Origin of the sequence: Pseudoalteromonas sp. MMG013 (assembly GCF_018100885.1) — a bacterium.
Classification (GTDB): Bacteria; Pseudomonadota; Gammaproteobacteria; order Enterobacterales; family Alteromonadaceae; genus Pseudoalteromonas; species Pseudoalteromonas aurantia.
Genome location: NZ_JAGJEE010000007.1, coordinates 1 through 115,343 on the forward strand (window position 1 = coordinate 1; position 115,343 = coordinate 115,343).

96 protein-coding genes and 4 tRNA genes (1 of these 100 running past the window's edge) are annotated in these 115,343 nt (G+C 40.5%); 38 read left to right on the top strand and 62 right to left on the bottom strand.

Going from position 1 to position 115,343, the window contains the following annotated elements; genetic code table 11:
* Window positions 1–150 precede the first annotated feature (150 nt).
* On the top strand, window positions 151–777 hold the full coding sequence (locus J8L98_RS09025; RefSeq protein ID WP_210996153.1) for a tetratricopeptide repeat protein: 627 nt from the start codon (window positions 151–153) through the stop codon (window positions 775–777).
* Between the two features lie 453 nt (window positions 778–1,230).
* Window positions 1,231–3,666 carry a hypothetical protein gene (locus J8L98_RS09030; RefSeq protein WP_210996154.1) on the top strand — a complete coding sequence of 812 codons (2,436 nt, stop codon included), beginning with the start codon at window positions 1,231–1,233 and terminating at the stop codon, window positions 3,664–3,666.
* A gap of 51 nt (window positions 3,667–3,717) precedes the next feature.
* Here the strand turns inward: J8L98_RS09030 and J8L98_RS09035 are convergent, their stop codons facing one another.
* The 6 genes from J8L98_RS09035 to J8L98_RS09060 form a co-directional block, all read right to left on the bottom strand.
* A complete protein-coding gene (locus J8L98_RS09035) occupies window positions 3,718–6,159 on the bottom strand; it encodes a glycoside hydrolase family 15 protein (protein WP_210996155.1) in 2,442 nt (813 codons plus the stop codon).
* Between the two features lie 9 nt (window positions 6,160–6,168).
* Window positions 6,169–7,662 carry an MFS transporter gene (locus tag J8L98_RS09040; protein WP_210996156.1) on the bottom strand — a complete coding sequence of 498 codons (1,494 nt, stop codon included), beginning with the start codon at window positions 7,660–7,662 and terminating at the stop codon, window positions 6,169–6,171.
* 2 nt (window positions 7,663–7,664) lie between these two features.
* A complete protein-coding gene (locus tag J8L98_RS09045; RefSeq protein WP_210996157.1) occupies window positions 7,665–9,563 on the bottom strand; it encodes an alpha-amylase family glycosyl hydrolase in 1,899 nt (632 codons plus the stop codon).
* Window positions 9,564–9,653: 90 nt separating this feature from the next.
* Complete coding sequence (locus J8L98_RS09050; RefSeq protein ID WP_210996158.1) at window positions 9,654–11,513, bottom strand: glycoside hydrolase family 13 protein; 1,860 nt, start codon at window positions 11,511–11,513, stop codon at window positions 9,654–9,656.
* A gap of 12 nt (window positions 11,514–11,525) precedes the next feature.
* On the bottom strand, window positions 11,526–13,028 hold the full coding sequence (locus J8L98_RS09055) for a tryptophan halogenase family protein (protein WP_210996159.1): 1,503 nt from the start codon (window positions 13,026–13,028) through the stop codon (window positions 11,526–11,528).
* 123 nt (window positions 13,029–13,151) lie between these two features.
* Window positions 13,152–15,944: a TonB-dependent receptor gene (locus J8L98_RS09060; protein WP_210996160.1), complete on the bottom strand. Its 2,793-nt coding sequence runs from the start codon at window positions 15,942–15,944 to the stop codon at window positions 13,152–13,154.
* 658 nt (window positions 15,945–16,602) lie between these two features.
* On the opposite strand from J8L98_RS09060, the gene J8L98_RS09065 reads away from it, so the two are divergent.
* Window positions 16,603–18,222 carry an alpha-glucosidase gene (locus tag J8L98_RS09065; protein ID WP_210996161.1) on the top strand — a complete coding sequence of 540 codons (1,620 nt, stop codon included), beginning with the start codon at window positions 16,603–16,605 and terminating at the stop codon, window positions 18,220–18,222.
* A gap of 76 nt (window positions 18,223–18,298) precedes the next feature.
* On the opposite strand, the gene J8L98_RS09070 is transcribed toward J8L98_RS09065, so the two are convergent.
* Together J8L98_RS09070 and J8L98_RS09075 are read right to left on the bottom strand one after the other, a co-directional pair.
* Complete coding sequence (locus J8L98_RS09070) at window positions 18,299–18,721, bottom strand: GNAT family N-acetyltransferase (protein WP_210996162.1); 423 nt, start codon at window positions 18,719–18,721, stop codon at window positions 18,299–18,301.
* Between the two features lie 175 nt (window positions 18,722–18,896).
* Entirely contained in the window at window positions 18,897–20,555 is a 1,659-nt protein-coding gene (locus J8L98_RS09075) for an EAL domain-containing protein (RefSeq protein ID WP_247671087.1), read from the bottom strand.
* A 697-nt stretch (window positions 20,556–21,252) separates the two neighbouring features.
* Between J8L98_RS09075 and ftnA the strand changes: the two genes are divergently transcribed.
* Complete coding sequence (ftnA, locus tag J8L98_RS09080) at window positions 21,253–21,780, top strand: non-heme ferritin (RefSeq protein WP_192506953.1); 528 nt, start codon at window positions 21,253–21,255, stop codon at window positions 21,778–21,780.
* Between the two features lie 131 nt (window positions 21,781–21,911).
* On the opposite strand, the gene J8L98_RS09085 is transcribed toward ftnA, so the two are convergent.
* Complete coding sequence (locus J8L98_RS09085) at window positions 21,912–23,963, bottom strand: winged helix-turn-helix domain-containing protein (protein WP_210996163.1); 2,052 nt, start codon at window positions 23,961–23,963, stop codon at window positions 21,912–21,914.
* 160 nt (window positions 23,964–24,123) lie between these two features.
* Between J8L98_RS09085 and J8L98_RS09090 the strand changes: the two genes are divergently transcribed.
* Entirely contained in the window at window positions 24,124–25,560 is a 1,437-nt protein-coding gene (locus J8L98_RS09090) for a serine hydrolase domain-containing protein (RefSeq protein ID WP_210996164.1), read from the top strand.
* A gap of 119 nt (window positions 25,561–25,679) precedes the next feature.
* On the opposite strand, the gene J8L98_RS09095 is transcribed toward J8L98_RS09090, so the two are convergent.
* The 7 genes from J8L98_RS09095 to J8L98_RS09125 form a co-directional block, all read right to left on the bottom strand.
* Complete coding sequence (locus J8L98_RS09095) at window positions 25,680–26,048, bottom strand: hypothetical protein (protein WP_210996165.1); 369 nt, start codon at window positions 26,046–26,048, stop codon at window positions 25,680–25,682.
* Window positions 26,049–26,459: 411 nt separating this feature from the next.
* Window positions 26,460–26,759 (bottom strand): integration host factor subunit alpha, encoded by a 300-nt coding sequence (gene ihfA / locus J8L98_RS09100; protein ID WP_010362644.1) that lies wholly within the window; start codon window positions 26,757–26,759, stop codon window positions 26,460–26,462.
* A gap of 2 nt (window positions 26,760–26,761) precedes the next feature.
* Window positions 26,762–29,149, bottom strand: coding sequence for a phenylalanine--tRNA ligase subunit beta (gene pheT / locus J8L98_RS09105; RefSeq protein ID WP_210996166.1), 2,388 nt, complete (start codon window positions 29,147–29,149; stop codon window positions 26,762–26,764).
* 13 nt (window positions 29,150–29,162) lie between these two features.
* Complete coding sequence (pheS, locus tag J8L98_RS09110; protein WP_210996167.1) at window positions 29,163–30,143, bottom strand: phenylalanine--tRNA ligase subunit alpha; 981 nt, start codon at window positions 30,141–30,143, stop codon at window positions 29,163–29,165.
* 200 nt (window positions 30,144–30,343) lie between these two features.
* Window positions 30,344–31,054 carry a DnaA inactivator Hda gene (gene hda / locus J8L98_RS09115; RefSeq protein WP_210996296.1) on the bottom strand — a complete coding sequence of 237 codons (711 nt, stop codon included), beginning with the start codon at window positions 31,052–31,054 and terminating at the stop codon, window positions 30,344–30,346.
* Window positions 31,051–32,112, bottom strand: a complete 1,062-nt coding sequence (locus J8L98_RS09120; protein WP_210996168.1) for a DUF2066 domain-containing protein — start codon at window positions 32,110–32,112, stop codon at window positions 31,051–31,053. Before J8L98_RS09120 ends, hda begins: the two co-directional genes overlap by 4 nt.
* A gap of 65 nt (window positions 32,113–32,177) precedes the next feature.
* The gene (locus tag J8L98_RS09125) at window positions 32,178–33,362 is read right to left on the bottom strand and encodes a GGDEF domain-containing protein (RefSeq protein ID WP_210996169.1); all 1,185 of its coding nucleotides are present in this window, start codon (window positions 33,360–33,362) and stop codon (window positions 32,178–32,180) included.
* 696 nt (window positions 33,363–34,058) lie between these two features.
* Between J8L98_RS09125 and J8L98_RS09130 the strand changes: the two genes are divergently transcribed.
* The 4 genes from J8L98_RS09130 (at window position 34,059) to J8L98_RS09145 (ending at window position 38,210) form a co-directional block, all read left to right on the top strand.
* Window positions 34,059–35,045, top strand: coding sequence for an ethylbenzene dehydrogenase-related protein (locus tag J8L98_RS09130; RefSeq protein ID WP_247682491.1), 987 nt, complete (start codon window positions 34,059–34,061; stop codon window positions 35,043–35,045).
* On the top strand, window positions 35,042–35,725 hold the full coding sequence (locus J8L98_RS09135) for a DUF1566 domain-containing protein (RefSeq protein WP_210996170.1): 684 nt from the start codon (window positions 35,042–35,044) through the stop codon (window positions 35,723–35,725). Before J8L98_RS09130 ends, J8L98_RS09135 begins: the two co-directional genes overlap by 4 nt.
* Window positions 35,722–37,695, top strand: a complete 1,974-nt coding sequence (locus J8L98_RS09140; RefSeq protein WP_210996171.1) for a pre-peptidase C-terminal domain-containing protein — start codon at window positions 35,722–35,724, stop codon at window positions 37,693–37,695. The genes J8L98_RS09135 and J8L98_RS09140 overlap by 4 nt, the downstream gene beginning before the upstream one ends.
* Window positions 37,696–37,769: 74 nt before the next feature.
* Window positions 37,770–38,210, top strand: coding sequence for a VOC family protein (locus tag J8L98_RS09145; protein WP_210996172.1), 441 nt, complete (start codon window positions 37,770–37,772; stop codon window positions 38,208–38,210).
* A 241-nt stretch (window positions 38,211–38,451) separates the two neighbouring features.
* Here J8L98_RS09145 and J8L98_RS09150 read toward each other — a convergent pair whose 3' ends face one another.
* The 6 genes from J8L98_RS09150 to cysB all read right to left on the bottom strand — a co-directional run bounded on the left by J8L98_RS09150 (window position 38,452) and on the right by cysB (window position 46,791).
* Window positions 38,452–39,252 (bottom strand): DNA-binding domain-containing protein, encoded by an 801-nt coding sequence (locus J8L98_RS09150; RefSeq protein WP_210996173.1) that lies wholly within the window; start codon window positions 39,250–39,252, stop codon window positions 38,452–38,454.
* Window position 39,253: 1 nt separating this feature from the next.
* Entirely contained in the window at window positions 39,254–40,075 is an 822-nt protein-coding gene (locus J8L98_RS09155) for a DUF692 domain-containing protein (protein ID WP_192506942.1), read from the bottom strand.
* A gap of 319 nt (window positions 40,076–40,394) precedes the next feature.
* Window positions 40,395–40,865, bottom strand: a complete 471-nt coding sequence (locus J8L98_RS09160) for a hypothetical protein (protein WP_210996174.1) — start codon at window positions 40,863–40,865, stop codon at window positions 40,395–40,397.
* A gap of 155 nt (window positions 40,866–41,020) precedes the next feature.
* Window positions 41,021–43,795, bottom strand: coding sequence for a collagenase (locus J8L98_RS09165; RefSeq protein WP_210996175.1), 2,775 nt, complete (start codon window positions 43,793–43,795; stop codon window positions 41,021–41,023).
* A gap of 316 nt (window positions 43,796–44,111) precedes the next feature.
* On the bottom strand, window positions 44,112–45,605 hold the full coding sequence (locus J8L98_RS09170; RefSeq protein ID WP_210996176.1) for an amidohydrolase family protein: 1,494 nt from the start codon (window positions 45,603–45,605) through the stop codon (window positions 44,112–44,114).
* 208 nt (window positions 45,606–45,813) lie between these two features.
* Window positions 45,814–46,791 carry an HTH-type transcriptional regulator CysB gene (cysB, locus tag J8L98_RS09175; RefSeq protein ID WP_192506938.1) on the bottom strand — a complete coding sequence of 326 codons (978 nt, stop codon included), beginning with the start codon at window positions 46,789–46,791 and terminating at the stop codon, window positions 45,814–45,816.
* A gap of 281 nt (window positions 46,792–47,072) precedes the next feature.
* Between cysB and J8L98_RS09180 the strand changes: the two genes are divergently transcribed.
* On the top strand, window positions 47,073–47,834 hold the full coding sequence (locus J8L98_RS09180; RefSeq protein ID WP_210996177.1) for a hypothetical protein: 762 nt from the start codon (window positions 47,073–47,075) through the stop codon (window positions 47,832–47,834).
* A 25-nt stretch (window positions 47,835–47,859) separates the two neighbouring features.
* Here the strand turns inward: J8L98_RS09180 and J8L98_RS09185 are convergent, their stop codons facing one another.
* On the bottom strand, window positions 47,860–49,149 hold the full coding sequence (locus tag J8L98_RS09185; RefSeq protein ID WP_210996298.1) for an NCS2 family permease: 1,290 nt from the start codon (window positions 49,147–49,149) through the stop codon (window positions 47,860–47,862).
* Between the two features lie 121 nt (window positions 49,150–49,270).
* Between J8L98_RS09185 and J8L98_RS09190 the strand changes: the two genes are divergently transcribed.
* From J8L98_RS09190 to J8L98_RS09200, 3 genes are all read left to right on the top strand, one after another.
* Window positions 49,271–49,732 (top strand): sel1 repeat family protein, encoded by a 462-nt coding sequence (locus J8L98_RS09190; protein ID WP_210996178.1) that lies wholly within the window; start codon window positions 49,271–49,273, stop codon window positions 49,730–49,732.
* A gap of 337 nt (window positions 49,733–50,069) precedes the next feature.
* Window positions 50,070–50,504 (top strand): SulA-like leucine-rich domain-containing protein, encoded by a 435-nt coding sequence (locus tag J8L98_RS09195; RefSeq protein ID WP_210996179.1) that lies wholly within the window; start codon window positions 50,070–50,072, stop codon window positions 50,502–50,504.
* Window positions 50,505–50,516: 12 nt separating this feature from the next.
* On the top strand, window positions 50,517–50,972 hold the full coding sequence (locus J8L98_RS09200; protein ID WP_282098760.1) for a YchJ family metal-binding protein: 456 nt from the start codon (window positions 50,517–50,519) through the stop codon (window positions 50,970–50,972).
* 25 nt (window positions 50,973–50,997) lie between these two features.
* On the opposite strand, the gene J8L98_RS09205 is transcribed toward J8L98_RS09200, so the two are convergent.
* A complete protein-coding gene (locus J8L98_RS09205; RefSeq protein WP_210996181.1) occupies window positions 50,998–51,519 on the bottom strand; it encodes a VC2046/SO_2500 family protein in 522 nt (173 codons plus the stop codon).
* 112 nt (window positions 51,520–51,631) lie between these two features.
* Here J8L98_RS09205 and J8L98_RS09210 point away from each other — a divergent pair.
* From J8L98_RS09210 to J8L98_RS09220, 3 genes are all read left to right on the top strand, one after another.
* Window positions 51,632–51,716, top strand: a tRNA-Tyr gene (locus J8L98_RS09210).
* Window positions 51,717–51,739: 23 nt separating this feature from the next.
* Window positions 51,740–51,824, top strand: a tRNA-Tyr gene (locus tag J8L98_RS09215).
* Between the two features lie 26 nt (window positions 51,825–51,850).
* Window positions 51,851–51,935 (top strand) — tRNA-Tyr (locus tag J8L98_RS09220).
* Window positions 51,936–51,971: 36 nt separating this feature from the next.
* On the opposite strand, the gene J8L98_RS09225 is transcribed toward J8L98_RS09220, so the two are convergent.
* Complete coding sequence (locus J8L98_RS09225; RefSeq protein ID WP_210996182.1) at window positions 51,972–52,652, bottom strand: SprT family zinc-dependent metalloprotease; 681 nt, start codon at window positions 52,650–52,652, stop codon at window positions 51,972–51,974.
* Between the two features lie 86 nt (window positions 52,653–52,738).
* Between J8L98_RS09225 and J8L98_RS09230 the strand changes: the two genes are divergently transcribed.
* Window positions 52,739–53,719, top strand: a complete 981-nt coding sequence (locus J8L98_RS09230; RefSeq protein ID WP_210996183.1) for an ion channel — start codon at window positions 52,739–52,741, stop codon at window positions 53,717–53,719.
* A 9-nt stretch (window positions 53,720–53,728) separates the two neighbouring features.
* On the opposite strand, the gene J8L98_RS09235 is transcribed toward J8L98_RS09230, so the two are convergent.
* Window positions 53,729–54,355, bottom strand: a complete 627-nt coding sequence (locus tag J8L98_RS09235) for an HD domain-containing protein (protein ID WP_210996184.1) — start codon at window positions 54,353–54,355, stop codon at window positions 53,729–53,731.
* 118 nt (window positions 54,356–54,473) lie between these two features.
* Here J8L98_RS09235 and J8L98_RS09240 point away from each other — a divergent pair, with 118 nt between their 5' ends.
* Entirely contained in the window at window positions 54,474–55,664 is a 1,191-nt protein-coding gene (locus J8L98_RS09240) for a class I SAM-dependent methyltransferase (protein ID WP_192506929.1), read from the top strand.
* Window positions 55,665–55,723: 59 nt separating this feature from the next.
* On the opposite strand, the gene J8L98_RS09245 is transcribed toward J8L98_RS09240, so the two are convergent.
* The 6 genes from J8L98_RS09245 to J8L98_RS09270 form a co-directional block, all read right to left on the bottom strand.
* A complete protein-coding gene (locus J8L98_RS09245) occupies window positions 55,724–56,014 on the bottom strand; it encodes a PilZ domain-containing protein (RefSeq protein ID WP_192506928.1) in 291 nt (96 codons plus the stop codon).
* Window positions 56,015–56,023: 9 nt separating this feature from the next.
* The gene (locus J8L98_RS09250; RefSeq protein ID WP_192508513.1) at window positions 56,024–56,407 is read right to left on the bottom strand and encodes a response regulator; all 384 of its coding nucleotides are present in this window, start codon (window positions 56,405–56,407) and stop codon (window positions 56,024–56,026) included.
* Window positions 56,408–56,496: 89 nt separating this feature from the next.
* Window positions 56,497–60,381: an ATP-dependent RNA helicase HrpA gene (gene hrpA / locus J8L98_RS09255; RefSeq protein ID WP_210996185.1), complete on the bottom strand. Its 3,885-nt coding sequence runs from the start codon at window positions 60,379–60,381 to the stop codon at window positions 56,497–56,499.
* Window positions 60,382–60,477: 96 nt separating this feature from the next.
* Window positions 60,478–60,906: a CBS domain-containing protein gene (locus J8L98_RS09260; RefSeq protein ID WP_192506926.1), complete on the bottom strand. Its 429-nt coding sequence runs from the start codon at window positions 60,904–60,906 to the stop codon at window positions 60,478–60,480.
* Window positions 60,907–60,976: 70 nt separating this feature from the next.
* Window positions 60,977–61,969, bottom strand: coding sequence for an isoaspartyl peptidase/L-asparaginase (locus tag J8L98_RS09265; protein WP_247682496.1), 993 nt, complete (start codon window positions 61,967–61,969; stop codon window positions 60,977–60,979).
* Between the two features lie 172 nt (window positions 61,970–62,141).
* Window positions 62,142–62,852: a SapC family protein gene (locus tag J8L98_RS09270; protein ID WP_192508512.1), complete on the bottom strand. Its 711-nt coding sequence runs from the start codon at window positions 62,850–62,852 to the stop codon at window positions 62,142–62,144.
* A 382-nt stretch (window positions 62,853–63,234) separates the two neighbouring features.
* On the opposite strand from J8L98_RS09270, the gene J8L98_RS09275 reads away from it, so the two are divergent.
* On the top strand, window positions 63,235–63,909 hold the full coding sequence (locus tag J8L98_RS09275) for a DUF6445 family protein (RefSeq protein WP_210996187.1): 675 nt from the start codon (window positions 63,235–63,237) through the stop codon (window positions 63,907–63,909).
* Here the strand turns inward: J8L98_RS09275 and J8L98_RS09280 are convergent.
* The 5 genes from J8L98_RS09280 to pgi form a co-directional block, all read right to left on the bottom strand.
* Entirely contained in the window at window positions 63,906–65,468 is a 1,563-nt protein-coding gene (locus tag J8L98_RS09280) for a tryptophan halogenase family protein (RefSeq protein WP_210996188.1), read from the bottom strand. The two genes, J8L98_RS09275 and J8L98_RS09280, sit on opposite strands and share 4 nt — an antisense overlap.
* 204 nt (window positions 65,469–65,672) lie before the next feature.
* Window positions 65,673–68,294: a TonB-dependent receptor gene (locus tag J8L98_RS09285; RefSeq protein WP_192506922.1), complete on the bottom strand. Its 2,622-nt coding sequence runs from the start codon at window positions 68,292–68,294 to the stop codon at window positions 65,673–65,675.
* Between the two features lie 784 nt (window positions 68,295–69,078).
* Complete coding sequence (pgl, locus tag J8L98_RS09290; protein ID WP_210996189.1) at window positions 69,079–69,786, bottom strand: 6-phosphogluconolactonase; 708 nt, start codon at window positions 69,784–69,786, stop codon at window positions 69,079–69,081.
* Complete coding sequence (gene zwf, locus J8L98_RS09295) at window positions 69,786–71,258, bottom strand: glucose-6-phosphate dehydrogenase (protein WP_210996190.1); 1,473 nt, start codon at window positions 71,256–71,258, stop codon at window positions 69,786–69,788. Before zwf ends, pgl begins: the two co-directional genes overlap by 1 nt.
* A 319-nt stretch (window positions 71,259–71,577) precedes the next feature.
* On the bottom strand, window positions 71,578–73,218 hold the full coding sequence (pgi, locus tag J8L98_RS09300; protein ID WP_210996191.1) for a glucose-6-phosphate isomerase: 1,641 nt from the start codon (window positions 73,216–73,218) through the stop codon (window positions 71,578–71,580).
* Between the two features lie 297 nt (window positions 73,219–73,515).
* On the opposite strand from pgi, the gene J8L98_RS09305 reads away from it, so the two are divergent.
* Complete coding sequence (locus tag J8L98_RS09305; RefSeq protein WP_192506918.1) at window positions 73,516–74,556, top strand: LacI family DNA-binding transcriptional regulator; 1,041 nt, start codon at window positions 73,516–73,518, stop codon at window positions 74,554–74,556.
* A 202-nt stretch (window positions 74,557–74,758) separates the two neighbouring features.
* On the opposite strand, the gene J8L98_RS09310 is transcribed toward J8L98_RS09305, so the two are convergent.
* The gene (locus J8L98_RS09310; protein WP_210996192.1) at window positions 74,759–75,841 is read right to left on the bottom strand and encodes an AI-2E family transporter; all 1,083 of its coding nucleotides are present in this window, start codon (window positions 75,839–75,841) and stop codon (window positions 74,759–74,761) included.
* Between the two features lie 372 nt (window positions 75,842–76,213).
* Here J8L98_RS09310 and J8L98_RS09315 point away from each other — a divergent pair, with 372 nt between their 5' ends.
* Genes J8L98_RS09315 through J8L98_RS09335 form a run of 5 tightly spaced genes read left to right on the top strand, consistent with a single transcriptional unit; the run spans window position 76,214 to window position 79,714 of the window.
* A complete protein-coding gene (locus J8L98_RS09315) occupies window positions 76,214–76,879 on the top strand; it encodes a hypothetical protein (RefSeq protein ID WP_192506915.1) in 666 nt (221 codons plus the stop codon).
* 1 nt (window position 76,880) lies between these two features.
* The gene (locus J8L98_RS09320; RefSeq protein WP_210996193.1) at window positions 76,881–78,332 is read left to right on the top strand and encodes a M48 family metalloprotease; all 1,452 of its coding nucleotides are present in this window, start codon (window positions 76,881–76,883) and stop codon (window positions 78,330–78,332) included.
* 48 nt (window positions 78,333–78,380) lie between these two features.
* Entirely contained in the window at window positions 78,381–78,728 is a 348-nt protein-coding gene (gene arsC, locus J8L98_RS09325) for an arsenate reductase (glutaredoxin) (protein ID WP_192506913.1), read from the top strand.
* Window positions 78,729–79,280: an NAD(P)H:quinone oxidoreductase gene (wrbA, locus tag J8L98_RS09330; RefSeq protein WP_192506912.1), complete on the top strand. Its 552-nt coding sequence runs from the start codon at window positions 78,729–78,731 to the stop codon at window positions 79,278–79,280.
* Window positions 79,277–79,714: a DUF2069 domain-containing protein gene (locus J8L98_RS09335; protein WP_192506911.1), complete on the top strand. Its 438-nt coding sequence runs from the start codon at window positions 79,277–79,279 to the stop codon at window positions 79,712–79,714. The genes wrbA and J8L98_RS09335 overlap by 4 nt, the downstream gene beginning before the upstream one ends.
* 50 nt (window positions 79,715–79,764) lie before the next feature.
* Here the strand turns inward: J8L98_RS09335 and J8L98_RS09340 are convergent, their stop codons facing one another.
* Entirely contained in the window at window positions 79,765–81,093 is a 1,329-nt protein-coding gene (locus tag J8L98_RS09340) for an ankyrin repeat domain-containing protein (RefSeq protein WP_210996194.1), read from the bottom strand.
* A gap of 216 nt (window positions 81,094–81,309) precedes the next feature.
* Here J8L98_RS09340 and J8L98_RS09345 point away from each other — a divergent pair, with 216 nt between their 5' ends.
* The gene (locus tag J8L98_RS09345; protein ID WP_192506909.1) at window positions 81,310–81,471 is read left to right on the top strand and encodes a DUF2897 family protein; all 162 of its coding nucleotides are present in this window, start codon (window positions 81,310–81,312) and stop codon (window positions 81,469–81,471) included.
* A 24-nt stretch (window positions 81,472–81,495) separates the two neighbouring features.
* On the opposite strand, the gene J8L98_RS09350 is transcribed toward J8L98_RS09345, so the two are convergent.
* Both J8L98_RS09350 and bamC read right to left on the bottom strand, forming a co-directional pair.
* Complete coding sequence (locus J8L98_RS09350; protein WP_210996195.1) at window positions 81,496–82,869, bottom strand: YjiH family protein; 1,374 nt, start codon at window positions 82,867–82,869, stop codon at window positions 81,496–81,498.
* A 64-nt stretch (window positions 82,870–82,933) separates the two neighbouring features.
* Window positions 82,934–83,995 (bottom strand): outer membrane protein assembly factor BamC, encoded by a 1,062-nt coding sequence (gene bamC / locus J8L98_RS09355; RefSeq protein ID WP_210996196.1) that lies wholly within the window; start codon window positions 83,993–83,995, stop codon window positions 82,934–82,936.
* A gap of 349 nt (window positions 83,996–84,344) precedes the next feature.
* Here bamC and J8L98_RS09360 point away from each other — a divergent pair, with 349 nt between their 5' ends.
* Window positions 84,345–84,878, top strand: coding sequence for an ACT domain-containing protein (locus J8L98_RS09360; RefSeq protein ID WP_210996197.1), 534 nt, complete (start codon window positions 84,345–84,347; stop codon window positions 84,876–84,878).
* Window positions 84,879–84,889: 11 nt separating this feature from the next.
* Window positions 84,890–85,363 carry a thioredoxin-dependent thiol peroxidase gene (gene bcp / locus J8L98_RS09365; RefSeq protein ID WP_210996198.1) on the top strand — a complete coding sequence of 158 codons (474 nt, stop codon included), beginning with the start codon at window positions 84,890–84,892 and terminating at the stop codon, window positions 85,361–85,363.
* A gap of 80 nt (window positions 85,364–85,443) precedes the next feature.
* Here bcp and queE read toward each other — a convergent pair whose 3' ends face one another.
* Complete coding sequence (queE, locus tag J8L98_RS09370) at window positions 85,444–86,109, bottom strand: 7-carboxy-7-deazaguanine synthase QueE (protein ID WP_210996199.1); 666 nt, start codon at window positions 86,107–86,109, stop codon at window positions 85,444–85,446.
* A gap of 122 nt (window positions 86,110–86,231) precedes the next feature.
* On the opposite strand from queE, the gene queC reads away from it, so the two are divergent.
* On the top strand, window positions 86,232–86,891 hold the full coding sequence (queC, locus tag J8L98_RS09375; protein ID WP_210996200.1) for a 7-cyano-7-deazaguanine synthase QueC: 660 nt from the start codon (window positions 86,232–86,234) through the stop codon (window positions 86,889–86,891).
* Window positions 86,892–86,950: 59 nt separating this feature from the next.
* Here queC and J8L98_RS09380 read toward each other — a convergent pair whose 3' ends face one another.
* The 11 genes from J8L98_RS09380 to rlmE form a co-directional block, all read right to left on the bottom strand.
* Entirely contained in the window at window positions 86,951–87,181 is a 231-nt protein-coding gene (locus tag J8L98_RS09380; protein WP_192506902.1) for a hypothetical protein, read from the bottom strand.
* 102 nt (window positions 87,182–87,283) lie between these two features.
* Window positions 87,284–89,182 (bottom strand): bifunctional diguanylate cyclase/phosphodiesterase, encoded by a 1,899-nt coding sequence (locus J8L98_RS09385; protein WP_210996201.1) that lies wholly within the window; start codon window positions 89,180–89,182, stop codon window positions 87,284–87,286.
* Window position 89,183: 1 nt separating this feature from the next.
* Complete coding sequence (locus J8L98_RS09390; RefSeq protein WP_210996202.1) at window positions 89,184–90,302, bottom strand: FIST N-terminal domain-containing protein; 1,119 nt, start codon at window positions 90,300–90,302, stop codon at window positions 89,184–89,186.
* A gap of 93 nt (window positions 90,303–90,395) precedes the next feature.
* Window positions 90,396–92,309, bottom strand: a complete 1,914-nt coding sequence (locus tag J8L98_RS09395) for a UvrD-helicase domain-containing protein (protein WP_210996203.1) — start codon at window positions 92,307–92,309, stop codon at window positions 90,396–90,398.
* A gap of 244 nt (window positions 92,310–92,553) precedes the next feature.
* Window positions 92,554–92,638: transfer RNA gene (locus J8L98_RS09400), tRNA-Leu, on the bottom strand.
* 68 nt (window positions 92,639–92,706) lie between these two features.
* The gene (gene secG / locus J8L98_RS09405; protein WP_210996204.1) at window positions 92,707–93,057 is read right to left on the bottom strand and encodes a preprotein translocase subunit SecG; all 351 of its coding nucleotides are present in this window, start codon (window positions 93,055–93,057) and stop codon (window positions 92,707–92,709) included.
* A 1-nt stretch (window position 93,058) separates the two neighbouring features.
* Window positions 93,059–93,808 carry a triose-phosphate isomerase gene (gene tpiA / locus J8L98_RS09410; protein ID WP_210996205.1) on the bottom strand — a complete coding sequence of 250 codons (750 nt, stop codon included), beginning with the start codon at window positions 93,806–93,808 and terminating at the stop codon, window positions 93,059–93,061.
* A gap of 79 nt (window positions 93,809–93,887) precedes the next feature.
* Window positions 93,888–95,228 (bottom strand): phosphoglucosamine mutase, encoded by a 1,341-nt coding sequence (gene glmM / locus J8L98_RS09415; protein ID WP_192506896.1) that lies wholly within the window; start codon window positions 95,226–95,228, stop codon window positions 93,888–93,890.
* Entirely contained in the window at window positions 95,225–96,070 is an 846-nt protein-coding gene (gene folP / locus J8L98_RS09420; RefSeq protein WP_210996206.1) for a dihydropteroate synthase, read from the bottom strand. The genes glmM and folP overlap by 4 nt, the downstream gene beginning before the upstream one ends.
* Before the next feature lie 143 nt (window positions 96,071–96,213).
* Window positions 96,214–98,148, bottom strand: a complete 1,935-nt coding sequence (gene ftsH / locus J8L98_RS09425) for an ATP-dependent zinc metalloprotease FtsH (RefSeq protein WP_210996207.1) — start codon at window positions 98,146–98,148, stop codon at window positions 96,214–96,216.
* 67 nt (window positions 98,149–98,215) lie between these two features.
* A complete protein-coding gene (rlmE, locus tag J8L98_RS09430) occupies window positions 98,216–98,845 on the bottom strand; it encodes a 23S rRNA (uridine(2552)-2'-O)-methyltransferase RlmE (protein WP_192506893.1) in 630 nt (209 codons plus the stop codon).
* A gap of 85 nt (window positions 98,846–98,930) precedes the next feature.
* Between rlmE and yhbY the strand changes: the two genes are divergently transcribed.
* A complete protein-coding gene (yhbY, locus tag J8L98_RS09435; protein WP_192506892.1) occupies window positions 98,931–99,227 on the top strand; it encodes a ribosome assembly RNA-binding protein YhbY in 297 nt (98 codons plus the stop codon).
* Between the two features lie 17 nt (window positions 99,228–99,244).
* Here the strand turns inward: yhbY and J8L98_RS09440 are convergent, their stop codons facing one another.
* Window positions 99,245–100,384, bottom strand: coding sequence for a serine hydrolase domain-containing protein (locus J8L98_RS09440; RefSeq protein ID WP_210996208.1), 1,140 nt, complete (start codon window positions 100,382–100,384; stop codon window positions 99,245–99,247).
* A 95-nt stretch (window positions 100,385–100,479) separates the two neighbouring features.
* On the opposite strand from J8L98_RS09440, the gene J8L98_RS09445 reads away from it, so the two are divergent.
* From J8L98_RS09445 to J8L98_RS09470, 6 genes are all read left to right on the top strand, one after another.
* Window positions 100,480–101,283: a hypothetical protein gene (locus tag J8L98_RS09445; protein ID WP_192506890.1), complete on the top strand. Its 804-nt coding sequence runs from the start codon at window positions 100,480–100,482 to the stop codon at window positions 101,281–101,283.
* A 74-nt stretch (window positions 101,284–101,357) separates the two neighbouring features.
* Window positions 101,358–102,197, top strand: a complete 840-nt coding sequence (locus J8L98_RS09450; protein ID WP_192506889.1) for a MipA/OmpV family protein — start codon at window positions 101,358–101,360, stop codon at window positions 102,195–102,197.
* The gene (locus J8L98_RS09455) at window positions 102,187–102,567 is read left to right on the top strand and encodes a DUF3019 domain-containing protein (protein ID WP_192506888.1); all 381 of its coding nucleotides are present in this window, start codon (window positions 102,187–102,189) and stop codon (window positions 102,565–102,567) included. Before J8L98_RS09450 ends, J8L98_RS09455 begins: the two co-directional genes overlap by 11 nt.
* Window positions 102,567–103,274: a response regulator transcription factor gene (locus J8L98_RS09460; RefSeq protein ID WP_210996209.1), complete on the top strand. Its 708-nt coding sequence runs from the start codon at window positions 102,567–102,569 to the stop codon at window positions 103,272–103,274. Before J8L98_RS09455 ends, J8L98_RS09460 begins: the two co-directional genes overlap by 1 nt.
* Window positions 103,275–103,283: 9 nt before the next feature.
* A complete protein-coding gene (locus tag J8L98_RS09465; protein ID WP_210996210.1) occupies window positions 103,284–104,582 on the top strand; it encodes an ATP-binding protein in 1,299 nt (432 codons plus the stop codon).
* A gap of 223 nt (window positions 104,583–104,805) precedes the next feature.
* The gene (locus J8L98_RS09470) at window positions 104,806–106,152 is read left to right on the top strand and encodes a sodium-dependent transporter (RefSeq protein WP_192506885.1); all 1,347 of its coding nucleotides are present in this window, start codon (window positions 104,806–104,808) and stop codon (window positions 106,150–106,152) included.
* Between the two features lie 67 nt (window positions 106,153–106,219).
* On the opposite strand, the gene J8L98_RS09475 is transcribed toward J8L98_RS09470, so the two are convergent.
* Window positions 106,220–106,666 (bottom strand): GNAT family N-acetyltransferase, encoded by a 447-nt coding sequence (locus tag J8L98_RS09475; protein ID WP_210996211.1) that lies wholly within the window; start codon window positions 106,664–106,666, stop codon window positions 106,220–106,222.
* Between the two features lie 65 nt (window positions 106,667–106,731).
* A complete protein-coding gene (locus J8L98_RS09480) occupies window positions 106,732–107,475 on the bottom strand; it encodes a sporulation protein (RefSeq protein ID WP_192506883.1) in 744 nt (247 codons plus the stop codon).
* Between the two features lie 208 nt (window positions 107,476–107,683).
* Between J8L98_RS09480 and J8L98_RS09485 the strand changes: the two genes are divergently transcribed.
* Together J8L98_RS09485 and J8L98_RS09490 are read left to right on the top strand one after the other, a co-directional pair.
* On the top strand, window positions 107,684–109,255 hold the full coding sequence (locus tag J8L98_RS09485) for a cation:proton antiporter family protein (RefSeq protein ID WP_192506882.1): 1,572 nt from the start codon (window positions 107,684–107,686) through the stop codon (window positions 109,253–109,255).
* Window positions 109,256–109,543: 288 nt separating this feature from the next.
* Window positions 109,544–109,828 (top strand): hypothetical protein, encoded by a 285-nt coding sequence (locus J8L98_RS09490; protein ID WP_192506881.1) that lies wholly within the window; start codon window positions 109,544–109,546, stop codon window positions 109,826–109,828.
* An 87-nt stretch (window positions 109,829–109,915) separates the two neighbouring features.
* Here the strand turns inward: J8L98_RS09490 and J8L98_RS09495 are convergent, their stop codons facing one another.
* The 6 genes in view from J8L98_RS09495 to ccmE are tightly spaced (at most 8 nt apart) and all read right to left on the bottom strand, a layout consistent with a single transcriptional unit that may run on beyond the window.
* Window positions 109,916–110,650 carry a VacJ family lipoprotein gene (locus J8L98_RS09495; RefSeq protein ID WP_192506880.1) on the bottom strand — a complete coding sequence of 245 codons (735 nt, stop codon included), beginning with the start codon at window positions 110,648–110,650 and terminating at the stop codon, window positions 109,916–109,918.
* Window positions 110,651–111,913: a c-type cytochrome biogenesis protein CcmI gene (ccmI, locus tag J8L98_RS09500; RefSeq protein ID WP_210996299.1), complete on the bottom strand. Its 1,263-nt coding sequence runs from the start codon at window positions 111,911–111,913 to the stop codon at window positions 110,651–110,653.
* Window positions 111,914–111,921: 8 nt separating this feature from the next.
* Window positions 111,922–112,383, bottom strand: coding sequence for a cytochrome c-type biogenesis protein (locus tag J8L98_RS09505; protein ID WP_192506879.1), 462 nt, complete (start codon window positions 112,381–112,383; stop codon window positions 111,922–111,924).
* A complete protein-coding gene (locus tag J8L98_RS09510; RefSeq protein ID WP_210996212.1) occupies window positions 112,380–112,952 on the bottom strand; it encodes a redoxin family protein in 573 nt (190 codons plus the stop codon). Before J8L98_RS09510 ends, J8L98_RS09505 begins: the two co-directional genes overlap by 4 nt.
* Window positions 112,949–114,913 carry a heme lyase CcmF/NrfE family subunit gene (locus J8L98_RS09515; RefSeq protein ID WP_210996213.1) on the bottom strand — a complete coding sequence of 655 codons (1,965 nt, stop codon included), beginning with the start codon at window positions 114,911–114,913 and terminating at the stop codon, window positions 112,949–112,951. The genes J8L98_RS09510 and J8L98_RS09515 overlap by 4 nt, the downstream gene beginning before the upstream one ends.
* Window position 114,914: 1 nt before the next feature.
* Window positions 114,915–115,343: the 3' portion of a cytochrome c maturation protein CcmE gene (ccmE, locus tag J8L98_RS09520; protein WP_192506876.1), read on the bottom strand. Its footprint extends 51 nt past the window's final position; the window shows 429 of its 480 coding nt (coding positions 52–480); its start codon lies beyond the right edge, outside the window; the stop codon is at window positions 114,915–114,917.

The window sequence follows — 115,343 nt, forward strand, 5'->3', positions numbered from 1 at the left end:
TAAAAAAACACTGACGTTTATTTTTATATAAAGACCTTATCCAGTATTTTCTGAAAAAGTTTAGAAAAAATTTAAATATTTTTTTATTTACGTTTTTTACCTATGAATAAACATAATTATCTTGAAGCTTCAGAGTAAGGGAATTAGCATATGGGCATTAACAGAACAAATTTGACTTTTATGACTACCTCACTGCAAAATGGCAATTCTATCGAAGCAATATTAAATGACTTACTCCCTACATTTAATCATATGCATATTGACGAGCGTTTCACTAAACTAAACCAAGCGATCGCATCTCACCCGAAAAGTACTGAACTTTATTTTTTACTGGCATCGCACTATGTGGAAACTCAGGAGAATGATCAAGCAATCAGCGCATTTGAACGTAGCCTAGAACTCGACCCAAATAATTTAATTGCACGATATCAAGTTACATTTCTAGCACTCATGTTAAATCATGAAGCACTCTTCTTAACCCACTCCGACATACTTTTAACGATAGAGAAAACATCGCATTTCTATCACTTTACTATTGGGCTACGTGAGTTTGCTGCTGGAAATTTCAAAGACGCTATTACTCACTTTGAGCATGGCTTAAGTTTAAATAGTACAAATGCATCTTTGCATGAAAATATTAAACAGCTCATTGAATTGGCTAAAGGTGAAGAAACACCACTAGCAAATAACATCATGGAAAATGTAGAGCCTGATGATGCACTCAATTCATCGAACAACTCTATTTTGCTTGATATTTACAATAAACAATCTCATTAATAAAAATTTCCGAACAACAAAAAATATGTGGTGGTATGAAAGTATACCGCCTTATTCTTTAATATGACTTTCGTTTTCGCATTGTTCTATCAAGCTCTCACATTACATAACTGCCACAGCTTTATAACCCTATTATTCTTACCATTATTAAATGTTACGTGGAAATATTCCCATAAATTGATGCACATCACGCTACGGCTCATGTTTTCTCCTAATGCGCATTTTTTCATAACTAAAGCAATGAGCACACCTAGCGATAATGCCCCTAGTACATTTATTGTGAGCACAAATGCGTAGGTGTATCCACCTTTAAGATTTACAACATATTAATTAAAGTGAGCGCGCTTATTTCAACCTGTTTTTAAAATACTTGCTTACAAAACAGTAAATTGCCTTTAATGCAACTAAGCCGTACCATTAATTGAAAAATAACAATGAAAACAGGATATTTGAATGAAAAACACCATGCTTTATTTTTTCAAGCTGAGTTTTACCACCTTAATATTTCTTTGTTCGCACTCTTTTGTTCATGCAAATGAATCAATTCGCGACTTCGTAAATAGCAATATCAATATTATCGATGGTCGCTTTGATCGATACAATTATTACCAAGGCACACACCCTGATGGACGAAAAATCGATCCTTTTGACAAAAGTATCGCTTGGCAAAGCACCAGAAAATTCACAGGGTCATGGTATGGGATAGCTTGGGATGACGCTAACTTCGCTAATTTAAAATATGCAGGCCCTTCAACCACAGGAGGCGTCAAGTCAGCCCCTATGGCGGTAAAAAAAGGAAGTAAAACTTACTTTGTCATTAATGGTTCTTCTGAACTGTATCCAGAACATCAGCAACCACATAGCCGCATGGTCGCTTATTCTAGCCTAGCAGTCATGGTTGCATCATACGATAACAACACAGGTAAAGTCTCAGCCCCGGTGACTGTTCATGTTAAAGGCACAGGGGACGGGCATGATAATGCCGTGATTAATATAGATGACCAAGGTCACTTATATGTATTTGTTTCAGGGCGAGGCCGCGTGCGAGGTGGCTTAATATATAGAAGTAACCGTGCAATTAACGACCCTTCTGGTCTACCATTAGAAGGTGGCTTTAAAATCGTTTATTCCGATAAGTTTCAACAAAAAGACTTTTGCGAAACAGGCCTTACAAAAACTTGTCAACATCGTGAAAATAACTACCTAGGATTCACCTACCCTCAAGTATGGTGGATTGAATCAAAGAAAAAGTTTTTAATGGTTCATACTCGTTATGTTGGTGTACATAATTCGCAAAACAATAACAATTGGATAGCGGGCGACCCTAACTATATCCGTGCTACATACACGTCTTGGATCACACCGCAAGGCAGTGATACCGTCAAGTTTACGACTCCCAGAGAGTTAATTGCTTTAACAAAAAAAAGCTACCCGAATTCTACGCCACAAAGCCATTACTTTGCTAAAGGCCACTACAATGTCAGTAAAGAAAACAATGGTTCTGTCGCAATAGCATTTAATGTGCATCTACGAGACAGTAATCCAAAGCAATACTCCCCTTCAGATAACAGAACAAATTTATATTTTATGTACACCAACGATGGTGACACGTGGTACAACCATAATAACGAGCTGATACTCTCCGAAAACGACTCAATTAATGAAACAGCTGAACTTAAGCGCTTTGAAGTGAAAGAGTATCAAAGCATAGAAAACAACCATTCAACCGAGTCATGGTGTAGTGAACAAACGAATAGTTACTCCACGGTATGCCGCCGAGTTTACCTGAAAGATCTTGATTTCAGAGTCGATAATCAAGGGAAGCTGGATCGCGCAGAGCTACTTGTTGCAGGTAATAGCAGTACTACATATGGCCCTCACCCGAGTAAATTCATTGCTGATCAATACGTGTACACCAGTCGCTTTTCTTTATCTGACTCACAATGGCTTGAAGAAAGAGTAACAAACCGATTTGCTAACGAGAGTAATGGCGCAATGTTATCTGGTTGGCCCAAGATAGATCATAACTATTCGTCTGGCGCCATTAAAATAGCTGGTAACAGTGTTAAAATTGCAGTGCCAATTGCCTCACACAAGGATGGCTTTGCCGGCGGAGAACGTATTGCTTTATTGAATAATCCTAATGGTGAATTAGGTAACTGGCAATCACCTATTTATACCGATAACTATAAAGATCCAGGTTACAGTGACAACAATGTCAGAGCAGTTCATCACGCTGACGGAACAAGCGGTGTCGACTTACTATGGAGCCGAGGTTTAGCTACGGGGCCGAACCCAGATGGCAGCGCGTCGCAAATATATATTGGTGACTGGTCGGCTAACAAAGCGATGTTACCACAAACAGATATTGCACTTAGTGGGCAACAGCTTATATTAGCAACACAAGACATGAACCTTAACAATGATCAAGGATGCCATTCACAATCTGGCACAGAACAGGTTGGCAACAAGTGCGTCAAAACACAACGTGCTTATTTTAAGTGTGCCGATGGTTCGAATCAAACTTACGGCCTAGCCTGTCCGCAAGCTAGCACCAGTAATACATACAGTGCCCATAATGGCCTATATTATTGCCGCAAACCTGCAGTTATGAGCAATACAAATGGTCAATGGCGTTGTGACGTTGACTTACCGAAAGATTCAATTACTGAACGTAATTTGAAAGAATATGCATATACTTGTAATACGAACAGTGATGGTAAAGTACATTGTCAGCGAGGACTAGAGTACTCAGAAAAGTACTACTGTGGCGATGGATTTTCAATCGTAAACTATCATCAATGTGGTAAAACATATACACCTAGATTTACCAAAGCGTGTGCAAACCAAAATGCCACCATAGTAGGTGAGTATTGTTTAATACCGTAAACGATTAAAAATAATGTATGGCGGTATAAACACATACCGCCATCACAATCTCTACTTTAGCTGCTCACTGACCAACGGATAGTGATCCCACACTTGTTTATCTGCTAACGAGCGCACCAGTTTGATGTATTCAGCATGTGTCCAAGCTAATGGCGTAGCAGAGTTAGTGCCTTCACCAAATTTGTAACCGTGCGGGTTAACCCCCACATTATCCCAAACTTGTTCTGGCAGCATCATGCCTTCATTCGCAAATAGCTCCATGCCTTTAACATAAGTGTGCTTGATGTTGTCGACTGTTTTAGCGTTCAATGTGTTGTTTTGAACCGCAAGTGCAATATCATAATGACCGCGTTCACCGGTAAAAAATGGCCAAACTCGACCACGTTGACCAGCGGTATTATTGCCAGCTTCTGCGTAATTTGTACCGCTAATTTTGTCTTCGCCGTAACCATCATTGCCATAGCGACGATAACCTGGATACGTGCCTGACTCGCCTTCAAAGGTAAAACTGTATTTTACTCTCAGCGCATCAATCATGGTTTCGTCATCATATTCTGGCAATGTCGCTACAATACTGGGGGCATCAGCTGAGCGTACACCATAGCGTACTAATTCTAAAAATCCGCCATCAATAATGGCTTTTTTATTCATGCCAGCTCGGCCATTATTACTGTTTATCTTGCTGTTGCTGCTTGGGTTTGAATCTTGCCCAATGCGGAAGAAGTACTGTCCATCCGAAGCTTGGCTATTGCCCTGTTCCGCAAGCACACCTTCATGGGTAAACATTAAAGACTCAACTTGCATATCGTACTTACGTGCCGTCTCTAAATATCGCTGGGCAGCCGCCATATCACCACTGCGTTTTGCGATATCAGAGGCAGTGACTAAGCCTGATATAATCGCTGCTGTGGTAGAAGGTGAATAGCCACTTTGCTCTTCCCAACGTTCTTGCTGTGTTGCAGGCGGCGTAATTTGCGTATCATTCCATAAGATTTTAGCCTTACCTCCTTCCACCAAAAACTCGGCTGCCGGTTTCAGCATTTTCTTATACCAATATTGTAACTCTTCATCACTGAGTACATTCGCTTGATGCAGTTTCCACGCCAGCATAATCGGCATTGCTGTTTGATCTAACTGTACCCCTACCCACTCTAGCACGCCATCCACATGGGTTTTTTGTAAAAACCACCCGATGTCGCCTTGATTGCCCGGTGTTTGGGCACTCACTTGCACTTTCTCTAAGTATTCAAATGCCGTTTTAGCCGTATCTGCATCGCCCATAGCCATAAATGCCATGGCCACTTGGTAAAAGTCTCTTACCCATACAGCTTTGTAACCAGTGTGGCCTTTAATGGCTGGCACGGTGTCGCCCCAAGGGTTCGAGAGGGATGCAATCAGTGCCCCTGCATGGGTTTTATCTTCTTGTGCTTTTAACACCAAAGCACTGGTATACAAGAGCTTGCCTTTATCTGCGCTATAATTCGACAAACGCGTTATGGGTGACAGTGAGGCGATATAATCTTCCCAGCCAATAGCGTTACCCTTACCATTGTATGTATCTAATACCGCTTGATAGCCTTTGGATAACGTCTGCTTAGCCTGTATTGCACTGGCCGTTTGTGAATCAGCAAAGCTCAGTACCAAATCAAAGGTCGCTGTGTTTTTTACCGCTCCTAAATCTGCCAGCATACTGACATTGCCACTGAGAGCGCCTGTCGATGTGTACGTTTGTGCCATTTTTTGCTGCTGTTGCAGTGCACTTAAATTATCACTTTGCCCAGTAAAGCCCACTGATGCTGCACGAAACCCATTTTTAGCTTGCAGTGTTAGATAGTGTTCGCCTTCAAACGCCACCAGCCCGTGCTCAGTGACTTTTGCGCTGTCTCCCACGCCATTATTATTGATGTATGGGTTGGCTGACACATAGGCATGTAACTTAGATAAATGCGTTTTTACAATGCCTCTAACAAATAAGCTTTGTCCTTCAGAGTCTGTAAATACATGCTTTTCCAATGTAAAGCGGCCTTGCTTATCGGCACTGGTAATTTTGTAGGCCAATGACAACGGCCGCCCTTGTGCATCTTTATATAAATAATCTACCGACACATCCAGTGCATCAACATGACTTTCTTGCACCGTAAACGCCGTACCCGAGCTGTCAATTCCGGTGACAATAAACTGCATATCTTTAAGCTGCGCTTGATGAATTAACCCAAACATGGTTTCAGTGATCATCCCCTGTGCAATAGAAAACCACACTTTTGATACCTCTGTGGTCGCCGCACTATCACTATATTGGCCGTCTAAATACGTTTCGTAGGATGTACCAATGCCGGTTTTGCCTGCGTATGCCCAATAAGGGGTATCACCTGGCGCACCTGGGGCTACATTTTGCGTCGTCAGTTGGTTGTCTGCATGTTGGCAACCCACTAATCCACCGGCCAGCATGGCACTGGTAACGATGGCAATCGCACGCTTGCTAAATTGTTTCATGATATTCCTCTAAGCTATTGTTGTTTTTATACGCAGTACTGATACGGCAGCCAGTAAGAATGACACACCGCCAATGAGCAAGGCATAAATAGGCTGATTTTCAAAAAGTTGTCGAAGGATAAGCCCTAAAATACTGGCCGCAAGTAATTGGGGAATGACAATAAAAAAGTTAAATATCCCCATAAATACGCCCATTTTATGGCTCGGCAGCGAATTACTTAACATGGCATAAGGCAATGACAAAATAGAGGCCCATGCAAAACCAATCCCAACCATAGGCAACCACAATAAGGTCGGGTCCGTAATGAATAAAAAACTGATTAAGGCAATCGCCCCCAACACCAAGTTCAGTGCATGCGCGCCTTTTAAGCCAATGCGTTTAACCATCATCGGAATACATATCGCCGCCAATGCCGCAAAACCATTGTAGGCAGCAAATAACACCCCGACCCAATCAGCGCCATTATTGTATGCTTGGCTGGTGGTATCTGTTGTGCCGTAATGAAAACTGGTTACCGCAGACGTGGTGTAAATCCACATTGCAAATAATGAAAACCAACTAAAAAACTGCACTACTGCCAGTTGACGCATGGTGTTTGGCATTGTAAACACATCATAAATAACCTGATAAAACCCACCTGCGATCCGATTTTTGTTTTGTAATACACCCGCAATCAGTTGCACTAATGCAAAACTCAGTAATAGCCCAGCTAATAAGTACAGCTCTTTCTCTAATTCAAACGTCGCCACCGATGACAGTAAAACACCACCCATAACCCCAAAAATTAAAGCACCTTTAGCAAAGTTAATGACTTTTAGCGACGAATTCTGAGTTGATTGCTGTTTGGCTGGTGTATCAAACCTTGCTAACTCAGTAGGGCTATATTCTCTGGTTTTCAGGATGGTCCACATAACGGCAATAAATAAAATGGCGCCACCAAAATAAAATGCGTATTTAACTGACTCTGGTATTTGTCCTGCTGGTGCCGTATTGCTTACACCAAACCAATTCGTCATCATCCACGGCAGCGCAGAAGCTACCACCGCGCCCACACCAATGAAAAAGCTTTGCATCGAATAACCCGAAGCACGCTGCTTCTCATTTAAGTTATCACCTACCAGAGCACGAAAGGGTTCCATAGTGACATTAATTGATGCATCCATGATCCAAAGCACGCCAGCTGCAATCCACAGTGTTGGCGAGTTGGGCATTACCAATAACGACAAGGTAGTAAGTATTGCCCCATATAAAAAGAAAGGTCTACGCCGACCCAGTTTGCCCCACGTTTTATCACTCCAATAACCTATTATGGGTTGTACGATCAATCCTGTGAGTGGCGCTGCAACCCATAAAATAGGGATTTCATCAACCGATGCGCCCAATGTTTGAAAAATACGACTCACATTGCCGTTTTGCAGTGCGAAACCAAATTGGATCCCTAAAAATCCAAAACACATATTCCATATCTGCCAAAAACTTAAATCGGGTTTTTGTTGTTGCATGGCTAATCCTCTTTTTGGTAAACCACGCTTTCACGCGGTGCTAACGTCACTGTAATATGCCCTGTCGCATCAACTTGACTATTTGCATGTGCTTTTAATAAATCTGTCACCGGTAAACCTTCTCGGCTTTGCCAACTTACTGGCAGCTTAACTGTCACCGTATGATTTTGCTTGGCATCAAAATTACTGACCACCAGCAATTGCTGTTGTGCGTGCTCTCGGGTAAACGCCATAACACGTTGACGCGCTGTATCACTAGCTGTTTGTAATGACACTTGCCCAAGCTGTCCGTGAGCAACCGCAGGTGCTTTATTTAACGACATCAAGATCTCATAGAATTGACGTAACGCGCGTTGCTCATCAGACAACATCTCCCCATCAAACGCACCATTGTTCATCCAAGCTTGATGTGCTGGTACGCCAACATAATCAAAAATACTGGTTCTACTTGGCTGACCAAAGCCCGCATTTTCTGAGCCATCTTCACCAACAGTTTGACCAAAATACAGCATACTGGGCGACTGGCTTATTAAATGCGATACCACCATAGCGGGTTTTCCCATGTGCGCATCGCCCACAAATTCAGGACTTGCTATACGTTGCTCATCATGGTTTTCTAAAAAATGCAGCATATGGGGCGCTATATCTTGCACACTGCGATGTGCTGATATCACTTGTTTCGCACTGCCTGTTTGTTGCATCAGCGCCTTTAAGCTGTCGTAAAAACCCACTTTGTCATACAGGTAATCCATTTTACCTTGTTGAATATAAGGTCGGTATAAAGTTGGGTTATACACCTCCGCTAACAAAAAGGCATTCGGATTTTTGATTTTAATGGAGGAGTTTAAAAAGCTCCAAAATTCAACTGGCACCATTTCAGCCATATCATAACGGAAACCATCAACACCTTGCTCTAACCAAAAGTACACGATCTCCCTAAACTTATACCAACTACTCGGTAAGCGATGTTGCTGCCAAAACGCATAGTGCTCAGCAGTACTTTTGTGCGCAAAGTCATCTGGTAGGGTCGGAAAATCATAGCTACCATCAGGTTTTACGCCATAATTAACTTTAACGGTTTCATACCAATCATTGATATCTGGTTGTGCAGCGCGTGCGCCGTTACCTGTCCACTTCGCAGGGTACTCATTAAACTGACCATCAGCTAATGCATGCGCTTGTCCCCCAAGAGGCTGATACTCTGAACTGAGAGGCACTGAGAATGCCTCATTTGTGACGTAATAAAAATTATTATCCCGCGCATATGCCACACTGGTATCGTCATTTTCGCCAAAGTTAGTCACGCCTTCTGGCATAGAGATTGAATGGTAATTACGTGCCACATGGTTTGGCACAATATCGATAACCACTTTCATCCCCGCCTGATGTGTACGCGTAATTAACTGTGAGAACTCCTGTAGTCGATGCTGCGGATCTTGTGCTAAGTCAGGGTTCACATTGTAATAATCTTTAATGGCATAAGGTGAACCGGCACGCCCTTTAACCACATCTGGGTCGTCACTTGTTATGCCATTTACACTTTCTGGTAATACAACTGCGTGATGCAATACTCCGGTATACCACATATGCGTGACGCCCAGCGTTTTAATTGCTTGTAACGCTTTTGGGGTAAAGTCATTGAATTTACCTACGCCATTCTCAGCGGCCGAGCCCCAAGGAATGTTTGCAGTATTGGTATTGCCAAATAAGCGTGTGAATACCTGATAGACAACAGGTTTCTCTGGCATATGTGAATCAACGGGTATAGCTTGCTGAGGCAACAGTGTTGGCTTAACGTGCGCCTGTTGCTGCGAGCAAGCAGCCAATGTTAAACAGCCCAACATCGAGCTGAATACCACGGTTAAATGTGTCGGCAAACTTAAAAATTTATTTCTTATCATAATTATTTCATTATTATTAAGCATCTATTGCAGTCTACATTGCCATGTACGCTAGATTGAACCACTTGCATACGTATTCAGCACATCTATTCATCTATCAGTATGCTTAATGTGTATTAACTGTGCTGAATGCGCCGGTATGCTCCTCATTTCATTCAACCTGATTGGCTTTTGTGTTAATAACTCGTGCCCAGTGTGACTGCCTTTTGTCACTTCTTGAAAACGCACAGGGTCAACCGTGACAGCACGACCTTGTTTGTTTAACAACACCAAAATTGTGTCTGTCGCGTTGCTTCGTGCATAGCTATAAATACCGTCAAATGGACTAAAGTGAATTAATTTCCCCTCGGCTAATACCGTATTACTGTTACGTATTTGAAGTAACTGACGAACATAGTTTTGCATCGATTTTTGACGTTCAGTAAGCCCTATCTGTGTTTTCGCATCTTGAGTTTGCCCAGCAAATCCGCCTGGAAAATCAATACGAATATCCCCGTGATCATTTGAGCCTGTGTTATCTAACAACACCTCAGTACCATAATAGATTTGTGGGATGCCACGCGTTGTGAGTAACAAGGTTATTGCCAGCTTAGTTTTCGCTAAATCTTGCCCAAGTTCAGTATAAACACGGCTCATATCGTGGTTGTCGGCAAAAATTAGTAAATTATTCGGATTTGCATATAAAAAATCATTCGCGAGTGATTGATACACTCTCACCCACCCCGTATTCCAAGATTCCGGTTCATTCAGTGCTTTTATCAATGCCTCTTGTAATGAAAAATCCATCACGCTTGGTAACGCCGAACGATAACCATCTCTATTTACTTTGCCCGCTTGCCAATAAGATGCAATGGCTGGGTCCGCTGACCACTCTTCACCGACAATGTTAAACTCAGGATACTCATTCATTATTCTGCGTGTCCATTGTGCTAAAAACGCTTTATCTGAATAAGAGTAAGTATCGACCCGAATACCACTTAAGTTAGCTGTTTCAATCCACCAGATTGCATGTTGGATCAAGTAATTCGCTAAGAGTGGTTGGCGCTGATTTAAATCCGGCATGGTTGGAACAAACCAGCCATCCGTAAATTGCTTTTTATCATACTCACTGGCATTTGGGTCTTGAATCGTCTGCCTTGCGTGACTTGTTGAGCTAAATTTTCCGCCAAAGTTCAACCAATCGTTGGTCGGAGGGTCACCCACCCACCAATGCTCTGAACCGGAGTGATTTAATACCATGTCCATGATCAACCCTAGGCCTTTTTCTCGAGCTTGAACACTCAGCTCAATATAATCGTCGGTACTGCCCATTCGTTCATCAATACGATAAAAATCCGTGATTGCATAACCATGGTAAGAGTAGCTTGGCATGTCATTTTCACGTACCGGTGTTAACCACAACTGGCTAAACCCCATCGTCTGTAAATAATCTAAATGGCCGATAATGCCCTGTAAATCTCCGCCATGGCGACCACCACGGCTTTGAGGATCAGCGGCCTCTCGCATTCCCAGTAGTGTGTCATTTTTTATGTCGCCATTTGCAAAACGATCTGGGTTAATTAAGTAAATAACATCTTTACTGCTAAACCCTTTACGCTGTGCACTGTTGTCAGCTCGCGGGTATAAAGGATACGTAACTTCATACGACTTACCCTTTAATTGGTACGTAAAGTGCAGCTCACCAGAACGTGCTTGCGGACTGACTTCAACATTTAAAAATGCATAGTTGTTACTGTCCCCACGACTAACCCCTACCAGCGACACACCTTGATATGGAATCAGTTGCCAGTTGGCCTGCTTGATATTAGGTTCACGTACTAATATCTGTAACGATTGATGTGCCATCCCTGTCCACCAATTTTGTGGCTCAAATACCAAAGCCTGGACATTACGGCTTGTAAAACTCAATGCCAACAAAACACTGGCGATAACTAACAAATGTTGCTTCATGAGATCCTCAATTTATTCTTTTTGTAATGATGCTAAAAACGCATCATGTGTTGGCAGTGATGCAACCGTTGCATCAATTAACGTTTTTAAATTAACAAGCAACTCATTTCGTTGCTGAGCACTCAAGCTATCTATCAGTGGGTGTTGTTGCTCGGGTATCAGACCTTGCCCTATCATCACTTGTTGCCAAGCCATTTCTGCAAATAGCGCATCAGCTTGGTGAGGTAATACGCCCGACTCTTTAAATAGCGCAATTCTGTGTTTTAAGCGCTCAGGAATCGCCATTCCTGAACACAAACGCCAAAAGTCACTATCGGCTCGGTCGTTAAGCTTGTAATGCAAGATAATAAAATCTCGAATTTGCTCAAGCTCTTGTCCTGTTTCACGATTAAACTGCTCAACGCTGCTTTGATTTATGTTGCCTTGGGGGAAAAGCTTCAATAAACGCACGGCTGCGGTTTGAATTAAATGAATGCTGGTCGATTCAAGTGGCTCTAAAAAGCCACTTGAAAGGCCTATGGCAACCACATTTTTATGCCACGGTGTCAATCGCTTACCTGTCCGAAAACGGATCACTTTAGGGCTCCCTAATACCTCTCCTGATACGTTTTCTAACAACGTTGCTTTTGCGCTTTCATCACTCATATGTTTACTTGAATAAACAATGCCATTACCCACTCGGTGCTGTAACGGTATTCGCCACTGCCAACCAGCACGGTGCACAGTAGAACGCGTAAAGGGTTCAATTTTTTCACTATCATGCGTACTTTGTACCGCCATCGCTCTATCGCATGGCAACCAGTGAGACCAATCTTCAAATCCACAGTTGAGTGTTTTCTCAATCAGCAAAGCCTGCATGCCGGTACAATCAACAAATACGTCTCCTGACACTTGCTGACCATCAGTTAATGTTAACTGCTCTACAAACCCAGTTTCTGTAGCGATACCCACTGAATCCACCGTACCTTCAATTCGAGTCACCCCCATACTTTGCGCATGCTGGCTTAAAAACTGTGCATATAAATGCGCATCGAAATGATAGGCATACGACAAGCCCTTTAGTCGTGTATTCGGTATGTTTTGTAATTTGGCAAATTTATGCTGTTTCGCTGCTTGGTAATTCAGGGAGAAATCCCAAAAATCATGTTTATTTCCCAGCGCTTTAGCGGCTAACCAATGATGATAGAAATCGCAAAATGGAAAATCCTTGCCGATATTGCCAAACGCATGCATATAACTGGGTTTAGTTTTGCTCCAGCCTTCAAACTGGATCCCTAATTTAATGGTCGCTTTCGTGGCTTGTATAAATGTATTTTCATCAATACCCAGCGCCCCATTAAATGGCAAAATAGGCGGGATGGTTGCTTCGCCTACGCCGACGGATGCAATATTGTCAGACTCTATCAAGATAATATTAAGTTGCTTACCCATCACTTTTGCAAATAAGCTCGCTGTAAGCCAACCTGCTGTACCACCGCCCACAATCGTCAGTGTTTGTCGTGTTTGACTCTCCATTAACTTATACTCCAAAACGATTTGTCTACCATACCTTATGCTCAGCCCAACTAAACGCTTACTAAAAAGCCCTTGCTGCATACACAACAAGGGCTTTCACTCTATTTGCAATTTAATGCTTGATTAAAATTTGTAGCTAAAGCCCACTAAATAAGTACGGCCATAGTCTTGGTAGTCACGTACTTGTAATGCATTGTCACCAGAGAGCGCTGTAAATGGTTCTTCAGTAATATTCTGTACTTGTATACTAACCGACAACCCAGCCAACTCGTCGAATCCGCCTTCAGCAAAATCGTAGCCTAACTGCGCATCCCAAATCGTTTCACCTAAAATATCAACTTGAACAGTATCAAAGCCTAGTCCATATACGTCGCCTTTAAAATCACTGCGTTTACGCATACTTGTTCTTGCTTGGAAACCGTGGTTTTCATAGTAAAGTGTGAAGCTTTGTATGCGGTCCGATAGACCCGGCAGATCATATTCATTCCCATTTTGGTCATCAATATCAGACTTAACACTCGTATGACTTGCCATCAAACCAAAACCCTCAAGGCTGTCATGGAAAAGGTTAAATGGTAACGTTAAGGCCAGTTCATAACCCCATAAATCTCCGCCACCACCATTGACCTTACCTGAACCACTACCCGTTGAGTTTGGCGGTAACTCTCCTGAGATAGGATCTACTACCCCTGTCATGTCTATTTCGTATGTTCCGTCAAATATCCACTGCTTTAAATCTTTTTGGAATACGGCAACAGAGAAATAACCTTCAGCACTAAAGTAGTTCTCATAAGTTAAATCCAAACCCACCGATTCTTTCGGCTCAAGTGTGGGATTACCACCACTGACTTCCCAATAGTTTCCATTTTCATCGGGTCTTTGGTTATATTTGGCATTGACCGACGCGTTCATTTCATCCAAACGCGGTCGAGAAATCGTTTTTGCCACACCAAAGCGAATCGTTTGAGTTTCATCAAGTGCCAATGACAAATTCAAGCTTGGTAATAAATGAGAATAATCATGCTCAACCATGGTTGGTGACGTCACTACCTTGCCATCGACACTGTTAAAGGCATTACCTTTACCCGTTTGTTTTGTCTTGACATAGCGCAAGCCAGCGTTTCCTGTTAGAGGCAACCCTGCAACTTCGGCATCTATATTTGCTTGAATATAAGCGGCAGTTACTTCTTCCTCCACAGACCAAGACTTCGTTGCATGGCTCGGATTGGTTAAGCTTTCTGCGAGTAAATCAAATTTGCCATCAGCAACCATACGACGTGAGTCATACGCAATCATATTACCCATACCAATAAAGTCTAAATTGGCAGTACCTAATCGATACCCCTCTGGTACAGACATCATGCCAGGGTTATTGGGGTAAGAAAATTCTCCTGAAGTCATAAAATAGCCTTCAGATACTTTTGTTTTCTCTCGCTCTCGACGTGAGATACCAAACTCTACACTATTGATATAATCATTTTCCAGCGCTTGCTTAGCGGCAAATTTCAACGCATTCAATTCATCATCAACCGTTGGCGCATTAATAAAACCATCTTGCAGTTGATTTTCGTATTCAGTGCCTACAACACCATATTTTTCGTTCAGAGCTGAACTCCAACCCCATGACAATGGGCCACCTATTTGAATTAAGTTATAATCACCATAATCTAACTGGTGTGAAAATTGCGCCCCAGTATTGCTGCCTGAAAATGTATAACCTAGGTTGTCTGCAACGCCTCTATCATCTCCTCGTCCAGTACCTGAATAGCTTTCTAAGCTCCAAACTTTACGTTCAACACTCGAGTGGCTTGCATCAAACTCAAATGACAGTGTTTCACTAACGTCGTATTTTGCATTAAAGCCAAATGAAGTCAGTTCCGCGTCTCGATCTTCATAATCGTTACGAACAACCACTCGCTGACCTTGTGTCACGGCACTATTAACAAAGCCTGAATTGGTATCAATAGTAGCACTTGACGCAGGAATTGAGCCTTGTCCCCATGCAAATGGGATCTCAATACCTCTGAGAATTTTTTCATCTTTGTAGTCAACATAAAGCGCATCAAATACCATCGACAATTTATCGCTCGGTGCCGCTTCAAGTACAAACATGGCAGAATCACGTTCAAGGGTCGATGAACGTACAAAAGGCTTTGCTCCGCCTAAAATAGAATAATTTTTACCGTCCGTACCTTCAAACTCAGGGTAACCCCATGCATTCCAACGTTTTTCCTGATTTGGCGAAGTCATCGTAGATAATGCAACGGCCACCCCAATCGTATCGTCTGCAAATTTGTCTATGTAGGATACCGTCCCTCTAAATCCATCATCGTTACCGTCTGGGTTTAGCTTTTCAAAACTGGTTTGCTCATACTGACCATTAACCTGTATAACTCGTTCATCAACGCTTAACGGCTTAACCGTTTGCATATCTATAACGCCTGCTATTCCTTCAGCCTCTAAGCGTGCACTGGGCGTTTTGTATACGGTTACGCCACTCATGATCTCTGATGGATACAAATCAAATTCAACACCACGGTTATCTGAAATTGACACTTGCTCACGGCCATTAAACGTGGTCGCACTTTCATTCTCACCAAAACCGCGAATGCTTACTTTACTCGCACGGCCATCAAGACGCTGTGCTGTTAACCCTGGTAATCGTGCTATTGACTCTGCAATAGAAGAATCTGGTAATTTCCCTATGTCTTCAGCTGAAATGGATTCAACAACTTCTGAAGAGAAGCGTTTGGTATTGATAGATTCAATTACACTTGCTCTAAAGCCTTTAACTTCGATAACTTCGACTTTTTTATCTGAATCGATTTTCTTTTCTTGCGCTGCATAAGCAGTATGAGAAACAACCCCCGCTCCAATAAGAGCCAGCGTTAACATACTTGGTTTGAACATAGACATAGTGTTTTATCCCAATTACCCAATTTTTATTGCCAGAGTATATGCCGTGATAGATGTTTGGTTATTGTCAAACAGACTTATCTCTAACTTCTTTTGTTGTCAGGATGAATAGTAGCGCTCTCTTAATTTCATAAACAACTTTATGCATACGTATTCAAAGGGAGTGCCCCCGTAACATGTTTACATTTCCATCACATAAAACACAGCTAAACCAATGTATTATATAGGTATAATACATATTGCACGCCTTACTATATTATCACAGCTATTTTCCTCATTTTTACAAAAAACTTAACGTTAAACCACACAAAACGTCATACTTTTCACCTAAAATCAAACACGAACAACTGATATTAATTGATTTTGTTAATTGGTATTACCAAAATATCATTCTATTTCGCTGCTATATCAATACTTATAAAACAAGGCGATAATCTAGGCAACTAATTGGTAAACTTCCCTAACAAATTAGCACTCGTCACAGTATGCGCCTTTTTCGTCCTGAGAGAATTCGTTATTTTTGCTGCATACGTATGCAACCTTTTTACAGCTTTTCGCGCATCACGTATGCTTTGAGCCAATATTGCACAACACTCACATTGCTTTTAATGAGTAAAACCTGAGTAAGTCGTATCGAGCACAAATTTGGAGAAAGTGCATGGCTCAAAATGAATGGTGGAAAGGCGCGGTTATTTATCAGATTTACCCTCGTAGTTTCCAAGATACAAATAATGATGGCATTGGTGATTTACAAGGGATCATTAATAAACTCGATTATGTCAAATCCTTAGGCGTTGATGCCATCTGGATATCCCCTTTTTTTAAGTCTCCTATGAAAGACTTTGGATACGACATTAGCGACTATCGCGATATTGATCCGATGTTCGGTAGCCTAGATGATTTTGATACTTTAATCGCTCAGGCACATCAACGCGACATCAAAATTATTATTGACCAAGTACTCAGCCATACCTCAAATGAACATGAGTGGTTTATACAAAGTCGTGAAAATAATCTCAACACCAAAGCAGATTGGTACGTATGGGCCGATGCAAAAGCAGATGGCAGTGCCCCTAATAATTGGTTATCTATTTTTGGCGGTTCGGCATGGCAATGGGAACCAAGACGTTGTCAGTATTACTTGCACAACTTTTTAACCGAACAACCCGACTTAAATTTCCATAACCCAGACGTTAGACAAGCGGTGTTAGACAATGTTGAGTTTTGGCTAAAAAAAGGGGTTGATGGGTTTCGACTTGATGCCATTAACTTTTGTTATCATGATGCCCAGCTCAGAGATAATCCTGCCAAACCAAAAGAATTGCGTCAAGGTCGGGGCTTTAGTGAAGACAACCCTTATGCATTTCAATATCATCACTTCAACAATACACAACCTGAAAATTTGGCATTCATGCAAGAGATCCGTCAACTACTTGACCGCTACCCCGGTGCTGTTAGTTTAGGAGAGATCTCCTCTGAAGATTCACTCAAAACCATGGCTGAGTACACCTCAGATGGTAATAAATTGCATATGGGCTATAGCTTTGAGCTGCTTACAAATGATTATAGTGCCGCATATATTCGTGAGACGGTGTCTAAGCTTGAACAAGAAATGACCCAAGGTTGGCCCTGTTGGGCATTTAGCAATCATGATGTAGAACGTGTTGCTAGTCGCTGGCATCACAGTGATAACACAGACCCTCAACAAGCAGCTATGCTGTCAGCGCTGCTGGCATCTCTGCGAGGCAGTGTCTGTGTTTATCAAGGAGAGGAGTTAGGACTTGGCGAAGCTAATGTGGCTTTTTCCGACTTACAGGACCCCTATGGCATTACCTTTTGGCCTAACTTCAAAGGCCGTGACGGATGTCGCACACCGATGCCCTGGCAAGATACAACTGAGTTTGCCGGATTTAGTACACAAGCACCTTGGTTGCCTATCGCAGCAGAACATCGCAAATTCTCAGTTGAGCAACAATTAGTGCAGCCCAATTCAACATTACACATGTTTAGTCATTTTATGGCATGGCGAAAAACAATGCCGACGCTATTGCTTGGTAGTATTGAGTTTATACACACCCCTGAGCCGATATTAGCATTTTATCGCCACAATCAAGAGGAAAGCACATTGTGTGTATTTAACTTAAGTGATGCGACCCATTCACTTAAGTTAACGCTCAACACGCCTTACATCCATGATGAACTGCCTCACAATACAGGTCAATATGGAAATGGTGAACTCTTACTGCCTCGTTTTGGCTGCTTTTTCGCAAATATTTAATCAACTTTCCTACCATATTTAAATACAAGGTGCCTTACCGCACCTTGTATTTATATCACACTACAGCATAAAGCCTTTAATCTACTTCTACACCTTTCAAACTAAACTTCTTGGTCATCCCCTGACTTGCAGGAGAGACCAACCTATATCCTAATTTTTCATAAAAAGTGGGTTCATCTGCTATCATGGATACATAAGAGCCAGTCAATACAACCGATGATAAATATGCGTCGATATAACTCATGACTTTTCGACCTAACCCTTGCCCTTGATATCTCGGGTCGACGGCGATATCCACCACCTCAAAGTTACAAGCACCATCACCTACCACTCGGCCCATCCCTATCAGGACTGAATCTTCTCTAATTGATATGCCATATAAGGAGTTAGGTAATCCTATTGTCGCAGCCTCTAATGATTTTGCTGACAACCCGGCTGTCACACGTAAAGCGCAGAACTCTTCAGGCTCTGGTACTTTTTCTTCAAATATTATTGCCATTATATAAACCCTCTTATTTTCAATAAGTAGGATACACAATGAAACTGTATAGATAAACAGTTGTTAAGTACTGGTTGTATTACATGAGCGACGATGATCAATTTAAAACCAATTTGATATGAAAATAGCAGTCTATTCTTTTCATCTTCGCGTTAAGAATGAATAGAGCCCATAATTAGCCCGCTTTACTCTGCGTTTGCCATGCTAATGTTTGCTTTAACATTATCTCTCTAAGGCGCGCTATGTTCTGTGCCTTAGCATAAAGCCACCCCTGATGAATCGTAACGCCATGAGCAAGGAGATATTGGGCTTGTGTATTGGTTTCCACCCCTTCGGCAATCAATTTTTTGTTTAGATTACCAGCCATGTCAATCATGGCGTTTAGTACTGGTGACTGCAAGTTATCTAGCCCTATTGAAGCCACAAAGCTCTGATCTATTTTAAGTAAATCAATTGAAAAGCTCTGTAGATAGTGTAAACCACTGTAGCCGGTGCCAAAGTCGTCAATCGCAATTTCAACGCCCCACCCTTTTATCATCTCAAGTATTTTCTTTACTCGTTCCTGTGAAAGAACGTCTCTTTCAGTCAGCTCTATGGTTAAAGTACTAATATCGCGACAGGCTTGTCGCAGCACCTCTAAATACCTCGAGTCCGTCAGTAAACGTCCATTTACATTAAAAGATACTTTAAACTCAGGTTGCGCGGCTAAAATAGGCCTTAACTCAATGATAGCCTGCTTAATTTGCGCGATGGAAATGTCTACAATCGCACCACTTCGCTCTGCTTCAGGAATAAATAACGCAGGACTTAGCTCTCCTTCAACGGGATGTTGCCAGCGGATCAATACTTCAACACCAATAATTCGGTCGCTCATAGCGTCAATTAAAGGCTGGTAAACATTAAACAACTCCTTTTTTAGCAAAGCTCGCTTAAGCTGCTGCTTTAATCCCAGTTGTCGTTTATCATAGTAATTCAGCAAAACGCAGACACACAACCACATTGCCACATAGAGTAAAATAAACATGCTCAATAACTGTGGATTTAAATCGTCAAACTGCACGGTATTACTACTCACAATGAGTGCTAACTCAGGTAGTGCAGACAATGGCGTTGTCATGAAATACTTTTCTGCACCATCATCAAACTTTTCTGACCCCGTATACATATGATTTAGCGGAAATAGTTTTTTATTTAAAGGTAGGCTATACAACCCATGTAAAATAATGGGTACACCGGTTTTAGCATCAACTAAAGCGACAAAATCAAACTGTGAATACTGTGCTAAATTGAGCGATCCTCTCAGCCAGGTTGAGGGCATCAGTACATTGACTTCGTATCCATCTTTTCGTGTTCTTGCCAACACAAACGCTGACATTTCTAAGTAATCACTAATTATGGGGCCATGATACCTCAGGCCTAGCGCTTTAACAGGCTCAGTCGTTTGAATCGCTGGTGCGACAACGCCAAATGAGTTGCATGCTAATAGGCCTGCTGAATTTACAATACCAATTTCACTGACAGCTGGGTTTTTAAATACGTGTTGTCGTAGTATTTTTAGCGTGTCAGGTGTGCAAGTCGTATCAATTTTTTCTGCTTCAAGTAAAAATTCGTCTACCGCTTGAATCTGTGAGTTCAGCTCAAACTGTACTTTATGCACGATATCCTGAAGATGTTGTTTCGAAGAGTGCTGTTTTTGAATATAAAGCAACGATGCAATAACCCCAAAAACACAACTACACATTATCCAAGCATAAACAACATTCGTCATTAACTTATTAAATGAGCGGCCCCCCGTTTTTGGCATATCTGTCACATCTCCACTGAAGTATCTCAAAAACGCCACCAGTGTAAGTTACAAACAAGTCATTTTTATGACTGATAAAATATCAAATCGATGGCTTTACAACTTTTATTGCACTGCTGCAAGGTATTATTGAACACCGCTAAGCTTCAAAAAGCAGATCATAGGTCCCAATATAAATTCAGCATTCAACACGCCTATAACGAACAGCTATTTACGCGACTTTCTTTACCATAAATGTCTATTAGCCAGCATAGAAATAACTAGTATTCTTTATATATTTAAGGTAAAAACCCCATTAATAACGAGATGATAATAATGCTAATTTGTATTTAATGGTTTTTGGTAGGCTGTATGAGTAAAACGCTATGTGAATGGAAAAGAAAAGAAATCGAAAGCAAGCTCACTCAATTAACCGATATTGTTTCGCCTAGTCATTATTTGTGTAAAAAATGTGCTCGTACCGCAAATGACAAAAAATACCTTTGCAAAGGCATTAAACTGAAATAATCATTCGCATTTTCACTTCAAATTGTACCTCTACCATCAATTAAAGCCGTAATATGGCAAAGGAGTTTTAATGAGAGTGATTACGTTTTTTGCTTAATGCATAAATCCCCCTTCTCGTAACTTAAATTGTTATTTTTCTTCGAATTTCACGCTGTTCTGCTTGTATTTGAATACGTATTAAAGAACAATGCATGCATAATTTTTTTGAGGAGTTTCCCATATGCTAGCCCCAGAAATGGTAGAAAAGTTAAACGAACAGATTAACCTAGAATTTTATTCTTCAAACCTTTATTTACAAATGAGTGCATGGTGTGAAGATCGTGGTTTTGAAGGTGCGGCTGAGTTTTTAAGAAAACATGCGGTTGAAGAAATGGAGCACATGAATCGCCTTTTCACCTATGTAAGTGAAACGGGTGCATTGCCTATTTTAGGTGCCATTGAAGCCCCTCCTCACCATTTCGAATCTCTAGGGGACATTTTCCGTAACACCTATGAACATGAATGTTTGATCACAAAACGTATCAATGCGTTAACACACGTCGCTTTTACAACTCATGATTATTCAACATTTAACTTTTTGCAGTGGTATGTTGCAGAGCAGCATGAAGAAGAGAAACTGTTTAAAGGCATTTTAGACAAACTTGAGTTGGTTGGTGAGGATGGAAAATCGTTATTCTGGATCGACAAAGATCTTGCTGAACTCGCCAAGACGGGTAGTACGTCGATCATGGAAAGTGGCGCCCAGTAATACCAAATCGGCTAATTAAGGTAGCAAGTCATCGCTACCTTAAAAAAGCATTAGCAGCCCTTTAGAGGATCTCAGTATTATTGAGTTTATATCGAAGTAGCTTCGATTTACCCACTCAATATATGGATTTTCTATATGTTCGTCGTAATATCAAGCGACAAAATATCTGATACCCACGCATTTTTGCTCAGCAATATATAGTTGTTACTAAAGCTTGTGATTTGCTCACAATAATCATGACAGAAAGCCCGAAATTTGTCGCTGAGCTCTATTTCTCCGCGCTCAAATGAATAAAAGCCAATTTCAGGTTTCATGTTGTAGTCGTAGCGATAATAAAAACCCGCTGGTGTTGGATATATTTGTGTAATCGCACTCGGTGCAGTCAACAAGGTATGATCAGACCCGAGTACAGTGATGCGACCTCCCGCTGCACTCAAGATGCGATCTTGATTATCTAAAAATACGTTACTTGGTAACACCGACCCGGTCACCACCGTATTTTGCTGTGTGTCTAAATCTACTTTGACGATTCTATCGGAGTGGGTTTTCTTATCTATAAATAATAAAGCATTTGACAGTCTCACCCATGCTTTAGGTAAGCCTATCACATCTGGAATAAATTCAATTGTGAATGTGCTTTCTTGTAAATGCACAATAAATGGCATGTTGTTTACGGCACTTGCGAAGCGCTTGCTGTCATGGTCCCATACCGGTGAAGCTAACGACAATGCCTTGTCACTATTTTCAAATACTAACCGTTCTCTGCTGCTCGCAATATCTTGGACGAATAATTGGGGAACACCACTTTTCATTGAAACATACGCCATATATTGTTCACTCGGTGAAAAAGCTGCCCCTTTATCGACAGTATTCGAATCAATTATTTTTTTTGGTGTCACTAATACGTCGAGTTGACTTGTTAAAATATCTTGATCTGACTGGCCTTCAATAAAATACAGTTTATTTCTAACCCCCTGAGGATAAATCAAAAAATTATAGCTTTTAAAATTAAGATCACTGACCTTACCCGTGAGAGTCAATAATTTTACCTGGCTCCCGTTACTCAGCAGCAACACGTCTTGATCAGCCAACCAAGTCATAAAATGCCAATTGTGGTCAATTTTAGTAAGCTCTGATATCTGATGCGTTTTTATCTTGTATAACTGTACTTCTGATATAGATTGTTCGTCAAAACCAATCAGTGCTAGCCGCTGGTGATCAGGAGATAGTGCCAGTTTGTAAGGCTTAAAGTCGTCACGCGGTGCTAATAATTCAATAATCTTTCCTGATATCAAATTGTGCTGATATAAACTTACATTACGGCTATGTTCAGAAGCATTAAAATTGGCTAAATAATATAAGTTTTGCTTATTATCAATATGAAACAAGCTATTCCAACGAATATCTCTGCGAGCAAACAAAACTTCATTACTGACTGGCTTCGTCTGACTATTAAGTAACACGCGGCCAAATGTAACCCCTTGTGGTGAATTATAAGAATAAACCACGGCGTGGTTGTTAGTATCCCAAGCAAGGTAAGTATACTCGTGCATTTCTTCACTCAATTGCCAGCTTTGCTTCGTAATCAGGTCTTTCATTAACAATCGCCGCTGTGCGCTGCTTTGGCCATTTTGGATATAAGCCATAAATCGACCTTCAGCGCCTACCTGCATGTAACGTTCACTTTCGTCGCTTGCTGTAACTGGGGACAAATTTGACAACTGAATTGTTGGTTTTGACATTACACTGTCATACAACCACACACATAAACACACACAACAAAGCCCAGCAGCAGTTAAAATTGCCACGTTGGCACCTGCTTGTTTATTCTTTACCTGTTTTTGTACTGGTTGTTCTTTCTTAACATCAGCCGCTAGGCTATAACCGCGCTTAGGATGTGTTTTAATTACACTTTTATCATTATCAGACAGCGCTTGCCTTAATAAGGCTATGTTGCGTCTCACTGAATTAGGGCTATAAACCGAACGAGGCCAAACTCGTTCAAACAGGTATTCAGCCGAAAAGACATAGTGTGGCCTTTCAGCCAATATCAGTAGCAATGCCATGACTTTTGGCTCTAATATATATGAATGCCCGTTAACCATCACTTCGCCTGTGTTTGGATCTATCAAACACTCATTGATATACAAACGTTCACACGGTTTTATTGCTTGTAAGCCCATCACCATCTCTTTGTTATTTATAGTTATTTATCTCTTAACGCTTTCTTAATACAAACTTATTAACTCATTCATCGCCTTTGTATTTTGATTTGAGGTAACAAATACCTAACAGGCTAATTAGCCATATTAAATCAACAAATATGAAAAGGAATACAAAGTAATGCGATATTTTTTACCATGGTTATTTTTTACCACATGTTTTCACTTCTCTGTGACAGCGCAGGAAAAATTAGACCACATGAAACTTGCCAGCAAATTTTTAACTATTTTAAATAGTCAAGATATGAAGCAACTCGACGCATTTGTGGTTAACAACTTTTCGCTCGATGCATTATCACGCTGGGACGGAGCTGGCAAAGACCGATTCACAGGGTATTCGATAAACCAAGCGATGTTTCATGGCCATTTGGACGTCATTTCATCCAAACTTAACAACAGCGACAACCAAATTCGTTATGTTGGACAGTTATACTCCATGAATACCGATATGCAATATGAAATGGTTATCAATTTTAACCGTGCTCAAGCTCGTACAATCACTGGATGGTACATCCGAGAAAACCCACAAACAGCGCCAAATGCAACGCCTTTAAATGAAGCTCAAGTCGTCTCGAAATTAACAACATATAGTAAAAAATTAGCAAACAATGGGATTTTCTCCGGTACCATACTACTTGCAAAAGGTGAGCATGTGCTATTTACCGCCGCACATGGTCTTGCTTCTCATCGCTATGATGTGAAAAACCACCTAGATACCAAGTTTCAAATTGGCTCAATGAACAAAATGTTCACCAGCGTTGCTATTTTACAATTAGTAGAGCAAAACCGTTTATCTCTTGATGACCCACTCACAAAATTTGTAAACAAAGACCTGCTGGGAAAAGGTGACTTTGAAAAAATAAAAATTCGTCACTTACTCACACATACATCAGGCATTTCAGGTATGACTGGTTTTGAAGAAATACAAACAAAAGTACGTACTCTCCAACATATTCAGCCTTTATTAAAATCTATAGATACGACTTTCGAGCCTGCTAGCCAGTGGCAATATAGTAGTACTGGTATGGTACTGCTGGGTTATGTCATCGAAGCGGTTTCAGGCCAACGCTACTTCGACTACATCAACGACAATATTTATCACAAAGCCAATATGCTGAACAGCGGTAGTTTTGATCTAGACGTCCCCATTAAAAACACGGCACGCAATTACTGGTTCTCTGTTGAGACCGGCGCAATTACTGAAAACTTGATGTTCCAATCTGTTAAGGGTGATCCTGCAGGTGGGGGGTATTCGACTGTGAGAGATTTGCATAAATTCGCATTGGCATTACAACAAAATAAGCTATTAAGTAAAGATCTTACTCTCGCTGCAGTAACCGCAAAGCCAGCTCTAAATGCACCTAACTGGGGCTATGGGTTTTCAATAAGTAATAACGAAGGTAACACCATTGTCGGTCATAACGGTGCACATCTGGGTATGACAGCCCAGCTCAATATATACCAAGACAAGGGGTATATTTTGGTTGTATTGGGAAATTATCAAGCATCTGCGAGACCTGTGGTTGCAAAAGCAAATAAACTGATAGAGCGACTTTAACGTATTAGTTTTGAAAGAGTGAGCTGCTATTTGGCTCACTCTTTTGATATTGCCAAATGTTCAAATTATAAATAACAACTAAGGTACACACTTAATTTATTCATCTTTTGAGTCGTAAATTAGGTTCCATTCTTATGATGCTCTCCCCAAATTTTTTTATTCTGAAATGCGTAGAGGGCAGCTACAATATAAAAAGTGGTAATTACCCCAAAATTGAACAAGTCAAATTCACTACTCTCATACCACCCTAGGAGCTCATCAATGCTTGCAATAATAAATAGCACCTGCCAAAAAAAGCGCGTAAAGCAACGAATTCCTAATGAATAAAAAAGACATCCTGTTAAGAGCGTTGTAGTAATAAAGCTTCGTATGAACTGTATTGCATCCGGTAATTCAACAAAAAAAGAAAGATTCACATAAATATATAAATGTAAAATAAACCATGGTGTCCATAAAAGCCTGAATGACTTCCATTTAGTCAATTGCATTGAGTTCCTGTAGAATATTAATATAGTGCTGGTCTTGTTTATCAGTTCCCTTTGTTATCAACAATAGTAAAAAATACATGACAGCTACACTTGGCTTATAAATTAAATAAGTAAATTTAAGTTTTAAACTTAGCCTAGTCTTATCGACTTGCGCTTACGTATCAGGAATACCTGTCACTGAGTCTTGAGGATAATTCTGGCCGGAATTTATAGTAATAACTATTGATGGCTGACCGGTCTACACACATTCGTTTAAATGACTATAAACCTTTAAAATAAAGAAATAATTGTTCTGTACCTTGCCAATTTAATCGCTCTCTTCTTACGTTCACTCTAATTTAAAATGCAAAAGACCTTGAATATGAAACATACTCAAGGTCTTCAAGTTCTACAATCGCTCCGTGCGATCTGTTAGCTTTCTTTGCTGGTTCCGACTTCGACTCGCGTCTTCAGTTTTTGTCCAGGGCGGAAAGTAACAACGCGACGCGCAGAGATAGGAATGTCTTCACCCGTTTTCGGGTTTCTGCCAGGTCTCTCTTTTTTGTCACGAAGATCAAAGTTACCAAATCCAGAGAGCTTAACCTGCTCTCCTTTTTCGAGCGCTGAGCGGATTTCTTCAAAAAACGCTTCAACTAAGTCTTTGGCATCCTTTTTATTTATCCCCAATTTCTCAAATAGGTGTTCAGCTATGTCGGCTTTAGTAAGCGCCATATCTAGTCCCTCAACGTTGCATTAAATTGTTTGGCCAACTCGGCCACCACGTTGTCTACAACTTGATTGATATCTTTCTCTTCGAGCGTTCTATCAACCGCTTGTAATGTAAGAGCAATCGCCAAACTCTTAAAATCTGGCTCAATACCTTTGCCCTTATACACATCGAATAAGTTTAGGTCAACTAATTGATTTCCGCCAACTTTCTCGATGCTTTTTAAAATATCGCCTATTTTTACGTCATCTGCAACTAAAATAGCAATATCTCTGCGATTTGATGGAAATTTAGACACAATAACAGCTTCAGGCAGCTTTCTTGTCTCCAAAGCGGCTACTTCCACTTCAAATACATACGCCGTGCTATTTAAGCCTAGCGACTTTTGTAATTGTGGATGAACTGCGCCAATAAAGCCAACTTTTACATCATCAACATAAATTGCAGCTGACTGCCCTGGGTGTAACCCCTCACTTGCCTCAGCTTTAAAGCTAAAACGCGCTGTATCATTTGTCAGTGCAAGTAATGCTTCAACATCTCCTTTTACATCAAAGAAATCAGCAGGGCGAGAGTCAACTGACCAGTGCTCGTTGTGTGTATTACCAAAAACAACCCCCCCTAAAACTGCAACTTGCGCAACATCATTTTCAGCAGACTCATCTTTAATAAACTTTAAGCCATGCTCAAACAAGCGAATGCGTGATTGCTGACGATTTTGGTTATAAACAACTGCATTAATTAAACCTGGCATAAGGCTTACACGCATTGCCGACATTTCAACAGAAATTGGATGAGGCAACACTAATGCATCTGCGCTTGGATGCAGTAACTGCTGAACTTTAGGGTCCACAAAACTGTACGTAATGGCTTCTTGGAAGCCACGTGCCACTAATTCATTGCGAAAACGCGCTACTGGCAAATTAGCTTCAACATGCGTCGTCATTTTCAATGAAGCCGTTGGCGCCACATTTGGAATATTGTTATAACCAAATACGCGAGCCACTTCTTCAATTAAATCTTCTTCGATACGAATATCAAAACGGTAGCTAGGGACAACGGCTTGCCATGTATCATCGCTCACTGTTACGTCAAGGCCTAGACGCGTAAGAATGTCAGTGACTTTAGCGTCTTCAATGTGGTAACCAATCACGCGGTCTAGACGCGCGCGGCGCAACGTCACTGATTTAACCGCCGGCAAATCAACTTCTGATACAGCTTCAACCACAGGGCCCGCTTGTCCACCAACAATGCCTAATAGCAATGCCGTAGCACGCTCCATTGCATCATGTTGTAATGTATAATCAACGCCACGCTCATAGCGGTGAGACGCATCGGTGTGCAAGCCGTATTTACGCGCTTGTCCGGCAATTGCCAATGGTGAAAAGAAAGCACTTTCAAGTAAGATATCTTGAGTTCCCTCTTTAACGCCCGACGCTTCACCACCGAAAATACCCGCCATAGCGAGTGCTTTATTGTCATCTGCAATAAGTAGCGTTGAGGGGTGTAACTTAGCAGTATTACCATCTAATAAAACAAGCTCTTCATTTTCATTGGCATTACGTACTTTAATACCGCCGTCAATCGCACTTAAGTCAAACGCATGCATTGGGTGACCTAGCTCTAATAAAACGTAGTTGGTTACGTCAACAACAGGGTCAATTGAACGCACACCTGAACGACGCAAATTCTCAACCATCCAAAGTGGCGTTGTCGCATCAAGGTTAATACCTTTAATAACACGACCTAAATAACGCGGGCATGATGCACTGTTTACAAGTTCAATATCAATTTTGTCATCGATAGTTGGCTGGACAGGTGTGATCTCTACTTCAGTCACATCTAAAGAGTTCAAAACACCTACTTCACGTGCAAGGCCTTTAATGCCTAAACAATCACTGCGGTTTGCTGTCAAGTCAACATCAATGGTCACATCATCTAACGCGAAGTATTCACGAATACATTGACCAATCGGAGCATCACCGGGCAGCTCTAAAATACCGTCAGAACTTTCAGCCATGCCGAGCTCTTCAAACGCACACAACATGCCGTGTGAAGGTTGACCACGTAGCTTGGCTTTTTTAATTTTAAAATCACCTGGCAATACAGCGCCTACTTGTGCAACAGCGACTTTAATACCCGTACGGCAGTTTGCTGCACCACACACGATATCAAGCAGTTCCTCTTTGCCAACATTGATCTTTGTTACACGTAATTTATCTGCGTCAGGGTGTTGACCACATTCGACTACTTCACCAATTACAACCCCAGAGAAATCACCAGCAACCGCTTCTAAACCATCAACCTCTAAACCAGCCATAGACAGCTGTTCAGATAGAGCCTCAGTTTCAATGGCTGGATTAACCCACTCACGTAACCACTTTTCACTAAATTTCATATTTACTTCGCTCTTATCTGAATTGGTTTAGGAATTTTAAATCGTTTTCAAAGAATGCACGTAGGTCATTTACGCCATAACGCAGCATCGTTAGGCGCTCAACACCCATACCAAATGCAAACCCCGTATATTTCTCTGGATCAATACCAACAGAACGCAATACATTTGGATGTACCATGCCGCAACCTAGTACTTCTAGCCATTTGCCATTTTTACCCATCACATCTACCTCGGCCGAAGGCTCAGTAAATGGAAAGTAAGAAGGTCGAAAACGTATTTCCATATCTTCTTCAAAGAAGTTACGTAAAAAGTCGTGCAGAATCCCTTTCAATTCAGTAAAGCTCACATCTGTATCGACCATTAAGCCTTCTACTTGATGAAACATCGGTGTGTGAGTTTGGTCGTAATCGTTTCGATATACTCGACCTGGTGAGATAATACGTAGCGGCGGTTGCTCTGCTTCCATTGTACGTATTTGCACACCACTGGTTTGCGTACGCAATACCAATTTCGGATTAAAATAAAATGTATCATGATCAGCACGAGCAGGATGATGCTCAGGAATATTTAACGCATCAAAGTTATGAAAATCATCTTCGATTTCAGGACCTGACTTTACTTCAAAGCCTAGTTCACCGAAGAATGATTGAATTCGCTCTATCGTGCGAGTCACCGGATGTACACCACCTACAGGCATAACACGCCCAGGCAAAGTAACATCAATGGTTTCAGCCGCGAGTTTTTTTTCTAACGCTTGTTGCGTTAATAACTCACGCTTTTCATTGATCGCGTTTTGTACTTGAGTCTTCGCTTGGTTGATCACTGCACCAGCTTCTTTACGCTCTTCAGGCGCCAAAGTACCTAGTGTTTTTAATAGTCCTGTGATCTCACCTTTCTTTCCAAGATAGTTTACTCGGACGTCCTCAAGGTGCGCTATTTCACTTGCGCCAGCGACGGCTTCAAGCGCTTGCGCTAAAATATTCTCTAAGTTCATTCTATACCTGATCTTTATTGAGGTAACTTGCTGTGTGTTGACTAAGTATGATAACTGAAAGCATAGGTCAGATTCTAGCCCTAACAGGGCTCTGTTTGTCTTTCAGTCAGATTATTTTGAAATTTTATCAAAAAGTGGGGCTTTTCAAACAAATTCAAGCGCATTTATAATTATTGATAATCACAGTGGCTAAATAACACTCACAGTTGTAAAGTGGTTTTTATAAACGGAATAGTTAACTTTCGTTGTGCAGCCATGGAAGCGTGATCTAATTTATCTAACACGTCGAGTAATGCGCGCATATCTCTGCTCAGGCGTGTCAATAAAAAACGAGCACACTCATCAGTCAACTCTAGTCCCCGCATATTCGCACGTTTCACTAATGCTTCAGCTTTATCATCATCACTCATTGAACGTATTTGGAATGTGGTTCCCCACGCTAAGCGAGACTCTAAATCAGGGAGTGAGATATTCAACATACTCGGCGGTAAATCCGCAGTCACAACGAGGCTTTTTCCTGGCTCATTAAACCGGTTGTAAAAGTTAAAAAGTGCTTTTTCCCAACTTTCAATTCCGGCAACTAGATGCACATCATCAATACACACCACATCTAAATTTTCTAGTGAATCTAAAACCGCAGGACCAAAATCAATGACTTCTCTTAAACTGAGCAGAATAGTTGACAGTCCGAGTTCTTGAGCATGAATACAGGTTGCGTAAAGCAAGTGCGATTTCCCCGAATCAGCAAGACCGCACAAATAAGTAAAATGAAAACTGTTTTTAAGCGTCGCGAGCGTTGTTTTTAAGTGAGTAACTTCAAGTGAGGCTTCTCCGCCAAAATACGAGGCAAAGGTTTCATCATCTGGTAAGGTAACAGGCAACGCCATTTGCAATGGTTCAGTTCCCATTATGGTCCAACCCAGCTGTATTTTAAATTTTCGGCATCAGCCACTTGATAAAACGCTCGTGGATCTATATACACCGAAAATGCCTGCTCTAATTTTATGGCTTTGATTAAATCTTCGAGGCTTGAAGTATGTTCAACTTCAAACTTAACTTTATCTTTCGAGCGGTAAATAATGTCAACATCCGCCACTGTACTGATACTCTTCAATTGACGCTTTGCTCTTTCAATATGCGTGAAGCTCTCGAGTTTATCGATTGTAAAAATAGTGCTAGTTGTCGCATAAGACACCGCTGGGTCAATCACGTAATTGGCAACTAATACAGAAGACAAATCATTGATCATTTGTATGAGCACTTGTTGTTTATCACCCACCAGTTGATTTGACTCAAACAGCTCGGCATCAGTATATCGCCACTCTAACTGCCAGCGACTACTATGAGGCTGCTTGAACATACGTGCAGTGATCACCCGTTCAGCATTATATCGGATAGAAGCTTGCTCAACGGGTTCTGAAAAATTCCCCCAAACTTCAGCTATGCCAACACTGGCTCTATCTTGTAAATCTAATAGCGGAACCACAACTGGCACTCCCCACTCAGCCGCAGTATCATAAATTAAACGTCCAAGCTGCGGATAACGCTCTTGGGTCACAAATTCACGTTGTAAATCGTCTTCAATTGCTAACCAAATTGCTATCATAGGGCGTCGATTCCCCCAAAAGGGCAACTGTGCTGTGCGTACCAGATTTTCAACCTTATTTGCTTCAAATTTAATGCGAATTTTCAGCTCATCATCATCGTCATCTAGATTTAAATACTCATATTTCAACATGTAATCAGAGATTGAACGTTTTGCACGTGTGATTGACGGGTGATCTACAGTTTCATAGCGACCCGTCAATTTTTTAATCACGTTCATTAAGGCCTGTTGGCTCGCCTTAACACGTGTCGCACGGGTTTTATCAGACACAGCCAAAGTACTTTGATAAAGGTCAGTGACCTCAATGGCCAATATAGGGGCCGAAATAAATAAGCATACAAATAATAAAGCTCTGATTAACATAGCACTAACGACAAAGTCCTCTACATACTGCGATCCTAAAGCAAACGGTGAAAAAGTACAAAGACCTATTCATACTCTTGGAAATGAATTTGATTCTTGCCTTTCTTTTTAGCCACATATAATGCTTCATCAGCAGCGTGTAACAACTCTTCAGCGTTAAATACACGCGCATGATTGCCAGCAATGCCGATACTGCAACCACATATCACGCGAGTACTACTTTCCAATGTTACTGGGACTTGAATACTCTTTAATAATCGTTCACATACTTGAAAGAGTACCTGCTTTTCTAGTGGTTCTGTTATTACCACGACAAATTCATCACCACCTAGGCGAGAGACAATATCGTAGCCGCGCAGCTCTTCTAGTAAACGCTTTGCCACCGCTAACAGCACAAGATCCCCACTTTTATGACCATATTGATCATTAATTGGTTTAAAATCATCTAAATCTAAATAAAGTACGTACACCTCTACTGATAAACGTGAAGATTTTGCGGCCAATCGATTCAGTTCGCTAAACAAATATTTCCGATTTGCTAACCCTGTCAAACTATCATGTAACGAATCGTATTCCAGTTGTTGCTGTAGCTCTTCGCGCTTCGTTACCTCCTTTTTAAGCTCTTCCAAGCTATTTTGTAATTCTTTGGTTCGTTCCTCAACTCTATGTTCTAACTCACCTTGATAATTCTGTAACGTATGGTTCGCTTCTAATAAAGCTTGTTGATTATTAAACGCATCAAGCGCTGAAGAGATCACATGACTAATTGTGTAAAGTAGTTCAACAATAACACCTGAATATTCATTCTCTCGTCGATATGATTGAATAATGAACGCGCCTAAGAACGCATCTCGGTTCTGCAAAGGAAAACAAAGCCATTGCATTGGTAATGAACCTAGCACTTCAAGCGTGCCTTGGCTAATGAGCTGTTCAATATCATTGTAGCTAAAATTACATACTTCTTTTTTAGTTAACGCATAAGCAGTCAATGATTTTGCAATTTCGGCAACATCTAAGTTCTCAAGATCTTCCGCGCGTATGTCATCTTTGACATCATGAAAATATGGGAAGCTTAACAAGCCATCTTGTTTAAACAGCACTACATAGAAATTATCTGCATAGGTAATCTTCTGCAAAATACAATGAATATCAAGCAGGAACCGCTGAATCGAATCACTGGTATTCAAACATGCCACGATATCAGCCATGCTATCAATTACATTTTCACTATCTAATATTTGTTTTGCCATCATTTCCCTGTTTGATACATATATGGTGTAACTATTGTTAATATTAGCCAAAATAAATTACAGATCCATAACCAATTTAGTTGATATTTCTCTAACCAATAGAATTATAACCAATAAATATTTCACACAAGGTAAATACAATGTAAATATTAATAATTAGATTTCAAATAGAGTGACTAGACCTTGCCGCGGCCCTTTTTTATTTTTTTACACACCATAATAGTAATCGCAATTTTTACAAGTTTATTCAGTGGGTTAAGGATAGCTACCATCAGCCACTCTGAATTGTTAGTGCTTGCGCCAATTCTACCTAGTGGCCATGTTCATTTTTGGCATATGTTAAGTGCTTGTATAATCACTTTGACCGCTATTTCTTATGTTTTTTATAAAAACAACGACATTACGCCAAACAAGTACACGTACTACCATACTTGGGTTAACCGATTTGGTTATTTTTCTGTACTTGGCTGTATCATCACGGGTTGGAGTGTCTATTTCAATATAACCCAATTTCAAACACAGACACTTCACCTGATATCCTCATTCTTAATTGGTTGTTATTTACTACTTCATAGCTGGATATACTTCTTACAACTCGGTAAAAAGCTCATAAAAAGAGTGTTCTTCATCCCTCTAAAGCAACTGCCTTGGTTTCTTTCTATTGGGTTGAGTTTAGCCTCTATTGGTACATATCACATGGCACAAAATACACACATCAGCCTGAATGTAGTCCCAATTGGTGCCAATGTTTTGATGGAAATTGATGGGCTTGCCGATGAACCTATATGGCAAGAAGCACAAAGTATCAATGTCCATACCATTGGTGGTGCAAACTTTGTCGATGGGCAAACAACCGTGACCATTAAAGCCCTCAGCAATAAACACGAAACGTTCTTTTTATTTACGTGGGCAGATCCAACACATAGCCTTTCACATTTACCAATTGAAAAAGTCAGCACGGGTTGGAAAGTTGTCGAAAATGGCTTCTATGAATTTGATGAACAAAGTCATTATGAAGACAAATTTGCCGTGATGCTGTCTAAAACCTGTAATAGCGGCGCAGATGGTACTGCCCATTTAGGAAAAACCCCCTTTCAAGACAAACCCAGTAATTGGCACGGTAAGGGTTATCATGCCAGTGTCGATAACAAAGTACGTGACTTATGGCATTGGAAAGCAGTACGCACAAATGACATGATTTTGGCTGATGACAATTTTATTGGCCCTCCCACTAAAGTGCTATCTGGACAAAGACGCTACAGTGCTGGGTATTTGCCTGATGGCAAAGAGAGTGGTGCTTATGTAATGAACTGGCTTTGGTACAGCCCCAATGGGGTCATACCCAAAAGGCTACCAAAAGACGCCCTATACGAAGGTGATGTTATACCATGGTTTGGGTCTAAGCCATACAAGAAGGATGATGATCACTACCCTATAGGCACTCGCCTCCCCTCCGTCCTCTACCGCTCAAACCGCTTTGAAGGAGATAGAGCTGATGTCCGCGCTCGTGGTCAATGGAAGAATGGCCAGTGGACACTGGAACTCGTGCGAAAAAATATGACCCCCTCAGAGCATGATGTTGCCCTCGAACATGGTACCTGTATGTGGGTCTCAGCGTTTGATCATAGTCAAATTGCACACACGCGTCATAACTTAGCCATTTCATTGAAGTATATATTATGAAAAACCGACTCTTAATATCCTTTTTACTGCTAAGCGTGATTGTTGGCTACTGTTTAATTGCATTACCTACCCAAAAAAGCCATATGCACCCGCGCTATATAAAAATATCAGCCGAAGGCAAACCATTAAAGCCATGGCAAGGTCCTTGGGCATGCGTGTATGACAAAGAAAAACAATTACTATGGGAGATAAAAACCGACAACGAATCTATTCACGATGGATACTGGACCTATTCCTGGTATCAAAACCAGAAAGGCGTGGCGAATTTCGGCGATTGCTACTTTGAGTCAAATCGCTGTGATACTACTGATTTACTTCGCCATACCAATGAAAACGGATTATGTGGTGTACAAACCTGGCGATTACCCAATAGTGAAGAATTAGCAAGCCTAGTAGAGCCTCCAAGCCGTCCCGGTAATACACATATTGCACACGATTTCTTTTTGCATATCCAGCATGGTGATTATTGGAGTTCAGAGCAAGCTAACAAGCTATCTAAACATTTTAATCAATTTAAAGAAGGCGCTAAATCAGTCAACTTTCACACTGGGACGAGCATGACTTTACCGTATCGTAATGCTGCATTTGTCATGCTCGTAAGCTCAGTTACAGATTTACCTACCTCGCAGGTAAGCGGTCGCGAAACGTTAATTACAACCCCAAAGGAAATAAATAAATGAACAGATCTATTTTGGCCCTAATGATAGGACTAACACTTGCCAGCAGTTCGGTGCATGCAGGTAGCCAATATCATCGTCTCGTATGGGATGCCAACCCCAGCCAGCAAGCAACCATTGGTTTCTCACCTACAAGTGGGACTAACCATTATGTAAAATATGGGCTCTCAACCAATGAACAAACTTGGCAGGATAAGTCAGCTTTAGCATCACATACATTTGCAAGTAATTTACAAAGTCAGTTTGTCACCCTCACGGGGCTACCTGAAAATAGTAACGTTTATTATCGTGTATGCGACAGTGAAGGGTGTGGTGAACGTTTATGGTTTAAAACGGCCCCAACTACCAGTAGTGGCTTTACTGTTGTTGCCGGTGGCGACACCAGAACAGGTTGGACGAACCGACGCAAAGGAAATGAACTCATTGCCAAAATAAGGCCTTTGTTTATTATGCATGGAGGTGATTACACCAATGCAAACTCATCATCTGAGATGAAAGAATACTTAAAAGATTGGCAGCTGACTTTTTCAACCGACCAAATTGACGGCATTAGTTACAAACGTATCTACCCTTTTGTCGCAACACACGGAAACCATGAAGACGACAATTATAAAACACTTTGTCAGGTATTTGGCATTGACTTTAACCAAGATGGTAGTTGCACGAGCTCAGATACCTATGGTGCATTTAATGTTAGTCAATTACTACGCGTGTACACCCTGAACAGTCAGTACAAAAACAGTGGTTGGTCAAGCTATGCAATGGCCATGAATAATTGGCTCACACAAGATTTAACCGCACGAGGAAGTAGCGCGAAATGGCGAGTCGCTCAATATCATAAGCCAATGTATCCGCATTATTCTGGTAAATCTGACAACACCATATTGCACACTTGGTGGGCGCAAAATTTTTATGATAAAAAAATGAACTTGGTTGTCGAGTCTGATACACATATCAACAAAATTACCCAAGCACTAAAACCTTCTGGCAATAACTTTGTTAAAACCACTACGGGCGGCACTGTTTATGTTGGTGAGGGTAGCTGGGGAGCCCCTGCACGTTCTGCCAACGACCCTAAGTCTTGGACTATTGACCTTGCTAGTATTCAACAATTCAAAGTCATGAGTGTGACCAGTAGCAACTTAACCGTGAGAACGGCACAGTTTGACAGCACAGCCAGTACATTGAGCAAAGCTCAGCGTGATGCCGATCCTCTCGCACTCCCTGCAAACATCAATTGGTGGTATGCAAGCGGGTTAGGAGAAGATTTAGTGCTCAAGCAAAGCGCTTCCGGTTTAAGTATCATCGATAATATGACAGATCCTGTAGATCCTCCAACAGCTGAGACACCACTAACGAATAATACCCCTTTAAATGGTCTAAACGGTAACAAAGGCGGACAAGCATACTATGTATTAGATGTTCCAACTGGAGTAAAAACACTTTCGTTCAAAACATCAGGAGGGACAGGTGATGCTGATATTTATGTTAAGTTTGCCAACAAACCCACCTCTACAAGCTATGATTGTCGACCATACAAATCGGGCAACAATGAGACATGCGAAATTTCAAGCATTCAAGCAGGTAAGTATTATGTTATGTTGTCAGGCTATGCGCCTTATGCAAATGTAACATTGGTTGCTAGCTATGACTCAAGTAACACTCCGCCAGATAATGGTGGTTCACAGCAATGGCCAAACCTTGGAGCTGATAAAGGTCAGTGGATATATAAAACCCTTACTCTACCTACTGGTGTTACTACACTTACGGTAGATTCCGCAGCGGGCAGTGGAGATGCCGATCTCTATGTTCGTTTTGGCAGTAAACCCACAACGTCAAGTTATGACTGCAGACCCTACAAAGAGGGTAATACTGAAAGCTGTGTATTATCTAACCCACAGGCCGGCGAATGGCACATAGCACTTCGTGCTTACAGCACGTTTAGTGGTGTGAATGTGGCTGCAAACTACTAAACACCTCAACTGCCCCTTGTTATCACGCAATTTACACATACAATAGCTACGATAAGATGATAAGGGGCAATTTTATGGAATTTTTACACACTATGGTTCGCGTGCAAGATTTAGACGCATCAATGCATTTTTATTGCGATTTACTGGGCCTAGTTGAAGTTAAACGTTACGACAGCGAAAAAGGTCGATTTTCATTAATATACCTTGCCGCGCCAGGGCAATTAGAAGAAGCAAAAACAACATTCACTCCCACTATAGAGTTAACCTATAACTGGGATCCTGAGCAATACACAAGTGGCAGAAACTTTGGTCATCTGGCTTTTTCTGTTGATGATATTTATAACACGTGTACGAAGTTAATGAACGCGGGAGTCTTAATTAATCGCCCTCCTCGCTGCGGACATATGGCGTTTGTTCAATCTCCAGATGGTATTTCAATTGAGTTGCTACAAAAAGGCGAAGCTTTGCCCGCTCAAGAACCATGGCAATCGATGCAAAATACGGGCAGCTGGTAACGTCAGCAAAATAGTAATAAATCATCAGTCAAATACGACGACATATAAACACTGACTAACAAAGAGAAAGTTTCAATATGTCGTTATTTTACATAGATAAACTTTAACGTAGTTAATCGTCATTGTACTCGCTAGGATCGTCACCGCATTAATAACGTTGGTATAATAACTAGTTTGAATTTTCAGTGTATTTGTACCGTTAAATTAAACGGTAAAAGTTACTTTTGAACACCTATACTGGTTAAACTAAGGTGCCATGAAGCATATTTACGCCACTGAACCAACCTTGTTCAATCCCTAACTGCAACACACCAATCACAAACATCGAGCACGTTTGCTCATCATCAAATTCACCAACAATAGATTGGCACACCATACTAAACGGCATACCATCTGCGATGCTTTTTAGACATAACCATTGCTTTTTATCTAGAGGATGAAATCCAGTTCGATGATCTGTCCCTCGTGCTATCAGCCAATGATGCGGCTCATGAATATCAGCCAATGGCGGCGTCTTTTTTTCTTTTAATGCTCGCCAACTTTCTACACTTGGGTAGGCACATTTAAAAAAATAGACACTAGGGTGCAACTGTAGCACCATATTTGGCCATTGATTAATGTCAATGGCCTGTAATTGCGGCCACCGTAACAATGATGCGTCACCACTATCAAACGAGCTCAATAAAATACGTTCAAACTCAGCGATCTCCGCTAAAATCCCATGTTCTGAAAATGGTGAGGTAATGCGTAAAAATTCTGGTAACCGTTCCCCAAACTGTCTTAGCGAGCGTGATTGTGAAGGGTAATAGTTGATGTACCCATCCATCATTGTTTCAAACAGCTCATCACCTAAATAAAACCCTAATGTTTCATGGTCCTGCTCTAAAACACCACGAAGTCTGATCCGATAAGCACTTTGATAAATCTCCAAGCGCTGGCAAACCTCTAACGGTGCCTGATCAACGATATTATTTGCTAAGCTATTATTTCCATTATGAAGCAGCGCAATAAAAGCATGCTGCAGAGTCGCTAAATCACTCATATTACCCCCAATGTGTTCGGGTTAACGCTTTTGCATGTTCTAATTCAGCTAACAATTCCGCTAATGGTGGGAAGTTATCATCACGCTCTATCATAGTACTCACGGCTGAAACTTGTTGACTAAACTCTGAAAATAAAGACCATACAGCGTCACAGACAGGCTCATCATGTGTATCGATAATATGGCTATCAAAATCTTGATGTCCAGCTAAATGTATTTGCGCGATACTTTCTTTTGGTATCGCATTGAGGTAATCCATCGCTGAAAAGCTATGATTTCTCGCACTTACATATACGTTATTAATATCTAATAAAAACTGACAACCTGTTTGTTTATGTAATTGTGCCAAAAATTCCCACTCTGTCATATGGGATTGTTTGTAAGTTAGATAGCTCGACACATTTTCAAATATCATCGGCCTTTCTAAATAATCTTGCACTTGTGATATACGCTGAGTTAAATGATTTAATGCTTCTTCCGTGTAAGGCATCGGTAATAAATCGTGACTATTGAAATCACCTAATGCGCTAAAACACAAGTGATCCGATACCCAAGCTGGGTTAACCCGTGCGATGGTTCGCTTTAACTGTTTCAAATAGTCAGTATTAATGTCATCGGTGCTGCCTATCGACATCGACACACCATGCATAACAATGGGGTATTGCTCTTTTATTTGTGATAAGTAGTACCAAGGTTTGCCACCTGATACAAAATAGTTTTCTGAAATGATTTCAAACCAGTCGATCGCTGGCCGCTCTGAGATTATTTGTTCGAAGTAACATGTACGTAACCCCATCCCAAAGCCTAAATACGGTACTGACATAGACTTCCTACATAAAAAGGCCATCCATAGCCTAAGTGGACTAATTGCTAGGGGCTATTGATCTTTTAGGTTCATTTTTGCAGCAGTTTGATTGTCTTTTATACAAGGCAGAGGCTGCGTAGCATGGTTATTCCATGTAAGTCAGCCGATAACATGGTAGAAAAGCCAATCAAGCGCTGCCTACCGGTTCTTTTGAACACTCCTTTCTCTTTGTTGCTTAATATTCGCTTAGATCACTAGGCCACATATTAAGCGTCGCGATAAAAGCACGCTCAAAGAGAACAAAAATAGAACAGCAAAGATCAACAGCCCCTAGTTATTAACTCTTTACTTTACCGCCAATGTCACCACAAGATTTCGCTGGCATTGATACAAAACCAGTACCTTTACAAGACACTTGCCCCGCACACGCATTGCTCGCAGTTTTACAGTCATTATGACCACCACAAATATTTACATCATGACAGTGTACTAATGCCGCTTTGGCTATTTCACCCACCCATGCATCTTTTGTTTTTCCGCCCACATCACCACATGCTTTTTTTGGCATAGCAACAAAACCAGTGCCTTTACATGACGCTTGCCCTGCACAGGCATTACTTGCTGTTTTACAATCATTATGACCACCACATACGTTCACGTCGTAACAATGAACAAGATCGGTCGAACTTGCACTCGCGGCAGCATTAGCCGCGGTTGAGCTTGCTGATGAATTTGTCGTATTTGTACTATTACAACCAACTAACCCGGCAACCATCATTGCCATTGCTGCGCCTGTAAGTGCTTTCATGTGAATTTCCTCTTAATGTTATTCGCCTGATAGTTGACCCAATAAAGCAAAGATCTATTTCAGTGTAGGTGAGGTATTTATTTTTGCCGTGTTATACATTTAAAAAAAGGCGGCTAAGCCACCTTCTTTACTAGCACTTAGTTAAACTAAATAAACTAGCATCCACCATCATCATAAGTTACTTTCATGGTAGTGCCTGCACTGGTCCCTGATACTTTTAAATAGCCCCAATACTGGGACTGAGCACTGAGATTAATACACTCTACATTGCCCACATTATTAGAACTTGCATCAACATTTGTATCATTTGGCCATCCAGAGTTACTATATTCGAGTTCAATGTCACCGGTGCCATGTGCTGTTTCTATTTTAATTTGAGTGTGACCACTTACATCTTCGATACTAAACCACATCGGTGCCTGATTGCCTAAACACACAGCCTCTCCTGAAATAAGACGGCCACTGGTTACCGCCCCTTGTGTTTGACATGTATCTGGTAATGCCACTGCTGCTTGCTCGAAATCTGCCAATAAGCGCACATCTGCGTAACTATTATAGCCACGAACCATCACGTGGTAGACTCCTGCCTCGGGCGTTGCAATATCACATTGCTCAGTACTGCCGCCTTTATAAGGGCGACAATCATATTCAGCCAATGTTGGCTTACTGCCAAAGCGAACATAAAGATCCGCATCTCCCGTACCTTCTCCAGTCGACACTTGCAAATTAGTCGCGCCAACAGGCACGTCAATAGTGTAATAGCTCAACTCATCTTGAGCTCCAGAAATGGTTAATGGTATCCCTTTACGCAAAACTGGCTCCGAGGTGCCACCACCTGTAATAACCGCACTTGATGTTACAACGCTACTCGCCCCATTATTATCGGTAACGGTCAAGCTCACCACATAATCCCCTGCATTCGCATAACGATGAATTGGGTTGGCAGTATTGCTTTGTGTGCCATCACCAAACTGCCATAAATACGTTACTATATCACCATCTGGATCGCTGCTACCTTGACTCGAGAACTGTATATCTGCATTGATCAGACCTTGATACGGGCCATTAATAACTCCGATAGGTGCATCATTGACTGTGCCACTGGCTAATTCTTGTGTCCAAGCAGTAAATTCACTTGCATATTGGCTTGACCAGCTTGAAAGCAATGTTTTGTACCCTTGCCAATCACCAACTCGGGTACGGGCTAACATAGCGTTTAGTTCATCATTATGACGTTCAAACATAAATCGTACTGCCAAATAACCCCACCGATATATCCTATCTTGGTCAAATCCGGCATACGTGGTCGCAAACACTTGCTCCAGTGAATAAGTCGACCCATCTTTTATCGTATCAATTGCCGCTTGGTTATCATTTAAGTTGGCAATGTACTCTGCCACGCCCTCACTCCACCATACAATTGCTTCCGTTGGTGCATTAAAATCACCATATAAGTCAAATCGACCATCTAAATAATGAACATATTCATGCTCTAAATTCCAAACATAGTGGTCTGGCTTTGCATACGTCGCTTCATATGCAATAAAGTTTGCCTGATTGCCAACTTTACTGGGATCTCCTTCTAAATACATGCCGCCATTATTAGTATCTATTTTAAAGATAGCTTTGGCATATTTTCTATAATCATCGCTGCTGTTAAAAATATTAACTTGCAAAAAAGTATTATTGTCATCTGCTACTGGTGTTTGATTTGTTTCTAAACGTCTGTGAAAACGCACTTCTTCTGTTGCCATTGTGCTACACGCAGACACATGTTGGGCAGGCGTCATATCTTGCGACCGGATCCTAACTGTATCACTACACTGATACGTTTGTGATAGCGCCTGTGCAGTGAGTTGAGTTTCAAATCCACAAATATTGTATTTACTACAATCCGCATAATACGTTGCCACATCAGCGGCATTTAACCAAATAGCATCGCCATAGCCAAAGCTTTTATACGTTGAAAAAAGTTGAATTAAGGCCGTATCAACATGAGTTTGAATTGGGGTATCCTTATACGCTTTTAGCCTTGCGAGCTCCCCAGCAGCATTAACCATTAAGTATTCAGCGTCAGCACCGACTAACCAAGTTTTTTTTGTGAACTCACTTAATAGTTGCACAAGTTGAGTATCTGATTTCACAAGCGCTTTAAAGTTATCGTTCCACTGCCCCCGATATAAAACCGTAAAAATACCATTGATTGCGCGATGCATATTCCGCACATTGGCATAACTTTGATCAAAACGTGTTAACCACTGCTTGATTACAGGTAAATACACATCTTGTTGTTCAGAGCTATCCATAGTGGTGATAACTTCTTTTAATACTTGACCATGCGCATCATTACTATCATAGAAGTGGCTATTATTAACAAATGCATCTATCGCACCTTTTACGGCCGGCTTTAACCAAGCTGCAAACTGCACGTTATCGTTATAAAACTCTACATAAAATCCTGCGCGAATAAATAAGAATAATGATTCTAACTCACTACTACCTTGCCCGTTATAACTGGTTGCCATCAATTTTGCTTGATTGGCAACTGCGAACATTTTATCTGACGTAAACACTTGTTGCTGTATAGAGGCATTCGCATTAAAAAGTTCATTAATACATGTGCTGCCTTGATTTCTTATTTCGATGAGTAGCTGTGTTGAGTTCGCGGATGCCAATGCGTTAAGATCACACGCCATCGCGACTTGAGCTGTAGTGCTTAACCTTTTGACCTGGTTAAAGTCAGAAAGCTGCACTGATACTGCACTCGGTGCTCTCTCGTTTTCTAGGGGCACATGGTGGCCATGATGCGTTGTATTAACAAGCTCAGAAGTGTGAGGTTTGAATGAACGGTGTGACTCTTCATTATGTGCTAATGCACTGATACTTATACCAAGTGTTGGTAGAGCCAACATAAGCGCTGATAATTTCATACTATACCTTTTTAAATGTTGTGTGTTTAAACCTCAATATAGAGGTTTATATTTTTTACATTTAAATTACAAAGTATACAATATATTTTATATAACTTTAACGCATAAAAACCTTCCTATTTCCTACTATAGGTTCATTAATATAAAAATAAGGCTAAGCATCAATGCATTAACTTATTTCCGCTTATTAACAAAAAATAACAATAGGCATCACATTTAAATAACGAGAAAATATCAGGGGGTTCGCTTGATTTAACACGCAGAATAAATACATTTTATTTGTCGTTTTGAAAAAGTATAACCTCACAGGTAACGGCTAATTTATCGCACTATTTACAACCTTTATCTCTCGCAAATCTTTGTTTTTACAGTGTAATGGATCTGCAGATAACACGACATAGTTAGCATGCTGACCTTCCGCGAGACACCCCGCTTGATTACTAATCTTCAAATGGACTGCTGCTGAAATAGAAATGCTTTTTAACGATTGTAACCGTGTAAAACATTGTTCGGCTCCCAAGACTCGCTCTTTTGTCATATAGCAATGAGGCGCGTACTCCATTTCCCGTGATATTGCTTGCTGAGCACTGCGTAAAGGCGACAACGGTAACAAGGGGAATCCTGATTGTAAGCAAACATTCATCCCTTGCTTAATTAAAGTCTGACAAGGCTGTAAAGTACTTTGCCCGTGGTAGCTCTGTACCCACTCAAAACCTAAATAACCCACTTCGCCTATATTCAACGCAATTGAGTTTCCTATAACAGCCTTATAACTATCAATGTCTGGTAAATCCAAACACGTATTCGATTGCTCATTCATCCATTTAGATGTTGCATTGACCACATGAATTTCGGTCTGTTTTTGTAAATAAGTATCCAGTAAATCCAATGCCACAGGATGACTATCTACTACGCCTAAATGTGTAACACCTTGGCCTTTAGCATGACTAAGCAATTGATCTGTAAAATTAAACAAATGTGTACAGTATTGTTTTAACTGATGTTCTGGAAGAACCTCCAACAACCATAAAAGTTGTTCATCTACCAGCCCCCCCTGCCCTTCAACCATACGATAGAAATCTAGTTTCGTTATTGTATAATGTTGGCGCACTAGGTACTTGTGTACCTTTTCTAACACGGCGTAATTAACAAAAGCAAACGGCTTAGCCGCGTCAAAAATGACGAGCGGCTTATGAGTGTTCACTTTTGTTAGCATTCTAAAAATATCTCGATAGGTTTTTACTTCGTCGTTAAGTAATAACTGACTATAAAGCCCATACCCCAATAACCAGTCATCCTTTGGGATACCTTTTTCCAAATACATAACTGACCGCACGATATATGACAGGTCATACTGTGACATAAACTGTGATTTTTGGCAGCCGAAGCCAAATGGTCCAAAGTGGAACCATTGCTGTAAAATTGATGACGTAATTAAATGACAATGTGGCTCTATAAACCCGGGCATCACAACTTCTTCTTCGCGTAAGCAATAAAAAGTCGCAATAAATCCCGATTGATACACCCTATGCTTCACTTCTTCCAGTGAGCCTAGTGCCCATATTTTTCCATTATAAATCGCCATAGCCTCATAAAAATGTGCTTGGTTATCAAAACTGCTATAGATTCTGCCACTATGAATAATATGAACGCACGCGCTGCTATCAAATGACTTATCATCTTCAATTACCCTTTGATTACCCACTAATTGACGTATTTGTTGTGCATATTCAGCGAGTTTATCTAATAACCCATCAAAGAATACATGGTCTAATGAAAAGGTCTGCTGCTTAAAATTTATGTCATTCATAGCATGGTCTCCAACCTAACTATACTCAGTTTAGTTAAGCCATGGAGCAAAGCTATTACACAGTATTACAGCACTGTGAAACAAATAAGTATGGTGGGTAGGTGAGGTAAGCTGGTTCCATTTCGTTGGGCTTTCATGAAGTAATTATAATGGATATTGAGTTATTACAATAATTGACTCAATACCCACACCTGTATTGGTAAAGCAACTATTTAATTGGTAGTTTTACATCTGCAAACAATGCATCAACATCATCTTGATTGCGTAATAAACTGGCTCTTTCAACAACATCCTTTGTCAAATGAGGTGCAAAACGCTCTATAAAATCATACATATAACCACGCAGGAAACTGCCTTTCCTAAAGCCTATTTTTGTAGTGCTCGCTTCAAATAAATGACTTGCATCAATACAGACTAAATCTTGATCGGCTTCCACATCAATCGCCATCGATGCAACAACCCCAACGCCCAGCCCTAAACGAACATAGGTTTTTATTACATCGGCATCTGTCGCAGTAAATACAATATGTGGTTCTAAACCATGCGCATTAAACGCCTTATCTAACTCAGAACGACCAGTAAAACCAAATACGTAGGTAATTAAAGGATATTGTGCAACATCCTGTACCGTTAAATTAGTCGCTTTTTGCGCCAACGGATGATCTTTCGCAACAACAATACTGCGATTCCAGTGATAGCATGGAAGCATAACCAAATCTGAGTATAAGTGTAGCGCCTCTGTTGCAATTGCAAAATCAGCATCTCCTCGCGCTGCAGCATCTGATATTTGCTGGGGCGTGCCTTGGTGCATATGTAACGAAACTGCCGGATACTTTTTCATAAACCCTTGAATCACATTGGGTAATGCATATCTGGCTTGGGTGTGTGTTGTTGCAATATTAAGTTTACCTTGATCAGGCAAAGTGTGTTCATTTGCTACCGCTTTTATCCCTTCTACTTTTGATAAAATCTCACGTGCAATATTTATGACCTCAGTACCAGCACTGGTTACGTGCGTCAAATGTTTACCACTACGGCCAAAAATCTGCACGCCAAGTTCATCTTCTAGCATTCTTACCTGCTTAGAAATACCCGGTTGAGATGTATAAAGGCTCTCGGCTGTTGCAGAGACATTTAAATTGTGATTTAGCACTTCTACAATGTATTTAAGTTGTTGTAATTTCATAGCTTGATTTGTTCTTATTAATTATAAATCGGCACTGACATTCCGTGACATTGATCAGAGTAATATCATCAGTATCGTTTAGGCTAGCATATTTAAGTTGAACGAGATAGCAATTGCCCATTTTGTTTGTTTATCAGCCAAAACTGAATCATGGTCTATAATGAAAAATAATGAATTAGAAAAGTTTTTTCACACTTATGAATGTAATACTGTTCAGAATGCAATTAATTGATGTAATATAAAAAATCATCTTCTTGAGTCGTGGTCAAAGAGAATTCGTTATGTTTGTTTCTATAATTATTATGTTGATTGTTGCACTGATAGTCATTGCCGTGTGGGTGAGTGCGATTCAACAGCACAAGGAGAAACAAGAAGCTGAACGTCGTAAAGAATTAACTAAGCAAAAAAAAGTTATTGAAGAATCAGAAGACGTTTTAGTGAACAGCTCCAATATCCCTATGTCTGAAATGCTAACGCGAGTTTTGCAACGCAGAATTCATGATGCATTAGCAACCATGGTAGAGCTTTCACCTACCTCCAGAGAATTAAAAAACCGTTTGCACGAAGCCAAAGAGCGAGTCAATACGCCTGTTGAGTCTGAAAGCAAGAGTGATACATTGTCTTTACCTGATAATGACAAGCAGCTTATCGCTTTAGTTCAAGGCATTAAAAAACTCAGAAACGTGCTTCGTTCGGAACACTCTAAAGGCAAAGTTGATACGCAGCAATTTGTTGCAGAAGACCGCCGTCTTGAAAAACTGCAATTAAAAATAAACGTTGAGAGCCAAATAAAGCGTGGCGTTTCAGCGCGTACCGCAAATATGGTCGGGTCCGCGAGGCAATATTTTGAAAAAGCCTATGCGACTATCTGTGCGGTAACATACAGCGATGACTATGTAACAGAAAAGAAAAATTTACTTGAATCGTACTTAAATGAAATAAGTACTGAGTTAAAAGCTTCAAATGCCTCTGCAGTTAAGAAAAAGAATGAGCAAGAGCAAGATGATTTAGATATTTTGTTCGCGCCCAAGAAAAAGTGGTAAGCCACTTTTTCTTGGCTTGTACTTTCTAACTAAATGCAAATTTCATTACAAATAATGCACTGAGTATCCATACACTTACCGACACTTCATGGCTTTTTTTGCACAACACTTTAACCACTGTGTAAGCAATAAAGCCAAGTGCAATGCCATGGGCAATAGAAAAAGTAAGTGGTGTCATTAATAGCACCACACTGACGGGGATCGCGTCACTCATGTCATCCCAATTCACAAACTTTAAATTTTGTAACATTAATACCGCAACATATAAAATAGCCCCAGCTGTCGCATATGCAGGCACCATTTGCGCCAAGGGCGCAAAAAATATCATCAACAAAAAACATACCCCAACCACCACCGCAGTCAGGCCTGTTTTTCCACCCACAGAAACCCCTGATACCGATTCTATATATGATGTCGTTGTTGAAGTGCCTAACATCGACCCAGCAATGGTTGCCGTACTATCTGCTGACAAAGCACGACCTAAACGAGGCATCTTACCATGCTCATCGGCTAATCCTGCTTTTTGTGTGACTGCGACTAAAGTACCTGAAGTATCAAATAAATCGACGAACAAAAATGCAAATACAACACTCAACATCGACAATTCTAATGCTGACGTAATATCTAATTGCAGCATTGTGGGCATTACACTCGGAGGTGCAGACACAATACCGTGATATTCAACTAAACCAAGTCCCCACGCACAGGCGGTTACGAGAAAGATACTTAATAACACACCACTTTTAATGTCTCGAAACATTAATGCTGCAATAATAAAGAAACTTAAAATTGCCAATAGAGGTCCAGCCGACGTAATATCACCAAGTTGTACTAGGGTTGCAGGGCTTGCCACAATAATACCGGCATTTTTTAATGCAATAAGTGCCAAAAATGCCCCAATACCAGTCGCAATAGCTTGCTTTAGAACCAACGGAATTGCTTGGATCACCCACTCTCTCACTTTAAACAGACTAAGTAATAGAAATAAGCAGCCAGACAAAAATACGGCACCGAGGGCGGATTGCCATGCGTGCCCCATACCCAACACCACGCCATAAGTAAAAAATGCGTTCAACCCCATCCCAGGGGCTAGCGCTAACGGATAGTTTGCCCAAAACCCCATTATGAAACACCCAATCGCCGCAGCAAGGCAAGTTGCCACAAACGCGGCCCCCATATCGATCCCTGCTTCAGAGAGCATTGCTGGGTTTACAAATACAATATAAACCATAGTAACAAATGTAGTTAATCCAGCGATCACTTCGGTTTTGACCGTCGTCCCTTGATGGGAAAGTGCAAATAAACGTTCCAGCATAATGTAAGGTATATAAATTAGAAACAAGTGCTTGGATTTTAACATAAAGCACTGACTTAATCGGACAAAAACGTTAGAATTCAGCTACACTAAATAGTGCATAAATAAACACGGTTGTAATATGGAAAAATCTCAGTTAGACAATGCAGCAAGTCATGATCTTGAACAGCAATTATTAAACGTACTTGAATTTGTCACAGCACCAATAAATAGTGAAGCTCGTCTACCTGAAGCAACTGACACAGCACAAGCTTATAAAAAAGGCTTATACTACCTCAAAGAACAGTCATACCCGTTAGCTGCTAAATGGATACGTCTTGCCGCGATGTCTGGTGACACCAAAGCACAATTTTATCTTGGTCTACTGTTTATTAAAGGACAAGGTGTTCCACAAAGTGCATTCCACGGTATGGCATGGTTGGTATTGGCCCAAAGTCAAGGGGTTACCGCCGCGCAAGAAATGATTGAACAAGTAAAACCCCATCTAACAACCAAACGAATTAAAGATGCACAATGCTATGCCGCAACATTATATGAGCAAATCCACCAGCTGCAGTTTTTAAGCCCTGAACCGCAAAAGTAAATCGTCTCCTGTTTGGTAGTATAAAACGCTGATAGTTACCACATTAAAGAGTGCGTATTGATCGTACTCTCACTATTCTGTTAGTGCTTTTACAAATAGCATTACCTTTGCGCTTCTGTGGCCACATTCTCATGCTCATGCTCATGCTCATGCTCAACTTATACCCAAAAAGACACAACTCACGTATATGTCCACTATAAAAAAGTACTTATTTAAAAGATGAGTACCTTATGAGCTCCCGCACATTTTTTAAACAAAATAATTAAAATTCTTCTTGCCTTAAAACACTGTATAAACTACTGTATATAAATACTGTATATAACACCAGTGAGTAAATATGTTAAACACCAATACCTATCCACTCGTTTTGCGTAGTAAAGTGCACCAGCAGACACGCTTAAAGATGGTTCACACTCGTGATGATATCAGTGCGAATTTAGAGTTATTGAATATTATTCATTTGTGTAACCAAAAGCATGGTTGGACATTGTTAATAGCGCCTGAGCATATTCCTAATAAATCTATGCTTGAGCGATGCTCAATAGACTCAAGTAAATTGCTGGTTATTAAACAAAAACATATTTCAAACTTACAGTATGTACTAAATGAAGCACTCAATAATGGTAACTTTGCAGCTGTGATCACATGGACCAATGTAACCACCGCAGATCAGTTAAAAAACATGAACTTAAATTTGTCTGGTACAGAATTATTTTGTTTTTCAAAAATACCAAGCCAAGATACGTGTACAATAGACGCTATGATTTCTTAAATAACCGCTAATATGTGCTATTGCTCCGATCTACTACCTTACGATAAATGTTGTAAACCCTTCATTGAGGGCAGTAATAGCCCTTCATCAGCAGAGCAACTAATGCGCTCTAGGTACTCAGCATATTGCATAAAGAATGCAAATTATATTCTTGATACGTATGCATCTTCTCAACAGAAGATGCATAACACGACTGACATACTGCAATTCGCCAATGAAGTCAGCTTTATTAAGCTTGACGTTATTAAGACTTCAGACAATGATTTATATAACTACGTAGAATTTAAAGCACATTATTTAGTTGAGGATAAACATTGTCAGCTCCATGAAAACTCGAGATTTGTTCAAGAGTGTGGGCTTTGGAAGTACTTAGACGGTGAGTTATTTGACCCGCCAGAAATTAAAATAGGCCGAAATGATCTATGCCCCTGCGGAAGTAGTAAAAAATTTAAAAAGTGCCACGGGTAGTCTAGTCGCACTAAAAATAATGGCATTATGCGCTTTGCATTAGCGCATTTTGCATTTCTTGACTATTAAGTTGATCGTACATTGCCGCTGCATCCATTTTTGGTTTATCGATCGCCACACCACCATGTATTTCTGACTCAAGTCTACGCCTAACAGCTAACTCACAATTATCAACAACCATTAACGGAATATGTTTGTAATCATCACGAATAGCCAGAGGTTCAGGGTCAAGGCAATTAGCTAAGCGCAGACTTGCCATACTGCTTCGAGACAAAGATTCGGCGTTATTTTTTCCTATGAGCATATCAAACTGTGCTGGCGCTAAGCTTTGTTTTGGGCCAACTTGAAACTCTTTTTTGAGCGCATCTTCGCTTAAGTCTGATTCTACTGTTTCATCTTCTGGTAGGTGAAACTGACTAAAATCAAGTGCATCTTGAGACAGCATAGCTAATAACATCGAAAAGTCAGCACGGCGTTGTTCATTAACGCTAACAGAGAGTGCTCCGCCAAGTTGATCTTCTCTGGTTAAAATACTGCCTATTTGCATAGAGTTTCACCGATTGTGTCTAAATATAATTATTTATCGGCATTTTTTACATTTTCTTTAGTGGTTTTCTTTACTTAATTAAAAACTTTGATATTATCAGCGCCGTTGTTTAGGAGGGGTTCCCGAGCGGCCAAAGGGATCAGACTGTAAATCTGACGGCACTGCCTTCGCTGGTTCGAATCCAGCCCCCTCCACCATAACAACGAAACAAATACAATTTGGAGGGGTTCCCGAGCGGCCAAAGGGATCAGACTGTAAATCTGACGGCACTGCCTTCGCTGGTTCGAATCCAGCCCCCTCCACCAAATTGTTTTTGATAGCTCCATAAGATGGAGGGGTTCCCGAGCGGCCAAAGGGATCAGACTGTAAATCTGACGGCACTGCCTTCGCTGGTTCGAATCCAGCCCCCTCCACCATCTTATTTATTTTCTCAAAACTCCGTTATTCTTCTTTTATTGTGCTTTGGAAATAAACAAACTTCTGCCACTTACCCGAAACCATCTTACATGCTCTTGATAATCACTACAGTAACGTGAAACAATTTGCCAAAATGCATGATTATGTGCCAATACATGGCAATGCGCTAATTCATGAATAATGACATACTCTATAGCGGCTTTATGAGCGCCTACTAACAATGTATTAAATGTCAGTGCTTTATTACTGGAACAACTTCCCCAACGGCTCTTGTACTCTCTAAACTTCACCGACGCTATACAAACTCCCATATTTTTAGTCAACGCTGGTAACACGGACATGACATACCGCTCTAGCTCACTTTGTAAGAGTAACAACAACGCCTTTCTGCACTCTGCCGTATTGCTTGGCTGCGTGACACACACATTCACAGTCTGTTTATTATGAATAACTTCACTTTCACCCGTAGAGTGAAAGTGGCACTCGAAAACCTCTCCAAAAATACGAACTTTAGAAGACACCCAAGGCACTTGTAATTGAGGCAGAGTCTGTAGTTTTTTCTGCTGTGCCAATACCCAGCTCTGTTTGCTTAGCAGCCAGCTATGCAATTGATGCGTAGAAACACCCATTGGCGTATGTACGACGACACCTGCCTCTGTAACTTTTATAGCAATACTGCGCCGACGGTTACTTTGTTTTAATTGGTATTCAAACATAACGATAAAATTATTTACTTTTCTCCATTCTACCTTGCAAATTAACTGCTAACCTATAAGTAAATGATGAAAAAGATCAGATAGCTATGAATTCAAAACCGTGTTGCCAGTATCAATCACCTGATGGACAAATATGTCAGGAAATTGATATGGGTTCAGGGTTCTGTTTTTGGCATGATGCAAAATTCGACAAAAGTGGACTAGAGCTCACTCAAAAGCTTGAACGGTACGCAAAACGCGGTGGTCTACTACAAGGATTGGAACTAAAGCGTGCAAATCTCGAAGGGCTTAATTTAGTAAAGTTTGGTGATCACAATGGATATGATCTTTCTTATGGTAATTTCTACCGAGCTAATTTACGCGGTGCGCATTTATTTAACAATACGATTGAGCATGCTTCTTTAATGAAAGCAGATTTACGTGAAGCCAATCTACATTGCTGTAAACTGGAAAATACAAATTTGTTAGGTGTTAAATTAGATAATACCCGTATTGATAACCTACATCTAGGTGACAAACTTATGCAGGAAGTACGGGCACATCAAGCAATCAAAGAAAAAGCGCCAGATGATGCCATTGACTTGTTCCAACAATCCGAGGAAATTTATCGGTTGTTAAGAAAAGCTGCAGAGCAACAAGGATTATTTGAAATGGCGGGTAAGTATACGTATAACGAACTGCGTATGCGACATCAACAATACCCTAAAAACTCCAAGAAACGCTGGATATCTAGCGCCATAAATTTACTCTGTGGATATGGTGAAAAGCCTGAAAATGTAATTCGTTTTAGCTTAATTATGATCGCCGTTTGCGCCGTTTTATACTTTATTACAGGCATTAGCTACCAAGATCAGGTCATACAATTGAGCAGTAGCAATACATTCGTAGAAAACCTCAGTGCATTACTCAATAGCTTCTACTTCAGTGTTGTCACATTTACAACGCTCGGTTACGGAGATATTACCCCGGTTGGTATATCTCGACTTATTGCCAGTATTGAGGCTTTTACTGGCAGTTTCTCTCTGGCTCTGTTCGTGGTAGTTTTCGTTAAACGTATGACCCGATAGCATATATGTTTAACTGATTTCCTCTTTTAATTTCATCAAAAAGTCCTCCATGAAAGCGGTGCGTTTGGCTGCTTCACTCTTTGCTGCATCCGTGTGCATTTGCGCCGCGATATGCAATAGCTTAATAAAGAAATGATCTAATGTGTACTTCTTATCATCAGCCTCTCGATATTCACACATTGGATCTTCTGGATGATATAAATGTCGTGCAATCGCTCCCCCAACCTTCATACAGCGACTCACACCAATTGCGCCTAATGCATCCATCCGGTCTGCATCTTGAACAATTTTTGCTTCTAATGTCATTGGAGTTACATTCGCACTGAAGCTATGCGCCACAATCGCATGATGTATCGCAGCTAATTTAGTATCATCATATCCCTGTGATTGCAGAAAAACGACCGCTTTATCGGCTGCCATGTGTGATGCTTTTGCTCTATCGGGGTGATTTTTTGCCACAGCTACGCAGTCGTGTAACCACGCTGCAGGAAGCACAATACTCAGATCTGCATTTTCTACTTCGGTAAGTTGCTTTGCGACTTTAACCACGCGTTCAATATGCGTTATATCGTGCGCAGTATCAGCAAACGTACCCCCTAGCATAAATTCGCGACATGCCGCTTCTATATTTTGCATAAAAATCTCTTAAAAAATGAATGAAACTGACCTAAAACCCATTAATCACGGTGTTTTCATTGTATGTTGACACGGGCTTAACTAAAATGGCAAGTACTCAATTTAGTTAGGAATTTGTATGTCTAGTGTGGTCTATTTGCAACCCGGTAGAGAAAAGTCACTTAAACGTAAACACCCTTGGATATTTTCCAAGGCAATAAAAAAAATAAAAGGCAAGCCTGCGCTGGGTGACACTGTAACGGTATATAGTCATGACGGAAAGTTCCTTGCTACAGCAGCATATAGCCCTGAGTCACAGATCAGAGCCCGCGTGTGGACTTTTGATGAACATGAACAAATTGACACCCAGTTTTTCATTAAGAAGCTTGAGCGTGCACTTAATGCTCGTCAACATGTGATTAATGAAGGAGGCTTAACGGGATTTAGACTTAGTGCTGCAGAATCTGATGGTCTTCCCGGTATTACTATTGATAAGTTTGACGACTATTTAGTCTGTCAGCTACTCAGTGCCGGTGCTGAACGCCACAAAGGCGACTTACTCATGGCGCTTCGTCATGTCTTTCCTGAGTGCAAGATATATGAACGCTCTGATGTAGAGGTTCGTACCAAAGAAGGCTTAGATAAAACGACAGGCGCACTGTGGGGTGATGCGCCAACTCAACCAATACTCATTGAAGAAAATGGCTTAAAATTAGAAGTCGATATCATTAACGGCCACAAAACTGGCTTTTATCTTGATCAGCGAGACAGTCGAGCTGCATTAGAACGTTTTTCAAAAGGTAAAAGCGTCTTAAATTGCTTTTGTTACACAGGAACTTTTGGTTTATACGCACTAAGAGGCGGTTGTGAAAATGTGATAAATGTTGACGTATCACAAGCCGCTCTCGATATCGCCAAACGTAATGTTGAGCACAATGAACTCGACATATCGCGAGCCGAATTTGTCAAACAAGATGTCTTTAAACTGTTACGCCAATACCGTGATGAGGGCCGACAGTTTGATACCATTGTGATGGATCCACCAAAGTTTGCAGAAAGTAAAGCACAACTCAACGGAGCATGTCGCGGCTATAAAGATATCAACATGATAGCAATGCAAATATTAAAGCCTGGTGGCACATTACTGACTTTCTCTTGCTCAGGCTTAATGGAACAAAACTTGTTTCAAAAGGTGGTTGCAGATGCTGCACTTGACGCAGGCAAAGACTTGCTGATTGTTGAACGATTAAACCAAGCAGCAGATCACCCTATTTCAGGTAATTACCCAGAAGGGTTTTACCTCAAAGGTTTAGTTTGTAAAGTGTATTAACGTATCCATGCAATATCTAAAAAGGGGCTATCGCCCCCTTTAATTTTAGCCTAATACATTTAATTAAACTGGGTGATCTCAAGCCCAAGTAAATAACCAGGTTCTTGTTCTTGTGTACATCTCACCACTTTAGCATGTGCGTTCAAAGGAGGGGTAGAGCTGCTATTCGAATCTATGTATACTTCCACCAACGTATCCATTTCTATCGGTTCTTCGATTTCGATAGATAACCCCGTTGCACTCAAGTCGTTACATATTCCCTCTAAAGTCAGCCCAGATTCTAACAATTTAATTTGTGCTTTCGCGTTGACCATCATTCGCATAAAACGACGTTTGTCTTCGTGCAACATACCCAACTCCTAGACCATTAATTTTAGTTTTTCTAATAAGGATTGCATTGAAAAAGGTTTAACCACATATGCGTCACACCCAGCTTCAAAGCCTGCCTGTTGTTCTTGCTCAGTTTCAAGCCCTGATAGCATAACAACTGGTATATCTTTGGTTTCCGGCGTATTTTTTAACAGTCGGCATGTATCATAACCATCCAGTCCAGGCATACACACATCAAGTAAAATCGCATCTGGCCGTTGCGCTATCGCATTAGACAAACAGCTTTTACCTGAATCTGCATAACTCAATGTAAACACCTCAGACAATGCCATACTCAGCATTTCATAGTTAAAATATTCGTCATCCACAACCAATACATGAGGCGTGGTATTCCTTGTTTGCTCTGCGGACATGGTTAGTGTCACTTCCTTTTCAAGATCCAAAAATTGATTCCTCTTATTAAAATAATGGGCTTGACCCAAAAAGCAAGCTTCAAGTTAAATTATTCACACTCTTTGAGCGCATTCATAATCCTTTTGGCTGAAATTGGATAAGGTGTTCCTAATGTTTGAGCAAACAATGACACCCTTAGTTCCTCTTGCATCCAAAAAATATGTACTAATTCCTCGGGAATCGGTAGCCCTTTAGGTATCCTTGACTGCGCCTTATTATATACTTGCGCTACTTTTTCTAACTCCAACACACACAATCTATCGCGATTTGGATCTACAGGTAGCTTTTCCAATCGTTTTTCTATTGCTTTCATATAACGTAACAAATCATCGAGTTTCTCACTGCCATGACTGGTTACAAAGCCTTTAAATACTAATCTTTGTAATTGCGACTTAACGTCTCCATGAGCCGTTATCATCGTTAAATCAATAGACCCTTTCATGCGCTTATTTATTGCATGCGCAACACTTAATACTTGCTCAACTTGAGTCGCAATATGAACAACACAATCACCTAGTTCACCACGAATTGCCTCTTTTGCGTGCTCAAATGCTTGCTCATTACGAATATCTCCATACTTAAGCAACAGTTTATCTACCCCAGCTGCGATGCAATCATCAATCAGGTCTTGTACTTTACCGAATGGATTAAAATACAAACCAAGTTTGGCTTTGTTTGGGAGCTTCTGTTGTAAATACTTTATTGGTGATGGTACATTTAACAAGACTAAACGACGTAAGCCTTGTTGATGTGCTGATAGTGCTTTTATTTGACTATCAAATAACTCAATTGCTGCACTGCTTTTTTTATCTACGAGTGCTGGAAACGCTTTTATCTCATAACTACCCTGCTTTTTTGTATATTCACTGGGTAAATCTCCAAATTGCCACTCTATGATCTGTTGCTGCTCTATGCCTTTTTCAGCGACTTGAGACAACGTATCTGCAACTTTTCCCTGCAACTGTGTTTTGATTGCATGCAAGTCAAACCCATGAGCAAGCACAACATCTTTATCACCAAGTACCTGAAATTGCATTTTAAGATGTGCATCTAGAAGAGTTAAATCCCACGCATCAGCGTCCACCTTGACACCTGTCATACGTAACAGCCTAGTACTCAATGCATCGATCAAATTACCTTGTAAAGGTTCAACAGTCGCCAAAACCGCGTCTGCATAATTGGGGGCAGGTACAAAGTTACGCCTAATCGCCTTTGGTAAACTTTTAATTAAACCACAGATCAGCTCATGCCTAAGAGCGGGAATATGCCAATCAAAACCACTCTCTGAGACTTGATTAAGCAGTGCCAATGGAATATTAACGGTGACACCATCCACGGCTTTCCCAGGCTCGAAGTGGTAACTCAACGGCAAAATAATATTACCTTGCTGCCAAGTATCAGGATAGTCAAACTCCGTAATCTGCTCTGCACCGTGGCGCATCAACTGCGCTTTATTCATATGTAAATAGCGTTTATCTTGGTGCTTTTTATCTTTCCACCAATGTGAAAACGCTGCTCGAGTATTTACTTCTTGAGGGATTTTTTGGTCATAAAACTCAAATAACTGTTGCTCATCAACTAAAATATCGCGACGTCGTGCCTTTTGCTCTAAGACCTGAATATCATCAATCAAATCTTGGTTGTATTGCAAGAACCCTTCATTCTGACCCAGCTGTTGACCTATTAAAGCTTCTTTTAAGAATAATTCACGGCATAACTTAGGGTCAATTTGACTATACACACTGCGCTTTCTGCCAACAATGATCAGTCCATAAAGTGTTTGTTGTTCATACGCAATCACACACCCAGGTTTCTTTTCCCAATGTGGCTCACTATAACTGCGCTTAACCAAGTGCTGAGCCATAGAAGGCACCCAAGCAATATCTATTTTTGCATTAACTCGTGCGTAAAGCTTACTGGTTTCAACCAATTCAGCCGACATCAACCATTTCGGGCTTTTCTTAAATAAAGTTGAACCTGGAAACACGTGAAACTGGCTATTTCTAGCCCCTTTATAATGCTGCTTTTCATCCTTAAAACCAATATGGCTGAGCATACCACTCAAAAGTGCCTGATGGACATTATCCAATTCAGCCTCGTTGTCTGTTAACTTCAAACCCATTTCTTCAACAACTGAGGTTAACTGATAAACAATATCTTGCCATTCACGAATACGCATATATGCCAAAAAGTCTTTCTGGCATAATTTTCGAAACTGGCCTCGGGAAAGTTCTGCTTGCTGTTGCTCTAAATAATACCAAAGGTTTAAAAATGCAATGAAATCCGAATCTGGGTGCTCAAAGCGTGCATGTTTCTCATCTGCCGCTCCTCGACGTTCTGAAGGACGTTCCCGAGGATCTTGAATCGATAAAGCAGCAACAATAACAATGACTTCTCGTAATGCCCCTAACTTATCCGCACTCAATACCATTTTAGCTAAACGCGGGTCAATAGGTAATCGGCTCAATAACCGTCCAGATTGTGTCAACTTGGTCGCTTGATGACGTTTACTAGGATAAACTGCTTCAAGCTCTTCCAGTAACGATACACCATCATTGATATTACGATTGTCTGGTACCTGAACAAAAGGAAACTCACTGATATCACCGAGTCCGAGTCCAAGCATTTGTAAAATAACCGAAGCCAAATTAGTTCTTAATATTTCTGGATCCGTAAATTCAGGACGAGATAAAAAATCATCCTCAGAATACAGACGAATACATACTCCAGAAGCAACTCGTCCACAGCGGCCTTTACGCTGATTCGCACTGGCTTGCGATACAGCTTCAATTGGTAAACGCTGTACCTTGGTTCGATAGCTATAACGACTGATCCGTGCTGTCCCTGGGTCAATAACATAGCGAATACCCGGCACTGTTAAAGACGTTTCAGCCACGTTCGTCGATAGTACTATACGTCGTTGGCTATGAGCGGCAAAAATTCGGTTCTGCTCTGCGTTAGATAATCGCGCATACAAAGGGAGTACTTCTACCCCTCGTAAATTACGCTTTGCCAATGCATCAGCGGTATCACGAATTTCACGTTCACCATTAATAAAGATTAGAATATCACCAGGACCTTCATCACACAGCTCATCTACCGCATCAAAAATACCCTGTAATTGATCATTTTGTGCTTCGATATCATTATTTGCCGTTTCAGCCGCAGGTCTATAGCGTACTTCTACTGGATAAGTTCTTCCTGATACTTCAATGATAGGGGCATCATTAAAGTGCTTAGAAAAGCGCTGAGGGTCTATAGTTGCAGAGGTAATTATAACTTTTAAATCTGGCCGTTTAAGCAACAAGTTCTTCAAGTAACCTAATATAAAGTCAATATTTAGACTACGTTCATGGGCCTCATCAATAATAATTGTATCATATTGATTTAAAAAACGATCTTGTTGTATTTCTGCCAATAAAATACCGTCAGTCATCAATTTAACATAGGTGTTATCTGATACTTGATCGCTAAAACGAATTTTAAAGCCAACTTCATTGCCCAATTCACAGCCGACTTCTTCGGCAATACGATTTGCAACAGTACGTGCTGCAAGGCGTCTAGGCTGTGTATGTCCAATGTAGCCATCAATACCGCGTCCAAGCTCCAAACATATCTTTGGTAGCTGAGTGGTTTTTCCTGAACCTGTTTCACCCGCAACAATAACAACTTGATGTGCAGCTATCGCGGCCTTAATTTCATCTTTTTTCTGACTTACCGGAAGCTGCTCTGGATAAGTCACCTCTGGTAATTGCTCTATACGAGCTAGTTTCAATGCTTGGCTACGTGCAATCGCTTGGGCAATAGATTGAACTGCTTTAGTTTGCTTCATTTCATCTGTAATTTTTTTTGTGCCGTGAAGGCGTTTTTTTAAAATGAATTGATCTTTCTTTAGGCAAGATTTTAGTTCAGAAAACAGCGGTCCAACACTCACTTCGCGATACCTTTATATAATACAAATCGCGAAGTAGTGTATCAAAAACATCTAACTGAGCCCATAATTATGCCCAGTTATTATATAAAATGATGGTTACACGTATCGATTCCCCGACTCATATGTATCATGTAAGTGCTTATCAAGCGCCAAAAGTACATTCGCTCGACTAATTACTCCCTTTAACCGCCCATCCTCATCACAGACTGGATAAAGCTTAGGGGCATTTACTGTCATACGATCTGCCATCTGTACGATACTATCAGTTGGGGCTACGCAGATAGGATCACTATTCATAACATCACTAACAACGCTATGGGACTCATTTTGGTAAGTCGCCTCTAGCATTTTCTTAAGACAGTCTTGTTCAGACAAGAACCCTAGGACGTGTTTGTTACTATCAATAACAGGGCCACCTGACTGGCCACTTTGTAATAATTTCTCAACTGCCGCTTCTATGCGCATATCGGCAGAAAAAGTGACAGGGCGATGATTTAAATAGTCTGCTACTTGAATTGATTGCATGGTATCGGCTCCATTAAAAAACGCCAGCATTCATAACTATAGCTGGCGTCAAGCAATTTGCCTGTAATTTTTAGTCGTGTTTAAAAATACCGACCTTTGTTGGCTGGGTATTCGTTTTACTAGCTCGATACATTCCTCTGGTATTAAATGGCATACTTATGTTGCCTTGGGTATCAACAATTATCACCCCACCAGTCCCCCCCACTGGTAGCAATACGTCATGAATGACAGTTTTACCGGCTTCAGTTATAGTTTTCCCTTGATATTGTACTCGCGCGCAAATATCAGCAGCCACATTATAACGAATAAAATACTCTCCATGACCTGTTGCAGATACTGCACAAGACGCATTATCTGCAAATGTCCCAGCACCAATAACTGGCGAGTCGCCAATTCGGCCATAGCGCTTGTTGGTCATACCACCAGTGGATGTAGCTGCTGCAATATTACCACTTTTATCCAATGCCACAGCTCCTACTGTCCCTACTTTATACTCAACGTCTAACGATTGGTGTGCAGCTTGATACTCTTTATTCTGTTGTTTTGCTTTTTCCATTTTATCTTTAGCACGCTCTAGCGCTTTATATCTATGCGGTGTATCAAAAACCTTATTATCCACTAATTGAACACCCTGCTGTTGAGCAAACACTTCAGCCCCTTGGCCACTAAGCATGACATGCACAGATTCTTCCATTACTAACCGAGCAAGATGAATTGGGTTTTCGATATGCTTAACACCCGCAACCGCACCAGCTTCTCGTGTTTTACCAAACATAATTGAAGCATCAAGCTCATGCTCTTCATCATGAGTATATACTGCGCCTTTACCTGCATTAAAATACGGTGAATTTTCAAGAATAGTCACTGCCTGAGTAATGGCATCCAAACTGCTTCCCCCCTTATCCAGTACAGTGTATCCAGCTTCCACTGCCTCTTGCAGCTTCGCTCTATATGCTTGTTCTTTTTCGGGTGTAAATTTGCTCTTTTCTATGGTACCAGCGCCGCCATGTATCGCGATTGCAATAGGCATCTCAGCTGCACTAGCGGATTTCCCAATAAACATAAGCGATGTAAATAAAGCACAAAAACTGAGTGACTTCTTATTCATATTATAAAACTCATTGCTAAAATATCGACCATGCGTCTTATCGGATCTTAATGCAAGCTATACACGACCAATTTTCTTAAGGCATAAAAAAAGCACCTTACGGTGCTTTTTAAATTCAATCGAATTTTTAATCAGCTTGTTGCTGTGCTTTTAAACGCGCTAAACGTGCAACCTGGTGTGTTGACGTTAAAAAAGCGAAAATTGGGGCTAAATAACCACGCTTGCGTAGCTCTAGGTGCTCTTCATCACTTAGTTCATTAAGCTTACGCTCATCAACTAAATAGATACCATTAATATCTTTCTTCTCACCTTTAATGTCTACTGTCAGCGTTTGCTGTACAAGAAGCTCTTTATCAGCAAGGTACTGTGTAAACGCTTCTGTAACACGTGAAAACTCAATGAAGTTAACCAATGCTTCTTTACGTGCTTTTAAATAATCCGTTTCCTCGCCGTCTTTAAACAACGCGTTACCTTGCTCTTCACCAACCAGTGAACTCGCTTCATCAATCACAATACCGTATTGATCTTCTTCTGGGTGCTTAACAAGCCCAAATGGGTAACGAGTTGCAGCTAACGGAGCGAAACCAGATGTCCACTTGCCATTTTCAACAAACAAATTTTCGCCCGGCTCCAAGCCAAACATAGCCACTGGCTGAAATTGACCTGATTCTGTATTTTTTACAAAGGCCATTGGAAATTCAGTGGCTACACGCGCAAACTCATGCGCAACAACTGGCATTAAGTGCTGAGATTTTAAGAAATCAACATTGATGCCATTTTGTACTTTCGTGTTGGCATGTTTTTCGTTGTGTAAAGGCTGCACTTGTTGCTCTGCCATAATATTACTCCATTCAATTTTCATATTTATTACTTTTTGTTGGCATAAGGCTAAAGGTTTTAAAAAGAAAAGGAAAGCCCTAACTTAGGGAATATCGTTAATTATTTATTATTAGCGATAACAACGAAAAGAGCATGAATCAACTTACCTTTCTATACTCGTTACAAACCCGATTAAAAACATAAAACTAGGTTTCACTTAAAGCAATTTAGTTATAAGTTTCTTACTGCTCCACTCGAAAAAATATCGTATACTGGGCGGCATAAATTCAACCATTCATTCCGCTTATTTAAAGTGATAACAGAGTTGTTTTGCATGGTATTTATACAAACTTGAACGATACCAACCTGCTAATAAACCGAACGATTAAAAGGAGCATATTTTGCAATATCAAAACAACTCAACGAATCATGCTTTGGTCAAAACAATAGATGCCTCAACTGACAGCAAAAAGTGGTTAAAAACAGCCTCAAATTATCGCCCAGATTGGGTGTTACCAACCAACAGTTACCCAGGGTTATGGGCTAAAGTGCACAATGACTATTTCGCCTTTATCAAAAACGTTATTGAAGCGTTTTCAACACCGTTTAACTATTCAGCAAATAATGTAAAACGCGTCAGTTGCAATTATGCATTGGTTACACAAGAGCCGAGTAGTTTACAACCATTTCAAACAATTCCACATTTCGATTTACCAAAGGATAATCAAATCGCACTCGTTCATTATCTGTGTGACGCACAATTTGGTGGTACAGGGTTTTATAGTCATAAATCAACGGGGATCAATAGAGTCTCAAGACACAATCATGATGACTATATTCACTCCATTAAAAAAGAAATAGACCCGCACACTGCACAATCCCCACAATATATCACACACACTCATCCTTTATTCGTGCGCGAGCATTATGAAGCGGCACAATTTGGAAAGATAGTTGCTTACCCTGGTAACTTACTCCATTCTGCATGTATCCCACAGCAGCTTCCTAAAGCGAACGATTTACGCTCTGGGCGATTAACCATTACAACATTTGCCACCTTAGGAGAAGATATCTAACCCTTCGCCATACCATGGCGACAAATATGCTCTAATAAAGTGCGGTGTGGCTGCAAATGCTTTTTGCAAAACAATACGCCCTGATCTATTTCATATTTTAATTTGTTTAGCTTATCTACATCCGCATATTTACTTGCTTCATGTGATAAGTTCGTTGGAAAGTTCATTCCATAAAGTACATATAAAAAGTTGTCTAACCTAAATGAATCAATTGTATATCTGAAGTCGAATTGTGATGGTATTTTATACTTCCACACCTCTAGCTTTTCTTTTAATTCATCTGATAATGACGCACTATTTCTATTATCTTTCCAAAACTCTGAGTCGTCTCGCTTCGATAGGTAATAATGCAATTTAATAAAGTCACAGGTTGATTCCCACATTTGGCAAATGTCTCGATTGAATCGCTTTGCACTCAGTGCCATACTCTCAGTATGAACTGGTAACATATTCGCGAACACCCTTGCAGTCACATCAAACATCAGTAACCCGGTGGCTTCTAATGGCTCGACAAACCCTTGAGACAACCCCATCGCGACACAATTATTGATCCATGCACGCTTTTGATAGCCAACTTTCATCTTTATTTTACGTACATCAGAATACGTCAGCGGCCGCTTTAAATAATCTGACAACGTCTGTAATGCATCATCATCAGATTGGTGCTTACTTGAAAAAACATACCCTACCCCTCTGCGGCTTTGTAAACCAATATCCCAGATCCAGCCATTTTCTTGTGCTGTAGATATTGTAAACGGAGGAATTGTTTGTTCTGGGTGATCATAAGGTACTTGAATCGCAAAGGCGGTGTCTGTCAATAAAACCTCTTTTTTACTTAAAAACTCACCTCCCAATGCCTGTTCAATCAATAACGCCTTAAACCCGGTACAATCAACAAATATATCAGCAGTCAATGTTGAAGGAAGATCCGTAGTGAGATGAGAAATAAAGTTCTGCTTATTTGTGTGAACATCCACCACATTTGCTTTAACATTCTTCACTCCCAGATTTTCTATCGCATGCTGTGACAACAGTTGTGTGAACTTTCCCGCGTCTAAATGGTAGGCATAATTAAAAATCCCTGTGTACTCTTTATCATTATATCTCTTAGGACCAACTCCAAGCGCACATGCATGAGACTGCACCGATACAAGATCTGCAAAATGCGTTTGGCCCAATGTCTTATCTAACAACCAATAAGGTGTAACATCAACAGGTGTAAGCTTAGGAAAGTCAAAAATATGATGATAAAATGATGACTGACCTTTATTAGGCGCAACCTCCCAATCAACAAACTTAATACTTTGCTTAAAAGAAACATCGCATTTTTGCACAAACTCTGTTTCACTAATTCCAAAATAGCGCAGTGTATCTTTCATTACTGGCACTGTGCCTTCACCTACACCAATGGTCGGTATATCTGGCGAGTCTACCAGGGTAATTGAAATTGTACTGTCTTTAAAAGGCTCTAACTTTTTTGCTAAGTGACAAGCCGCTAACCAACCGGCCGTCCCGCCCCCAACAATTACAATGCGCTTAATGTTTTGTTTATCTGTCATCGTTATCACTACCTACTTCAAATAATACACTACCGTTTACAATATTGGCGCTCTAATACGCTAGCTGCATCAAGTAACCCTGACCAAGAACTCACCATATCATATTAAAATCAATCCCTGATACTGAAAGAAAATACCATTATTTTTCATCAGCTATAAAAAAACCCTGACCAAAGATCAGGGTTTTTATTATTAAGTTACGACCTAGAAACGGAAGTCAACAGCTACAGAGTAACGGGTATCTGCAGAGTATGACCATGCTGCATAGCCATCACGTAAAGATGCTTTTGAACCAGCTGGAGATTGTGCATCGCCAAACTGTACGCTATCTTCACCCGTTAAGTTTGTACCAGCAAAGCGAACAGTGATCATTTCTGATACAGTATAACTCGCTGTCAGGTCAAGTGAACCATAGTCATCATGACGACGGTTTCCGTAGAAGCCTGTTTCACGGATCATGTACTCTGAACGCCAGTTATAAGCTAGACGAAGTGATACGTCATCATTTTCATAATAACCAACAGCGTTGATCGTCGTCTTAGAGCTATCTGAAAACTCACCAATCGCATCAACAAAGTTTGATTCTTCTACAGAGCCATCAGCATATGTCAGGTTAAACATAGTACCAAACCCACCACCTAACTCATGTTGTGATTGGAATTCAACACCAAAGATATCGCCACCAGTACCATCAACACGCGTATTAACCTGCCAGTTGTCTTCACCTGTTACAGGGTCAACAATACCCACATTTTGATTCAATAATGTATCAGTTGTGGTGAAGTTACTAACGTCTTTATAGAATAAAGTCACGGCAATCATGTCTGCATCACCGTAATAATATTCAATACCTAAATCAGACTGTGTCGCTTTATATGGCTTAAGGTTAGGGTTACCCTTAGTTAACTCTTCATTACCACGTTGCGTATCACCGTAACCAGAGATAGCAGTAGCCGCAAACATATCATCATAGTTTGGACGAGAAATTACTTGTGCAATTGAGAAACGTGCAATCGTATCTTCATTCACGTCGTAAGCTAAGTTGAAGCTTGGTAAAAACTCGCTGTAATCACCTTCGTCTTTAATGATGTTGGTGCCAAGACCATTATTCTGAGCAATTCCGTTTGGATCTTCACTGCCTGGGGTTGGTGCATAATAGCTTGAAGATGCATCGGTAGAAACATAACGTACGCCAAAGTTACCACGGTAGTTTTCACCACTGTAGTTTGCCATTACATAAATCGCTAAGTTTTCTTCATCGACTGTCGAGAAACCTGAGCGGTCTTCATACCACTGGTCAAATGACGCAGTTGCATTTTGACGCATCGCATTGATATCTGGCGTAGGAATGCCAATATCTTGCGTACCTGCAGAATCTGACCCTGTCCAATATTGAGTTGGGTCTATAATGTTGTGATCTTTATGTGTTGGACGGTAAGATTTTTTCTCTACTGAGTGGTCAGTCCAGCGAATACCTGCTTTCACACTTGATACATATTCATGATCTAACTCAAACGTAGCATCAACTTGGAAATAGGTTTCTTCATCTTTGTTAGGAGCACGTTGTGATGCCCAAGACTGTAAGCCTCGACCATCCCAGTCATCTGCATACTCAGAAATATTCCAACCACCTTTTGGTAGGTTAACCGTTGAAGCTTTGCCCGAGTTATCTAACACTAACCCATTAACATCAGCACCAGTACCAATAAAAGTTGCATGGTTAATAGTAAGGTCTGTGCCACCTTCAGCTGTTGTATTACCAATGCGAGTTTCTACTTTAAAGCCATCGCCTTCAAAGTTGTATGCTAAATCAATAACTTCTGATTCCATTGAAGCGAAACGAGCAAACGTTTGAAGGAATGTTCTACCTGCAGAGTCATCACGTGTATTTGAACGAACTGTACATACACCACTTGCTAGTGTTTGTTGACAGTTTTCAGTATCAGAGAATAAGAACAAGCTGTTATTGTGGTTGTTCGCATCGAGCTCTAATGTCATATAATGTAATACAAGCTCAGATGTGTCATCAATTGCATATTGTGCAGTCAAATCAACAGCCGTTCTTTCGCGTGCTTGTTCGAAGTAGTTTACAGACTCAGCACCTGACCAACCGTATGACGCTTCATTACCGCGACGTGCATAAGTTGTATCTTCAAATGCAACAGCGGCTAAAATACCAAAATTCTCGTCCGCATTTTTCCAGCTATAAAGCCCTGACACACCAGGATCTGTTTCGTCTGACTCCGATGAGTACTCAGCTTCTACTGATAAAAATGCAGTGCCTGAGTCTAAATCTAACGGTTTACGAGTCTCTACATTGACCGTACCACCCACACCGCCTTCAACAATGTCTGCTTGTGAAGATTTGTATACTTCGATACCTGAAATCATTTGAGGTGGTAAAAGAGAGTAGTTAAAACTTCTGTCAATCGCTTGCTGATCGTACCAACCCGTTGATGCAACTGCTTGGCCATTCAAAGTTGTTAATGTTAACTGGTTCGAAGCACCACGAATAGACACTTGTTGGCCTTGACCAAACTGTCGGTTTACTGCCACACCTGGGATGCGCCCTAGCGCTTCGCCAACATCACTGTCAGGGAACTTACCGATATCTTCAGCAGATACAGCGTCAACGACACCGTTCGCAAAACGTTTAGTATTAACAGACTCTTTTAAAGAACGTCGAATACCACGAACTTCAATTACTTCAACGTCTTCTTGAACTTTATTTTCATCAGCAGCATAAGCTATGCCTGATACGCCTGCACTAAGTACAAGACCGACATTAACTGCTAGTAAGCTTTTTTTAAAATTATTAGCTAACACAGGATTCCCCTTGAATCATATTGTTGGTTTTTTAAATCACTTCTGCCCAGTGATGATGACAACGCTGTCATCTAATAACAAACATACACCGTAAATTACAAATTCGCTACATCTTTTTTGTCATATTAGACAAAAAACAGTCACAAATAGCGATAAGCCTTTGATTCTTATGGAAACTGTAATTTTCGTATGATTTTTTGTTACAAAATATCGATGGGAATATAGCATAAAAAACCAATATGCAGTAATAAATTACTCAAATTGGGGACCTTTATAACTAAGGGTTATATAAAGGAGTTCGTTTATTGTGATTTTTACTGTCAAATGAGATGAGAATACTTTGGCAGAAGTGTTCAAGGGTGATAACCATTCTCAATGACAACGCTGTCATTATAGATTCTCATACTCTTTCTGTCTAGTCCTTTACTGTAAAATACTCATAACTTTTTCAGCCTATCTCCTTTAATTACGGTGCATACCAGCCAATTCATATTCAGTGTTCATTCATCAATAGCGTCAAAAATATAATAATAGACGATTCAAAGTAACAACCATAATGATATCTTCGCTAACAAGGCAACTATAAGTAATATTCGGATAATTTGCTTTTTTGGATTAACGGGAGACCAAACGAAAAGTAAGGTGTTGATTTAATGATTAAAGGTATGTAAGTACAACTATGTGAGATTGTATCGCTTCTAGTCTTTACAGGGTTTAAGTTGTCGCTAAGTACATAACAAACGAAATGTGAGCACACAACGTGTGTACTCACATAAAATCGTTACTACGGACACCAAAAAACACTAAGGTTTATATCAGGATGATTTAATACCGCGCGCAAAGGGATCTCAAGTTCGGAACCCTGCACTTTTGCCTGTTCATACATCGCTCGCTTTTCGTCACCGCTAATTAACAGTACAACCTCTCGCGATCGCGCAATACCGAATAAGGTCAAACTCATCCGCTCGGTAATACTGCCTGTCACCTCACTTTCAATCGCGTCGATTGCACAAACAATCTCTGTCGTTTGCAGAGCATGCGGCAAACCTTGTGAATTCGGGAACAGTGATGCCGTGTGACCATCTGGGCCCATACCTAAAATAGTAACATCTGGAACCTTTAATGCCTGATAAGCTTGCTCGCACTCTACTTGCCCGATACTCGCAGACTGAGCAGAGTTTTTCATAGTAATAAACGCCGCGCCTGAAGCTTTATTTTGTAGTAAAGTCTCATGAATGAAGGCTTCATTTGACTTGTCATGATTGGCATCAACCCAACGCTCGTCTACCATTGCAATTGAGATTTTTTGCCACTCTAATGATAAGTTAGATAAATGCTTATAAGCGGGTGCTGGGGAAGACCCTCCTGAAACCATAACCAACGCATTGCCATCACGTTGAATACCACCATCAATACCATGTTCTAGCAAAGCGGCTAATGCTTCTGTCATTTGTGCCTTAGAGTCAAATAAACGTTCGTTAATTATTGCCATTATATTTTCTCTCCAGCGTTAAACCACACATGACCATTCTCCTGTAATAACTCATCAGCACCTTCAGGGCCCCATGAACCTGCGCGATAAAGTGCCGGGGCACCTTTTTCTTGCCAACGAGCTACAATTGGGTCAATCCATTGCCACGCTTGCCTTACTTCATGACGATGAATAAATAAAGCAGGGTTATTTGCTGCCGCATCCAACATTAGACGTTTATATGCATCTGAGTGGAAGCCATTTTTGTATTGTTCGCTCAGCTCAATGTTTAATGTAACTGGCTCTAATTGCATATCCAAATTATCTAACCGCTTAGACATCAGAGTCAGTTGAATGCTTTCTTCGGGTTGCAGGCGGATCACAAGGCGGTTTGGTTGAATCGGACCGACAGAGTCATCGTACACATTGTGGGAAACGGGCTTATATTCAACAACAATTTCCGCACAACGTTTATGCATTCGCTTACCCGTTCTTAAATAAAACGGCACACCTGACCAACGCCAGTTATCAATATGAGCACGAATAGCGACAAAGGTTTCGGTAATACTAGACCCTTCACCGAGTTCCTCTAAATACCCAGGAACTAACTTCCCTTGTAAATCACCAGGGACATATTGGCCACGGATGATGTTATCATCAACGTCTGTGCCAACAAGAGGACGCAACGCTTCTAATACCTTAAGCTTTTCGGTACGAATACTATTTGCATTTAACTTATGCGGCGACTCCATCGCAACAAGGCACAACAACTGCAAAAGATGATTTTGCACCATATCTCGTAAAGCGCCGGCTTTATCATAAAACCCAGCTCGAGCTTCTAACCCAACGGTTTCAGAAATACTAATTTGAATATTATCTATAGACTTCGCATCCCAGAGGTTTTCAAATAGTGCATTTGAAAAGCGCAACGCCATTAAGTTCTGTACCGTCTCTTTTCCAAGATAATGGTCAATACGGAAAATTTGTTCTTCCGTAAAAAACTCCGCAATTTTACCATTGATCTCTTCCGCAGACTTGCCACAGTAACCAATTGGTTTTTCAACAACAACGCGAGACGTTTCAGTTATAAGAGACTTCAGTGATAAGATCTCACAGCATTTACCATAAACAGCGGGTGGTAACGATAAGTAAAAAACGCGAGATTTATCAGCTGCATCTTGATCTAAAATAGTTTTTAGCTTATCCCAGTAGTCATCAATGTCAGTAACATTAACCACAACGGGTACTAAAAATTCAGAGAACGCGAGCCAATCGTTCTCATTAAATTCATCAGCCCCCAAAAACGATTGAAGTGCTTGATGTGCCGTTTCGATGTATTCTTGTTGTTTACTTTCTTCTCGAACAGTCGGCAGAATACGAGAGCCTTCGGGCAGGTTCCCTTCTTGATATGCACGATACATCGCTGGTAATAATTTACGTAAGGCTAAATCACCCCCACCACCAAAAATTACGATATCAAAAGGATTAAGCATAATTTACTCTCTACAGGTTAGGCGCGTCGAAACAAACCATGTTAAAAGGCGCGCAATATTTCATTATAATATTTGACAGTTAAGCTACCGCCCAGTCTACCAAAACCGCCGTTTTATACAGCATTGAATTCGATTGCAAAGTACTCTAACAGGAATAAGCTGGAGGTGGATATTTTGCGATAAATGAGTCTTAGGGGCCCTGTAATTCCTCTCACAAAAATACAGGCCCTAAGAACTCCAGCGCTACCCGTTCAAAGGTAATCTTTTCACATTGCGTGATTCAGTTGTCTCATATAGTGAGACCAATTTGTTACAATAGTTAGCGACGTTGCTTATAGTAAGCAATAAGACCATTTGTTGAGCTATCGTGTTCATGATGCACATTATCTTGGGTCAATTCAGCTTCAATGGCTGACGCTAACCCTTTTCCTAGCTCGACACCCCATTGATCAAATGAACAAATTTCTAACAGGATACCTTGGCAGAATATTTTATGTTCATATAACGCAATCAATCGCCCAACCGCCTTTGCATCAACCGTATCAAGTATCATAGAGGTTGTCGGCCTATTTCCTTGATGAATTTTATGCGCGACTAGTTGCTCTACTTTTTCTTGAGCGATGCCCTTCTCAGCCAAATCTTTGCGAACTTGTTGCTCATCTACACCTGCCATCATTGCTTCAGTTTGGGCAAAAAAGTTTGATAACAAAATATCATGATGCTGATCAACCATTTTTTGTGGTTTTACTGAAGCGATAAAATCTGCCGGTACAATATTATTGCCTTGGTGCAGATATTGATAAAATGCGTGTTGGCCATTGATCCCTGTCATTCCCCAAATTAATGGTACTGTTGTATATTCAACCGTTCGTCCATCAAATGCAACTGACTTACCATTGCTCTCCATCTCACCCTGTTGTAAATAAGCCGGTAACATATGAAGTGCCTGATCATAAGGTAATATTGCTTGTGCCTTATACCCCAAAAAGCTGGTATTCCAAACACTCAAAAGTGCCATGATTATGGGTATATTTTGTGATGTCGGTGCATTTTTAAAATGCTCGTCTATCTCATAGGCACCAGCTAATATATCAGAAAACACCTCAAAACCGAGATATAACGATATCGGTAAGCCAATGGCACTCCACAGAGAAAACCGACCTCCGACCCAGTCCCACATAGTAAATACATTCTCATCAGCAATACCGAATGCACGGGTTTTTTGTAAGTTCGTACTGACAGCAACAAAGTGCTTTTCAATTGCAGCTTCGCTTTTTGCGCTATTTAAAAACCATTTAACCGCAGAATTTGCATTAGTCATTGTTTCTGATGTTGTGAACGTTTTTGAAGAAATCACAAACAAGCTTGTTTCTGGGTCAACTTTATTTAGTACATCCGCTAACTGTACACCATCTACATTCGAAACATAGTGCACATTTAGCTTATCGTCTGTATGCGCTTTAAGCGCCTCAGTTGCCATTTGCGGACCTAGGTTAGAACCTCCCACACCAATAGCGATAATGTCTTTTACTGCTTTACTGGTATATCCAGTCCACTCACCCGAGCGCACTTTCTCAGTAAAATGCTTAATTTTATCCAATTCTGTTTGAACCGCAGGCATAACATCTTCACCGTCAACCATGACCGCTGAACCAGAACGATTACGCAATGCCGTGTGAAGAACCGCTCTACCTTCAGTAAAGTTTATTTTCTCACCACAGAACATTTTTTTACGCCAAGCATCTAGATTTACTTCTTCAACTAAAGAAATTAAATGAGAAAAAGTTTCTTCATCTATCAGTTGCTTGGAGTAGTCAAAAAGTAAACCAGGGATTTGGCACGAAAATTTATTAAACCGCTGATCGTCCTGAGCAAACAGGCTTTTTAGTTTTTGTTGTTTTAAATTTGCTGCAGACTGCTCTAGCGCTTGCCAACTACTAAGGTTGCTTCGGCAACTCATACTATTCCCCTAAACACGAATAACTTATTGAAAAATGAAGTAATACAATATTTCAACGAGTAAAATAACACTTGTTCAGTTAACCTTAAGTTAAAATGACAACGCTGTCAATCATCTACTTTTTGATTTTACTACGGAGATAATAACTCAATTTTGATGTTTTGACACCGGTATCATTAATTTATTTATGATCTTTATGCTGCTATTTTATGTTTGGATTAGATAGACTAAGCTACAAATATTATCATTTAATGAATTTTGAGCTCGTTGCGCTCTCTCAAATAAAAGAACAACAAAATGAAAGTCACCATAAATGATGTCGCTAAGTTAGCCGGTGTTTCAATGAAAACCGTCTCTCGTGTGATCAATAAAGAACCGTCAGTTCGAAAGAAAACGTATGATATTGTAATGAATGCGGTTAAAGAGTTGAACTATCAGCCCAATATTGCAGCTAGAAACCTTGCAGGTACTTCATCATTTGCGGTTGGTTTAGTTTATGACAACCCCAATGCTTACTATGTAATTGATATGCAAAATGGGGTTTTGTCACGCTGTAAAGAAGAGGGATATGAACTGGTTATTCATCCTTGCAGCTACTCTGACGATAATATGCAAGAAGAATTCGTGACCATGATTAAACGTTCACGATTAGCTGGTTTAGTACTCACACCACCACTCTCTGAGCAACAAGCGATCATTGATATGTTAGACGAAATTGGTATTCAATATGTCCGGCTTTTATCAGGTCGAGCACAAGAAACTGAGAATAGTAGCAATTGTATTTTTGTGGATGATTTCGCCGCATCTCATGAAATAACAGAGCACCTTATTTCATTAGGTCATAAAAAAATAGGCTTTGTATTAGGAGACAAAGAACATAAATCAACCTCAGAGCGCTTGGCTGGTTATCGTCAAGCACTACAAGATCACAATGTTGCGTATAATGAGCAACTAATTTATGAAGGAAGTTACTCGTTCGAATCGGGTGTACTTGGCGCACAAAGTTTACTCAAAGATAACAACCAAAATAATATTACGGCGATTCTTGGTGGGAATGACGAGGTTGCTGCAGGTGCATTGTTTGCCGCTCGATTAATGAATATAGACATACCTGCTCAACTTTCGATCACAGGGTTCGAAGATTCTCCCTTCTCTCGCCAAACATGGCCTAAATTAACCACTGCACATCAAGCTAATAATGTTATTTCAGAGCATGCAGCAAGGTTACTTTTCACAAAGACACGAGGTTCAAGGTCACAAGATAGAGATATCATAACGACTTTTACACCATCACTTGTTATTCGTCAAAGTACTGGTGCCGCAGCAGATAATAGTTAACTTTTGCTACAATGCTTACTAATAAGGCAACTTATATTAGCTGCCTTTATTAATTACTTTTCACAAAAACACGTCAGTTTAAGAAGCTAAATAGGAATATCAGAGCGGCTTCCATCCCAGTACTTGTTATTCATCAAAGCATTGGGGTAAAAGCGCATAATAGCTAATTTTTGCTATGATACTCACAAAAAAATAACTTATATTAGCTTTCTTTCAGTAAAGGCTTTTCCGGTTCTTGCCATTGAGTTGACCAAGCATTGAACAGTGCTTTAACTAAAGAAGCGAGAGGAATTGCAAAAAACACCCCCCAAAAACCCCATATTCCACCAAAAAATAGCACAGCAACAATAATGTATACTGGGTTGAGGTCAACCGCTTCTGAAAACAAAAGTGGTACTAATACATTGCCGTCTAACGCTTGAATTACCCCATAGACAATGAGCACAGTCCAAAACTGTGTATCAACGCCAAATTGAAATAAAGCAACCGCAGCAACTGGAATTGTGACAAGTGCCGCACCAATAAATGGAATTAATACAGATAAACCAACAAGCGCACCAAGCAATGCTGCATAACGTAACTCTAGAATATAAAAAGCAATAAATGTAGTACTACCAATAATGATGATCTCGAATACTTTCCCACGGATATAGTTCATGATTTGGTGATCCATTTCATGCCAGACCTGAATGATCAAACGTCTATCTTTCGGGACCAAGCGAGCAATACCGTCTGTTAACGTAACTTTATCCTTTAGCATGAAAAATACTAATAATGGCACAAGAACTAAATAAATTAGCCAGGCTACGACGTCCTTTAGAGATGTCAATGATGCAGAGACAACGACTTGCCCTAGTTCAATCACTTTAGACTCAAATGTCGTTACAAACGACTGCACTTGTTGAGTTGTTATCAAGTTGGGGTAATCATCTGGCAAATGAAGTAAAAAATACTTGCCCTTTTCAATCATGTGCGGGCTTTCTTGTAATAAATTGCTCAGTTGCTGCCACAGCACAGGAACAATACCCAGCAACAAGGCAAGTACCACTCCAACGAACAATAACATGATTAAAGTTGTCGCCAGTACCCTATTATGAACTACCGTTTGAACATGCGCAGTCGGCCAATCTAGCAAATACGCGATCACTAAGGCTACGAGTACAGGTACAACAAACGGACCAAAGAAGTAAAGTAGCATTGCTAATGTAATAAGCATCAGTAACAGTGTTACTGAATGTGGATCTGAAAATTTGTTTTGATACCACTGTTTTACTATTTCAAACATGTTTAATACTCACCTCAATGAAAGGTTGGGAGGTAACCTGACTATAATAATGATAGTTATGTTGTGTTAAATATCGCACAATATCACTAATATCTTGTTCGCCTAAATGATGAAACCGGATTGTACTCTCAGCTTTGTCAGCCTGTAACAAGTGCCATTTAAATTGCACAAAAAACTGTGGACACTTAAACTCTGATAGGTCAATGTCTAACATATACGTGGACTCTCAGCAATTTTCTATGAAGCCTGTATCAAATAACAGACAAGTTAGTGTAACACTGTGATGTACAAACTAAAAAGGTTAGTTCTATAGCTTGGCACACCGCAATGGTTTATCCTTATAGATATAAGTAGAATTTGTAAGGTTTTTTTATGCCTAAACCCAGCGGTAAAGCCCAACTACCCGATAACCCAACGTTAAAAGAAATTAATTGGTATAAAAAACAAATTAATTGGGGCGAACTTCCCCCATTTTACCATCTTGTTGCATCATCAGTTAGCGAGAGCGAAGGTATCCTACAGCATGGCTTTGATAATGCTGTAAAGCGATTGTTAAACAAACGCAATTGGAACCTCACACTATTAGATGGCTATGAAGATGATAATGGGATGATTCATACTCATGAAAAGCCTCGGATCGCATTACACCAAGCGTTTACTGACAGAGGGTTTGAACTCTGGGCATACCCTTATGCGAAAGATATGAAAGTCGATAATTACATTAAAGACAATCGATTTATGGAGTTTCAAGTTTGGGATCCTCATACAATGAAAAACCTCATTCGCATAAATCAGCTTCATAAGTTTATCGGGTTTTACTTTGAACGGGGTGATATTGCAGATAAAGCGATGATTCTACACGCTCATAAAGTAGTACATAAGATAATTACTTTTTTAAAAAAAGAATTGAACGTCAAATCTGTTGACGGTGTCTCAATAAAAGATTTTTACCAGCTTTGCGAAAAAGACAGCCGAGCATGTAGTGATGAAATCGATCTGGCAAAACTGATGCTTGGTGACGATATAAAGAAGGACTAGTATGACATTTAACACGCTTCTAAGGTATATAATAGGCGCTGGGTTGTTGATATCGAGTTGCCAAGCAGCTGCACAAAGCCCATTTAAGCTGCCTGATTTAGGCACTTCAGCATTGCAAGCGTTGCCTATCGAAAAAGAACAAGCGCTTGGTAATGTAATGATGATGCAAATTCGTTCAGGTTCTCCATTATTGCAAGACCCTGTTCTAGACGAATACTTAACATCGCTTGGAAATCGTTTAGTTGCGAATGCCAATGACGTACGATTCCCTTTTACTTTCTTCTGGATCAATAACCCAGCAATTAACGCCTTTGCATTTTACGGGGGGCACGTCGGTGTTCATTCTGGTCTGATTGCGCAATCAGACAATGAAAGCCAATTTGCATCCGTTTTAGGCCATGAAATTGCCCATGTAACACAACGCCATCTTGCACGAAGAATACAAAAAGCACAGGACAATAGCGCTTTAACAATTGCAGGTATGATTGCGGGAGTTTTAGCCACTGTCGTTGCGCCCGATGCAGGTATGGCTATTATCGCGGCAAACTCGACTCAAGCAGCACTTAGTCAACTGACGCATAGCCGAAAAGCCGAGCAAGAAGCAGATAGATTTGGTATGCAAACTCTTCATGCGGCTGGCTTTGATGCAACTCAATCGGCTGAGTTTTTAAGTAAACTTGCCGCGCAAACTCGTTTTAAAAACAAGCCTCCAGTGTTTTTGTTAACCCACCCACTACCAGATTCACGTATATCCGATGTCAGGCTAAGAGCACAGCAATACAGTCCAGTTAGGCTTATGGAAAGCACTAAGTTTCAGTTAGCAAAAAGCCGTGTACTTGCCAGAAATCAGTATAAAAGCGAGGACGCCCAAGCCTTTTTTGAACGTGAACTCAAGCTCTCCTCAAAGCTGGATAACCGAGCACTCCAGTATGGGCTAGCACTATCACTACTCGATCAGGACAAGTATCTTTTAGCCGAAAATATTATCTTAAAGCTACTCAGTAATGAACCTGATAACTTGTTCTACTTAGATGCTTATACAGATATATTAATAGGGCAAGAAAAAGCAGCTGAAGCCGTCAAATTACTCCAAGAAAAACATGAGTTCAGACCAAATAACCAAGTGATAACGCTTAACTTCGCGAATGCCGCTATTGAGGCAAAACAATACAACAAAGCGGCTCAATTGTTAAAGATATTCCTATTAGATAAGCCGGAACATTCTCTGGCAATCGACTTATTAAGTAAAGTTTACAAAGAGCAAGACAATAAATCAGCATATCACGAAACTAAAGCAAGTTTGCTGGCCCAGTACGGCGCGTATATTCAAGCAGCCGATGAAATACAACGTGCATTGAACAATGTTAAAAAGCAAGAAACAGTCAAAGCAAGTCGCCTCAAAGCTCTTTTAAGTCAATATAGGCAAATGCAAAAAGAGCTAGCAAAGCTTTAAGAATCCATATAGATACAGTAAAATATACAAAACTTATTCGGAGCTATTATGTCTGTCACCATCTACCATAACCCTCGTTGTTCAAAGTCTCGTGAGACATTGGCCCTTTTAGAAACGCAAGGCGTAACACCTACAATTGTCGAATATTTAAAAACACCAATCAACTTAGAACAATTAGAGACGCTACTTACACAACTCAGTTATCGTTCTGCACACCAGCTTGTGCGTAACAAAGAAGCGCTTTACAAAGAACTTGCATTAACGCCTGAAACGCCTGAAAGTACACTTAAAAATGCGATGATTGACAACCCAAAGCTGATAGAGCGCCCTATCGTTGTAAGTAATAATCAAGCCGCAATTGGTAGACCTCCTGAGTCTGTATTGGCAATACTATAAATGGTAAATATTGTTGTCTTGTATCATTCAAGTCACGGGTCAGTTGCAAACATGGCCCATGAAATTAGTGACACGCTTGAATATTTAGGCGCATCTGTGAAACTGAGGACTTTTGAGAAGAAGTTATCACACGATACTGTCGTAACGAAACAAGACCTTATAGAGTGTGATGCGCTCGCCTTTGGTACACCCACCCGGTTTGGGATGATGGCCGCTCAAGCGAAACTCTTTTGGGAAACCACCAGTGACATTTGGTTAAAGGGGCAACTGATAGATAAACCGGCCTGTGTATTCTCATCATCAAGTAGCATGCATGGTGGCAATGAAGCTACGCTTTTGAACTTATCATTACCTTTGCTTCATCATGGGATGATGTTATTAGGCGTACCCTATGACGTCCCTGAACTCATTGATACCACAACAGGAGGCACGCCATATGGTGCAACACATGTTGCTGGGGCAGATAACACAACAAAGTTATCAAATACGGAAATTAAAATATGCCAATCAGTCGGCAAACGATTATTTACTATAGCAAGTAAACTTAAATGAAGAAAATTGCAAAAAACCAAGTAACCCTCAATTATCAACGCTTAGCCTTAACTGGGTATATCGGCTTACTTTTATTAATGCCTATTTGGATGTTTGTACTTGTACCTAAAGAGAATTACAGTACAGGATTTATTTTTACCATCTATATACTCCCACTATTACTGCCTTTAAAAGGTATAATTCAAGATAAGCCTTACACATATGCTTGGGCAAATTTTATTGTTATGATCTACTTTATGCATAGTTTGACGATGATATGGATTGCACCAGAACAACGAATTATTGCATTACTTGAGCTATTACTGGCAACCGCAATGTTTGTTGGCTGCACATATTATGCAAGGCATAGAGGACAAGAGTTAGGCTTAAAGATCAGGAAGCTAAAAGAAGACTTAGCGGACGAGAAACAAGCCCACCAAGCACCCAAAGAGTAGTTAGAAACACTTATATTTTGTAGTACAAGTACCCTCGGTGTCTAATGTAGTTAGACACCGAGCAATGTGATCAGCACCAGCAATGAAAACATAGCCTGTAAGCTAATGCTCAACCAACTTAATGCACTGAGCCCTTTAAGTGACCAAGGATGTACCCGAGAAGGATAAAGAGGCCCTCCCCTAATTCCCCTAGCTAAAACGAACACGCTTACCCCTAACAGGGCCGAGCCCCATACAAATTCTTGTTTTGTACTTAAATTGTCATGGAAGAAAAAGAATAACTGTAATGGTAATAGTAAAATAGCCAAAGCATATAAGGCATGAACTTGCTTAATTTTATTATACTGTGCTTGCTCTGACAGCTCGATAACACCAAACTCTTCAAGCACTTTTCTCGCAGCTAATGCACCATTTTTCATTGCTAATCGATACGCGGTAAGCTCTGACACATCCCTTTGATGTGGGTCACACCCTGCATTTAATATCACTTTAACCATGCTTGGTAAATTTGAGCGAACAGCATAATGCAAACACGTTTGCCCCATATCATCTATACATTTAATATCCTGATATGGTAACAATTGCTCCACCACATTCACAAAACCTTTTTCAATCGCCCACATAAATGCAGAGCAACCTAACTCATCTTTTGCGTGTCCTTGAGCACCTTGGCTAATAAATGCGATCAATACCGATTGCTTTGCTTGATCTTGCATCACATGTGCTAACAACGCCTGCTCTAATAAACTTGTTAACTCCTCATCGTCACATAACTCTTTAAGTAAAGAGTAATACTCATCTCCCTTTAATAAGTTCTGTGTCGCGCGCTTTGTGGTTGCAGGAATATCGATAATACAGTTAGGTAAAGCGTGAATAATTGCTTCTCGTAAATCTTCGTGCACCCATGCGTTACACACATCTACAGCTTCCATTTTTAAACCTTGCTTCACTCCCCATTTGATGACTTGAAAATAGCGGCGATGTAATAACAGTTCAAAAAAACTGGGGTTGGCCACACTATCAATCTGCAGCTGCAAGTCACTATACTCTAACAACCTTCCTAATAAAGTCGCCGTAAGCGACTGCCTAGTCATACCAGTAGAATCAAGATGCTCGAATAATTGTTGAGAATATGCTTGCTGTTGCTCATCGTATTCGTCTATATGTTGAAAATAACATGATTCAAACGGTTCTAATGGCTTTAACCACAGCAGGTAAAATATAGGCGGTAATATGGTTGCTTCAACGCCCTGTTCATCGATTGACGTTTCGCAAGTTGGCCACGATTCCAAAGCGTCTAAAATAAAGGCCCCATTTTGCTCTGCTAGCCCTCTTAACAACAATGGATATTGTGCTGGCCAGATTAATACATGTTCCATTGATTGACTACTCACTCCATCCTAAAAAATAATACACCTTAGCCTAAAATAATAAGCCTGACCGAGATGTGAATAGTATCAAGTTAATATATAAATTGCTTCGTAAAAGCTACAATTTTCAGTACATTTTAAAAATATACTCAAGGTTACTGTGCTTAATTCCATTTTACTATTTTGAGCAGTACAATAAAGGTTGTTGACTATCTGGAGAGCACTATGGAACAGTTAGAAACTTGGCAAGTCACCTTAATTATTATCGGGGTACTGGGGATAATTTGGAGTAATATTGCTTTACTCAAATATGCAACTAAATTTGAAGTAAAACAGAAATTAGAAAAACAGACACATAAAGAGACAACAAAAAAAAGCGCTGATTAAGCGCTTTTTTCATATTTCAAAACGCTAACCCACCAGCCAATGTGCCATCACTGCAATAATGGGTAACGTCACAAGTGTCCTCAAAATAAAAATAGCAAATAGCTCAAAAATGTTCACTGGAATTTTACTACCCAACAACAATGCTCCCACCTCTGACATGTAGATAAGCTGTGTAACACTCATCGCTGCAACAATGAAGCGAGTCACATCACTTTCAATATTACTGGCGGCAAGAATTGATGGAATAAACATATCTGCAAAGCCTACGACTATTGTTTGCGCAGCCTGCGCTGCTTCAGGAACTTGTAGCAACTCTAAATAAGGTACAAACGGAGTACCTAATATCTGGAATATCGTCGTATGTTCAGCAATAATTAATGCCATTGTTCCCACCGCCATTACGACTGGTAAAACTGCAAACACCATATCCAAAGCATTACTCAGCCCTTCTTGAATCGTCCCTTTGACGCCAGGTGCTTTCTTTGCTTTGGTTAAAGCGACATCTAATGCATGTGACAATAAAGTCTTCCCTTTTGGTACAGCTTCTGCATCCGTATCAACAGCACTGCCATCAATATATACATCTTGCTTGAAGCGAAGTGGAGGTAACCTAGGTACAATGATTGCCGCAACGAAGCCTGCTAAGCATACCGTTAGGTAAAATGGAGCAAATAGATGTTCTAATTTAACTTGCCCAATTACCACTAAACAAAACGTAATAGACACCGCTGAGAAGGTCGTGCCAATAATTGCGGCTTCTCTTTGCGTATAGTATTTGTCTTCATATTGTCGTGCTGTCATCAAAATACCGACACTGCCATCACCAAGCCAAGATGCAACGCAATTCACCGCGCTTCTTCCTGGAACCCCAAATAACGGACGCATCACACGTGTTAATAAAGTACCTACTAACTCCAATAAGCCAAAATTGAGCAATAAAGGTAAGAGTAAACCAGCGAGTACAAACACGGAGAATAAAACAGGGAGTAAGTCATTTAGCACCAGAGAACCGGTATGTTCGGAGTGAATGATGCTTGGCCCTACTTGAAAGAATGTCATGATGATAAAGGTCATACCAAGTAAACGCGTAATTAGCCAAATCCAACTGACATCAAATAGATGTTTTAAGATTGGTAATTTTTCCACCCACACAGGTTTAACCAGCTTCACCAATAAACTCATCACTCCGGTAACTGTGATAATGGCTAAAATAACCTCACTAATAAATGGTGCTACAAATGTTTGCAAAGCCTTGGCCATTACTGCTATGGGTATGGTCATTGCCTCCCCAATTGCAACGGGTGTCATAAATAAGAAAACACCTATTAATGAAGGAACAATAAAAGCGAATAAAGTGCGTAAATCTACCGACTTTGCGCGGCTAGAGTGTGTTGTCATTATAATTTGCCTACAAAAACAAAGAAAAGAGCCTAAGCTCTTTTCTTTTTCAAAAATAAGGTGATTAAATTGTTAACCCTTTATCACGCAATACAGAAAGTAGTGTTTCCTGTAGCAACGTCATTGTACTAGCATCTAGTACTTCGTCGTTACTATCTCGCCATGTCAGCGATGTACTACTTTCTTTAGTTGCTGCCACAGTTATCACATAATCCCCGCTCTCAATTGGCAGCTCAAGTACATCATCTCCCCAAATTGAATCCCATACGCTGTCTTCTGGTTTCTCATAGCGTACTGAGACTGCACCGGTATCTCTATCAATACGGATCACAGTAAAATTCACGCGCTCTAGAAAGTTAGCAAACCGATCTATTATTTTTTCATGATTTTGCTCGGTGATAAATGCCGCATTACCGTCATCATCAAATCCGATTCTCAGTGACAAAATACCTTGCTGCTTCCTCAATTCAACTTCTAACAAACGATATAAGTAATCAAACTCAGCAACCACCTCGTTTAGGGCTCTCACTTCTAATTGTTGCTGTAACAGGTCTGTCAAAGGTCGAGTGTCACTGCGGTAATCTATCAATTCGGCTTTTAACGAAGCTGTTCGCTGATGCTCTTTACGTTCAATCACAAATTTAATACGTTGCTCTGAAACAGCCTCTGAATCTTCCCAAAACCAACCTTCTGTTGGCTTTATCAACGAATACCAATCTAATTCAACAACACCATCATTGCGTTGGTCTGAGATAATACGACTTTGGTGACTTGCTACGACGTTATCGACTGAACGCCAAATAAACTGATTTAAATCTTCAATTCCATCATTTTTATCAAAATAAACACGTGCAACAGTTTCATTTTCCTCTACCCAGCTTCCTGCAGCGAGCGTCAATACTTGCTGAGGAGGACGGAAACTCTTAGCCTCGGGATCATTTTTGAACTGAGCTACATCCATTTTATACGTATCATCTTGAAACGGCTGCTCTAATTGCGCCGGAACTTTAACGGCCTCGCTAACACGATAATTTCGCTTATTGTGCGCGTCGTTTATAAATACACTACACCCAGATAAACCAAGAACCACGCCAACTGTCAACGCTTTTGGGATCCAATACTGCACTGATTATTCTCCTTAGCAAACCCTTTATTTTTTAATTCAATACTATGAGTGGGGAATGCTGATTTGGTTCACTGTAAAATATAAAATTATGTCTTAATTAAACAGATAAAACATAAATAAAAGCGCTTCACTAGTTGCAAACGCAAAAACGACACTATGGTACTTTCCAAAACTACTAAACACAAGAAAGCCGTTCATTTATTGCATATTTAACCTACTTATTACAAAATCAACCATGCCTTGATGGCGTATCTATGTTACTATTTTTGGTTAAATATCAATTATTCGTCGTATTACTGCAGCGTTTGAAGCTTCGTGAGTAATCCTGACCCAATTTTAGGCACCTTGAATGACTGCTTTTGAAAACCAACAATTGGTACTAACAGCCATCGGTGAAGATCGCTCCGGTATTGTCAGTGAACTGACGCAATTAGTCAGTGATTGTCATTGTAATATTACTGACAGCCGTATCGCCATTTTAGGCAATGAATTTACCTTCATAATGTTACTAAGTGGTGACATGTCGGCCATAAGTCGTGTTGAGCACACTTTACCTGTCAAAGGTATGGAGCTAGGCTTACTTACCATGATGAAACGCACAAGTACGCATTATCACTCAGATTTCAGCGCCGGATATACACTTGAATATAACGGTATCGATACTCCGGGTACCCTAAGTAAAGTTACACGTTTCTTTGCTGAACAAAGCATTAATATATGCTCTTTAAAATCAGACACCTACCAAAAAAGCACCGATACACATATGCGCTGCGAACTAGAAATAAATATACCTACCAATGTTGACGTAGATACTTTTAAGATCAAATTTGAAGATCTTTCCAGTACTTTAGACGTAGACTATATACTAAGACGCATTCGCTAAGGATTACTTGAATGAATACACTCAAAGCGGGTGATAACGCCCCACTTTTTACTTTACATAATCAAAATGGTGAAGCCATAGAGCTTGCATCGCTATTAAACAGCACGCAAGTTCTGGTGTACTTTTACCCAAAAGCGCTCACGCCGGGTTGTACCGTACAAGCTGAGCAACTGAGGGATCACAAACAACAGTTAGCACAGTTAAATACGGTTGCTGTGGGCATAAGTCCAGATCCGGTCAAAAAGTTGAAAAATTTCGAAACTAAAAAAGAACTAAATTTTGATTTGCTCTCTGACGAAGATCACGCAATTGCTGATGCATTTGGTGTATGGGGACTCAAAAAGTTTATGGGGAAAGAATATGATGGTATTCATAGACTAAGCTTTTTAGTCGGTCAAAACGGTACGATTAAGCATGTATTTAATAAGTTCAAAACAAAAGAACATCATCAAGTAGTTATTGATTACATTAGCGAAAATAGCTAATATTTAAGGCACAACCAAATACGTTGTGCCTGTCCCTTTCCATGATTTCGTAGCATTCACACACCAAATATCAACAGGCTTTAGTTTATGCCAATGTATTTATGGACCTGTATCGATAAACGCCAATTCTTCTTCATACATGTGTCTATCGCTAACTTAGTCGCTTTAGCCTTTTGGCTAATTGGCTGTAAATAGACCAATTTCGGTGTAACACCCGTTTCTATAAATAAAGCTTCTAGTTCTTCAACATGCTTTTGCATTGCAACTGGGTGTTTAATCTCATCGGCACGTTGCATCGCGTCAGCCAGAATTTTATAACCCCCTCGCATATTAATTTTGGGAGACACAGTGACCCAGGTGCTCTGAGGTACTTTAATGTCAAACGTACCACTGGTTTCAATTTGCGTTGAAAACCCAGCGTCATGTAATTGTTCACATAATGGCACTAAGTCATACATGCAAGGTTCGCCACCAGTGATCACAACATGCTTAGCTAAGTAACCTCTTTCTTTGAACAAACTGACAACTTGCTCTGCTGAAGCTTCGGCCCAAAGCTCTGAATCTGCTTTTTTCTCAACTGTTTTATCAAGTGATACCAAATATGTCGTGTTTACATCCCATGTTTGCTTAGTATCACACCATGAACAGCCTACTGGACAGCCCTGTAACCTCAAAAAGATAGATGGGACGCCCGTATAACTCGCTTCACCCTGAATAGTTTCAAAAACTTCGTTGATTTTGTACAAAACAGCTCCGATACAACTTTCTAAACTCAAATAAATGCCGATGAAAATTGTTATTTTTTCGCCGGCCGTGTAGTATATCGCGCCCTGAAGTAAACCTCTATCAAAATCGAGGCAAAAGAGTTATGAGCGAAAAAGTTGTTGTGATTTATTCTGGCGGTATGGATTCATACACAGTTTTAAATAAAGCTGTCCGTTCTGGGCATGAAGTGTATGCATTATCGTTTAATTATGGCCAACGCCACGTTAAAGAACTAGAAGTTGCGGCTGAGGTATGTGAGCAACTTAACATCGCTCATAAAATTGTTGATATTTCAGCTATCAACCAACTTATTGGTGGTTCATCGCTGACTGATGATATTGAGGTACCTGAGGGCCACTATGAAGAAGAGAGTATGAAAAGTACCATTGTACCGAATCGAAATATGATCTTACTTTCTCTGGCAGTTGGTTACGCCGTATCAATCAAAGCCTGTAAGGTTTTCTACGGAGCACACTCGGGAGACCATGCAATTTACCCTGATTGTCGACCTGAGTTTGTAAAAAAAATGGACGATGTGTGTCGCATTGCCAATTATGATGCAGTCGAGATTGTTAGTCCGTATTTAAACAATACTAAAATCGATATACTAACTGACGGCTTAAAAATGGGTCTAGATTATAGCCATACATGGACATGCTATAATGGTCGAAAGCATGCCTGCGGAAAGTGTGGAGCGTGTCAAGAGCGCTTAGAAGCCTTTTCACTCAACAATGCTCAAGACCCCATTTCATACGAAGTGTAATGTAAATAAGTTAAGATAAGGGAGGCTTTGCGCCTTCCTACCGATTCTATTGTTATTAGTTATAATCGGTTAATATCTTTCGCGACCTGATAACCATCATCAGTCACTAACTTTTCAAGCACCTCGACTCGCTCTCGTAAAGTCGAAATTTCAGACTTTAGTTCATCAACATCTTTGCCACCTTTACTACTTTGCTTTTTTAACTCCAGTTTAGTCATATATATTTCTCTAAATGCGCCAAAACCTACAGATACAAGCACAATTAAAAATATCATTGTTGTTCCACTCATACTTCTCTCCTTCTGTGTTTTTATCAACAATAACAAAACAATCCTAAATACCAAAGTGACAAACGTCAGAAACCTCAAGTGCAGCTCGTTATGGTGCAAATACTAAGTGCACTTCCTCTGACCACTAATGAATTTAATCAGCTCTGACAGGGGTAATGGTCGACAAATATAATACCCTTGTGCTTGGTCGCAGCCCATTGCATCTAATCTTGCTAAATGTTCTGCTTGCTCTACTCCCTCCGCAATTAATCCCAGTCCTAAGTTTTTCCCTACATCAATAATACTCTGTACAATGGCTTCCGCTTTAGGCTCTGTAAGTAACGCCGCCACAAATTGTCTATCTATTTTTAAGTAATGAATGTCTAATGCTTGTAAATATGCCAATGAAGAATAACCGGTACCAAAGTCATCAATTGCCACCTTAATACCTAAATTTTTTAAATGCATCAGCGTATCTTTTACATTGGCTAGATTACTAATCAATGCACTTTCTGTCAGCTCTAATTCTAGTAAACTAGGCTCAAATTTATACCTCTTGAGCAGTCCAGCCAGCTTTTCAAAGAAATTATCAACGCTAATATCTTTGCCTGAAATATTGATTGCGATAGATAGGTTTTTTAAATGCGCTAATCCGTGCCACTGGCTCAGCGTTTCGCAAGCCATCTCTAAAACACAGTCTGTTATTTTCCCAATCAACCCTTTGTCTTCCGCAATTGGAATGAACTCATCTGGAAATATCATGTGACCATTTACATTCCATCGTATAAGCGCCTCAAGTGATACAACTTCTCTCGAGGAGATATCTATTTTCGGCTGAAAATAAAGCTCAAATTGCTTTAATAAAATCGCTTGACGTAACCGTTCTTCGATGTAAATTGCTTTCTGAACGCGTTCCTCTAACGCAGCGTCAAATAATTTATACTGATTCTTACCCTGCTTTTTTGCTTGATACATTGCAATATCTGCTTTTCCAAGTATCTCAGATACTTGGTCGCCATGAGCAGGATAAGTTGCAACACCAACACTCAGTGATAACTGGTAACAATTACCTTCGATTTTAATAGGGTCATGAAAAGCGCTGAGAATATGCGCCAGACGCAAGTGGATCTCTTGTAAGTCTTGCGTGGTTAATACCACTAAAAACTCATCCCCTCCGAGTCGCGCGAGTAAATCTGGTTTAACGACTCTTCTCTCTAACCGCTTAGCGCTAATTTTAAGTGCATCATCACCGGCCAAATGGCCCAAACTATCATTAATTTTCTTAAAATCATCTAAGTCTATCAATACAAGTGCAAATGGTTGAGGGTTTTCTTTTTTTATCATCCGGTTGACGGTTTCTATAATATTAAACCTATTAGCAAGGCCTGTAAGCGAATCACGATTTGCTTGTTGTGATAACAAGACTTTTTGTGCCCTAAGGTCGCTAATATCTCGGCAGCACCATACTCGTCCGATATACTCCCCCTGAATCAATTCAGGGACACTATAATATTCATAGAATTGACCATGAATTGTTTCGAAATTACCAGTAAGTTGTGCTTTTTTAGATACAAACATCGCTTGAATTTGCTCAATAAAAATATCGGGAGAAGTCAGCAAGGATAGAATTGTGTGAAGTACTTGCGTTGCATCGAGCGCCAATGCTGTATGTTCGTCACAGCCGATAAATTTACACCCATTTTGATTTATATGTGTGATCTCACCACTAATGTTAAACTCTACAACAACCTCTGGACTTGCATCCAGTATGGCTTTTTGCCTAGTCAGTGCCAATTCTAAACTACGTTGATACTTATCAATATCAACCAATCTAGTCCGTAACTCTAAATTGTTTTCAGTTAACTCTTTACTGGTTAAATTCAAGCTATGTTCGAGCATCCAGCGATCTTCATCTGCATGTTCAAATGCTTCTGACAATAAGCCAATAAGTCGCGCGTATTGCGGTGAATCTATGCCAGAAAAGCCACTTTTTTTAAGTAATCTAGCCAATAAATGATGCATATTATTCAGAAATTAATGTGACAGTCATTGTTTGATTATGCAATAGGCACCGCCCACCTGCCTGAATTGGCGCAATTTCACCATAAGAGTAAAATCCCATTGTTTGAAACCCATCAGTTAATTGACTAAACACCACCTCTAACTCCTCTTCCACCCGCGGTCCCAACACTAACTTTCTCCCAACACAACTGATCAACAATGCGACACCGGTTGTATTGTGAGGTGTTTCTAAAGCCGAGGTCACGGCCCTATTAGCACCGTCAATAAGCCTATCAAAATTTGCTTTCATCAGCTGGGCTTGGCCACCTTGCGGCATATCTCCAGCAAACACCATGCTATTGTCTTCATAATCAATACCCAATATAGTTCTTATGACTGGTTGATTACTGGACGAGCTTCTAACTTGTAATGGAAACCTTAAAGCTGATGCCGGTAAATCATTCGCATAAGGGCCCAAATAGTTACGATATAATGTAATTGCAGGCTCATTATCGAGCTGATACAAACGATTTCCTTCTGCCCGTGTTATTTCTCGACTTGGGCCAAAAGAATCCCACCCGCCAACACTGGCATAGCTTACATTCAGTGAGTCAGAATAAAAGCCGCATAAAATGATAGACCCTTCTGCCAACGGTGTCATATGCCACAAGGCTGTGTTTGAAAAGCGCTCTCCATCGCCAGCTAACCCTCCTGTAATTACCACATTATTACCAAACGCGGCTCCTAAGCACTCAGCCACTTCACTGCCATTAAGAACATGTCCGTCGCTCAATACCATCAACCACTTAAGTTTCGGCTCCTTTAACATCTCAACGGCTTTTTGGCACAAGTTAGGCAATGAACTATCGCTTATTGAACGATTAAATACTCGAATACAGGTTTTTGAAAATGTAAAGGTGGTTATAACAATCGCATCATCATATAACTGCGCTGCAGCGATATCCCCCGCACTGCTACAGCCCACAATCTCCGCGTTAGGATAGTATTTGGCTAAAGAACTCAATATCGTTGTCTTTCTGTCATAAATACTAAAAAAGACTATAACAAGCTGCACATTTTCATCAACAATTGGCGCAGATTCCCATTGCTGATTTTGGTAAATAAACTGTCTTGTTTCCATCTCTAGATTTCATAATATATAGGGAATGTTATAAATTTAGCAGTGGTTCACTAAATACGACAATATTTGCCCACCTAAATTACTAATTAATAACTAACTATCTAGCTCTTGCACAAACTCACTGCGGCTTCCTGGCGGTATGATCAGGTATATCTGTTGCTTAGCACGAGTTAATGCCACATAGAATAAACGTCGCTCTTCTGCGTAAGGAAACGGCTCTTTATCCGGAAGTAATGCATCTAAAAATGCCACCGCTGTACCCTGTGCGGGGAACCCATTGGCACCACCGGCTAATCCAAGTATCACGGCATAATCAGCTTCCATACCTTTTGCAGCATGAAATGTCATCACCCGCAGGTGTAGGTGTTGATAACGATGATTCATCTCAGCTATTTGCTGTTTACTTGGTAGCACCTTATGGTAGCGTGCCAACAACAGTACACTCACTGAACATTCTGCCTGCGCATTTAGATTTTCTAAAGTGAGCGACAATGACTGCTCCTCTGTAGGTTCTTCAACATATACAAGTGGTGTACAGTGTTGAACATTATGTGCTGTGATACGTTTCATAATTTGTGCTGGATTAGCACACACAAATCGACTCGTTACGTCTAAAATCCCTTGAGGATATCTGAAGGTTTTATCTAGCTGAGTAACAGTGCCATCACCAAAGTGATGCGTAAAGTCCGTGGTAAGCCCAATATCAGCGCCACTGAATCTATATATTGATTGCCAGTCATCACCAACTGCAAATAAGTAATGTCGCTCTGATTGTTCAATTAAGGACTTGAGCAGTTTCGCCCGAATCGGAGAAATATCCTGAAACTCATCGACAAGTAAATGTGTCCAAGGAGACATAAACTTTTTACTTTGCACATAATCAATAGACTGAATGATCATATCTTCAAAATCAATGGCTCCTTCATTACTTAAATATAAAGTATACTCTGCTAAAATAGGTCTAACACAAGCCAATGATTCGTTGAACTGACTCTCTAGTTTTGCAAGACTAGTCGTAGCATGTCTACATTTAAGTAAACCAAGTGATGTACTAAAGTCACTAATGAGTCGCTTACCCTTCGAGCTATCTAAATAATCATGAATATCAACAATATCAGCATGTTGAACTTGTTTAACATACCTTATTAAATGGAGCCTATATTGCTCCTCTTGACTCAAGAGTAAAATGGTTTCCCTAACAAACGCCCGTTTACTTATCTCATCTTGAGCAAGCTCTGACACTTTAGGGATCACCCCTTCTACACTTTCAATAATATGTAAACCTAGTTTATGGAAAGTCATACAGTCAGGGAAGGTAGGATAATGACTTGCTCTGTTGAACATTTCTTGTGCTGCTTGCTTACCATAAGCCAATAATAATACTTGTTTTGCATATGCTTGTCGGGTGTAAAACAAATACTGAGCTTTAGCCACCATCACACTGGTTTTTCCGGTGCCAGCTCCGGCCAGTAATAATTGCCGCTCATCTTGAATTACGCAGGCACGTCGCTGAGCAGCGGTCAAAGGCTGGCTTTCAACTGTGTCAAAAAACGCCTCATGCTCAGATAATTTATAATTGACATATGCTTCTTTAAATTCACTCAGATCTTGCTCAGACCAAGAGTCCAATTCCGTTAAAGTCATAATCGCATCTGTTAAATTGTGGTCAAACGTTAACTGAGCCGCCCAAGGTAACCATTGCTCACTAAACGGCGCAACGGCTGATCTAACCATATCGTATAGACCGTGTGACAAATATCTGACTTTTAGTAGTGTTTCTAGTTTTCTGATCCGGTCACATAATTCACCTCGGTGCGCAACAGCCCAAGCTTTTTGTAGAAAACACTTAAGTTCATCTGGTTTTTCTATTTTTAAAGGAATTTTTGTTGTTGTCTGACCATGTCGGATCACTAAATAGTGAACAAACCGCTTATATTCAATCATGGGAGGGGTGTTCAAACGAGCCCATTGGTATGATTCAGACTGACCTGTTTGGCTATCTAACACTATCCCTGTATCGCTAATGGTGGTACAGATGTAAGGCGTGAAATACTTAAATATTAATGGCGTTATAAATATCACGATCGGTAACAACTAAAGGAATATTGTTATAGCATAATTGAAGTATATGAAATCATAAAGAAAAAACTGTGTTTCACCAGTAAAGCAAACCGTTATTACAAAACTACTGAAAACAAAAACCCGATAAGTATATCGGGTTCTTTGAATGAGTTGTTAAAAAACTCTAATTTGGTGCGGATGGGGGGACTTGAACCCCCACGCCCGAAAGCACTACCCCCTCAAGGTAGCGTGTCTACCAATTCCACCACATCCGCATATTTTCCGGCTCTAATGTTTAACTGAGGAGTTAAACAACCGAGTAACTATAGGCTACCAATCTTTATTAATTTGGTACGTCCGAAGTATTATTACCTTCAGTAGATGCCGGTACATCTGACGCTGCTGGAGCTACAATAGCTTCTACAGGTGCTTCAAGATTTTCCCACTCATCCGTCTTTTTAATTTGACCCGCAGTCAAATTACCTAAAACAATACTCAGTACAAAAAACACAGTTGCTAGAACTGTGGTTGTTTTTGTCATAAAGTTACCCGCACCAGATGACCCAAAAACAGTTGCTGACGCACCTGCTCCAAATGATGATCCCATGTCGGCACCTTTACCTTGCTGCACTAACACCATACCAATAAGTGCTAATGCCACAATTAAATAAATTACCAATAATATTTCGTACATGCTATACGTTCCCTAATGCACTATTGCAAATGCTCAAAAATGCATCTGCTTTAAGACTTGCGCCGCCAATAAGGCCACCGTCTATATCTGGTTGTATAAATAAGCTTTTACTGTTTTTATCGTTAACACTGCCACCGTAAAGAATTTGCAGTGTATCTCCAACATGCTCACTTTGCTTGCTTAGCATATCGCGAATAAACTTGTGTACAGCCTGTGCTTGTTCTGGTGTCGCCGTTTTACCGGTTCCAATTGCCCAAACGGGTTCGTATGCTAGCACAGAATTTAAGAGCGCTGCTATACCTAATTTGGAAATTACTGCATTAATTTGCTCTGCAACAACCATCTCAGTTTCTTCAGCATCTCTTTGCTGCTCTGTTTCACCAACACACAGAATAGGAATTAGCCCATTCTCTTGTGCTTTAGCAAACTTATCAGCAACTGATTCATTGCTTTCGCCGAAAATAATGCGTCTTTCAGAATGACCGACCAACGTATGCGTAGCCCCAAGTTGTTTAGCTAGTTCTGCACTCAATTCGCCAGTAAAAGCGCCTGAGTTGAACTCAGAAACCGTTTGAGTTCCAACACTTATTCCTGACTCAACCACTTTCAATAATAAAGGTGCTGGTGGAAATATAATTATGTCAACTTGTTCGTTTTTGCACTCGTTTATTGCCGTACTGATTTCAGATACAAGCTCGACTGAGCCGTTCATTTTCCAGTTACCAGCAACTATTGGCTTACGCTGCGCCATTCGATACTCCGCATTCTAAAGCGGGTGAGATACTAACTCGACTCACCCTAAGTTACAAGATATAAAATAAAATAATTGGTTAATTGCTCACAGTTTCAACAACTTCAGCAATTTTTTGAGCAAAATCGATTACTTGCTTCTCTTGCTCGGCTTCAACCATGACTCTTATCACAGGTTCTGTTCCTGACTTTCGTAATAAAACACGACCTTTACCTGCTAGTTCATTTTCGACACTTTCAACCACAGCCAATACTTTTGGGTCTAAGGTAGGGTCCGTCGCCACAGAATACCTAACATTAATCATTTTCATAGGGTATTTGACAAACCCTTGCCCTAAATCTTGTAATGTTTTATTTTGTGAAACCATCGCGGCCAAGACTTGCAGACTTGAGGCAATACCGTCACCTGTACTGATTAAGTCGAGGTTCAATACATGCCCAGAGCTTTCTCCGCCAATTTTCCAACCGTTTTTAGCCAATAATTCCATCACATAGCGGTCACCAACCTTACTACGAGCAAAATCAATGCCTTTAGCCTTAAGCGCGTTCTCTAATCCCATATTAGACATAACAGTACCAACAACGCCCCCACCTAAGGTGCCCTGTTCAAAAGCTTGGCATGCGATAATATACACAATATCATCGCCGTCAAACACTCGACCATTATGATCAACCATCATCACTCTATCGCCATCACCATCATAGGCAATACCGACATCAGCACCATGTTCAAGTACCTGACGCTTTAAACTATCAACATGTGTCGCACCACAATTGAGGTTTATATTAACACCATCAGGTTCGCATGCGTGGCAGATTACCGATGCACCTAATTCTCGCATAACAGCTGGTGCAATATGATAAGTCGCCCCGTTTGCGCAGTCGAGTACTATTTTAATCCCTTCCAAAGACAAGTCATTTGGGAATTGACCTTTACAAAATTCAATATAACGTCCATCAGCATTATCTAGTCGGTGTGCTTTTCCTAGTTGCTCCGATGGCACACAAGTCATTTTATCATCCAACATTGCTTCAATTTCAAGCTCAACTGAATCCGCAAGTTTGAGTCCATTGCCACTAAAAAATTTAATCCCATTGTCATGATATGGATTATGCGACGCACTGATCACAATACCCGCTTCTGCACGAAAAGTTTGTGTTAAGTAAGCCACTGCAGGTGTAGGCATCGGCCCTAATAAAACCACATCTATTCCAGCCGCGATAAGCCCTGCTTCCAACGAAGTTTCTAATAAATAGCCCGAGATCCGCGTGTCTTTACCTATAATGACTTTTTTCGTTCCAGATTTAGATAATACTTTTCCTGCAGCCCAGCCCAATTTCAATGCAAATTCAGGCGTAATTGGATATTCACCGACTAAACCTCTTACACCATCAGTACCAAAATATTTTCTTGTTGTCATAAAGTTACTCCATTTCTAGCTGCATGCCATACATTTAAAACATCAGCGGTTTCCTGAACATCGTGAACCCTGATAATGTTCGCGCCTTGCTGTGCACAGAGTAAAGCACCAGCCAAACTCGCAGCAATACGCGCGTCAGTTTCTCGATTTAATAATTGACCAAACATAGATTTGCGTGATAAACCCGCCAGTAAGGGTAGTTTAAGCTGAGTAAATTGTTCAAATTCACCGAGCAAACTAAAATTATGTGCCAAGCTTTTGCCAAAACCAAACCCTGGATCAAGGATCAACCGCTCCTTAGCTATTCCGACTTGCTCACAAGCCGCAATACGTTGCTCAAAAAACGCTTTTACTTCTCCAAATAAGTCAACGTAAGATGGATTTGCTTGCATGGTTCTTGGTTTACCCTGCATATGCATTAAACAAATGGGGACATCTGAATATTTTGCAGCTACCTGTAATGCATTTGGTTCCTGTAATGCACGTACATCATTGATAATATCTGCACCAGATTCAATTGCAGCTTCCATTACCTGCGCTTTACTCGTATCAATTGAAATCACGCAATCAGAAACATCTCTAATCGCAGTAATCACGGGGATAACCCTTTTTAATTCCTCTTCACAGGTAACATCTGGTGCGCCGGGCCGCGTAGATTCACCACCAATATCTAAAATAGTTGCACCTTGCTTTAGTAATACTTTGGCTTGTTCTACGGCATGTCCAGTAGTGAGGTAAGCACCGCCATCAGAAAATGAATCGGGTGTTACGTTAATTATCCCCATCACTTGAGGCACAGTCAGATGTAAGGCTCGATCCCGAGGTAAAGTTAACGTAGTCATGATGTACCCTAGCTTAATAACAACCCCACCAGTAAAGTAGTTAGTATAATAATCACTTTACTCGAAATTCAGGCTTCTATATTTATTTAATATTAAAAAGCCCCGAATATACGGGGCTTTTTCATTGCTGGGCATTTTAACCGTTATTCCGGACTATCATCAAGCTCTGTACTTGATTCAGAATCAGAAGTTGGCTTTTTTTCTGTATCTTTCGCATCACCATCAGATTTAGACGGTTTTGCTTTCGGCTTAATGTCATGTGCATCACGTGGAGGTCTCACCTCTATGCGAGCCATTAAGTCATCAATCTGAAGCGCATCAATTGTTTCATACTTCATAAGTGCGTCTTTCATGCTATGAAGCACATCCATATTATCTTTTAGAATCTGCTCTGCTCTATCATAGTTACGCGTCACAAAACCTTTAATCTCAGAGTCAATCAATTTGGCCGTCTCATCCGACATGCCAGACATACGTTGTGAGCCACCACCCATGTACATTTCATTCTGATCTTCCATGTACATTTGTGGACCAAGCTTGTTACTTAACCCCCACTGAGTGACCATTTTTTTCGCAATATCTGTTGCACGTTCAATATCATTACTTGCTCCAGTTGTTACTTTATCATCACCGTAGATAAGAGCTTCTGCGATACGACCACCATAGAGGCTAGATAGCATCGACTCCAAATGCTCTTTAGAATGACTCACTCTATCTTGTTCTGGTAAGTACATAGTGACACCTAATGCACGACCTCGGGGAATTATGGATACTTTATATACTGGGTCATGCTCAGGCACTAATCGACCAACAATTGCATGTCCAGCTTCATGGTAAGCGGTCATCTCTTTCTCATGCTCGCTCATTACCATGGACTTACGTTCAGCACCCATCATTATTTTATCTTTTGCAGCATCAAACTCCGCCATACTTACCTTGCGCTTATTTCCACGCGCTGCAAATAAAGCGGCTTCATTAACTAAATTAGCTAAGTCTGCACCAGAAAAACCTGGGGTACCACGTGCGATTACCGAAGACTCAACATTGTCATCTAACGGCACTTTACGCATATGAACATTCAAAATTTGCTCACGACCACGGATATCAGGTAATCCAACAACAACTTGTCTATCAAATCGGCCAGGTCTTAGCAACGCTGGGTCAAGTACATCTGGTCGGTTAGTCGCAGCAATAACAATTATGCCTTCATTGCCTTCAAAACCATCCATTTCCACCAGCATTTGGTTAAGTGTTTGTTCACGCTCATCGTGACCTCCACCCATACCAGCGCCACGTTTTCGGCCAACAGCATCAATCTCATCAATAAAGATAATACAAGGCGCTGCTTTTTTAGCTTGCTCGAACATATCTCTTACGCGAGACGCACCCACACCAACAAACATCTCAACAAAATCAGAGCCCGATATTGTAAAGAAAGGCACTTTAGCTTCTCCAGCAACAGCCTTTGCTAACAATGTTTTACCCGTTCCAGGAGGGCCTACCATCAGTACGCCTTTAGGAATACTGCCGCCTAATTTTTGGAACTTTGATGGATCTCGTAAAAAATCGACCAATTCAGTAACATCTTCTTTAGCTTCATCACATCCGGCAACATCTGCGAACGTCGTTTTCACTTGGTCTTCGCTCATTAAGCGCGCTTTACTTTTACCAAAAGACATTGCGCCCTTACCGCCACCACCTTGCATTTGACGCATAAAGAAAATCCATACGCCGATCAGTAATAACATCGGGAACCAAGAAATAAAGATGTTAGCCAAAAAAGATTGCTCTTCTGGCTTTACGCCTTTAACGTTCACATCATTTTTAAGTAAGTCATTAATGAGATCTGAATCTTGCATAGGTATAATCGTTTGAAAACGTTCGCCATTTCCCTTTATACCAGTAATAGTACCTGTATAACGGTCAACGTTAACATCTCGAATTGCACCGCTGCGCACTTCTTTCACAAATTGTGTATAACTCGTTTGACGATCAATTTGATCGCCGCCATTGAAGCCCTGAAACACGGTCATTAGCACAACTGCTATAACCAACCAGAGTATTAAATTCTTTGCCATATCGCTCAAGGGGTTAACCTCTTGTATTCAAAATTGTTTAAATTCAACTTAATGCTGTCCAACTGTACTACAGTTTGTAGCCTGTCGCCACTATATATACTTCTCTAGAACGGGGTCTAGACGCTTTTGGTTTACGTATCTTTACCACATTGAAGCATTTTCGTACTTCTTGAACAAACTGATCAAAACTCTCGCCTTGAAACACTTTCACTGCAAATGCCCCATTTTTCCTTAAAACTTGATGACACATATCAAGTGCAAGTTCTACCAAATACATGCTACCGGCCTGATCCGTCGACATGTTACCACTCATATTAGGTGCCATGTCAGAGAATACCACATCAACATTTTTCCCGCCTATACGATTTAGTAAAGCGTCCAAAACCGCCTCTTCACGAAAATCACCTTGCAAAAAATCAACACCGGGTAATGAATCCATAGGCAAAATATCACATGCGATGACTTGCCCTTTGGATCCAACTTGCTCGGCTAGATATTGTGACCAACTCCCAGGAGCAGCTCCAAGGTCGACAACACTCATGCCAGGCTTTATTAATTTATCCCTTTGTTGCACTTCTTCTAACTTAAAGACGGCACGAGAACGAAAGCCTCGTTTTTGTGCCTCTTGAACATAAGGGTCATCAACATGCTCTTTTAACCAGCGCTGAGAACTCGCTGAGTGTTTTTTATTTGTCATTATTCGCTGCAACTCATTAGTAATATTGTCTAGATGGCGGTAGAATACCAATAATTCAAGCCTACATTTAGTAAATTGTACCAATATGACTTTATCAAATAAACAAAAGCAGTACTTAAAAGGACTAGCACACCCGTTAAAACCCGTTGTTTTACTTGGCGCAAACGGTTTAACTGAAGGTGTCGTCATGGAAATTGACCACTCACTAAGCATTCATGAACTAATCAAAGTAAAAGTACCAACTAACGATCGTGAAACAAAACAACTGATTTTCGACGCTATCGTAAGAGAAACTAAAGCTTATAAAGTGCAAACTATTGGTCATGTCATTATTTTGTATCGCCAAAGTGAAGAAAAAAAGATTCAGTTACCTCGCACATAACTCGAAAACGCCACGGCTCATTCCTGTGGCGTAGTCTGCGCTACTTTAATGGCTTGCCTAATAAAATCGGTTGTAAGCTCGTTAATAACACCACTTTCAGCGTTTAACAGTAAACTAAATCCAATGTCATACTCAGGGATGACCACAACATCTGTTCTATAGCCTTGTACCCAACCACTGTGGTAGTAAAGAGTAACGCCTTCAAATTCATAAATACGCCACCCTAACCCATAATATGCTTGCGTAATATAATCTCGCCAGATTCTTCGCCTTAGCTCCCTCTTTGTACGTGTATACGGGCGACTTTGGATCACCAATGCATCTAAAGATAGAACATCAGGGTAATAACCAAGCTGTAACTTAAGCCACTGAATCATATCAGCAGCACTGGCATTAATACCCGCAGCAGGTGTCACTTTGTAATAGTTTGTTTTTAACTTTGCGGTATGCCAACGCTTGCGCCCTAAAACATGAGGCAATGCGTAATTCTGGTCTTGAGTCATATTATCTAAACCAACCCCACCATCATTCATATTTAACGGTGCAAATATAAACTCTTCAAGCCATTGCTCGTAAGTGATCCCCGTCGCTCTATAAATGACGTCTGATATCACACTAAACATAACGTTCTGATATCCATAACATTGCCCCGGATTGCAAATTTTATCCACAGAGACTAAACGCTCGACAATTTTCTCATATCGCATTCTAGATTCAATTAAATTATCGTACGCATTGGGCACCAATCCACTTGAGTGGCTGAGCAAATGATACAGCTTGAGATGTTTATACTCAGACAACGCAAATAAAGGTAAATACTCACTTACTTTGTCATCTAGAGAAATTCGATTTTCACTGACCAATTTAGCACTTAAAGAACCAGCAAAGGTTTTTGACACTGAAGCCAATCTAAAGCGTGTGTGAATATTCACTTTCTGCCCGTTTTTTACTCTAGTACGGCCATACCCTTGTGCTTTACCACCAAATTTGCCGTGAACAATACTTAATGCAGCCCCAGGAATTGATTTTTCTTTGAGTTTACGCTCGACTTGCTTAGAATAGCTGTTCAAAAATTGGTTCCACTGTTTTTTTGCCACATCCGTTGCAAAGGAAGGCGCAGTGAATAGCCAAAGTATGGCAAGAACTAGAAACTTCATATTGACCCATTCTTTTTTTAGTGATGGGAGTGTACACGAAGTTCTACCTTGTTTGTAAGGCTGTATAACTATATTAACGCGATTGAGGTATTTGGATGCGGTTATTTTTCTGTTTTATTATTTTGTCTTTTACATTTGGCTGCGCGTCAACAAAAAAGCTGGCACCAAAGCTCAATATCCCAGCAAAACCATTGCTGACAAAAGAGGTTTACCAACTAAGTTACACAACGGAGTTAGACTCCGCGCGTATTAAGTCAGTACAACTACCTGCTCATCCAATAGAAAAAAACAACACAGTTCGTATCGTCTCAGATAAGGTTGGCATGACTGATACTTTAAAAGCTCACCTCATAGCTGCACTCAATAAGAAAAATTTAAAAATAGTAACCACGAGTAAAGCTGATTACATACTAACAATTCACCAATTAGATTTAGAGTTTGGGTCAGAAAAAACTTACACACTTAACCAACCTCGCAAACCACACGCTTTTTTTACACAACTAGCCCAGCAAGTGCCCAGTTACCAATGTACAAACATCATCGCGTCAGTCAGCATGCGATTAACCCATCAGGCGTCGTCTGACGTTGTATGGTTCGCCAAATCATCCATTGATAGCGCAAGCTTCCAAGCGATACCACTGCAGCTTAATTATACTAAAACAGAAAAAATCACCAATGAACACGCCGTTATTGCATTCATCGTAAAACACAATACCGAAACCGCTCGTAAAGCCCGTTTTAACCAAAATATCACGCCTCCTGCTTATGATGTTAAAACGGTAATTAGCCAACCTACTAAAATTGCTGGCGCTTGCACTGAAACAGAAGTCAGTGCCCTTAGTAGTGCCATGCAAACATCATTGACCAACTTACTTATCGATAAAATAAACATTCAGTAATACATACAATTTCTTACAGTTAATACTCCTGAAAACATCCTATAATGGTGACCAACATTAGTTTGGTGACCATTATGCAGCTGTTTTTCAAAACTTTAATTAGTTTACTTATGTTTAGCGCCTGTACCGTGTCTGCGTCAAGTCGATTATATTCGGATAATACTCTGCTTCCCTCTGATGGATTTGCGTGGGATTGGACTTTTGGTGCAAGCGCCTACATTGAGGACCCGTACTTAATTGGTATGCCCAGTAACAATAAGGGCTTTGAACTCGAACTTACACTTTCCCTATCCTATGACAATCTGTTTGTTGATATAGATAACAGCCAGCTAAGTGGTGGGTTTATCATTGGCTATACGCTACCTAGCATTAACACATGGCAATTAGATATTATCGGTACGCAAATTCAAAAAGGATTTAATGAAACAGGGTTAGAGCTTTATAAACTCGATGTGCTGCCCGAATTAGCTGGTATTAATGCACGAGCATATGACTATAATGCAGGGTTACGTTTAAGCAAACGATTTTCCGACTCATTATTTTCAATCGAACTACTCAATGACATTTCCAATGCCCATAATGGCTGGATACTGTCTTCATTTTTCAGTCATATTACACCTTGGAGAAACTGGGAGTTTCGAGCAGCTGTTGGTCTAAATGCATATTCTCCAGAATTCACCGACTATTATTTTGGCATTACGCCTAATGAAGTGACCCCCTTTAGGCCGAGTTATAGTGCGAATACTTCTTTTAGTCTTGTCACCGAGCTTCATGCTGAATATCCACTCAATGAACATTGGATTTTCCTTGCAGGGTGGATGTCAACTCTGTATTCCGAAGATATCTATAACAGCCCTATAATCAGACAATATTACCACCACAAAGCCAAGGTTGGCGTAAGATATGTATTTTAATAGCTTGTCTGTCTTGTTCTTGGTGCAACTCACACCAGAGGCTGCAATCCCAATACCGCCGACTCTTTTGGTACAACCTGAGCGCTGTATAGCGCTTAGAAAAGGCCGAAACTGCTATGCCCAACTAACTTTTAGTTGGGACTTGCCCATTGCAGCGAACTACTGTTTAAAAAGTAGCAATAGCGAAAGTGTGCTTTATTGTTGGCAGGCTGCAAAAAGTGGGCATGTCGAGCACGAATTTAATCAACAGAAAACACACGAATATCAATTAATAAATAGTGACACCGGCGCCATACTTGGGCAAACTCAAGTACATGTGCAATGGGTTTATAAGAACCGTCAGAAAAAAAGACGTTGGAGATTATTTTAATGGACAATTACGGCACAATTTTATTAGTAGAAGATGACGCATCCCTTGCACAATGGGTTGCCGACTACTTAAATAACCAAGGTTATACGACACATGTTTGTGAGCGAGGAGACAAAGTTGTTGCAATGGTTAAGTCTCTAACACCTGATATTGTGCTACTCGATGTCATGCTACCTGGTCAAGATGGTATTAGCGTTTGTAGAGAATTACGACAATTCTACCACCAACCTATCATTATGCTAACAGCACGAGATGAAGAAATGGATGAAGTTATTGGCCTTGAAGTTGGCGCCAGTGACTACGTTATAAAACCAGTAAGGCCTCGTGCCCTGCTTGCTCGAATCAAAGCCATGTTACGCGCAGCACAAGAAACTAAGGTAATAGAAAATAATGATTCCAACGTTATCAATGTCGGTAATTTAAGTATAGACACTCAAGCCCGGAAAGTTTCATTGCAAGGTATTGAAGTCAACATTTCAAGTGCCGAGTATTTGTTATTACATTTCCTTGCTTCAAATGCAGGTGAGGTAGTATCTAGAGACTCAGTCTTTAAAGCGACCAAAGGTCGAGAATACGACGGTCTCGACCGCAGTGTCGATGTTTTAATTTCAGCACTTCGCAAGAAGTTCAATGACGATCCACAGCAACCTGAAAAAATAAAAACCATTTGGGGAAAAGGTTATTTGATGGTGCCCAGTGCATGGTAATTTAATTCAGTGAAGAAACTCTACTTATATTTATTAACAAGCGCACTTGTATCCATTGTTGTGTTGGGTTGGCTTATTGATACGCTCAATCAACAAACAGCGCCAACTGAAGATAGTTTTGGTTGGCAAAGCACTTTAACGGGTGGCTTTGCATTGCAAATAGCCAGGCAACCGGAGCACCAACGCGCCTCGTTTGCCAAACGTCTAAGTGCTGATTTTGACGTAACTCTAACGTATAAACAAGGTGACACGCTCGCCTTACCTCATGAGCTAAAGCAGCAAATGGCCCTGAAAAAAGAGCTTGTTCTTGAGGATGAATTGGGCTTTTATTTATTGAAAACCCATGATAATTTACTCCCTGATTACCTTGAATTAAGACTACAAAAACCAGAACTCGAGCAAAGTAACGATGTGCTACTTACCTTGCTTTTTTATGCTGGGGTATGTGGATTTATGTGGTTTATTTTGTCTCCTCTGGCTAAAAGGCTATCCGTACTCACAGAAGCCGCTAAGCAATTTGCCAGTGGTGACTTAAGTGCTCGCATCAAAGTAAACCACTTCACGTATATTAAAGATGTAGAACTTACCTTTAATCGAATGGCGAACCAAATTGACAAGCTGCTTGCTGAAAATAAACTCATGGCATCAAGTTTATCCCACGATATACGTACGCCTGTGGCATGCTTGCGTTTTGGATTAGACGCCGCCATAGAAGAACCAGATTTAAATCAAGTTCGTTCTATTTTAGTACGTATGGAAAACGATTTAGATCAAATGGAAGACATGCTGGCAAGCTATTTGTCGTTTGCAACACTTGAGCAAAAAGCACATTTGCTGACTTTTGAATCGACACAGGCACAAACCTACATAGCTGCACTCATAGACCAAATACAACCAAAGCTTACTAAAGCTGACCTCATCGGAAGCTACGATGTTGACCCGCAAGTATACTTATATGCCGACTTACATTGGCTCGCGCGTGCCATTACCAACCTACTCAGTAATGCGTGTGAGTTTGCATCTCGTAATATTTTGGTCAGAGTACAACAACATGAGCAATTAATATTAATCGACGTAGAAGATGACGGGCCTGGTATAGCCCCAAATAATTGGCATAAAGTATTTAGTCCATTTTTCCAAGAACAAAACCACCGTAACCGTGATGAGAAAGGATACGGATTAGGCCTTGCAATCGTTGCGAAAGTGGTTGACTGGCACCACGGTAAAGCATCAGTATCGCAATCTGAGACACTTGGTGGCGCAAAGTTCACATTAAGTATCAACTGTAAACCAAATAAAGCAGTGTAAATATACTTCAACACCCACATCTCAGCAACAGCTCAAATCAATGATAGATAAACATTTTTATGTATTTTAGAACACAGATTTTCGCAGCTTAAACATTACAGTATGCGCTGCTATCTACTTTTGTTCTAGATCATGGTAGTTTCAATGTAATTAGCACTTTTTATTTACTATTAATTACAGTAAATTGTGGGCGCCGTTATAAAAATAGAGAAGTATAAACAATATGAGCAGTGTACGCGGAGAGTTTAGCTCTCGCTTTGGTTTCATTATGGCCGCAGCAGGTTCAGCTGTCGGTCTTGGCAATATTTGGGGCTTTCCAACACAAACAGCGAGCAACGGTGGTGCCGCATTCGTGCTCGTCTACTTAATTCTGGCTTTTTGTCTCGCATATCCAGCCTTAATGGCTGAACTCGTTATTGGCCGACACGGCCAAGCTAATGCGGTATCTTCATTGCAAAAATTATCGGATAGGCCCATTCATAAACGCTTCGCGTTTTTTGTCGGGTTCGGCGGTATTATTTGTGCAGGTCTAATTCTCAGCTTCTACGCAATCGTTGCTGGATGGATGTTCAGCGCAACACTTGAACCCTTGACTAAGCTTACCGGTACAACCAATGTGACCAGCTGGTTAAACACACAGTCGTTAAACCGAGATCTCATTTTTACGTCACTCTTTATCATTTTGACAATTTCTATTATCAGTAAAGGAGTCGAAAACGGTATTGAAAAGTGGTCAAAAAGGCTAATGCCTGCGCTGCTTAGTATTCTATTTCTGCTTATCGTTTACGTACTAATGCAAGATGGCGCGAGTGATGGTCTTAAAGCCTATTTGATCCCTGATTTCTCATCCATTTTAAACCCTGATTTATTAGTGAGCGCATTAGGCCAGGCCTTCTTTTCTCTATCTCTTGGCACCAGTGTCATGATCATTTACGGCTCTTACATTAGTAAAAAAGAAAATTTAGTATCTTTAGGCGCCTATGTAACACTCATCGATGTTCTCATTGCTTTTGTCGCGGGATTACTTATTATTCCAGCGATGTATGTAGCTCAGGCGCAAGGGGTTGAAATATTCGCTGCCGATGGCTCCCTACTCTCTGAAGATACCTTGGTATTTCAAGTGTTACCTGCGTTATTTAGCAGTATGGGACAAATGGGGCTATTTGTTGGATTTGCATTCTTTGCATTGATGAGTATTGCAGCGTTGACTTCCTCTATTTCAATGCTTGAAGCTCCAGTGTCATACGCCGTAGAAAAGTTTGCACTAAAACGCATTCAAGCAACATGGATTATTGGTGTACTGATCACCATTGTCAGCTTTACCATCATTTTTAACTTCAATACCTTATTTGGCTTAGTGGTCAGTGCTACGACACAGTTTGGTCAACCACTACTAGGCATGTTTTGTTGTGTATTCGTAGGCTGGCTCTGGAACCGCAGTGCGTTACTTAAAGAAATTGAATCTGGTAGCCCTGACATTGCAGCTAGTTGGTTTTGGAAAGTTTGGCCTTGGTACATTAAGTTCATTTGCCCACTGGCCATTGCCTTAGTGTTCATTCATTCCTTATAGATTTGACAAACATCATAATTAAGGTGCTGAGCACAGCACCTTAATTATGAAAGACATAAAGCATATTTCATTTATGTTTGAGCACCATATCTTGGTGCGCAATACCATCTTCTAAATATGACTTACCTATCGCATGAAAGCCTAAGCCTTGATAAAAACTCAGCAATTGAGTTTGCGCAGATAAAAAAATGTCTATTGCTTCTTTATATGTACTTGCTAACTCGATAGTTCGACTCATTAATTGGCTTGCAAGTCCCACCCCTCTATGCTTTTCATGGACTAAAACACGCCCTATTGCACAAGTACGTATGCCCTTACGGTAGGTACGGGCATACGCGGTTATCACGCCATCCTGCTGAGCATAAATATGATACGTATCTAAATGGTGGTCAATGTCATCTAATTCAGGATAAGGGCATGCTTGTTCAACAACAAACACATCCACCCTTGCTTTCATTATCTGAAACAGCGTTATCGTATCAAGTTCACTAAATCGTTTAATATGCCACTGCATCGTTCATTCCCTAAGAAAAAAGCCCAGCATATTAGCTGGGCTCAAATTTATTTTATTAGCCCATATTATGCAAACAATCGCTCTAACTGATCGCAAATTGTGCTGAGATTAACTTGATCATGTTCGATAGTTAAATCCACATAACCATCTGAGCGAAACGCTCTATCTAATTCAATCAAAACATGTGTTTTATGTGCTTCTGGCACAAAAGAAAGCTCAATTTCTTGTATCCCAAATATAGATTGGTTGTTCGGTCTATACTCTAACTCTTGATAACAACCAGAAAGAGACTGAAAATCGGACGCTTTCAAGTAACCTTGTTCAACATCGGCTTTAATTAAAGAAAAACCCAGCTTCTCCATTGCTGCCATGCAAGTTTTAACGGCTTCGTTAGGGTAAATATGTAAAGTGTCTTTATCCGATGGATCCAATGCTAAATCAATGTCAAGCCCAGTTTCTAACCATACAAAACTATAGTTATAGCCAGCATTGATTTCTGTGATTGGGGTTTCAGAGTGCAAACGTGCTTCAAATGGGATCACAACTTGCTCTTCTGGGCCTATAGTAAACCGTTCACCGATATGCCACTTTTCAATAACATGATTAGTAAAATACTCTCCATCATCACTTTCATGTTTTATCCGCGTCATTAAAGCTAATTCTAGCCCTGAGACTTCTTGTACAACATCACCGCCATTCACAATAATTTGAGCTTGGAATTTTTGTCCAGGATTCAAATGCTCAGTTTCTAAAACAGTATCGACTTTCGCGGCACCGATACCCACTGATGCAAGGATTTTTTTAAACATTAAGTCTCCTGTTCGAGATTGCTCCTTTATTGGCATCTTAACCATAAATATTCACTCTTGTCAGCGAAAATTTACCTCATTAGACAGAATATCTTATTCTTAACCCAGTTAACCGCAATTACGTTCTCCCTAGTTTTAAAAAAATTAATTTATAAATCAGTGAGTTTTGATACACTTTAATTACTCATTATCGACTGTTGGTTACCAAATGGAATTACTGTTTTTCGCCATAGCGTTTGTTTGTGGTTTTGCTGTATATCAGTTGAAATTGCCGCCACTTATTGGCTTTTTAATGGCTGGTTTCGTGCTCAATTTACTTGGCTACCATACTACAGCGTTATTAACCTCCCTTGCTGATTTAGGCGTAACATTATTATTATTTTCGATAGGCCTGAAACTTAAGCTCTCAAACTTAATCAAACCACAAGTATGGGCCCCAGCAACATTACATATCGTCGTTTGTACTGCATTTTTCACTAGCCTTTTACTTTTATTAGCCTATGCATCACTGCCGCTCTTTACAGAATTATCGTTGACAAGTGCTATGCTGGTCGGCTTCGCATTCAGCTTTTCAAGTACTGTTTTTGCTGTCAAAGTATTAGAAGAGCGTGGAGAAATGGCAACACTTCACGGCAAGATTTCTATCGGTATTCTCGTTATGCAAGATATTTTTGCTGTGGCCTTTTTGGCTATAAGTACCGGTAAAGTACCCAACATGTGGGCTTTGGTATTACTTGTCAGTCTATTCGTATTCAAACCTATTATGTTTTGGGTCTTAAATCGCTCTAAGCATGGTGAATTACTGCCCCTGTTTGGCTTTTTCTTTGCCCTCATCATTGGATATCATGCATTTGAATTTGCTGGTCTTAAGGGTGACCTAGGAGCGCTTATTATCGGCATGATGTTTGCTCCACATAAGAAAGCAGGTGAACTATCCAAATCATTACTTAATTTAAAAGATATCATGCTTGTTGGGTTCTTTTTAAACATCGGATTAAATGCGAACATATCAGCCTATGCGCTGTTCATAGCCTTGCTACTTGTCATTGTTTTACCTTTAAAGGTTGGGTTGTACTACGCTTTTACTAATCTCTTTAGATTACGCGCAAGAACGTCTCTACTCAGTGCATTTACACTCTCTAATTACAGCGAATTTGGCTTAATTGTTTGTGCTGTCGCGGCGTCTAGCGGTGCAATTACCTCTGATTGGTTAGCCGTTGTCGCTATTGCGGTCTCACTCACATTTGTTCTCGCATCGCCGCTAAACAAAAGAGCAAATGAAATATATGTCAAACTCGAGCCTTTATTACTCAAGTTCGAAAGCGCCACACGCTTAGAAGAAGAGCTTCCGGTGAATTTAACCAATACACAAATCGTCATTTTTGGCATGGGCAGAATAGGAACGGGTGCATATGAAACCATCGAAACCTCCAACTCAGGTGTTATCGCTGGGATAGATATAAAACCTGAAGTCGTTGAACGACATGTTAAGCGTGGCCGAAGAGTATTGCTCGCCGATGCAACAGACCCTGACTTTTGGCAACGAGTTAATCATTCTAATGTCGAAATGGTGATGCTTGCTATGCCTAAACATATGCAAAATATATATGCACTAGAGCAGCTCAATGCATCTGGCTTCAGCGGACAAGTAACTGCAATAGCAAACTACCCAGATCAGCAAAAAGAACTCGAAGATATGGGCGTAGATTACACCTATAACTTCTATTTAGAAGCCGGTAGTGGTTTCGCAGAACACGTAAAGCAAAAATTGTTTTCTTAAATTCATTTAGTTTTCTCAGTACTATAAAAGGTACTGAGAACTATTTTTATTTTCGCATCAATATCTTACTTCTAGACGTCTAGATTATCGATACAAATTCTCCCCGATTATCCCCCCCTGCGATTTACAAAACTTTACATCTAAGTTAGTAATCTCAGCATAAAACAGAGTACACTGGCTTTATTCGATAATACGTAAGTATCTATTTTTAACACAAAAATTATTTAATTCTTGGAGTATCTATGAATATCTCCCGCAGTGTTAAAGTATTCCTAAGAGGGTAAAAAAATGCTTAAAACCAAACCAGTAAATCAATTCTCTGCTGTTGTTGATGATATCAAAGCCGGCCCTTTTTCTGATTTGCAAAACCGTTTAGATGCGCTTCAAGACAACGGAATGACAGCGTTGACAATACGCAGTATTTTATTTCATAAAATGTTAGATCTACACTCAGTTCCCGCTGAACATTTCTTAAGGGAGCAAGCAACCCCACAGCGCCTTGACGATCCTGCTTTAATTGAGAAATTGAATGCGCTTGGGTTTTATCGGAAGCAGCGTTGCGTCATGCACTAGACAGAATTATGGGAGCCTACATACTCCCGTATAGGCTGGCAATGCCCGTCGCCAGCCTATTTTTTATTATCTAAAAAATGAAAACCATTAAAGGTTTTCTAAAAAGTCCTCATCAAAGTCAGTTGGTTCTTCATTAACAGGTGGGTTTCCATCATGCAGCTCGTATAATTGACGTTGAAAGTATATGTCTTTCATAAATACATATGGGTCTAAAGACTCCTTTAGTAAACTCTCTTGCGCCATAAGCGACGCTCTCGCCTCCACTGCGCGTAACGCAAAAATTAGGAGAGTTTGCGGTGTAGTTAATGCAATTTCAGGTAAAACGACTTTATCGACCACATCACCAACGACATTTCGTACCGTTGAAGGCCCCATTGCAGGTAACATCACGTACGCACCATCACCAACTCCCCAAACCCCTAACGTTTGACCAAAGTCCTCATCTTTATGCTCTAATCCAAAGTTACTGGCAACATCAAATATACCTAGCACGCCAACTGTTGAATTAATTAAAAACCTCGCAACATTAACCCCCATATCACCGGGCTTACCTTGTAAACCCGCATTGACTGCATCGATAGGCGCTGCAATATTAGTCGTAAAATTAACAAGGCCCGCTCTTACAGGTGTGGGTGTTACTGCTAAATACCCTTGCGCTGCTGGGCGAAGAATATATGTGTCTAGTACATCCATGTTAAAGTCATAAATTGGACGGTTTATAGACTGCAATGGATCTCGTTCGTCTTTCTTCTCTTCAGGAACGCTCGTACAGCCTGAAAGAATCGTTAGTGCGATCAGTGCACTATAAATAGGTTTAAACATTTAGCTTCCTGTACTCGTAATTACACGACTAATCTCTACGGTATGTTTTTGATTGCCTTCTGTAAGCCTTATGACTGGGGATTCTCCCTCAAGTTCATCAGGGCTTATCATAACGGAACCATCTACGGACACACGTGCCGTAATGATCACATTTTCAAAACTCGAAAGTTTTAATTCTGGCATCATTGCCATACTATCATCTAGAGTGACAGTTAAAGGCAAGTTAAAATCTGTAAGTTTTTCTACCGCAAGCGGCATTTTTGGCCCATCAGCAGCCTTTACAAACACAAATAAAGTTGCATTATTTGGCAATGAAGAACGTAACTCTTCCGCCAACGTGACTGTCACCGAAAGTATAGGAGTCCCTAACATTGGCTGCGGTTCAATCTCGATCAGTCGCGCTGTGATCTCTTCAATACGTTGAGAAATCATGCTATACCGTGGGTCTGACTCGTTTATTGTAGAGAGCAACACTTCAAATGCACTTTTCGCTTCATGCCAGTCCTGACGTTCATAAGCTATCAATGCGAGTAATGAAATTGCATCAATATTTTTCGGATCCGACTGTAGCACTTGAGATAACATTTGAGCAGCACGGTTCATTCCTGTCTCGGAGCCTTCCACTAGCAATACTTGGCTATAATTGACCAAAATATTATTATTTTTTGGGTTCATGCTCAGTGCTTTTTCAAACGCTTGTTTTGCCATTTCATAGTCGTTAAGTGACATTGCAACACGGCCAAGTAGCATCCACGCAACAGCATCATCACCACTATTGGCTAACTTGGTACGAAGCCCTAATGCAAAAGCTTGCAATTCATTCTGAGTAAGAGGCTCACCTTGTTGCATGACGGCTCTCTCTCCGTACTCAGGCAGTTTTTCAATCGCATGATACCAGTTCTCTATTTGCGTCTGACTACCTGTAAAGCTATAAAAAACACTGCTAACAGCTAATGTAAATGCCACCCCAGTCAGGGCGAAAATTCGATTATTACCTCGGCTATTGAGTTGTTTCTCTGGAGACAACTCATGATAGAGCCTTTGTTTCAATTCAAGCACAGATTCATCATGAATAAATTGCTCTATTCGTTGACTAGTTAAGTCTTGTTTTAATTCATCAAGACGTTGATGGTAAATCACTATCCGCTCAGCGTTCGCATCATGGTCTAACGTTAGTACATTCTCTTTTCGTAAAAAAGGCACTGCAACAAATAACAGCGCTAACACAGTGAGTAGCGCAAACATACCCCACATTTGCATCATTTCATTCATTATTGCTGCTCCTTACGCTGATACTGAGCAATCAATTTAGTCAACTTAGCTTCATCATTTGCATCCCACACTTGCTTCCTAGACGCCTTTTTTTGCCGAAATACGATAAAACCAAAACCAACTACCACTATAAAAATGGGCAATACCCACAAAATAATTGTCGCAGGCGTGACCGGTGGCTGATAATGTACAAAGTAGCCATAACGATCGATCATATAATCAATCACTTCTTCCTTTGTTTTCCCTTCATGGACCAAAGTGACGACTTTATCTCGCAAATCTTTCGCTACAATTGCATCAGAATCAGCAATATTCTGGTTCTGACATTTCGGACAACGAAGTTCATGAGTCAACTCCTTAAAGGTTGCCGCACGCTCTTGTGATGAAAATTCATACTTATCTTCTACCGTATGTCCTGCGAAGCTCATTAGCATCGTCAATATCATCAATACATATTTCATTGTGACAGCTCCTGAATAGCTGGTGCAAACTTCGCTCTCCACACTCGAGGGTTGATATCACCTGTATGATGTAGCAATATCTTCCCTTCTTTATTAACTAAAAATGTCTCTGGTGCGCCAGATACACCTAAATCTAGTGCTAATGTTCGTTCTAAATCTAAAATATTAAATTGATACGGATCTCCCGCTCTGTCTAACATTGACTTCACTTCTACTCTAAGCGCATTCATATCAAACTGGTCGCCAAAATCTGGGTCATAAGCTTGTTCATAATATAAACCAATAATACGAACACCTTGACTTCGAAGCTGCGCTAAGTAGCCTAACTCAGCAATACACGTTGGGCACCAAGTGCCCCACACATTCAGTAAATACACTTCACCGAGTAAGTCAGTATTTTGCCACTGTTTTTCATCGTCCATTAAATCAGGCAACGTAAAGCTCGGCATTACCTGCCCTATACGGCCTGTTTGCAACTCACGAGGATTACCAAATAACCCTTGGTACAAAAACACACATAAAAACATGAATATCAAAAATGGTATGATTGCTATCAATTTCTTATTCATATTTTAGCCTCTGCCGTCTCAGTGTATTTAGGTCGTCTACGATAACGTTTATCTGCCACAACCAAGAAACCAGCTATAGAGATCAATAATCCGCCTAACCACATCCAACGTACATATGGCTTGTGATAAATCCGCAATGACCAGTTGCCATTACTTAATTGCTCACCCAGAGCTAGGTATAAATCGCGGAAAAAGCCATCATCGATTGCCGCCTCAGTCATAAATTGCATACCGACATCATACAAACGCTTTTCTGCATACAATTCAGTCACTATACTCCCTTCTTTTAGCACATTGACGACGCCTGCATGGCCACTGTAATTAGGGCCTCGAATCTCCTTCACGCCTTCAAACCGGTATGTGTATTCATTAAGGACCGCGGTATCACCAGCCTTCATACTCACTGAGCGCTCCACTGAATACGCAGATGTTAGTGCTACACCTGCAACCACAAACGCGATCCCTACATGACCTAAGATCATTGCCCAATAGCTCATGCTTTGTCGCTTAAAACCATTCAGGATATGTTTTTCTACCGTCACTTTCTCAAAAATATCTAACAGAGCACCCAATACAATCCAAACCCCTAGTGCCGTTGCCACAAAGGTAAGTATTGAGACGGTATCGTAACTACTATATAACCAAGAAGCTGTTAACAGTAATGCTGCCGCGACTAAACCTAGCGCTTTCTTCGCCAGTGGTGTCAATTTATTCTGCTTCCATCTTAATAAAGGTGCAATTCCAAGTAATAGTGCAAAAGGCACAATTAGCACTGAAAACATTTGATTGAAAAATGGCACACCAATAGAAATAGAACCAAGCCCCAGTTCTTTATGGATCATGGGCAACAATGTCCCCAACAACACAATTAGCGTCGCAACCACCAAAAATATATTATTGGCCCATAGTGAGACTTCCCTAGATAATAGTTTGTACCGCCCTTCACTTTTTACTTCAGACACTCGCATAGCATATAAAGCTAAGCTGCCGCCGACAACCACGAGTAAAAAAGTCAAAATAAACAGTCCTCTATCTGGATCTGTTGCAAACGCATGAACGGATACAATAATGCCAGAACGAACTATAAAGGTGCCAAGTAAACATAAACTAAACGCTGTAATGGCCAACAACACAGTCCAAGACTTGAAGATCCCGCGCTTTTCTGTGCTCGCTAAAGAGTGCAGTAATGCTGTTGCGACTAACCATGGCATCAGCGATGCGTTTTCCACCGGATCCCAAAACCACCAGCCCCCCCAGCCAAGCTCTGAGTAAGCCCACCAGCTACCGATAGTGATGCCTAACGTCAAAAATCCCCATGCAACCATCGTCCAAGGTCGTGACCATTTAGCCCAAGTGTTATCCAACTTACCTGTTAATAGTGCCGCTATCGCAAACGCAAAAGACACAGATAAACCAACATATCCCATATAGAGTAAAGGTGGATGAATAATCATTCCAGGATCTTGTAGTAATGGGTTTAAGTCACGTCCCTCTACCGGAAAGTAGGGCAGTAAGCGCTCAAACGGACTCGACATCCAGAGGGTATACAGCATAAAACCTACACCAAGAAAGCCCAGTACCCCCAAGACCCTCGCTCTAAGCACCCAAGGAAGTGACTTAGACATCAGTGCCACAAGCGCCGTCCAACTTGACTGCATCACTAACCACAGTAAGATTGCGCCTTCATGGCCTCCCCATGTCGAAGTGACTTTATAGTACCAAGGCAAGCTTGTACTTGAATGGTGTGCAACGTACGCAACTGTGAAATCATCTATCAATGTTACATAAATCAAAATAGCAAACGACACTAACACAAACAAACACTGGCCAACAGCCAATGATGGTGCAGCTCGCATCAGCCTTAAATTTCCAGTATAAGCCCCCCACATCGGAAATATGCACAACAACAGACTCAATGCCATCGCTAGCACAAGCGAAAAATAGCCAATCTCTGGGATCATATTAATTCTCGCTATTTAAATTGTAGGTGGGTTTAACGTGCTTAATTCCTTTAACCGCCTCCGCCACCTCTGGGGGCATATATTCCTCGTCATGTTTTGCCAGTACTTCAAATGCTTCAATAACATCTGGCTCAATTAACGTACCTTGCGCAACTATTCCCTGACCTTCTCTAAATAAGTCGGGCAAAATACCACGGTATTTAATGGTCACAAGAGGACCTTTATCAGCGAGTTTAAACGTCACATCCAAACTTGTTTCATCTCGTACTACGGAGCCTGGAACAACCATACCGCCAATTCGTAATTTTTGACCAACAAATGGTTTTTCTTTGTTTTCGCCTTTACCATCAATTAACTCACTTGGCGTATAAAATAAGTTTATATTTTCTTGCAGCGCATATAAGGTTAAGCCTATCGCGGAGCCGACACC

Coding starts and splice junctions, on each gene's coding strand:
- J8L98_RS09025 (WP_210996153.1), top strand. CDS start 151: ATGGGCATTAACAGAACAAATTTGACTTTTATGACTACCTCACTGCAA.
- J8L98_RS09030 (WP_210996154.1), top strand. CDS start 1,231: ATGAAAAACACCATGCTTTATTTTTTCAAGCTGAGTTTTACCACCTTA.
- J8L98_RS09035 (WP_210996155.1), bottom strand. CDS start 6,159: ATGAAACAATTTAGCAAGCGTGCGATTGCCATCGTTACCAGTGCCATG.
- J8L98_RS09040 (WP_210996156.1), bottom strand. CDS start 7,662: ATGCAACAACAAAAACCCGATTTAAGTTTTTGGCAGATATGGAATATG.
- J8L98_RS09045 (WP_210996157.1), bottom strand. CDS start 9,563: ATGATAAGAAATAAATTTTTAAGTTTGCCGACACATTTAACCGTGGTA.
- J8L98_RS09050 (WP_210996158.1), bottom strand. CDS start 11,513: ATGAAGCAACATTTGTTAGTTATCGCCAGTGTTTTGTTGGCATTGAGT.
- J8L98_RS09055 (WP_210996159.1), bottom strand. CDS start 13,028: ATGGAGAGTCAAACACGACAAACACTGACGATTGTGGGCGGTGGTACA.
- J8L98_RS09060 (WP_210996160.1), bottom strand. CDS start 15,944: ATGTCTATGTTCAAACCAAGTATGTTAACGCTGGCTCTTATTGGAGCG.
- J8L98_RS09065 (WP_210996161.1), top strand. CDS start 16,603: ATGGCTCAAAATGAATGGTGGAAAGGCGCGGTTATTTATCAGATTTAC.
- J8L98_RS09070 (WP_210996162.1), bottom strand. CDS start 18,721: ATGGCAATAATATTTGAAGAAAAAGTACCAGAGCCTGAAGAGTTCTGC.
- ftnA (WP_192506953.1), top strand. CDS start 21,253: ATGCTAGCCCCAGAAATGGTAGAAAAGTTAAACGAACAGATTAACCTA.
- J8L98_RS09085 (WP_210996163.1), bottom strand. CDS start 23,963: ATGGGCTTACAAGCAATAAAACCGTGTGAACGTTTGTATATCAATGAG.
- J8L98_RS09090 (WP_210996164.1), top strand. CDS start 24,124: ATGCGATATTTTTTACCATGGTTATTTTTTACCACATGTTTTCACTTC.
- J8L98_RS09095 (WP_210996165.1), bottom strand. CDS start 26,048: ATGCAATTGACTAAATGGAAGTCATTCAGGCTTTTATGGACACCATGG.
- ihfA (WP_010362644.1), bottom strand. CDS start 26,759: ATGGCGCTTACTAAAGCCGACATAGCTGAACACCTATTTGAGAAATTG.
- pheT (WP_210996166.1), bottom strand. CDS start 29,149: ATGAAATTTAGTGAAAAGTGGTTACGTGAGTGGGTTAATCCAGCCATT.
- pheS (WP_210996167.1), bottom strand. CDS start 30,143: ATGAACTTAGAGAATATTTTAGCGCAAGCGCTTGAAGCCGTCGCTGGC.
- J8L98_RS09120 (WP_210996168.1), bottom strand. CDS start 32,112: ATGTTAATCAGAGCTTTATTATTTGTATGCTTATTTATTTCGGCCCCT.
- J8L98_RS09125 (WP_210996169.1), bottom strand. CDS start 33,362: ATGGCAAAACAAATATTAGATAGTGAAAATGTAATTGATAGCATGGCT.
- J8L98_RS09130 (WP_247682491.1), top strand. CDS start 34,059: ATGGCACAAAATACACACATCAGCCTGAATGTAGTCCCAATTGGTGCC.
- J8L98_RS09135 (WP_210996170.1), top strand. CDS start 35,042: ATGAAAAACCGACTCTTAATATCCTTTTTACTGCTAAGCGTGATTGTT.
- J8L98_RS09140 (WP_210996171.1), top strand. CDS start 35,722: ATGAACAGATCTATTTTGGCCCTAATGATAGGACTAACACTTGCCAGC.
- J8L98_RS09145 (WP_210996172.1), top strand. CDS start 37,770: ATGGAATTTTTACACACTATGGTTCGCGTGCAAGATTTAGACGCATCA.
- J8L98_RS09150 (WP_210996173.1), bottom strand. CDS start 39,252: ATGAGTGATTTAGCGACTCTGCAGCATGCTTTTATTGCGCTGCTTCAT.
- J8L98_RS09155 (WP_192506942.1), bottom strand. CDS start 40,075: ATGTCAGTACCGTATTTAGGCTTTGGGATGGGGTTACGTACATGTTAC.
- J8L98_RS09160 (WP_210996174.1), bottom strand. CDS start 40,865: ATGAAAGCACTTACAGGCGCAGCAATGGCAATGATGGTTGCCGGGTTA.
- J8L98_RS09165 (WP_210996175.1), bottom strand. CDS start 43,795: ATGAAATTATCAGCGCTTATGTTGGCTCTACCAACACTTGGTATAAGT.
- J8L98_RS09170 (WP_210996176.1), bottom strand. CDS start 45,605: ATGAATGACATAAATTTTAAGCAGCAGACCTTTTCATTAGACCATGTA.
- cysB (WP_192506938.1), bottom strand. CDS start 46,791: ATGAAATTACAACAACTTAAATACATTGTAGAAGTGCTAAATCACAAT.
- J8L98_RS09180 (WP_210996177.1), top strand. CDS start 47,073: ATGTTTGTTTCTATAATTATTATGTTGATTGTTGCACTGATAGTCATT.
- J8L98_RS09185 (WP_210996298.1), bottom strand. CDS start 49,149: ATGCTGGAACGTTTATTTGCACTTTCCCATCAAGGGACGACGGTCAAA.
- J8L98_RS09190 (WP_210996178.1), top strand. CDS start 49,271: ATGGAAAAATCTCAGTTAGACAATGCAGCAAGTCATGATCTTGAACAG.
- J8L98_RS09195 (WP_210996179.1), top strand. CDS start 50,070: ATGTTAAACACCAATACCTATCCACTCGTTTTGCGTAGTAAAGTGCAC.
- J8L98_RS09200 (WP_282098760.1), top strand. CDS start 50,517: ATGTGCTATTGCTCCGATCTACTACCTTACGATAAATGTTGTAAACCC.
- J8L98_RS09205 (WP_210996181.1), bottom strand. CDS start 51,519: ATGCAAATAGGCAGTATTTTAACCAGAGAAGATCAACTTGGCGGAGCA.
- J8L98_RS09225 (WP_210996182.1), bottom strand. CDS start 52,652: ATGTTTGAATACCAATTAAAACAAAGTAACCGTCGGCGCAGTATTGCT.
- J8L98_RS09230 (WP_210996183.1), top strand. CDS start 52,739: ATGAATTCAAAACCGTGTTGCCAGTATCAATCACCTGATGGACAAATA.
- J8L98_RS09235 (WP_210996184.1), bottom strand. CDS start 54,355: ATGCAAAATATAGAAGCGGCATGTCGCGAATTTATGCTAGGGGGTACG.
- J8L98_RS09240 (WP_192506929.1), top strand. CDS start 54,474: ATGTCTAGTGTGGTCTATTTGCAACCCGGTAGAGAAAAGTCACTTAAA.
- J8L98_RS09245 (WP_192506928.1), bottom strand. CDS start 56,014: ATGTTGCACGAAGACAAACGTCGTTTTATGCGAATGATGGTCAACGCG.
- J8L98_RS09250 (WP_192508513.1), bottom strand. CDS start 56,407: ATGTCCGCAGAGCAAACAAGGAATACCACGCCTCATGTATTGGTTGTG.
- J8L98_RS09260 (WP_192506926.1), bottom strand. CDS start 60,906: ATGCAATCAATTCAAGTAGCAGACTATTTAAATCATCGCCCTGTCACT.
- J8L98_RS09265 (WP_247682496.1), bottom strand. CDS start 61,969: ATGTTTATTGGGAAATCCGCTAGTGCAGCTGAGATGCCTATTGCAATC.
- J8L98_RS09270 (WP_192508512.1), bottom strand. CDS start 62,852: ATGGCAGAGCAACAAGTGCAGCCTTTACACAACGAAAAACATGCCAAC.
- J8L98_RS09280 (WP_210996188.1), bottom strand. CDS start 65,468: ATGACAGATAAACAAAACATTAAGCGCATTGTAATTGTTGGGGGCGGG.
- pgl (WP_210996189.1), bottom strand. CDS start 69,786: ATGGCAATAATTAACGAACGTTTATTTGACTCTAAGGCACAAATGACA.
- zwf (WP_210996190.1), bottom strand. CDS start 71,258: ATGCTTAATCCTTTTGATATCGTAATTTTTGGTGGTGGGGGTGATTTA.
- pgi (WP_210996191.1), bottom strand. CDS start 73,218: ATGAGTTGCCGAAGCAACCTTAGTAGTTGGCAAGCGCTAGAGCAGTCT.
- J8L98_RS09305 (WP_192506918.1), top strand. CDS start 73,516: ATGAAAGTCACCATAAATGATGTCGCTAAGTTAGCCGGTGTTTCAATG.
- J8L98_RS09310 (WP_210996192.1), bottom strand. CDS start 75,841: ATGTTTGAAATAGTAAAACAGTGGTATCAAAACAAATTTTCAGATCCA.
- J8L98_RS09315 (WP_192506915.1), top strand. CDS start 76,214: ATGCCTAAACCCAGCGGTAAAGCCCAACTACCCGATAACCCAACGTTA.
- J8L98_RS09320 (WP_210996193.1), top strand. CDS start 76,881: ATGACATTTAACACGCTTCTAAGGTATATAATAGGCGCTGGGTTGTTG.
- arsC (WP_192506913.1), top strand. CDS start 78,381: ATGTCTGTCACCATCTACCATAACCCTCGTTGTTCAAAGTCTCGTGAG.
- wrbA (WP_192506912.1), top strand. CDS start 78,729: ATGGTAAATATTGTTGTCTTGTATCATTCAAGTCACGGGTCAGTTGCA.
- J8L98_RS09335 (WP_192506911.1), top strand. CDS start 79,277: ATGAAGAAAATTGCAAAAAACCAAGTAACCCTCAATTATCAACGCTTA.
- J8L98_RS09340 (WP_210996194.1), bottom strand. CDS start 81,093: ATGGAACATGTATTAATCTGGCCAGCACAATATCCATTGTTGTTAAGA.
- J8L98_RS09345 (WP_192506909.1), top strand. CDS start 81,310: ATGGAACAGTTAGAAACTTGGCAAGTCACCTTAATTATTATCGGGGTA.
- J8L98_RS09350 (WP_210996195.1), bottom strand. CDS start 82,869: ATGACAACACACTCTAGCCGCGCAAAGTCGGTAGATTTACGCACTTTA.
- J8L98_RS09360 (WP_210996197.1), top strand. CDS start 84,345: ATGACTGCTTTTGAAAACCAACAATTGGTACTAACAGCCATCGGTGAA.
- bcp (WP_210996198.1), top strand. CDS start 84,890: ATGAATACACTCAAAGCGGGTGATAACGCCCCACTTTTTACTTTACAT.
- queC (WP_210996200.1), top strand. CDS start 86,232: ATGAGCGAAAAAGTTGTTGTGATTTATTCTGGCGGTATGGATTCATAC.
- J8L98_RS09380 (WP_192506902.1), bottom strand. CDS start 87,181: ATGAGTGGAACAACAATGATATTTTTAATTGTGCTTGTATCTGTAGGT.
- J8L98_RS09385 (WP_210996201.1), bottom strand. CDS start 89,182: ATGCATCATTTATTGGCTAGATTACTTAAAAAAAGTGGCTTTTCTGGC.
- J8L98_RS09390 (WP_210996202.1), bottom strand. CDS start 90,302: ATGGAAACAAGACAGTTTATTTACCAAAATCAGCAATGGGAATCTGCG.
- secG (WP_210996204.1), bottom strand. CDS start 93,057: ATGTACGAAATATTATTGGTAATTTATTTAATTGTGGCATTAGCACTT.
- tpiA (WP_210996205.1), bottom strand. CDS start 93,808: ATGGCGCAGCGTAAGCCAATAGTTGCTGGTAACTGGAAAATGAACGGC.
- glmM (WP_192506896.1), bottom strand. CDS start 95,228: ATGACAACAAGAAAATATTTTGGTACTGATGGTGTAAGAGGTTTAGTC.
- folP (WP_210996206.1), bottom strand. CDS start 96,070: ATGACTACGTTAACTTTACCTCGGGATCGAGCCTTACATCTGACTGTG.
- ftsH (WP_210996207.1), bottom strand. CDS start 98,148: ATGGCAAAGAATTTAATACTCTGGTTGGTTATAGCAGTTGTGCTAATG.
- rlmE (WP_192506893.1), bottom strand. CDS start 98,845: ATGACAAATAAAAAACACTCAGCGAGTTCTCAGCGCTGGTTAAAAGAG.
- yhbY (WP_192506892.1), top strand. CDS start 98,931: ATGACTTTATCAAATAAACAAAAGCAGTACTTAAAAGGACTAGCACAC.
- J8L98_RS09440 (WP_210996208.1), bottom strand. CDS start 100,384: ATGAAGTTTCTAGTTCTTGCCATACTTTGGCTATTCACTGCGCCTTCC.
- J8L98_RS09445 (WP_192506890.1), top strand. CDS start 100,480: ATGCGGTTATTTTTCTGTTTTATTATTTTGTCTTTTACATTTGGCTGC.
- J8L98_RS09450 (WP_192506889.1), top strand. CDS start 101,358: ATGCAGCTGTTTTTCAAAACTTTAATTAGTTTACTTATGTTTAGCGCC.
- J8L98_RS09455 (WP_192506888.1), top strand. CDS start 102,187: ATGTATTTTAATAGCTTGTCTGTCTTGTTCTTGGTGCAACTCACACCA.
- J8L98_RS09460 (WP_210996209.1), top strand. CDS start 102,567: ATGGACAATTACGGCACAATTTTATTAGTAGAAGATGACGCATCCCTT.
- J8L98_RS09470 (WP_192506885.1), top strand. CDS start 104,806: ATGAGCAGTGTACGCGGAGAGTTTAGCTCTCGCTTTGGTTTCATTATG.
- J8L98_RS09475 (WP_210996211.1), bottom strand. CDS start 106,666: ATGCAGTGGCATATTAAACGATTTAGTGAACTTGATACGATAACGCTG.
- J8L98_RS09480 (WP_192506883.1), bottom strand. CDS start 107,475: ATGTTTAAAAAAATCCTTGCATCAGTGGGTATCGGTGCCGCGAAAGTC.
- J8L98_RS09485 (WP_192506882.1), top strand. CDS start 107,684: ATGGAATTACTGTTTTTCGCCATAGCGTTTGTTTGTGGTTTTGCTGTA.
- J8L98_RS09490 (WP_192506881.1), top strand. CDS start 109,544: ATGCTTAAAACCAAACCAGTAAATCAATTCTCTGCTGTTGTTGATGAT.
- J8L98_RS09495 (WP_192506880.1), bottom strand. CDS start 110,650: ATGTTTAAACCTATTTATAGTGCACTGATCGCACTAACGATTCTTTCA.
- ccmI (WP_210996299.1), bottom strand. CDS start 111,913: ATGATGCAAATGTGGGGTATGTTTGCGCTACTCACTGTGTTAGCGCTG.
- J8L98_RS09505 (WP_192506879.1), bottom strand. CDS start 112,383: ATGAAATATGTATTGATGATATTGACGATGCTAATGAGCTTCGCAGGA.
- J8L98_RS09510 (WP_210996212.1), bottom strand. CDS start 112,952: ATGAATAAGAAATTGATAGCAATCATACCATTTTTGATATTCATGTTT.
- J8L98_RS09515 (WP_210996213.1), bottom strand. CDS start 114,913: ATGATCCCAGAGATTGGCTATTTTTCGCTTGTGCTAGCGATGGCATTG.